The sequence below is a fragment of the Metabacillus sp. SLBN-84 genome (assembly GCF_053629595.1).
In genome coordinates, this window is record NZ_JBRJIP010000001.1 from 3,100,800 (window position 1) to 3,216,142 (window position 115,343).

General features: G+C 44.4%; 113 protein-coding genes, 1 tRNA gene, 3 pseudogenes and 1 riboswitch (2 of these 118 cut by a window edge). Of the genes and pseudogenes, 31 read left to right on the forward strand and 86 right to left on the reverse strand.

What is annotated here, in order from left to right:
- The 3 genes in view from RKD52_RS15830 to RKD52_RS15840 are tightly spaced (at most 51 nt apart) and all read right to left on the reverse strand, a layout consistent with a single transcriptional unit that may run on beyond the window.
- A protein-coding gene (locus RKD52_RS15830) for an extracellular solute-binding protein (RefSeq protein WP_454100455.1) crosses the window boundary here: on the reverse strand, positions 1-442 show its 5' portion. Its footprint begins 1,199 nt before the window's first position; only the first 442 of its 1,641 coding nucleotides appear in the window; the start codon lies at positions 440-442; the stop codon falls past the left edge of the window.
- A 51-nt stretch (positions 443-493) separates the two neighbouring features.
- Entirely contained in the window at positions 494-1,384 is an 891-nt protein-coding gene (locus RKD52_RS15835) for a carbohydrate ABC transporter permease (RefSeq protein ID WP_203290269.1), read from the reverse strand.
- Between the two features lie 23 nt (positions 1,385-1,407).
- On the reverse strand, positions 1,408-2,379 hold the full coding sequence (locus tag RKD52_RS15840; protein ID WP_454100456.1) for an ABC transporter permease: 972 nt from the start codon (positions 2,377-2,379) through the stop codon (positions 1,408-1,410).
- 307 nt (positions 2,380-2,686) lie between these two features.
- On the opposite strand from RKD52_RS15840, the gene RKD52_RS15845 reads away from it, so the two are divergent.
- Positions 2,687-5,194 (forward strand): NTTRR-F1 domain, encoded by a 2,508-nt coding sequence (locus tag RKD52_RS15845; protein ID WP_454100457.1) that lies wholly within the window; start codon positions 2,687-2,689, stop codon positions 5,192-5,194.
- Positions 5,195-5,285: 91 nt separating this feature from the next.
- Here RKD52_RS15845 and RKD52_RS15850 read toward each other — a convergent pair.
- The 8 genes and pseudogenes from RKD52_RS15850 to RKD52_RS15885 all read right to left on the reverse strand — a co-directional run.
- A pseudogene (locus RKD52_RS15850) lies at positions 5,286-5,585 on the reverse strand (SDR family oxidoreductase); the annotation flags it as partial.
- Positions 5,586-5,749: 164 nt separating this feature from the next.
- Positions 5,750-6,046, reverse strand: a complete 297-nt coding sequence (locus tag RKD52_RS15855; RefSeq protein WP_369732404.1) for a hypothetical protein — start codon at positions 6,044-6,046, stop codon at positions 5,750-5,752.
- Positions 6,047-6,409: 363 nt separating this feature from the next.
- A complete protein-coding gene (locus RKD52_RS15860; RefSeq protein ID WP_454100458.1) occupies positions 6,410-7,783 on the reverse strand; it encodes a VWA domain-containing protein in 1,374 nt (457 codons plus the stop codon).
- 404 nt (positions 7,784-8,187) lie between these two features.
- A tRNA-Val gene (locus RKD52_RS15865) sits at positions 8,188-8,259 on the reverse strand.
- 62 nt (positions 8,260-8,321) lie between these two features.
- Positions 8,322-8,597 (reverse strand): annotated as a pseudogene (locus tag RKD52_RS15870) (VOC family protein); the annotation flags it as partial.
- Between the two features lie 225 nt (positions 8,598-8,822).
- Complete coding sequence (locus tag RKD52_RS15875) at positions 8,823-10,790, reverse strand: TRAP transporter permease (protein ID WP_454100459.1); 1,968 nt, start codon at positions 10,788-10,790, stop codon at positions 8,823-8,825.
- On the reverse strand, positions 10,780-11,289 hold the full coding sequence (locus tag RKD52_RS15880) for a DUF1850 domain-containing protein (RefSeq protein WP_454100460.1): 510 nt from the start codon (positions 11,287-11,289) through the stop codon (positions 10,780-10,782). The genes RKD52_RS15875 and RKD52_RS15880 overlap by 11 nt, the downstream gene beginning before the upstream one ends.
- Before the next feature lie 62 nt (positions 11,290-11,351).
- Positions 11,352-12,332 (reverse strand): TAXI family TRAP transporter solute-binding subunit, encoded by a 981-nt coding sequence (locus tag RKD52_RS15885; RefSeq protein WP_454100461.1) that lies wholly within the window; start codon positions 12,330-12,332, stop codon positions 11,352-11,354.
- Positions 12,333-12,594: 262 nt separating this feature from the next.
- On the opposite strand from RKD52_RS15885, the gene katG reads away from it, so the two are divergent.
- Together katG and RKD52_RS15895 are read left to right on the forward strand one after the other, a co-directional pair.
- Entirely contained in the window at positions 12,595-14,823 is a 2,229-nt protein-coding gene (katG, locus tag RKD52_RS15890; RefSeq protein WP_454100462.1) for a catalase/peroxidase HPI, read from the forward strand.
- Positions 14,824-14,981: 158 nt separating this feature from the next.
- The gene (locus RKD52_RS15895) at positions 14,982-16,121 is read left to right on the forward strand and encodes a zinc-dependent alcohol dehydrogenase (protein WP_454100463.1); all 1,140 of its coding nucleotides are present in this window, start codon (positions 14,982-14,984) and stop codon (positions 16,119-16,121) included.
- Between the two features lie 1,084 nt (positions 16,122-17,205).
- Here the strand turns inward: RKD52_RS15895 and RKD52_RS15900 are convergent.
- The 6 genes from RKD52_RS15900 to RKD52_RS15925 form a co-directional block, all read right to left on the reverse strand.
- Positions 17,206-17,823: a spore coat protein gene (locus RKD52_RS15900; RefSeq protein WP_454100464.1), complete on the reverse strand. Its 618-nt coding sequence runs from the start codon at positions 17,821-17,823 to the stop codon at positions 17,206-17,208.
- Between the two features lie 57 nt (positions 17,824-17,880).
- Positions 17,881-18,951, reverse strand: a complete 1,071-nt coding sequence (locus RKD52_RS15905) for a Ger(x)C family spore germination protein (protein WP_454100465.1) — start codon at positions 18,949-18,951, stop codon at positions 17,881-17,883.
- The gene (locus RKD52_RS15910; protein WP_454100466.1) at positions 18,948-20,039 is read right to left on the reverse strand and encodes a GerAB/ArcD/ProY family transporter; all 1,092 of its coding nucleotides are present in this window, start codon (positions 20,037-20,039) and stop codon (positions 18,948-18,950) included. Before RKD52_RS15910 ends, RKD52_RS15905 begins: the two co-directional genes overlap by 4 nt.
- A 12-nt stretch (positions 20,040-20,051) precedes the next feature.
- A complete protein-coding gene (locus RKD52_RS15915) occupies positions 20,052-21,563 on the reverse strand; it encodes a spore germination protein (RefSeq protein WP_454100467.1) in 1,512 nt (503 codons plus the stop codon).
- 85 nt (positions 21,564-21,648) lie between these two features.
- Positions 21,649-22,398 carry a hypothetical protein gene (locus tag RKD52_RS15920; RefSeq protein ID WP_454100468.1) on the reverse strand — a complete coding sequence of 250 codons (750 nt, stop codon included), beginning with the start codon at positions 22,396-22,398 and terminating at the stop codon, positions 21,649-21,651.
- A gap of 163 nt (positions 22,399-22,561) precedes the next feature.
- Positions 22,562-23,413: a DUF1206 domain-containing protein gene (locus tag RKD52_RS15925; protein ID WP_454100469.1), complete on the reverse strand. Its 852-nt coding sequence runs from the start codon at positions 23,411-23,413 to the stop codon at positions 22,562-22,564.
- A gap of 166 nt (positions 23,414-23,579) precedes the next feature.
- Here RKD52_RS15925 and RKD52_RS15930 point away from each other — a divergent pair, with 166 nt between their 5' ends.
- Positions 23,580-23,783, forward strand: coding sequence for a hypothetical protein (locus RKD52_RS15930; RefSeq protein ID WP_454100470.1), 204 nt, complete (start codon positions 23,580-23,582; stop codon positions 23,781-23,783).
- Here RKD52_RS15930 and RKD52_RS15935 read toward each other — a convergent pair.
- The 4 genes from RKD52_RS15935 to RKD52_RS15950 form a co-directional block, all read right to left on the reverse strand.
- The gene (locus RKD52_RS15935; RefSeq protein WP_454100471.1) at positions 23,768-24,352 is read right to left on the reverse strand and encodes a YdcF family protein; all 585 of its coding nucleotides are present in this window, start codon (positions 24,350-24,352) and stop codon (positions 23,768-23,770) included. The genes RKD52_RS15930 and RKD52_RS15935 overlap by 16 nt on opposite strands.
- A 123-nt stretch (positions 24,353-24,475) precedes the next feature.
- Positions 24,476-25,249 carry a TerC family protein gene (locus tag RKD52_RS15940; protein WP_454100472.1) on the reverse strand — a complete coding sequence of 258 codons (774 nt, stop codon included), beginning with the start codon at positions 25,247-25,249 and terminating at the stop codon, positions 24,476-24,478.
- A gap of 3 nt (positions 25,250-25,252) precedes the next feature.
- Entirely contained in the window at positions 25,253-25,648 is a 396-nt protein-coding gene (locus tag RKD52_RS15945) for a sporulation protein (protein WP_454100473.1), read from the reverse strand.
- A gap of 11 nt (positions 25,649-25,659) precedes the next feature.
- Positions 25,660-25,794, reverse strand: coding sequence for an FbpB family small basic protein (locus RKD52_RS15950; RefSeq protein WP_369732362.1), 135 nt, complete (start codon positions 25,792-25,794; stop codon positions 25,660-25,662).
- Positions 25,795-26,146: 352 nt separating this feature from the next.
- On the opposite strand from RKD52_RS15950, the gene RKD52_RS15955 reads away from it, so the two are divergent.
- Together RKD52_RS15955 and RKD52_RS15960 are read left to right on the forward strand one after the other, a co-directional pair.
- A complete protein-coding gene (locus RKD52_RS15955) occupies positions 26,147-26,539 on the forward strand; it encodes a DUF948 domain-containing protein (protein ID WP_454100474.1) in 393 nt (130 codons plus the stop codon).
- Positions 26,540-26,659: 120 nt separating this feature from the next.
- On the forward strand, positions 26,660-26,926 hold the full coding sequence (locus tag RKD52_RS15960; protein ID WP_369732360.1) for a YiaA/YiaB family inner membrane protein: 267 nt from the start codon (positions 26,660-26,662) through the stop codon (positions 26,924-26,926).
- 612 nt (positions 26,927-27,538) lie between these two features.
- Here RKD52_RS15960 and RKD52_RS15965 read toward each other — a convergent pair.
- From RKD52_RS15965 to RKD52_RS15980, 4 genes are all read right to left on the reverse strand, one after another.
- A complete protein-coding gene (locus tag RKD52_RS15965) occupies positions 27,539-29,005 on the reverse strand; it encodes a phospholipase D family protein (RefSeq protein ID WP_454100475.1) in 1,467 nt (488 codons plus the stop codon).
- 156 nt (positions 29,006-29,161) lie between these two features.
- Entirely contained in the window at positions 29,162-30,139 is a 978-nt protein-coding gene (locus RKD52_RS15970; protein WP_454100476.1) for a sortase domain-containing protein, read from the reverse strand.
- A gap of 138 nt (positions 30,140-30,277) precedes the next feature.
- Positions 30,278-31,624: a copper amine oxidase gene (locus RKD52_RS15975; RefSeq protein WP_454100477.1), complete on the reverse strand. Its 1,347-nt coding sequence runs from the start codon at positions 31,622-31,624 to the stop codon at positions 30,278-30,280.
- Positions 31,625-31,768: 144 nt separating this feature from the next.
- Positions 31,769-32,485, reverse strand: coding sequence for a YebC/PmpR family DNA-binding transcriptional regulator (locus tag RKD52_RS15980; protein ID WP_454100478.1), 717 nt, complete (start codon positions 32,483-32,485; stop codon positions 31,769-31,771).
- A 168-nt stretch (positions 32,486-32,653) separates the two neighbouring features.
- Here RKD52_RS15980 and RKD52_RS15985 point away from each other — a divergent pair, with 168 nt between their 5' ends.
- From RKD52_RS15985 to RKD52_RS15995, 3 genes are all read left to right on the forward strand, one after another.
- On the forward strand, positions 32,654-32,995 hold the full coding sequence (locus RKD52_RS15985) for a general stress protein (protein ID WP_369732353.1): 342 nt from the start codon (positions 32,654-32,656) through the stop codon (positions 32,993-32,995).
- A 208-nt stretch (positions 32,996-33,203) separates the two neighbouring features.
- Entirely contained in the window at positions 33,204-33,683 is a 480-nt protein-coding gene (locus RKD52_RS15990) for an RrF2 family transcriptional regulator (RefSeq protein WP_454100479.1), read from the forward strand.
- Positions 33,684-33,713: 30 nt separating this feature from the next.
- The gene (locus tag RKD52_RS15995; protein ID WP_454100480.1) at positions 33,714-34,097 is read left to right on the forward strand and encodes a nuclear transport factor 2 family protein; all 384 of its coding nucleotides are present in this window, start codon (positions 33,714-33,716) and stop codon (positions 34,095-34,097) included.
- A 212-nt stretch (positions 34,098-34,309) separates the two neighbouring features.
- Here the strand turns inward: RKD52_RS15995 and RKD52_RS16000 are convergent, their stop codons facing one another.
- The 4 genes from RKD52_RS16000 to RKD52_RS16015 all read right to left on the reverse strand — a co-directional run bounded on the left by RKD52_RS16000 (position 34,310) and on the right by RKD52_RS16015 (position 38,993).
- Positions 34,310-37,441, reverse strand: coding sequence for an MMPL family transporter (locus RKD52_RS16000; RefSeq protein WP_454100481.1), 3,132 nt, complete (start codon positions 37,439-37,441; stop codon positions 34,310-34,312).
- Positions 37,438-37,905, reverse strand: coding sequence for a MarR family winged helix-turn-helix transcriptional regulator (locus RKD52_RS16005; protein ID WP_454100482.1), 468 nt, complete (start codon positions 37,903-37,905; stop codon positions 37,438-37,440). The genes RKD52_RS16000 and RKD52_RS16005 overlap by 4 nt, the downstream gene beginning before the upstream one ends.
- Before the next feature lie 206 nt (positions 37,906-38,111).
- Complete coding sequence (locus tag RKD52_RS16010) at positions 38,112-38,621, reverse strand: acyl-CoA thioesterase (RefSeq protein WP_454100483.1); 510 nt, start codon at positions 38,619-38,621, stop codon at positions 38,112-38,114.
- Between the two features lie 3 nt (positions 38,622-38,624).
- On the reverse strand, positions 38,625-38,993 hold the full coding sequence (locus RKD52_RS16015; RefSeq protein ID WP_454100484.1) for a VOC family protein: 369 nt from the start codon (positions 38,991-38,993) through the stop codon (positions 38,625-38,627).
- 205 nt (positions 38,994-39,198) lie between these two features.
- On the opposite strand from RKD52_RS16015, the gene RKD52_RS16020 reads away from it, so the two are divergent.
- A complete protein-coding gene (locus RKD52_RS16020) occupies positions 39,199-39,966 on the forward strand; it encodes a SurA N-terminal domain-containing protein (protein ID WP_454101248.1) in 768 nt (255 codons plus the stop codon).
- Between the two features lie 102 nt (positions 39,967-40,068).
- Here RKD52_RS16020 and RKD52_RS16025 read toward each other — a convergent pair whose 3' ends face one another.
- The 6 genes from RKD52_RS16025 to RKD52_RS16050 all read right to left on the reverse strand — a co-directional run bounded on the left by RKD52_RS16025 (position 40,069) and on the right by RKD52_RS16050 (position 44,452).
- Positions 40,069-40,632, reverse strand: a complete 564-nt coding sequence (locus RKD52_RS16025) for a cysteine hydrolase family protein (RefSeq protein ID WP_454100485.1) — start codon at positions 40,630-40,632, stop codon at positions 40,069-40,071.
- 753 nt (positions 40,633-41,385) lie between these two features.
- Positions 41,386-42,213, reverse strand: a complete 828-nt coding sequence (locus RKD52_RS16030) for an ABC transporter permease subunit (RefSeq protein WP_454100486.1) — start codon at positions 42,211-42,213, stop codon at positions 41,386-41,388.
- Positions 42,182-43,105: an ABC transporter ATP-binding protein gene (locus RKD52_RS16035; protein ID WP_454100487.1), complete on the reverse strand. Its 924-nt coding sequence runs from the start codon at positions 43,103-43,105 to the stop codon at positions 42,182-42,184. The genes RKD52_RS16030 and RKD52_RS16035 overlap by 32 nt, the downstream gene beginning before the upstream one ends.
- Positions 43,106-43,129: 24 nt before the next feature.
- The gene (locus RKD52_RS16040) at positions 43,130-43,690 is read right to left on the reverse strand and encodes a CPBP family glutamic-type intramembrane protease (RefSeq protein ID WP_454100488.1); all 561 of its coding nucleotides are present in this window, start codon (positions 43,688-43,690) and stop codon (positions 43,130-43,132) included.
- Positions 43,662-43,910 carry a hypothetical protein gene (locus tag RKD52_RS16045; protein WP_454100489.1) on the reverse strand — a complete coding sequence of 83 codons (249 nt, stop codon included), beginning with the start codon at positions 43,908-43,910 and terminating at the stop codon, positions 43,662-43,664. The genes RKD52_RS16040 and RKD52_RS16045 overlap by 29 nt, the downstream gene beginning before the upstream one ends.
- Before the next feature lie 20 nt (positions 43,911-43,930).
- A complete protein-coding gene (locus RKD52_RS16050) occupies positions 43,931-44,452 on the reverse strand; it encodes a helix-turn-helix domain-containing protein (RefSeq protein WP_454100490.1) in 522 nt (173 codons plus the stop codon).
- Between the two features lie 144 nt (positions 44,453-44,596).
- On the opposite strand from RKD52_RS16050, the gene RKD52_RS16055 reads away from it, so the two are divergent.
- Positions 44,597-45,334: a YwaF family protein gene (locus RKD52_RS16055; RefSeq protein ID WP_454100491.1), complete on the forward strand. Its 738-nt coding sequence runs from the start codon at positions 44,597-44,599 to the stop codon at positions 45,332-45,334.
- 23 nt (positions 45,335-45,357) lie between these two features.
- Here the strand turns inward: RKD52_RS16055 and RKD52_RS16060 are convergent, their stop codons facing one another.
- On the reverse strand, positions 45,358-45,906 hold the full coding sequence (locus RKD52_RS16060; protein WP_454100492.1) for a hypothetical protein: 549 nt from the start codon (positions 45,904-45,906) through the stop codon (positions 45,358-45,360).
- Positions 45,907-45,968: 62 nt separating this feature from the next.
- A complete protein-coding gene (locus RKD52_RS16065) occupies positions 45,969-47,201 on the reverse strand; it encodes an MDR family MFS transporter (protein WP_454100493.1) in 1,233 nt (410 codons plus the stop codon).
- 158 nt (positions 47,202-47,359) lie between these two features.
- On the opposite strand from RKD52_RS16065, the gene RKD52_RS16070 reads away from it, so the two are divergent.
- The 3 genes from RKD52_RS16070 to RKD52_RS16080 all read left to right on the forward strand — a co-directional run bounded on the left by RKD52_RS16070 (position 47,360) and on the right by RKD52_RS16080 (position 48,970).
- On the forward strand, positions 47,360-48,115 hold the full coding sequence (locus RKD52_RS16070; RefSeq protein ID WP_342824773.1) for an alpha/beta hydrolase: 756 nt from the start codon (positions 47,360-47,362) through the stop codon (positions 48,113-48,115).
- 339 nt (positions 48,116-48,454) lie between these two features.
- A complete protein-coding gene (locus tag RKD52_RS16075; RefSeq protein ID WP_454100494.1) occupies positions 48,455-48,673 on the forward strand; it encodes a hypothetical protein in 219 nt (72 codons plus the stop codon).
- A 36-nt stretch (positions 48,674-48,709) separates the two neighbouring features.
- Positions 48,710-48,970, forward strand: coding sequence for a hypothetical protein (locus RKD52_RS16080; RefSeq protein WP_454100495.1), 261 nt, complete (start codon positions 48,710-48,712; stop codon positions 48,968-48,970).
- Between the two features lie 31 nt (positions 48,971-49,001).
- On the opposite strand, the gene RKD52_RS16085 is transcribed toward RKD52_RS16080, so the two are convergent.
- The 11 genes from RKD52_RS16085 to RKD52_RS16135 form a co-directional block, all read right to left on the reverse strand.
- Positions 49,002-49,493 (reverse strand): GNAT family N-acetyltransferase, encoded by a 492-nt coding sequence (locus tag RKD52_RS16085; RefSeq protein ID WP_454100496.1) that lies wholly within the window; start codon positions 49,491-49,493, stop codon positions 49,002-49,004.
- A 142-nt stretch (positions 49,494-49,635) separates the two neighbouring features.
- The gene (locus RKD52_RS16090) at positions 49,636-52,638 is read right to left on the reverse strand and encodes a glycoside hydrolase family 2 TIM barrel-domain containing protein (protein ID WP_454100497.1); all 3,003 of its coding nucleotides are present in this window, start codon (positions 52,636-52,638) and stop codon (positions 49,636-49,638) included.
- Between the two features lie 112 nt (positions 52,639-52,750).
- Positions 52,751-53,851, reverse strand: a complete 1,101-nt coding sequence (locus tag RKD52_RS16095) for a Gfo/Idh/MocA family protein (protein WP_454100498.1) — start codon at positions 53,849-53,851, stop codon at positions 52,751-52,753.
- Between the two features lie 37 nt (positions 53,852-53,888).
- Entirely contained in the window at positions 53,889-55,208 is a 1,320-nt protein-coding gene (locus tag RKD52_RS16100; RefSeq protein WP_454100499.1) for a carbohydrate ABC transporter permease, read from the reverse strand.
- Between the two features lie 14 nt (positions 55,209-55,222).
- Entirely contained in the window at positions 55,223-56,221 is a 999-nt protein-coding gene (locus RKD52_RS16105; RefSeq protein WP_454100500.1) for a carbohydrate ABC transporter permease, read from the reverse strand.
- A 176-nt stretch (positions 56,222-56,397) separates the two neighbouring features.
- Positions 56,398-57,750 (reverse strand): extracellular solute-binding protein, encoded by a 1,353-nt coding sequence (locus RKD52_RS16110; RefSeq protein ID WP_454100501.1) that lies wholly within the window; start codon positions 57,748-57,750, stop codon positions 56,398-56,400.
- A gap of 120 nt (positions 57,751-57,870) precedes the next feature.
- The gene (locus RKD52_RS16115; RefSeq protein ID WP_454100502.1) at positions 57,871-58,533 is read right to left on the reverse strand and encodes a helix-turn-helix transcriptional regulator; all 663 of its coding nucleotides are present in this window, start codon (positions 58,531-58,533) and stop codon (positions 57,871-57,873) included.
- 125 nt (positions 58,534-58,658) lie between these two features.
- On the reverse strand, positions 58,659-59,414 hold the full coding sequence (locus RKD52_RS16120; RefSeq protein ID WP_454100503.1) for a response regulator: 756 nt from the start codon (positions 59,412-59,414) through the stop codon (positions 58,659-58,661).
- Between the two features lie 16 nt (positions 59,415-59,430).
- The gene (locus RKD52_RS16125; RefSeq protein ID WP_454100504.1) at positions 59,431-61,290 is read right to left on the reverse strand and encodes a sensor histidine kinase; all 1,860 of its coding nucleotides are present in this window, start codon (positions 61,288-61,290) and stop codon (positions 59,431-59,433) included.
- Between the two features lie 98 nt (positions 61,291-61,388).
- The gene (locus tag RKD52_RS16130) at positions 61,389-61,928 is read right to left on the reverse strand and encodes a DinB family protein (protein ID WP_454100505.1); all 540 of its coding nucleotides are present in this window, start codon (positions 61,926-61,928) and stop codon (positions 61,389-61,391) included.
- Between the two features lie 21 nt (positions 61,929-61,949).
- The gene (locus RKD52_RS16135) at positions 61,950-62,762 is read right to left on the reverse strand and encodes a GNAT family N-acetyltransferase (RefSeq protein ID WP_454100506.1); all 813 of its coding nucleotides are present in this window, start codon (positions 62,760-62,762) and stop codon (positions 61,950-61,952) included.
- Between the two features lie 127 nt (positions 62,763-62,889).
- Here RKD52_RS16135 and RKD52_RS16140 point away from each other — a divergent pair, with 127 nt between their 5' ends.
- Entirely contained in the window at positions 62,890-63,375 is a 486-nt protein-coding gene (locus RKD52_RS16140; protein WP_454100507.1) for a DinB family protein, read from the forward strand.
- Positions 63,376-64,038: 663 nt separating this feature from the next.
- On the opposite strand, the gene RKD52_RS16145 is transcribed toward RKD52_RS16140, so the two are convergent.
- The 3 genes and pseudogenes from RKD52_RS16145 to RKD52_RS16155 form a co-directional block, all read right to left on the reverse strand.
- Positions 64,039-64,638: a response regulator transcription factor gene (locus RKD52_RS16145; RefSeq protein ID WP_203289788.1), complete on the reverse strand. Its 600-nt coding sequence runs from the start codon at positions 64,636-64,638 to the stop codon at positions 64,039-64,041.
- A pseudogene (locus tag RKD52_RS16150) lies at positions 64,635-65,760 on the reverse strand (sensor histidine kinase). The gene RKD52_RS16145 and the pseudogene RKD52_RS16150 overlap by 4 nt, the downstream one beginning before the upstream one ends.
- A 119-nt stretch (positions 65,761-65,879) precedes the next feature.
- Positions 65,880-66,899, reverse strand: a complete 1,020-nt coding sequence (locus tag RKD52_RS16155) for a fatty acid desaturase (protein WP_454100508.1) — start codon at positions 66,897-66,899, stop codon at positions 65,880-65,882.
- Positions 66,900-67,126: 227 nt separating this feature from the next.
- On the opposite strand from RKD52_RS16155, the gene RKD52_RS16160 reads away from it, so the two are divergent.
- The gene (locus tag RKD52_RS16160) at positions 67,127-67,615 is read left to right on the forward strand and encodes a DinB family protein (RefSeq protein ID WP_454100509.1); all 489 of its coding nucleotides are present in this window, start codon (positions 67,127-67,129) and stop codon (positions 67,613-67,615) included.
- 354 nt (positions 67,616-67,969) lie between these two features.
- On the opposite strand, the gene RKD52_RS16165 is transcribed toward RKD52_RS16160, so the two are convergent.
- The 9 genes from RKD52_RS16165 to RKD52_RS16205 form a co-directional block, all read right to left on the reverse strand.
- Entirely contained in the window at positions 67,970-68,470 is a 501-nt protein-coding gene (locus RKD52_RS16165) for a DoxX family protein (protein ID WP_454101249.1), read from the reverse strand.
- A 281-nt stretch (positions 68,471-68,751) separates the two neighbouring features.
- Positions 68,752-69,600, reverse strand: a complete 849-nt coding sequence (locus tag RKD52_RS16170; protein WP_454100510.1) for a VOC family protein — start codon at positions 69,598-69,600, stop codon at positions 68,752-68,754.
- Between the two features lie 226 nt (positions 69,601-69,826).
- On the reverse strand, positions 69,827-70,477 hold the full coding sequence (gene sigH / locus RKD52_RS16175; protein WP_029282458.1) for an RNA polymerase sporulation sigma factor SigH: 651 nt from the start codon (positions 70,475-70,477) through the stop codon (positions 69,827-69,829).
- Positions 70,478-70,733: 256 nt separating this feature from the next.
- Positions 70,734-71,129, reverse strand: a complete 396-nt coding sequence (locus RKD52_RS16180) for a hypothetical protein (protein WP_454100511.1) — start codon at positions 71,127-71,129, stop codon at positions 70,734-70,736.
- Positions 71,130-71,149: 20 nt separating this feature from the next.
- Positions 71,150-72,304, reverse strand: coding sequence for an FtsW/RodA/SpoVE family cell cycle protein (locus RKD52_RS16185; RefSeq protein ID WP_454100512.1), 1,155 nt, complete (start codon positions 72,302-72,304; stop codon positions 71,150-71,152).
- Between the two features lie 41 nt (positions 72,305-72,345).
- Positions 72,346-72,546 (reverse strand): hypothetical protein, encoded by a 201-nt coding sequence (locus RKD52_RS16190; RefSeq protein ID WP_454100513.1) that lies wholly within the window; start codon positions 72,544-72,546, stop codon positions 72,346-72,348.
- A gap of 49 nt (positions 72,547-72,595) precedes the next feature.
- Complete coding sequence (locus RKD52_RS16195) at positions 72,596-73,231, reverse strand: NUDIX hydrolase (RefSeq protein ID WP_454100514.1); 636 nt, start codon at positions 73,229-73,231, stop codon at positions 72,596-72,598.
- On the reverse strand, positions 73,228-73,977 hold the full coding sequence (locus tag RKD52_RS16200) for a hypothetical protein (RefSeq protein ID WP_454100515.1): 750 nt from the start codon (positions 73,975-73,977) through the stop codon (positions 73,228-73,230). Before RKD52_RS16200 ends, RKD52_RS16195 begins: the two co-directional genes overlap by 4 nt.
- Positions 73,978-74,024: 47 nt before the next feature.
- On the reverse strand, positions 74,025-75,614 hold the full coding sequence (locus tag RKD52_RS16205; protein WP_454100516.1) for a long-chain-fatty-acid--CoA ligase: 1,590 nt from the start codon (positions 75,612-75,614) through the stop codon (positions 74,025-74,027).
- Positions 75,615-75,909: 295 nt separating this feature from the next.
- Between RKD52_RS16205 and ftsW the strand changes: the two genes are divergently transcribed.
- Complete coding sequence (ftsW, locus tag RKD52_RS16210) at positions 75,910-77,085, forward strand: putative lipid II flippase FtsW (protein ID WP_454100517.1); 1,176 nt, start codon at positions 75,910-75,912, stop codon at positions 77,083-77,085.
- Positions 77,086-77,156: 71 nt separating this feature from the next.
- Here ftsW and RKD52_RS16215 read toward each other — a convergent pair whose 3' ends face one another.
- From RKD52_RS16215 to RKD52_RS16230, 4 genes are all read right to left on the reverse strand, one after another.
- Positions 77,157-77,774, reverse strand: coding sequence for a DedA family protein (locus RKD52_RS16215; protein WP_454100518.1), 618 nt, complete (start codon positions 77,772-77,774; stop codon positions 77,157-77,159).
- 267 nt (positions 77,775-78,041) lie between these two features.
- The gene (locus tag RKD52_RS16220; protein ID WP_454100519.1) at positions 78,042-78,989 is read right to left on the reverse strand and encodes an STAS domain-containing protein; all 948 of its coding nucleotides are present in this window, start codon (positions 78,987-78,989) and stop codon (positions 78,042-78,044) included.
- Between the two features lie 68 nt (positions 78,990-79,057).
- The gene (locus RKD52_RS16225; protein WP_454100520.1) at positions 79,058-79,915 is read right to left on the reverse strand and encodes an AraC family transcriptional regulator; all 858 of its coding nucleotides are present in this window, start codon (positions 79,913-79,915) and stop codon (positions 79,058-79,060) included.
- 75 nt (positions 79,916-79,990) lie between these two features.
- Positions 79,991-80,563, reverse strand: coding sequence for a histidine phosphatase family protein (locus RKD52_RS16230; protein ID WP_454100521.1), 573 nt, complete (start codon positions 80,561-80,563; stop codon positions 79,991-79,993).
- Positions 80,564-80,658: 95 nt separating this feature from the next.
- Here RKD52_RS16230 and RKD52_RS16235 point away from each other — a divergent pair, with 95 nt between their 5' ends.
- From RKD52_RS16235 to RKD52_RS16245, 3 genes are read left to right on the forward strand one after another with little or no spacing between them, the layout of a single operon-like run.
- Positions 80,659-81,564, forward strand: a complete 906-nt coding sequence (locus RKD52_RS16235) for a DoxX-like family protein (protein WP_454100522.1) — start codon at positions 80,659-80,661, stop codon at positions 81,562-81,564.
- A gap of 10 nt (positions 81,565-81,574) precedes the next feature.
- Positions 81,575-82,177 (forward strand): DUF4166 domain-containing protein, encoded by a 603-nt coding sequence (locus RKD52_RS16240; RefSeq protein ID WP_454100523.1) that lies wholly within the window; start codon positions 81,575-81,577, stop codon positions 82,175-82,177.
- A complete protein-coding gene (locus RKD52_RS16245) occupies positions 82,164-83,735 on the forward strand; it encodes a YndJ family protein (RefSeq protein ID WP_454100524.1) in 1,572 nt (523 codons plus the stop codon). Before RKD52_RS16240 ends, RKD52_RS16245 begins: the two co-directional genes overlap by 14 nt.
- Positions 83,736-83,792: 57 nt before the next feature.
- Here the strand turns inward: RKD52_RS16245 and RKD52_RS16250 are convergent, their stop codons facing one another.
- The 3 genes from RKD52_RS16250 to RKD52_RS16260 form a co-directional block, all read right to left on the reverse strand.
- Complete coding sequence (locus RKD52_RS16250) at positions 83,793-85,184, reverse strand: M28 family peptidase (RefSeq protein WP_454100525.1); 1,392 nt, start codon at positions 85,182-85,184, stop codon at positions 83,793-83,795.
- Between the two features lie 198 nt (positions 85,185-85,382).
- Positions 85,383-86,951, reverse strand: a complete 1,569-nt coding sequence (locus RKD52_RS16255) for a sodium/solute symporter (RefSeq protein WP_454101250.1) — start codon at positions 86,949-86,951, stop codon at positions 85,383-85,385.
- Positions 86,948-87,313 (reverse strand): hypothetical protein, encoded by a 366-nt coding sequence (locus RKD52_RS16260; protein WP_454100526.1) that lies wholly within the window; start codon positions 87,311-87,313, stop codon positions 86,948-86,950. Before RKD52_RS16260 ends, RKD52_RS16255 begins: the two co-directional genes overlap by 4 nt.
- Before the next feature lie 168 nt (positions 87,314-87,481).
- Between RKD52_RS16260 and RKD52_RS16265 the strand changes: the two genes are divergently transcribed.
- The gene (locus RKD52_RS16265; protein ID WP_454100527.1) at positions 87,482-88,711 is read left to right on the forward strand and encodes a helix-turn-helix domain-containing protein; all 1,230 of its coding nucleotides are present in this window, start codon (positions 87,482-87,484) and stop codon (positions 88,709-88,711) included.
- Between the two features lie 162 nt (positions 88,712-88,873).
- On the opposite strand, the gene RKD52_RS16270 is transcribed toward RKD52_RS16265, so the two are convergent.
- The 5 genes from RKD52_RS16270 to RKD52_RS16290 all read right to left on the reverse strand — a co-directional run bounded on the left by RKD52_RS16270 (position 88,874) and on the right by RKD52_RS16290 (position 93,117).
- Positions 88,874-89,128, reverse strand: a complete 255-nt coding sequence (locus tag RKD52_RS16270; RefSeq protein WP_454100528.1) for a hypothetical protein — start codon at positions 89,126-89,128, stop codon at positions 88,874-88,876.
- Positions 89,109-90,386 carry an MFS transporter gene (locus RKD52_RS16275; protein WP_454100529.1) on the reverse strand — a complete coding sequence of 426 codons (1,278 nt, stop codon included), beginning with the start codon at positions 90,384-90,386 and terminating at the stop codon, positions 89,109-89,111. Before RKD52_RS16275 ends, RKD52_RS16270 begins: the two co-directional genes overlap by 20 nt.
- The gene (locus RKD52_RS16280) at positions 90,383-91,027 is read right to left on the reverse strand and encodes a TetR/AcrR family transcriptional regulator (protein ID WP_454100530.1); all 645 of its coding nucleotides are present in this window, start codon (positions 91,025-91,027) and stop codon (positions 90,383-90,385) included. The genes RKD52_RS16275 and RKD52_RS16280 overlap by 4 nt, the downstream gene beginning before the upstream one ends.
- A 20-nt stretch (positions 91,028-91,047) precedes the next feature.
- On the reverse strand, positions 91,048-92,313 hold the full coding sequence (locus RKD52_RS16285) for a glycosyltransferase (RefSeq protein ID WP_454100531.1): 1,266 nt from the start codon (positions 92,311-92,313) through the stop codon (positions 91,048-91,050).
- 282 nt (positions 92,314-92,595) lie between these two features.
- Positions 92,596-93,117 carry a dihydrofolate reductase family protein gene (locus tag RKD52_RS16290; protein ID WP_454100532.1) on the reverse strand — a complete coding sequence of 174 codons (522 nt, stop codon included), beginning with the start codon at positions 93,115-93,117 and terminating at the stop codon, positions 92,596-92,598.
- Positions 93,118-93,205: 88 nt separating this feature from the next.
- Here RKD52_RS16290 and RKD52_RS16295 point away from each other — a divergent pair, with 88 nt between their 5' ends.
- Complete coding sequence (locus tag RKD52_RS16295) at positions 93,206-94,147, forward strand: helix-turn-helix transcriptional regulator (protein ID WP_454100533.1); 942 nt, start codon at positions 93,206-93,208, stop codon at positions 94,145-94,147.
- Positions 94,148-94,257: 110 nt separating this feature from the next.
- On the opposite strand, the gene RKD52_RS16300 is transcribed toward RKD52_RS16295, so the two are convergent.
- Complete coding sequence (locus RKD52_RS16300) at positions 94,258-94,677, reverse strand: Lrp/AsnC family transcriptional regulator (RefSeq protein ID WP_369732289.1); 420 nt, start codon at positions 94,675-94,677, stop codon at positions 94,258-94,260.
- Positions 94,678-94,823: 146 nt separating this feature from the next.
- Between RKD52_RS16300 and RKD52_RS16305 the strand changes: the two genes are divergently transcribed.
- The 3 genes from RKD52_RS16305 to RKD52_RS16315 all read left to right on the forward strand — a co-directional run bounded on the left by RKD52_RS16305 (position 94,824) and on the right by RKD52_RS16315 (position 96,766).
- Positions 94,824-95,027, forward strand: a complete 204-nt coding sequence (locus RKD52_RS16305; protein ID WP_454100534.1) for a DUF1272 domain-containing protein — start codon at positions 94,824-94,826, stop codon at positions 95,025-95,027.
- A gap of 69 nt (positions 95,028-95,096) precedes the next feature.
- On the forward strand, positions 95,097-96,059 hold the full coding sequence (locus tag RKD52_RS16310) for a helix-turn-helix transcriptional regulator (protein ID WP_454100535.1): 963 nt from the start codon (positions 95,097-95,099) through the stop codon (positions 96,057-96,059).
- Positions 96,060-96,133: 74 nt separating this feature from the next.
- Complete coding sequence (locus RKD52_RS16315; RefSeq protein WP_454100536.1) at positions 96,134-96,766, forward strand: type 1 glutamine amidotransferase family protein; 633 nt, start codon at positions 96,134-96,136, stop codon at positions 96,764-96,766.
- A gap of 198 nt (positions 96,767-96,964) precedes the next feature.
- On the opposite strand, the gene RKD52_RS16320 is transcribed toward RKD52_RS16315, so the two are convergent.
- The 11 genes from RKD52_RS16320 to RKD52_RS16370 form a co-directional block, all read right to left on the reverse strand.
- Positions 96,965-97,627, reverse strand: a complete 663-nt coding sequence (locus RKD52_RS16320; RefSeq protein ID WP_454100537.1) for a Type 1 glutamine amidotransferase-like domain-containing protein — start codon at positions 97,625-97,627, stop codon at positions 96,965-96,967.
- Positions 97,628-97,819: 192 nt separating this feature from the next.
- The gene (locus RKD52_RS16325) at positions 97,820-98,194 is read right to left on the reverse strand and encodes a DUF948 domain-containing protein (protein WP_454100538.1); all 375 of its coding nucleotides are present in this window, start codon (positions 98,192-98,194) and stop codon (positions 97,820-97,822) included.
- An 80-nt stretch (positions 98,195-98,274) separates the two neighbouring features.
- Positions 98,275-99,489 carry a threonine synthase gene (locus RKD52_RS16330; RefSeq protein WP_454100539.1) on the reverse strand — a complete coding sequence of 405 codons (1,215 nt, stop codon included), beginning with the start codon at positions 99,487-99,489 and terminating at the stop codon, positions 98,275-98,277.
- A 92-nt stretch (positions 99,490-99,581) separates the two neighbouring features.
- The gene (locus RKD52_RS16335) at positions 99,582-99,914 is read right to left on the reverse strand and encodes a hypothetical protein (RefSeq protein WP_454100540.1); all 333 of its coding nucleotides are present in this window, start codon (positions 99,912-99,914) and stop codon (positions 99,582-99,584) included.
- 144 nt (positions 99,915-100,058) lie between these two features.
- Positions 100,059-101,246, reverse strand: coding sequence for a cystathionine beta-lyase (gene metC, locus RKD52_RS16340; protein ID WP_454100541.1), 1,188 nt, complete (start codon positions 101,244-101,246; stop codon positions 100,059-100,061).
- The gene (locus tag RKD52_RS16345) at positions 101,233-102,357 is read right to left on the reverse strand and encodes a methionine biosynthesis PLP-dependent protein (RefSeq protein ID WP_454100542.1); all 1,125 of its coding nucleotides are present in this window, start codon (positions 102,355-102,357) and stop codon (positions 101,233-101,235) included. Before RKD52_RS16345 ends, metC begins: the two co-directional genes overlap by 14 nt.
- Before the next feature lie 132 nt (positions 102,358-102,489).
- Positions 102,490-102,613: riboswitch (SAM riboswitch) on the reverse strand.
- Between the two features lie 79 nt (positions 102,614-102,692).
- The gene (locus RKD52_RS16350; protein ID WP_369732277.1) at positions 102,693-103,502 is read right to left on the reverse strand and encodes a carbohydrate ABC transporter permease; all 810 of its coding nucleotides are present in this window, start codon (positions 103,500-103,502) and stop codon (positions 102,693-102,695) included.
- A 17-nt stretch (positions 103,503-103,519) separates the two neighbouring features.
- Entirely contained in the window at positions 103,520-104,395 is an 876-nt protein-coding gene (locus RKD52_RS16355) for a carbohydrate ABC transporter permease (protein ID WP_029282502.1), read from the reverse strand.
- Positions 104,396-104,454: 59 nt separating this feature from the next.
- Positions 104,455-105,708 (reverse strand): ABC transporter substrate-binding protein, encoded by a 1,254-nt coding sequence (locus tag RKD52_RS16360; protein WP_454100543.1) that lies wholly within the window; start codon positions 105,706-105,708, stop codon positions 104,455-104,457.
- A gap of 1 nt (position 105,709) precedes the next feature.
- Positions 105,710-106,786: an FMNH2-dependent alkanesulfonate monooxygenase gene (ssuD, locus tag RKD52_RS16365; RefSeq protein WP_454100544.1), complete on the reverse strand. Its 1,077-nt coding sequence runs from the start codon at positions 106,784-106,786 to the stop codon at positions 105,710-105,712.
- A gap of 294 nt (positions 106,787-107,080) precedes the next feature.
- Complete coding sequence (locus RKD52_RS16370) at positions 107,081-107,971, reverse strand: DMT family transporter (protein WP_454100545.1); 891 nt, start codon at positions 107,969-107,971, stop codon at positions 107,081-107,083.
- Between the two features lie 156 nt (positions 107,972-108,127).
- On the opposite strand from RKD52_RS16370, the gene RKD52_RS16375 reads away from it, so the two are divergent.
- The 5 genes from RKD52_RS16375 to RKD52_RS16395 all read left to right on the forward strand — a co-directional run bounded on the left by RKD52_RS16375 (position 108,128) and on the right by RKD52_RS16395 (position 112,334).
- Entirely contained in the window at positions 108,128-109,183 is a 1,056-nt protein-coding gene (locus tag RKD52_RS16375; protein WP_454100546.1) for a hypothetical protein, read from the forward strand.
- A 104-nt stretch (positions 109,184-109,287) separates the two neighbouring features.
- Positions 109,288-110,010 (forward strand): alpha/beta hydrolase, encoded by a 723-nt coding sequence (locus tag RKD52_RS16380; RefSeq protein ID WP_454100547.1) that lies wholly within the window; start codon positions 109,288-109,290, stop codon positions 110,008-110,010.
- 72 nt (positions 110,011-110,082) lie between these two features.
- Entirely contained in the window at positions 110,083-110,604 is a 522-nt protein-coding gene (locus RKD52_RS16385; RefSeq protein ID WP_029282509.1) for a YjcG family protein, read from the forward strand.
- Positions 110,605-111,033 (forward strand): GNAT family N-acetyltransferase, encoded by a 429-nt coding sequence (locus tag RKD52_RS16390; RefSeq protein WP_369732271.1) that lies wholly within the window; start codon positions 110,605-110,607, stop codon positions 111,031-111,033.
- A 614-nt stretch (positions 111,034-111,647) separates the two neighbouring features.
- On the forward strand, positions 111,648-112,334 hold the full coding sequence (locus tag RKD52_RS16395; protein ID WP_454101251.1) for a DUF421 domain-containing protein: 687 nt from the start codon (positions 111,648-111,650) through the stop codon (positions 112,332-112,334).
- Here RKD52_RS16395 and RKD52_RS16400 read toward each other — a convergent pair.
- On the reverse strand, positions 112,331-113,224 hold the full coding sequence (locus RKD52_RS16400; protein ID WP_454101252.1) for an MBL fold metallo-hydrolase: 894 nt from the start codon (positions 113,222-113,224) through the stop codon (positions 112,331-112,333). The two genes, RKD52_RS16395 and RKD52_RS16400, sit on opposite strands and share 4 nt — an antisense overlap.
- Positions 113,225-113,248: 24 nt before the next feature.
- Positions 113,249-113,476 (reverse strand): hypothetical protein, encoded by a 228-nt coding sequence (locus tag RKD52_RS16405; RefSeq protein ID WP_454100548.1) that lies wholly within the window; start codon positions 113,474-113,476, stop codon positions 113,249-113,251.
- A gap of 154 nt (positions 113,477-113,630) precedes the next feature.
- On the opposite strand from RKD52_RS16405, the gene RKD52_RS16410 reads away from it, so the two are divergent.
- Positions 113,631-115,343: the 5' portion of an ATP-dependent helicase gene (locus tag RKD52_RS16410; RefSeq protein WP_454100549.1), read on the forward strand. 546 nt of this gene lie beyond the right edge of the window; the window shows 1,713 of its 2,259 coding nt (coding positions 1-1,713); it begins with the start codon at positions 113,631-113,633; the stop codon falls past the right edge of the window.

The window sequence follows — 115,343 nt, forward strand, 5'->3', positions numbered from 1 at the left end:
CTGCTACTTTAAAGAAGTATGGATCATATTCTTCAGCAAGTTCATTTAATGGAAGAACCAGTTCGCCTTCCTGCATTTTCTTTACAGCATCTTCCCACCAGCCAAGGGTAATAAAATCAGGAAGCTTGCCGGAAGCTATCATTGTATTCATTTTCTCTGCTTCGTTCCCTGCAGGAGAAATGTAGTTGATTGAAACGCCTGTTTTATCTGTTACATACTTTGAAACGGCGTCCTCTCCCCATTTTGATGCGAACCAGGAAAAGTTGACATACCAGTCAAATGTAATCGGCGATGTATCTGCTTTCCATGCAGGCTCATCGGCTGAAACAGGCTTTTTGTTTTCTTTCTCCCCTGATGAAGCGGTTTCATTATTGCATGCAGCCAGCATGGAAAGAAGAAGAACCGCAATGAGGAAAATGGACAGACTCTTAAACTTTTTCATAGTAAACCCCTCTCTAGTACCTAATTATAATAGACTTTCTTTCTATATGCATCAGCCCTTTACAGAACCGATAAGCATCCCTTTAACAAAGTACTTCTGAAGGAACGGGTACACAAGAACAATCGGCAGTGTCGTGATAACCATGGTTGCAAGCTTGATCGATTGTGACGTTACCGTTTTTGTTGTGATGCTGCCTGGAGCATTCATCATCATCTGGTTGGAACTGGATTCTGCAACAACCTTATACAAATAGGTTTGTATCGGCTGAAGATCAGGATTATTGACGAAGATGACCCCTGCGAAATAATCATTCCACTGATAAACACCCTGGAATAAAGCGATTGTCGCAATAACCGGCATCGACAGCGGCACAATAATCTTGATGAAAATCATAAAGTCATTGGCTCCGTCAATTTTTGCTGCCTCTTCCAGTGATGGCGGAAGCTCTCTGAAGAACGAGACAAAGATAATAAGATGGAAAAAGTTAAACATGGTCGGAATGATATAGACCAGGAAGTTATCAAATAATCCCAGGTCACGAATCAGAAGGAAGTAAGGAATCAGTCCTCCGCTGAAAAACATTGTGACAATACCGATCATCATGTACAGTTTTCTTCCATATAAATCTCTTCTTGAAATCGCATAGGCTACCATCGCTGTGAAGAAAACGTGTGTGATGGTTCCAATAACCGTTTTCGCAATCGTGACTCCGAATGATGTCAGAATGCCTGAGTTGGCAAAAACAGCTTCATAGTTTTGCAGCGTAAACTCCCTAGGCCACCAGTAAATGCCGCCATTAGCTGCATCTGCACCTTCATTCAGGGAGTTGACGATAACATACCAGATTGGGTAAAGCGTTATTCCGCAGATCAAGAACATAATAATGATGTTGATGTTGTCGAAGATGTATTCACTTTTTGTTCTGCGGTTTAATTTAAACAGTTTCAGCACGTGATCTCCCCTCCTTAGAATAATGAAGTGCCGTCAAGCTTTTTCGTAATTCTGTTAGCCGTGTAAAGCAGAATAAAGGCAATGATTGCTTTTAAAAGACCGACTGCCGTTGCATAAGAATAGCGCGCATTTTGAACACCCATTTGATACACATAGATATCAATAACATTGCTAGCGCTTTCATTTAATGCATTACGGAGAACCAAGATCTGGTCAAAGTTTGAATTCAGCACACCGCTGACTGCCAGGATGAAAAGAATCGTAATCGTTGGACGGATCGAAGGCAGTGTGACATGCCACATTTTCTGAAAACGGTTTGCCCCGTCAATTGTTGAAGACTCATAGAGTTCAGTAGATACGCCCGCTATTGCTGCAAGATAGATGATTGCAGACCAGCCGATTTCCTTCCAGATATCCGAGATAATCACAATGCCCCAGAAGTACTGCGGTTCAGCCAGGAAGCTGATGCGTTCATTGATAATTCCGAGATTAAGTAAAATGTCATTAATAATGCCAATATCAGATAACCATGTTGTTAAAATACCGCCGAGAACAACCCATGAAAGAAAATGAGGCAAATACGTAATCGTCTGAACCATTTTCTTAAACTTCAGTGAAGTCAATTCATTCAGCATCAAGGCAAAAATGATTGGCAGCGGAAATCCGATAATCAGCTTAATCAAGCTGATGCCAAGAGTGTTCTTCAGTACAGTCCAGAAATTCTCATCCTGCAGAAATTCTTTAAACTGCATCAGTCCAACCCACGGAGCCTCTCTGATTGTGCTGATAATGCTGAACTCCTTAAAAGCTATAATCAGTCCATACATCGGCACGTAGTTGAAAATGAACATCCAAACCATACCGAGCAGCGCCATAACCTGCAAATATTTTTGGGAATTCATCCTCTTTAGATCCCGTTTTACTCTTCCTTTTTTTGTACTGGGCGCAATTACTTGCTCCTCTGCCCGTACAATCTTCGCTTCCATCTGCTCACCACCCCGATTTCTATGATGTTTTCTATCTGTCCTTATTGTAAGAAAAAGTGTCCTCCTGCATAAGTTAGGAAATTTCATGTAAGGTATCAGAATTTTGGATGGAGAAAAAAGGAACTGGCACCTGATTGCATGTTTTTAATTGGGACCATAAGTGCACATTGTATCGGGCAGCGCCCGACCGCAGACAATTGTGCTAATTTACCTGGACATTTACACTGTTCACTTTGCTGCCGGTGAATATCTTAAAGTAAGCTTTTCATTTACTAGTGAAAAGCATATTTTTGAAAGGAGGAAAAAAATGAGTATCGAAAACCGTATAGTAAATGATAGTTTTGAATCGGGCAGTTTTTTCCCATGGACCGCATCCAACGCTGTCATTACAACTCAAATTTCTCATAGTGGATTTGCTGCTGTCAGATTTGCAGGAGGAAATGTTAATTCATTTCTCTATCAGTTCGTTGAAGCAAATTCAGGTGAGACTTTTTTGCTTGAACTTGCGCTTGCCAAGGTTGGCGCTCTCCCAAATCCTCTTGTTACCGTTGTCCTCGGATTTTATGATGATGCATTTAACTTTCTCGGAATTGGAACTATCCAAAATATCCCACCAAACCGCCTGCCAGATGTAAATCAGAATCACTGGCTTGAACTCTATGAAAATACTACTCCTGCTCCGGCAGGAACGACCCAGGCGCTTATTCTGATCAACAAACTTCCTCAAGCAGGCACAGCCGATGTTATTCTTGATGACATTTCTCTTCTCTATTTTGCGGGAGGAATTGCGGGACCGGCAGGACCTACAGGGGCTACCGGACCGGCTGGTGTTACGGGTGCTACTGGAATCACTGGACCGGCGGGCGTTACGGGTGCTACGGGTGTTACTGGACCGGCAGGTGTTACTGGACCACCAGGCGTTACTGGACCAGCAGGCGTTACTGGCGCGACGGGTGTTACCGGACCTGCGGGCGTTACTGGAGCTACTGGAGTTACTGGACCAGCGGGCATTACTGGTGCTACGGGTATCACTGGACCGGCAGGTAGTACGGGTGCTACGGGAATCACTGGACCAGCGGGTGTTACAGGTGCCACGGGTGTTACCGGACCGGCGGGCGTTACGGGCGCGACTGGAGTTACTGGACCGGCGGGCGTTACTGGCGCGACGGGTGTTACTGGACCAGCAGGTGTTACGGGACCGGCGGGCGTTACGGGCGCAACTGGTGTTACTGGACCAGCAGGTGTTACTGGTGCTACAGGTGTTACGGGACCGGCGGGCGTTACGGGCGCGACTGGAGTTACTGGACCAGCAGGTGTTACTGGACCGACGGGCGTTACTGGTGCGACAGGTGTTACTGGACCGGCGGGCGTTACTGGACCTGCAGGTGTTACGGGTGCTACAGGCGTTACTGGACCGGCGGGCGTTACGGGTGCCACGGGTGTTACTGGACCAGCGGGCGTTACGGGTGCTACCGGTGTTACTGGACCGGCGGGTGTTACGGGTGCTACCGGTGTTACTGGACCGGCGGGCATTACGGGTGCTACCGGTGTTACTGGACCGGCGGGCGTTACGGGTGCTACCGGTGTTACTGGACCGGCGGGCGTTACGGGTGCTACCGGTGTTACTGGACCAGCGGGTAGTACAGGCGCCACGGGTGTTACTGGACCGGCGGGCGTTACGGGTGCTACTGGAATCACTGGACCGGCGGGCGTTACGGGTGCCACTGGTGTTACCGGACCAGCGGGCGTTACGGGTCCTACTGGAGTTACTGGACCAGCGGGTAGTACAGGTGCCACAGGCGTTACTGGACCGGCGGGTACCACGGGTGCCACTGGTGTTACTGGACCGGCGGGTGCCACGGGTGCCACTGGTGTTACTGGACCGGCGGGTGTTACGGGTGCGACAGGTGTTACTGGACCGGCGGGTGTTACGGGTGCCACTGGTGTTACCGGACCGGCGGGTGTTACGGGTGCGACAGGTGTTACTGGACCGGCGGGTAGTACCGGTGCCACTGGTGTTACGGGACCGGCGGGCGTTACTGGTGCTACTGGAGTTACTGGACCGGCGGGTGTTACGGGTGCGACAGGTGTTACTGGACCGGCGGGTGTTACGGGTGCCACTGGTGTTACCGGACCGGCGGGTGTTACGGGTGCGACAGGTGTTACTGGACCGGCGGGTAGTACCGGTGCGACAGGTGTTACTGGACCGGCGGGCGTTACGGGTGCTACTGGTGTTACTGGACCGGCGGGTAGTACGGGTGCTACGGGTATCACTGGACCAGCGGGTAGTACTGGTGCCACTGGTGTTACTGGACCGGCAGGCATTACAGGTGCGACGGGTGTTACTGGACCGGCGGGCGTTACGGGTGCTACAGGTGTTACTGGACCAGCGGGCGTTACGGGTGCTACGGGTGTCACTGGACCGGCGGGCGTTACTGGTGCTACTGGAGTTACTGGACCGGCTGGCGTTACGGGGGCTACTGGAGTTACTGGACCGGCTGGCGTTACGGGGGCTACAGGCGTTACGGGTGCCACAGGCGTTACTGGACCAGCGGGCGTTACGGGCGCGACGGGTGTTACTGGACCGACTGGTGTTACTGGCGCAACGGGTGTTACTGGGCCAGCGGGCGTTACGGGTGCTACTGGAATCACTGGACCGGCGGGCGTTACAGGTGCCACGGGTGTTACTGGACCAGCGGGCATTACGGGTGCTACGGGTGTCACTGGACCAACTGGTGCTACTGGACCTACCGGCGTTACTGGGCCAACAGGACCTACCGGTGCTACTGGACCAACTGGCGCTACCGGACCCTGATTTGCTGCAGCTCTAGTCAAAGGGTGGCCTGGATTTTTTCCAGGCCATCTTTCTACATAAAAAAGAACCCTTAAAGGATTCTCAGGGTTCTCTAAACACCGGAATATGCAGAAACTCCTCCATCTACAGGTATGACCGTTCCCGTGACAAATCTGGAGGCGTCGTTGCTTGCAAGCCACAGCAATGTACCGTTTAGATCTTCAGGATTGCCGAATCTCTCCAGATGAGTTTGACCGAGAATTTTAAGCGAAGGGTCTGTATAGCTTCCATCGGGCTGTGTCAGGAGGCTCCGGTTTTGTTCTGTAAGGAAAAATCCACCCGGATTCCTGCTTATGACGTGAACGGCCAGCCACTGCGTAAAATTACTGATGTAGGCTTTGACTCCGCTGTATTCAGATTATCTTTGTCAATTGAGTAAATGCATTCATAAATCATTGTCGGCGTCCTGTGAGCAACAACGGAGCTGAACAGCCGGATTCCATCAGCCACACCCAGCTGATGGAACCTAAACTTAAAGCCCGAAAATCTGCAGTCCCTCCAAAAAAACACCTCTGACTATTCATCAGAGGTGTTTTTCAGCATATTCATTGCTTTGTATAATTCAACGTCATGTTCACTGATCTTAGACAGCACATACTTTGCTGATAATCTCAAATCTCTTACTTCATCACCAAGTTTCTGAATATCCTCTTCGTGGTCATCTCCTCCTGAATGAATGGCCCTGGAAAGCTTATACAGCTGTTCCTCTGCCTTATCAAGCCTTGAATCCACTTGTTTTTCAAGTGCATCAAACCGTTTATCCATACTGGATTTTAATTCTGTAATGGCCAGCAGAAGTTCCCTGTTTTCCACGAATATCCCCTCGCAATTGGTTAGTAGGAAGCATACATTTATTATAGTTTCAGTGAACAGGAGTTACTAGGATAAACGCGATAAATATTTGTAAAACATTTGCAAACGATTTTGGGTTTGGATTGTGAAAGCACCTGTTTAGACTGTTAGATCCTTGATTTGGATTGTTAGACTCTTCATTTGGAATGTAAGCATGTCTCCAGTGACCTCTTGAAGGGTGAAAAATTTCAGAATGTTTTCCTTCCTGCTGCATTTCCATAAGTTTTTATATTGAAAGATAGAAAAAGGCAAGGAGATATACGAAAATCATACCTCCTTGCCTGAACTCTATACGTTCTGAATCATCCCTTAGAACAGAAGAACCTATTTTTTCTCATATTTTTCTGTCATTTCTTCTTTTTTCTCCTGAATGGAGTCCTTCAGGTCTTCGCCCTCTCTTTTAACTGTACCAAGCAGCTCTTCATGAGTATCCTCCGCATAATCTTTCAGAATTTCATGTCGCTGATCGACCAGGCTTGTAACTTCCTGACGGATATCATACTCAATTTGTTCTTTTTCCTGGAGATATAAGGCTGCATCATTCAGTCTCTTTTTCTCCTCATAAATCATGTTCGTTAGCTCTCTTTTTCTTTCATAAAGATCATTTTGCTTCTTGCTTTGCTCTTCCCAGACTTCACTCCAGTTTTTATTGCCCCAGTCCCACCATTCGTTCCAGAGGCGCAGGCGCTCATCTTCCCATAATTCCTGGAAGTCTTCAGCCGTATCAACGGTTTCATATTGACCGCCGCCGGCCTGAGCTACAGACATGAGCTGTTTTTGGCCGCTGCTGTCTACATCAAAACCAATGATATTGACAACCGCTTCAATATTTGAATCGTGCAGCTCTTTTGCAGCTTTTGCCGGATCTCCGTCACACGTTTCAATCCCGTCACTCACGACATAAATAATGTTCTGTCCCTGTTTATCCGATTTTTCAAAATCTGCTTTTGATTCCGAGATGGCCTTTGCGATCGGCGTCCATCCGGTCGGCTTGAACTTTCCGAGCGATGCTTTAAACTCTGCTTCATTATACGGCTTCAAATCGTAAACCACTTCTGTGCTGCCGCAGGAAAGCTGTTTATCGCTGTCGCTGTTGCTGCCTTCCTGCCCGTACACTCTGAGAGACACATTCGCCCCCTCAGGCATAGACGCAACAAAATCATTAACGGCTTTCTTTGCCAGATCCATTTTCGTTTGACTGCCAATCTTCTGGGCCATACTGCCGCTTGCATCAAGAAGGATTGAGATATTTGTATTAAGTCCGATCTCGCCGTTTTCAAGCGACATTCCTCCAGGCATATTGCTTAAAGATGTCTCAATGCTCGGGTTGAATTCTTCATAAAAGTCATAAAAAGGCTTATAGTTTTCTCCTTCGTTAACAAGAGCAAGCAGCTCGCCATAAATCTGAAAGCTGTCTTTATCTCCAAACGACTTTTCATCTAAAGCTTTATGTATAACCGCCTTATTGTAAGCATTCCCTGAATATTTTCCAGGTTCTTCTTTAACAATATCTTCAATGCTGCCGGCTATCTCAACCTCATCCTCATTTTCTTTCTCAGAAACTTCTTCTTCTTTTTTAGTATTCTCTTTTTTCTCTTCTTTTCCAGAAGCCTGTTCCCTGCCTCCGCATGCTGCAAGCGCAAACAAGACGAATAAAGCTGACAGCAGCATCAGACATATCTTCTTCGTACGCTTCATTTTTTCACTCTCCTATTCTTTTTACCATAATTAATAAAATATGGATCTTTATAAAGACTTTTACAGTATACATGAATAAAAATGGCAAAAAAGACGAAATGGAAAATTAATAGCAAATGGATTAAAATTGGTAAAAATGTACCATCAATCTTTTACCCTTTTTTATGACGTTTACACCCCTTACCAGAAAAAAATTCCAAAAATTGAATTTCCAGTTCGAAAGTAGGAGCTTATGTTTACCCGGGTCTCCTCTTCAAGGTATAAAAACAGCCGCACATAAAAAAGCACCCGTCGACTATTTGCGTCGGGTGCTTTTTCGGGTTTCAATTTTCGGCCGTCCAACCACTCGGCATTTTCCCAAATAAAAAAGAGCTCCCCATTCCGGGAAACTCTCTCAAATGTAATGACCTGTGAGGGACTTGAACCCCCGACCCCTTCCCTGTCAAGGAAGTGCTCTCCCACTGAGCTAACAAGTCGCAGTATGTAAGTGCTGCTGACAAGTTCTATTATATGAGGCGGCGTTTGCAAAGTCAATACTTTAATTATCAAAAAAAGTCATATATTTTTTCTCTTCCTTATAATACTGAATCCTGTCCTGAAGAGTTCCTGTATGAAACTCAAACTTGTGTCCGTCCGGATCTGTGAAGTAAATGGATTTCTTGTCTCTTTCATCTCGTGATCTACCAGGTAAGACTGTAACGTGTTGCTGTAATAGTTTTTGATGGAGGCTGTCGAATTCGGACTCTTCTATTGTAAAGGCGATGTGTGTATAGGATTCTTTTATTTCAGTTCTCGGTATGTCTTTTTCAAGATTACTCCTCTCACACTACCGAAAAGTATTCTTACATCACGTTTACAGCACTTAACTTCCACTTTCACTTCTGCAGAGTGTTCTTACATCACGTTTACAATACTTAGCTTCAAATTAAAAAAGGGCAGCAATCGCCGCCCTTTAAATTTTTTGTAATAGACATCGTTTACCTGCGCCATTGTTTTCTTATAATTAGAGCAATAAAACCGCCCCTGTTAGGTTATTTCTTTACGCCTCCCGAGCCACTGTCTGACCGCTGTCTTTTTTATAAAAAAACTGCACAGCAAACAATCCTGCAAACATGATTAGACCGACTACATCTGAAATTCCCTCTGGGTAGATTAATAGCAAACCTGCAATGATAGCCAGTACTCGTTCGATCCAGTTCATAGGTCTCATCCAATAGCCAATAATTCCGGCACCAATTGCGATCATTCCCGTCACTGCTGTAAACACAACCCAAATGACTTCTGGAATTGTCGTATCAATTAGAAGCATTTCTGGTGAAAGAACAAAGATATATGGGATGATAAATGCGGCAATGGCAAGCTTGGATGATTGTATTCCTGTACGAATAGGTTCTCCTCCTGATACACCAGCAGCAGCAAATGCTGCAAGCGCTACCGGCGGTGTAATATCCGCAATGATTCCAAAATAGAAAACAAATAGATGGGCAGCTAAATCAGGATAGCCCATAAAAATGATAACAGGTGCCGCTATTGTTGATGTGATGACATAGTTTGCCGTTGTTGGGGATCCCATTCCCAAAATCAAGGATGCGATCATCGTGAAAATAAGTGTTGGAATAATGTAGCCTTGTGCCAGATCAATTAAGCCATTTGCCAATGTTAAACCTAGTCCTGTTTTTGTTACAATCCCTACGATAATACCGGCAGCAGCGGTTGCCGCCGCTACAGACAAAGCCGTTCTTGCCCCATCTACCAATGCTAAAATGATAGCTTTAGGGCCCATTCTTGTCTCTTTGTTAATGAACCCTGCTACTATAGCAATTAAAATGGAATAAAGTGCTGCATGCATAACTGGAATACCTGTCATTAACAAGACGATAATCGCCAGAATCGGAAGCAGGAGGTAGATCTTCTTCGCCACTTCTTTACGATTAGGCATCTCATCTTCTGTTAATCCCCGTAAACCTAAACGCTTCGCTTCAAAATGGGTCATGATCCAGATTCCAGTAAAATAAAGGATTGCTGGAATGGCTGCAGCCTTTGCAATGTCCCAGTACGTGATGCCATTTCCAATAAATTCGACCATCAAGAAAGCAGCAGCTCCCATGATTGGCGGCATTAATTGTCCGCCAGTTGAAGATGCGGCTTCAACAGCTCCTGCAAATTCCTTTTTATATCCCAGTTTTTTCATCATTGGAATGGTAAATGCGCCTGATGTTACTACGTTTGCAACGGAGCTTCCGCTGATTGTGCCTTGAAGGGCGCTTGAAAAAATGGCAACTTTAGCCGGTCCGCCGACTCTTTTCCCGGCGATTACAGCTGACAGATCATTAAAATATTGACCTACACCAGTCTGGATCAAGAACGAGCCGAATAACAGAAACAAGAAAATAAAAGTTGCCGATACCCCAAGCGGCGTTCCTAAAATCCCTTCTGTTGTGAAAAACATGGTCTGAACCAATCGTTCAAGACTTAACCCTCCATGCTGAAGAAATCCCGGCATGTATTGTCCAAAAACCCCATAAGCCATAAAAAGAACAGCAATAATTGTAATAGGAAGCCCGACTGCTCTTCTTGTGGCTTCGAGAACGAGCAAAATCGCAATAATCCCTATTGCAAAGTCAGTTGTCGTTAAGATTCCAACACGCATGGCGATGTCTTCCATAAAGAGCGGCCAATAGGCACCGACGACAATACTGAGAAGAGCAAGCACAATATCATACCAGCCAACTTGCCATTTGCCTGATTCTTTCTTTTTCTTATTTAAAGGGAATAATAGAAAAATAAGCGCCAGTGCAAATCCTAAATGGACGGAACGCTGAATTTGAGCAGTAAAAACGGAAAAAATAGCTGTGTATAATTGGAAAAGGGAAAATGACAGCAAACCCAGGAAAGCAATCCATCCCATAATTCCCGTGAGCTTTCTCGTTGCAGCTTCTGGATCGTATTTTTCGAGAATTTCCTGCTGTTCTTCAAGTGATAAAAATTTCACTTCTTCATCCTTCATTGATTTTCACTCCTCTCAAAAGCTGAAAAAGATTCATGGTTTCATAACTGACTCTGACCCATGTACCGGGTTTTATGTATTTTTTCAATTCATATTCTTTTCCTTTGTAAACCACTCTGTGATTGGCAACCACCTGTCCTGTGCTGAGGTCAAAAAAAGGAAATGTCCGATTCATATTTGAAATGATATAACGGCCATCCTTTCTTTCAAAAATCTCTTCCCCCTCAGGTCCAGAGGGCATGCCTACTGCAAACGTCTCATATGAAAGCTCCATTTGTTTGATCTGTTTGTTCGAAAGCTCATATGTTTCAATCACATCTGTCAGATGAATGGAATGGGTATACTTTATTTGAAAAGTATCGCTTTCTTGAACAGAAATGTACGCCAACAGCCTGTTTGTGTCTTCAAAATGAAAAGCTGCGGTTTTCTTAAACGGGATAATAAAGATGAGAATGACTAAGATGAAAAGCATGAGAGCGTATAATCGCTTTTTCTTCATCCCTGTTTCCTCCAAAATCAAGCGATAGACCGCAGTTCCTCTGCGGCCTATCTCTCAAACCATTATTTCAGTACGCCTTTTTCTTTAAAGTATTTCTCGGCGCCAGGATGCAGTTTCAGATCGCCAATCCCGTCAAGAGCTGTTTCTGCTTTGATTAATTTGCCTTTAGCATGGGCAATTTTATCTGTGTTTTCAAAAATGGATTTTGTGATCTCGTAAACGAGCTCCTCATCAAGCTCATCCTGTACGACAAGCATCGCCTTGACAGCTACTGTGTTCACGTCTTCACCAATTTTGTACGTGCCGCTTGGTACAACATCCTCTGAATAGAAAGGATATTTTTCAATCAGCGCTTTTATTTTGTCATCCTCGAGCGGAACAACAATTACCTTGTTTTGGGCTGAAAGTGTTTCAACTGCAGCAGTCGGAGTTCCGGCTGTAACGAATGCTGCATCGATGCTGCCGCCCTGAATGCCTTCAGTAGACTCATCAAATGACAGATTCTGCGCCTGAACATCCTCTACCGTCAAGCCGTATACTTCAAGAATTTGAACGGCGTTAAGATAAGCTCCAGATCCGATTGCTCCTACTGAAACTTTTTTCCCTTTTAAATCTTCAACAGATTTAATTCCGCTTTTATCTGTTGTAATCAGCTGAACTGTCTCATTATAAAGTGTTCCAATGCCGAGGACGCTGTCAATTTTGTTGTCTTTGAACATGCTTTCTCCTGTTAGAGCATAAGTGGCAATGTCCGTTTGAGAGAAAGCAATTTCAGCGTCTCCGCTTTTTAATGTCTGCATGTTTTCTACAGAAGCCCCTGAAGATTGAACCGTAGCTTTATAGTCTGTGCTGTCAGAGATAATATCACCGAAAGAACCGCCGAGAGGATAATATGTACCGCCTGTTCCCCCGGTCAGAATGCGGAGTGTTTTAGGTTTTGAATCTCCTGAACCCCCTGAACCGCTTGTTCCCTCACTGCCTCCGCAGGCGGCTGCAATCATGGCAATAGCAAGCATCATAACAACGAGCAAATATTTTTTCATGCCTTTCTCTCCCCCTCTAATTGTCATAAATTTGTAATATTACCATTTTTATATTAACATAGCAGGAAAGATAATTGTCAATTAATTCTTAAAATTTAAAAAACACACCCTGTATTAAAAATAGTTCTTTCCGGAGAGTCATATTGCTTTGTAATTCTTTTTTTATTTAGTATAATTATAAACTGATAATGATTATATTCATCAGAATAGTCACAATCATTAAAAGCAAGTATTTAAAAGACTTTTATCGGGAGGGAAAAACATGGAAACAAATAACAGCCAAGATCAAAAAAGCCATACAGCTGCAGGCCAGTGCCCATTCACTGGTGCTCAGGGAGGTCACGCAGACAGTGCAATCACAACTTCCAGAAAGCCTGGAGGTACAACAAATAAAGACTGGTGGCCGAACATGCTTAACCTTGGCATCCTTCGCCAGCATGATAAAAAATCTAATCCGTTCGGAGAGGATTTTAATTATAAAGAAGAGTTCTCAAAACTCGACTATGACGCTTTAAAGCAAGATCTTCATAATCTGATGACAGACAGCCAGGACTGGTGGCCTGCTGATTATGGTCACTACGGTCCCTTCTTCATCCGGATGTCTTGGCACGCAGCCGGTACGTACCGGACAGCTGACGGCCGCGGAGGCGGTGCTTTTGGTTCGCAGCGTTTCGCTCCTCTGAACAGTTGGCCTGATAACGTGAATCTGGATAAAGCCCGCCGCCTTCTGTGGCCGATCAAACAGAAGTACGGGAACAAAATTTCCTGGGCAGATTTGCTTGTACTAACCGGAAATGTTGCGCTTGAGTCAATGGGACTTAAAACCTTTGGATTTGGTGCCGGCCGTGAGGACATCTGGCATCCGGAAGAAGACGTATACTGGGGAAATGAAAAGGAATGGCTGGCTGACAACCGCTATTCAGGTGACCGGGAGCTTGAAAATCCTCTTGCAGCCGTTCAGATGGGACTTATCTATGTAAACCCTGAAGGCCCGAACGGAAAACCGGATCCTATGGGAAGTGCCCGTGACATTCGCGATACATTCTACCGCATGGGTATGAATGATGAAGAAACGGTTGCCTTGATTGCAGGCGGACATACATTCGGTAAAGCTCACGGCGCTGGCGATCCGTCACTTGTCGGGGATGATCCTGAAGCAGCAACACTGGAAACTCAGGGCTTCGGCTGGCTGAGCAAGCACGGTAAAGGGAAAGGCCGCGATACAATCTCAAGCGGAGTTGAGGGCGCCTGGACTGCTAACCCTACGAAATGGGACAACGGTTATTTCGAGCAGCTGTTAGGCTATGAGTGGAAGCTGACTAAGAGTCCGGCCGGCGCTTATCAGTGGGAGGCAGTGGATCTTCCTGAAAGTCACATGGCACCTGATGCGGAAGATGAATCCATCAAAGTGAAAACAATGATGACAACAGCTGATATGGCACTGCGCACAGATCCGGACTACGAGAAAATTTCACGCCGTTTTTATGAAAATCCGGAAGAATTTGAAGATGCATTTTCACGTGCATGGTTCAAGCTTCTTCACCGTGACATGGGGCCGAAAGTTCGCTACTGGGGTCCGGAAGTGCCGCAGGAAGATCTTATTTGGCAGGATCCAATTCCGGCAGCTGACTACACATTGTCTGACGCTGAAATTTTAGATTTAAAAGAAAAAATCTTAAACTCCGGTCTTTCCGTGAGTGAGCTTGTTAAAACAGCTTGGGCTTCTGCAAGCACGTACCGCGGTTCGGATATGCGCGGCGGTGCGAACGGTGCGCGTGTGCGCCTCGCTCCTCAAAAGGACTGGGAAGCAAATGAGCCTGCTGAACTGGCAAGAGCTCTTGATGCGTATGAAAGCCTCCAAAGCCAGCTTGACAAAAAAGTCAGCCTTGCTGACCTGATCGTTCTTGGCGGAAGTGCGGCAATCGAAAAGGCAGCGAAGGATGCAGGCTTTGATGTAGTCGTACCATTTACACCAGGCCGCGGCGACGCAACAGCAGAACAAACAGACGTTGAAGGCTTTGAAGTGCTTGAGCCGGTATCGGATGGCTTCCGCAACTATCAGAAAGCGGAATACTCCATCAGCCCTGAAGAAATGCTTGTTGATAAAGCACAGCTTCTTGGACTGACTGCACCGGAAATGACGGTTCTTCTTGGCGGAATGCGTGTGCTTGGGACAAACCATGGCGGCACAAAGCATGGCGTGTTCACAGATCGCGCGGGTCAATTAACAAATGACTTTTTCGTTAATCTTTTAGACATGGGCATTGAATGGAAACCGGCCGGATTTAACCAATATGAAGGCCGTGACCGCAAAACAGGTGAAGTGGTGCGCACTGCCTCCCGCTTTGACCTTGTCTTCGGCTCCAACTCTATCCTCCGTGCACTTGCGGAAGTGTATGCACAAGATGACAACAAAGAGAAATTTGTGAATGACTTTGTTGCTGCATGGGTGAAGGTAATGGATGCTGATCGATTTGATGTAAACCAATAATCACATGTTCAAGCCCGGTGGATTCTGTATCCGCCGGGCTATTTCTATTTTCGCGAAAAATAGCGCCTCTCCTACAAAAGTATCATTTTTCCAATAAGTCCATTATTTAGAGGAAAGACGGGTATAACAACACTATCACAATTTAGGAGGCTGTATTGATGAAAGCTGTAACGTTTCAGGGTGCAAAGGAAATGGAAGTGAAGGAAGTTCCGGATGCGGTTCTTCAGAAAAATGATGATATCATTGTCCGCATTACATCAACTGCCATTTGCGGTTCGGATCTGCATATCTATCAGGGCGCACTGCCCGCTGAGAAAGATTATGTCGTCGGGCATGAGCCTATGGGGATTGTCGAAGAGGTCGGACCTGAAGTAACAAAGGTTAAAAAGGGAGACCGGGTCGTTATTCCTTTTAACATTTCCTGCGGAGAATGCTACTACTGTAAACACGAACTCGAAAGCCAGTGTGACAATTCCAACGGAAATCCTGAAATCGATACAGGCGGGTACTTTGGATTCACCGAACGTTATGGAAATCATCCCGGAGGTCAGGCTGAGTATTTGAGAGTTCCTTACGGAAACTTTATGCCGTTTGTCATTCCTGAATCGGTTGAACTTGAGGATGAAGCTCTCCTGTTTATGTCTGATGTCCTTCCAACAGCCTACTGGAGTATTGAAAATGCCGGTGTGAAAGCTGACGATACGGTTGTTGTGCTCGGATGCGGTCCGGTCGGACTCATGGCGCAGAAGTTCGCCTGGATGAAAGGCGCCAAACGGGTTATCGCTGTAGATAATCTGCCGTACAGGCTTGAGAAAGCAAAACGAATGAACAATGTTGAAATACTTAATTTTGATGATTTTAAAGACACGGGTTCCCACATAAAAGAACTGACAAGCGGAGGCGCTGATGCTGTGATCGACTGTGTCGGAATGGACGGCAAAAAATCAGCTCTTGAGGAAATCGGCCAAAAGCTGAAGCTTCAGGGAGGAACGTTAAGTCCGTTTGAAATCGCCATGAACGCCGTCAGGAAGTTCGGAACCATTCAGCTTACCGGTGTATATGGTTCAAAATACAATATGTTCCCTCTGGGAAATATCTTTGAACGCAACATCAATCTAAAAATGGGACAGGCACCGGTCATTCATTACATGCCAATGCTTTTTGATATGATCGCATCAGGGAAGCTTGACCCGACCGAAATCGTTTCACATAAGGTGCCTTTAAGCAAAGCCAGCGAAGCTTACAAAATCTTTAATGATCATGAAGATGAATGTGTGAAGGTTGTATTGAAGCCTTAATCATATAGTAAAAAGGGTGAATTTGAGTACGGTCAAATTCACCCTTTTTTAATCGTAGATTCAGCTCCTGTTGGACAAGTGCCTTCAAGCAGGCTACTCCCGCTCTTGATGGTTCTAATCAAGCAGGTAAGTTCCCTCAAGCTAGCTGTTCCTGTTGCTTGAGGGTTCTAAATAAGCGGATAAGCTCCCTCAAGCATGTTCCCCCTGTCCCTTGATGGTTCTAAACAAGCGGATAAGTTCCTTCAAGCTGGCTCCCTCTGTCCCTTGATGGTTCTAAACAAGCTGATAAGTACCCTCAAGCTGGCTCCCACTGTCCCTTGATGGTTCTAATCAAGCGGATAAGTTCCCTCAAGCTGGCTTTTCCGTCCCTTGATGGTTCTAATCAAGCCGATAAGTTCCCTCAAGCAGGCTTCTCCGTCCCTTGAGGGTTCTAAACAAGCGGATAAGTTCCCTCAAGCTGGCTTTTCCGTCCCTTGATGGTTCTAATCAAGCTGATAAGTTCCCTCAAGCTGGCTCCCTCTGTCCCTTGATGGTTCTAATCAAGCCGATAAGTATCTTCAAACAGGCTCCCACTGTCCCTTAGTGGTTCTAATCAAGCGGATAAGTTCCCTCAAGCTGGCTCCCTCTGTCCCTTGATGGTTCTAATCAAGCCGATAAGTACCCTCAAGCTGGCTTTTCCGTCCCTTGATGGTTCTAATCAAGCGGATAAGTTCCCTCAAGCTGGCTCCCTCTGTCCCTTGATGGTTCTAAACAAGCTGATAAGTACCCTCAAGCTAGCTGCTCCTGTTGCTTGTTGGTTCTAATCAAGCCAATAAGTATCTTCAAACATGCTCCCACTGTCCCTTGGTGGTTCTAATCAAACGGATAAGTTCCCTCAAGCAGGCTCCCACTGTCCCTTGATGGTTCTAATCAAGCCCATAAGTACCCTCAAGCATGCTCCCCCTGTCCCTTGATGGTTCTAAACAAGCGGATAAGTTCCCTCAAGCAGGCTCCCACTGTCCCTTGATGGTTCTATTCAAGCCGATAAGTTCCCTCAAGCATGCTCCTCCTGCCTTTTGAAGGTCCTAAACAAATTTTGCATGATTTAATGCTGCTTCTTTTGAACAGGAGCAAAAGCATTTACCATCTGCTGCATGTCCCCTTCGGGAAGTTGCGGCACCTGATAATAGTGATGCTTGTTCTGATAAATCGAGATCTCATAGGCCATCTCAATACAGTTTGGAATGGTATCTGCCAGCACACGCCTGACTGTCGGGTTGGTTACCTCCGTAGTCGCCATTCCTTTAAGGGATGCATTTGATTTCACCATGTTCAGCATCAGGCTCGAAATAACCTGATCCGTTATCTCACCCGGCATCCCTATTGGCTTCACTGGCGGAGTTTGTTTCAGGCCGTATACAAAATCATTTTTCTGTTTCATGTTGTAGACTTCTGTAGAGACAGAGGGTTTTACTCCTGTCTGAAAGCATTCTACAATCGTGTTATATTCCGTCATCATAAATTGCTCCTGCCTGTTCATCAGATCAAGCAGTTCAGGGTCTTTGACATGCGGTTTTAAAAGGACATAAAGATTTAAAGCATTGACCGCTCCCGATAAAATTTCTGATACATCGAACATTTCATGCCCGCCGTGATTTTGCTGCGGCGGAACCATGCCTGTCTGCATATTTTCGTTTGGATCTCCATTGATTTGCTGAGTCATGTTTTATCCTCCTTTTTTCATCTTTCTATTCTCTATCAGGAAACCAATTCTATTCGCTCATTCCATGATTCCGGCCTGGATCAGACGTACATCTGCGTGCACGTTGAATCGCACTTTTTGACCTATTTTTTTCCAGTCCCTGTATCCCTCCTGGCGGAACTGTTCTTTTATTCCAAGAGGGTCGACATCAAGCTCCTGAAGTTTTTTGAGCAGAGAAAGCATTTCCTCCTCGAGCATTTTTTCTGCTTTCTTTTCAAGTTTTTTTATGTTTGTCTGTTTTGTTAAATCAAGCCCTCCGGCTTCCATCACCCGCCCGTCCATTTTGACTGAGACTGACATCGTGTATCCCGTCATCTCTTTTCGCGGACGGAAGGAAGCTTTTGAGGAGAGATTTTGAATGCTGACCGGGTTCTTTTTTTTCGAATCCACTTCGATTATGCCTTTATTCGTTTTTTCATAAAGGACTTTCATCATGTAGCTTTCCTGCAGATCCAGCTTGCCCGCAAGCTTATCCCCCTTTAATAGGGCAACACCCAGAACCTCGACTGCCTGGTTTTTATTTTCAATTAACGGAAGGAACGGATCGAAGCCATCTCCCCTGTATTGAAAAAGGAAATGATGCAGGTTCATGCTTGGGATTGTGCGGTCCATATTCTGCGAGACAATATCTGTCACATATCGAGACACAGATTCTTCCTGCTTAATATTTGAAGAAAGAATCTCAAAGGCCTTCCCTTCAGAAACACAAAGACTGATATCTCTCCCGATATTCGGATCCCGCTGGAGGTTATCGACAATTGGCCCGATTCCGTATTTCGCTATTTCCTGATCGAAAATAATGATGCCCACCCGACCGACTTCAACCGGTCTTGTGGACTGTGCCTGGATTTTCTGCCTGATGCTTTTGCTTGTTTTCCCAACGGCGGTAAGCACAACATTTTCCGGCTCTGACTGAACTCCCGGCGGTGTGTAGGTTGCGCCGTCTGTTACCTGGAATTCATCTTCTCCGATATAATCGTATCCGACCGCCTGAATTAGCTGCACGTCTTCGAGAACTTTTGAAGTAGGCACGCAGCCCCCCGTAATCAGCATGAGAGAAACAAGTACGGCCGCTTTAAATGCATTCAAATTTGCTTCCTCACTTTCATAATGATCATCTGCAGGATAAAAAGGAGCGGTATGTATCCGTATATCGTATAAAATCCAATCTCGGACATCTTATTATTCAGCCAGTCAATCTGACCCCTGTCTTTTAGAAAATAGCAGGAAACAAACACCGCCGCACTAATTATAATCAGGGCCGTTCTTTGTTTTACAGGCATTATGCGGTTAACCCCTCTGCTCGCGCTCCATAGTCCGATGCAGATATTCGGAAGAACAATAAAGAACCAAATGGAAATTCCAACGTATTCAAAACGTTCAATAACAGTCAGATCGACAATTTTCCAAAGGGTTAATGTAGCCCAAATCGTCGTTTTAAGTTGATCCTGGTCAAAATAGGCGAACGAAACAAGTGCAGTGATTAAATAAATAAAAATGCTGAACAGTACACCATAATGTGCCCACTTCTGAGACTTTGGAGGATCTTTTAAAAAAGGATAGAACATAAACAGGACTTCAAATCCAAGGTAATTGAGTGTCATCGTTTTCGTGGCGCTCAAAAGTTCCTTAAACGATAAATCGATGACCGGCAGCAGGCTGCCCCAATAAGCTTCCCTAATAGGAAAATATTTTATAAACAGCAATGGAATTCCGTAAATGACACCGAGGAAGGCAATGCCTGTAACGATACGAAAGCCACCTGTCACGTAAGAGTAGGCTATTAAAATGATAATTCCGGCAAATACCCAGTGATAGACGTCCGGAAATACCCAGACTTGAATGACTTCGACATAAGTACGGATGAGCACAATGACAAACATCGTATAATAGACAACAAAATAGAGGCTGAACAGCCCGCCGATCCATTTACCGAAGAGGTCATGATGGATGGCGGCTATATCATTTTTTCCCCTGTTTAAAATCTGATAGGAAATCCAGATCAGAACGAGAATGGTCACGCCTGAAAGGATAATAGCCAGCCAGGAGCTGTGACCCGCTGACTTTGCAATGTACCGTTCAAAGCCTAATATCCCAACCCCCACTTGCATGGCATGAATTAAATAAAAGACAAAATAGTTCGAGACTTTTTTATCCTCGTTTGGCAGCGGAAACATCACAGCACCTCCTTATTCTTCAATGTCTGGCTTTCTTTCCTTATGTTTTTTCGTTTCAAACCGAACAGGTGAAGCAGTTCTCATCTGCAGCGGCCTTGTATTCTGCATATAAATCGGCAGCCGGAAGAGAGAATCTTTCAGATCCTTCATTCTGAGCGGATAAACAGGTGCAAGATAAGGACGCCCGAGTGAAGATAGCTTCAATAGGTGGCCAAGAAAGTATGCAAAGCAAAAGGCAATCCCCATCAGGCCAAACAGCTGTGCAGAAAAGATGAAAGGAAAACGGATCAGACGGATGACGTTGCCCATTTGATACACCGGTGTGGTAAAGGATGCAAGGGCTGCAAGGGCAACGATAATAAGCAGCACATTGCTCGTAAGACCTGCCTGTACAGCAGCCGTACCAATAACGATCCCGCCTACGATACCGATGGTCTGCCCGATTTTTGTCGGCAGTCTTGCTCCCGCTTCTCTGAGCAGTTCAATGGTCAGTTCCAGAATAATTGCTTCCCATATAGGGGGAAACGGCACACCGCTTCTTGAAGCAACAAGAGGATTCAGCAGATTCTGCGGAATCATTTCATAGTGATACGTCAGTACGCCTACATACATGGCTGTTGAAATAACTGAGAAAAAGACGGCAAACAGCCGCACAAGCCTGAAGACAGAAGCTATCGGATAGGATAGAAAATAATCTTCAAATGCCGAGAAAAACTCAATTAGCGTTGTCGGCCCGGTCAATGCATGCGGGGATCCGTCAACTAAAATCGTAATTTTCCCTTCAGTAAGAACACCGGCCACCCGGTCAGGCCTTTCAGTATCGATCAGCTGCGGAAAGACGGAGTGATGGTTATCTGCAATAATCTGGGCTATGACAGAGCTGTCGAGAACATTGTCATAGTCGATATCACTGATTCTCTGGACAATCGTCTGAACATTTGCATCATCCGCAATATCTTTTATGTAAAGAACAGCCACTCTCGTTTTTGAAAGTCTGCCTACCTTTATTTCCTCAGAAATAAGCTCAGGGACTGGAAGCCGTTTTCGTATCAAATTTAAATTCGCATCTAGTGATTCTACAAAAGCCTCTTTCGGACCCACGACACTGTATTCCACTTCCGGCAGACTGACTGCCCTTTTCTCAAGTGTAATAGCAGGAATCAAAAGCAGTTCATTCATGTTTGACTTGCACTGAATGCCAATGTTTCCCGCCAAAAGTTTTCCTTGAGCTTTTTCAGCATCGTTAATAATTTCCGAATCATCTATTGGAACCGTTTTTTGCAGATCAAACAGTGTTGCGCCTTTTTCCCCTTCGATAATATGAGGAAGAACATGATCATGCAGCACTTTTCCATCAACAAGCGTCTTATAGTAATGAATATAGTAAGGACATTCCTCTGAATAGCGGTACGAGGTGAAATCTGAAGAAAGCTTGCACTTTTTCAGCAGGCCTTCCATGCTGCTGTCCTGCTTTTGGTCATCAGACGGTCTTTGCGGCGGTTTCTTTTTGAAAAAAGTGAACATGTGCTGGCCTCCTCCCGATCTTTTCAGGAAACATAAAAAAACAAGACATTCTTAAGGTGCCTTGTTTTAGGGAAAAATATGATAGTTAATCCTTCATAAGAAGTTTGACGGTGAGGGAAGAATTCATATAACGGATGTCAGGAAACTCATATCCTGTGTCCGGTGTATTAGTGAAGATCGTTCGAACAGAAATTTCATCCCCTTTTTCAAGTTCAAGCTGTACAACTTTGCCTACCGTTGTCTGCAGCAGATCACCTGATTTAACCGAAAATTTAGCTTCATTGATAAGAGTATTATTTCTGAAGATCCCAAAATCCGCTTCTCCATTTAAAGTCATGACATCGGTTAAGAAAATGATTTCATAAACGCCGTCTTTTTTGATTCTAATCGTATCATCTATAACACTGGATCTCGTTTTATATTCCGGTCCCTCAGAGGTGAAATTCAGTTTTACCCCCGGGACAGCAAAACCGCCAATATCAGCATTGTAAAGCGAACCGAAAGCAATAGGCGGCTTTACTTTCTTTACCACTTTTTTGATAATCGGACGCTTTTCTTTTCTTTGTTCACTTGATTCTGCAACTGCTTCTTCCACTTCTTCTATCGTACCTGCAACTGTTTCTGCGATTGCTTCGATCGTATCTGCAACTGCTTCCGACACTTCTTCAAGTGCATCCGCAACTGTTTCCGACACTTCTTCAAGTCTCTCAGCAACTACTTCTGCTGCCGCTTTTCCAGCTTCCAAGACGCTTTCCACTCCGGATCCAGCCTCGATTTCATTCAAAAAGACAACCTTTACTCTGTCCCTTAATTTCCGATTTGATTTTTTAGACACCTGCATCACTCCCTTATCATAACCTATGCCGGCTGAGGCAGGAGTGACTGTGCGTTTATCCCAGGCGGCCATATACGGTAAAAGCTGCCGCTAAAGCAAAAAAACCACCTGCTTATGCAGATGGTTTCCATTTAAAATATATGTGATCAAAAAAGAACTCGGTTTATTTACCTCCAAAACTCATATGCTCATAGCGTCCGCGGATCATTTCATAAATGCCGTAAAGCATCAGTCCTGCAGCAGCAAGACCGAGCATCCAGCCTCCGTATGGTTTAGAGGCAAGCTCAGCCAGAGCCCCGTCAATTCCTTTTGATTGCTCAGGATTAGCTGTAATAGCTGTTTGAATAAAGAAATAGCCAATCATGGCAAGTACGATTCCTCTTGCAATCAAGCCCGATTTTCCTGAATTTCTCGCAATCTTTCGCTCATGCTCATTCATTTCGCTTACTCTGAATTTATTCATAAACCGTTCTGTATAGCCGTTATAAAGTTCATACAGGCCATATCCCACAATGATGGCTCCAATCAGGCCAATGATCCACTGACCAAAGGGCTGCTGGAGCAGCTTCGCTGAAATCGTTTTTTCAGATCCGCCTCCGCCTGAGCTTGCGTGCATAGCTATCGATATTGCTTTGTAAGCGATGGCTCCATAGATGACTGCACTGACGGCATAGCCTGTTCTCACCAGTATGCCTTTTGTCTTTTTTCCTTTCCTCTCAGGATCAAGAAAAGCTTTTATGAGTTCCCATAAGACATAACCAATCAGGCCGATGCCGATTACCCACAGTAAAATTTCTCCGAATGGCTTTCCAGCCACGGTTTCAAACATGCCGCTCGTTCCGGTCATTTTCCCTCCCAGTCCAAGAGCCGCAAGCAGCGCAAGAACGCCGATTAAAAAATAGACAAGTCCTTTTGCCATATAGCCAAACCGTCCGAACCGCCTTATCCAGGGCTTTGTTTCTTCTCCTGCATCATTCGCCTTTGCCTTGGCTTCCGCCTTTGCAGAATACTCCATATTTATCTCTCCCTCACGTCAGTCATTGTTATCTGACTATACATTTCCCATTGGCAGGCGAAAAGAAACCTGCTGGAAAAAGATACATAACAGCGTTCACTCCATCTGTACAAAATGTCTTGTTTCCGCGTATACTGATAGAAATAATAGCAGGAGTGTGAATGCCATGAGTTTATCTAAAGCAAAAAAACAGCGCCTGAAAATGACGCGCGAAGGAAAACGGAATCCCGAAAGCAGCAGAAGTCCATTTGCTCTGCAGGATTTGAGCACGAAACGGACGAAAACGAAAAAAGAACAGCTTTATAGAGAAAAATATAAGAACCATTCCCGGGACGGCGGAAAAGATGGTTCTTTTTATTTTGCCTCATAGCGTCCTCTTACGTAGTAATTTGTTATCGCTAAGTACTCTCTTGAAAAAGATTTCAAAACGGCGACACTCGGAGTTTTTGCCGGCAGCCCCTCCACATCAAGGCCAAGCTGTTCTGCAGCAAGCAATGAGCGGTAAATATGAAAGTCATTTGTGGCAATCAGTCCCTGTTTTGCGTTTTTTGGCAGTACTTTCTTTGAATATGAAAGGTTCTCAATTGTGCTTGTTGACGCCGATTCCTTTATAATTCTCTTTTCATCAATCCCATGCCCGCTCAATATCCTGCTGATCGCCTCAGCTTCCGTAATCTCTTCCCCCGGCCCCTGTCCGCCCGATGCGACGGCAATTGTCCCGGGATTTCTCTTCATATACTCTGCTGCTGCATCAGCCCGGTACTGCAGTGCGAGAGAAGGCACCGTTCCATTGACTTTTGCACCGAGAATAATGATGTAATCCGCTCCATCTTCCGGCTGCCCGGAGGCTGCTGTATGAATGCTGTAATGGAGAAATCCTGTATAGATTAAGCCTGAAAGAAGCAAGCCGGCCAAACTGTATTTGATTAATTTTTTCATTACCACCATCCGTTTCTCTTGTGTAATCTACCTTCACTATACATGATAAATTTTGGAAAAAGGTAAAGATTTTCTAAAGAAAACACAAAAAAGCATCCATGATGAAATGGATGCTCTTCAAAACTATTGACTGACTTCTGCCGATTCTTCTTTTTTCTCTTTTGACAAAAACCAGCCCGCTGCTGCAATTCCAACGAGTACAACATAGAATGTGATTTTCCACTCGGGGGATTTTGCAAATCCTTCAGGCAGCACAGCGAGTTCAGGATGCGACAGGGTGTAGATGGAAAGCTTTACTCCAACCCACCCGACAATTCCGAAGGCTGCAATTTCAAGACCCGGACGTTTATGAAGCAAGTCGACAAAGTAGTTTGCCGCAAATCTCATAATCACAAGCCCGATAATGCCCCCTGCGAAAATGACGAGGAATTTTCCGCCGTCAAGACCGCCGATTGGCGGCAGGCTGGTGTTTGGAAGCGTGACAGCGAGAGCCACAGCAGCCAAAATGGAATCTACAGCAAATGCGATATCTGCAAGCTCGATCTTCAGTACAGTTGCCCAGAATCCTGATTTTTTCTTATCCGGCTTCTCTTCTTCTTCTTTCTTTTTAAACACAAGTTTTCTTAAGATATGGTTCGCTGCAATAAACAGCAAGTAGAGAGCCCCGATTGCCTGAACCTGCCAGACATCCACCAGGAAGGAGATTGCAAACAAGGAGCCAAACCTGAAAACAAAGGCACCTGCAAGACCATAAAATAAAGCTTTCTTCCGCTGATCCTCCGGCAGGTGTTTGACCATAATGGCAAGCACTAGCGCGTTATCTGCGGCAAGCAGTCCTTCAATCGCAATCAAAAGCAGCAATACCCATCCATATTCCATCAGCATTGTTAGTTCCATCTGTTAGTCCCCCTTTACTACTGTGATAAAGTCCTGATCTTTGCTGATGACACCTTCATCGAAAACCAGCCTCGTGTTAAAGAAGTATGACCTCTCATCGTTTGATTCCGTAAGGTTTTGAGGAAGCCTGAATACGAAATCAATCCGGTTTTGTTCGTCAGCAGCAATTTGCTTTGAGGTTAAAATATTTGACGTTTCAAGCACATTCTCACTCCCGGCAGACAGATCAGCCGCAACCAAATCACAGTCAATCCGCTTCAGCTGCTGCTCAATCACACCGCCTTTTATTAAAAAGTAACCTTTCACACACTCACCGGGACTGAATTCTTCCTTATTCAGGATTAAATCAATTTGAGCAGAACCAATACCTAGAATAGACATATATTTTCTTAGAATCATCTTCATTCCTCCTATTTAAATCCTATTTTTTTCGTGTACTTGTCATCAATGCGCTGTTCAATTTTTTCAAGCTGCGTTTTATCCTTCAGAAGCTCCTCTTTGTTTTCACGAATTAATTTTTCAATGGACCATCGGATTTTTTTCATATACTCTCACACCTCATTTAGGAAATTTCGAATAAAAAAACCTTTGCCTGCATTCGGCAAAGGTTTTTTGTTCTGAAAAACAATAAAGACCTTTACCGGTAATAGGTAAAGGTCTTGCTAACAACGCAATGGTTGCCAATAGAGCCGGAAGCAATTGCTTCGAAGTGACGACACTATTGTAAAAGCTACTCCCCTTTAGGAGGTTCATTTATTCGATTGGTATACTGCTATTTTATAAGAAACCGGCAATGATGTCAACAACTAATCTAAATTTTATAATAATTAGGCGGTTGTCCTTTGAGGCATTTCCGCAAAAAAGAAAACATAGATTGATACAAAAAGGAGGGAAAACATGTTAATCAAATTAAGTGTTGCAGGCGCTTCGGGTGCGTTCATCTGTCTTGCTGTCCATTTGATCGGAACATTAAAAAAAGGGATGGTTACGCTGGATGAAACCAACAAGACGCTTGCAGAAGTCAGAAATGCCGTAAACGGGCTTTCAGAAGAAGCCGAGCAGCTGATTCATACAGCCAATCAGCTAACAACAGATGTTAAAGGCAAAATCCGCACTGTCGATCCGCTCCTTGAATCTGCCCATGACGTCGGTGAAATGCTCCACAATGTCACATCCTCCATCAAGCAGGTCGGAGCTGTCTTTGGAGCTAAACGGCAGCAGCGGACAGAGATTTCGGTCAATGAACCTCCCGTGCGGATCAAAGGACCTCTCAATATAAATGTAAAATAGGTTCACCTCCTCACAATGAAGCTGTAAATATGACAAATAACACGTTTCACTTTAGGGAAATTATGGTATGATATCAGAGTCATTACTGCCATATTACCTATTAAAAGGGAGCGAACTGCCATGCAAAAATACCGAAGAAGAAATACACCGGCCTTTACATTCCTTGCTTACTTTACGTTCTTTGCCGGAGTCGCGCTGTTTTGTATCGGACTGTACAATGCCGATAATCTTCAGCTGAATGAAAAAGGCTACTACATCGCTGTCATGATGCTTGTTGCCGTTGGAGCAATTCTAACGCAGAAAGTTACACGCGACAATGCCGAAGACGATGAAATGATTGCTGAGCAGGAGCGCAAACAAAGTCTTGGAAAATCAATGGATTCATAGAATGAAAACCGGACTAGGGCTATAGCTCGTCCGGTTTTTTTATGTTAAAGTGCTAAAAATGAATCCCAACTTGCTGGCGCCATTCGGCTTAGTGTCGCCACTTTTACCAGAGTTGGATGCTCGTTTGTGGCGTCATTCGGCTTAGTGCCGTCACTTTTACCAGAATTGGATACTCGTTTGTGGCGCCATTCCGCTTAGTGCCGCCACTTTTACCAGAATTGGATACTCGTTTGTGGCGCCATTCGGCTTAGTGCCGCCACTTTTACCAGAATTGGATGCTCGTTTGTGGCGTCATTCCGCTTAGTGCTGCCACTTTTACCAGAATTGGATGCTCGTTTGTGGCGTCATTCCACTTAGTGCCTCCACTTTTACCAGAGTTGGATGCTCGTTTGTGGCGTCATTCGGCTTAGTGCTTCCACTTTTACCAGAGTTGGATGCTCGTTTGTGGCGTCATTCCGCTTAGTGCCGCCACTTTTACCAGAATTGGATGCCCGTTTGTGGTGTCATTTTCCGGATTTTTATTGAACCCCAATTTATTGTTATAACATGTTTTGTCGAAGCCTCTTTTATAGGTACAACTAAAAAACGGCAGCAACAAGCTGCCGTTTCCCATCAAAAACTTGAAATCCCGCTCCACTCTTGAAAGCGGTACATGAATGTCAAAAAGAGCGAATCATCTGCAAATACTTCATAATCCTCTGTGTATGTTCCTGACTGATTTGACCAGAGCTCATCAAAATAGGCTTCCATTTCCTCCATCATCCCTGTATTGGAAGGGCCGGTAATTTTCAGATCTGTCTCAAGATTAAAATTTCCGAGATTGCGCTTCGTAAAATTGGCTGATCCGCCAATGACCGTATCCTCTTCCTCACCCTCAAAAAACATCAGCTTCGTATGATACTGTTCGCCGTTTGTTTTATACCACCGCACCTGGATGTTTCCATCAGATTTTGAAACCAGTTCATGAGCAGCAGGCCTGTTTGGAACACCGTTCTTCTCCCGTCCAAAGGCATCTTTGTTTGCATCAAGTATCAGTCTGACCTCTGCTCCTCTTTCTGAAGCTGCTAGCAGCTCCTTAATGATATCGCGGTCAGATAAATAAAATGCCCCAATTTTAATCTTTTCACCTTTTCCGGTCTGCTTCATTTCGTTTACTAAGTGTTTCTTGATTCTCCCTTCGGTTAAAAGCTGAACATCATAATCTCCCGATTCCGCCTGTGCAAATACAACAGCGCTCTCATCCATTTCCACATCCGTTCCTGACAGGGAAGCGACCGCTTTTTCCGTTTCAACAAGTTCCCTCAGGATCTCTCCTTTTACAGCAAACGCAATATTAGAGTGGAGCGAACTGCCGTCGTGGGGATTGGCGGACGTCACGATTCCTTCTTTTTCAGATACAATGACTTTCCTGTGATTTGCTTTAAAATTTAATAAGTCCAGATAGGACCTGAGTGTGACATCAGGAGAATCAGGACTGAACGCATTCGGAATCCAGCCGCTTCCACCGGTTCCAAACCACTGCAGAAACGTCCTGTGGCCCCCGGAAAAAAAGGGATTCGAATCCCTGAGAGGGTTTAAATCCGTAAAGACAACTTCAATGCCTTTTTCTTTCAGCTCTTCTGCAATCTGTGACGGGTATGATCCATAAAAGGTATTAATGCGGTCGGTAATCACCGTTATCTGGATTTCTTTATCCTTCTGTTTCTTTTCAATTAAAGCGTCTTTAAGGCTGCGGGACAGGGCTGGATAGCTTGCAGACCGGTCGTATTCGTCGTTAAACAAGAACATATCCATCATGATAAACTGGTCAGCCTCTTCAATGGTATCTTCAATCCTGTCAAAAATGACCTGATTATGAGTCACTTCTTCCCCGTTTTCAAACGTCAGATCGTAGAGAAATTCCACCTGCCCGGCATGAATATCACCTTCGTGGGAGATGCCTGCCGGAAGAGGTTTTGTATAATGATAGACGGCTGTGCCAGAAGCCAAAAGGACGAAAAGCAGAAGTGCGCCAAGAAAAACCTTCCTCTTCCGTTTCTTTTTTACGCTTGTTTTTTCTTGTATGACTGTATTGGCCATAATCAAACGCTCCTTAAATAAGTCAATTGGAATTGTAGAATAGTAAATAAACAGACCTATTATATCTAACGTTTTATTAGGTGAAAAGTTTCATTTTTTCAAAAAATACACATTTAAAAACCAGTCTGATCAAATGACAGACTGGTTTTCTGAAGTTTAATTGACCGCTGCTATTTCAGAAGGCTCTGATTCTTGCCCAAAGGCATCGACAGTTGTTACATAATAAGTATGCTCTGCAGCTTTTTCATCCATAAAACTCTTTCTTTCAAGAGCTGATATGCTCGCAATTTGCTCGAAGTTCTCGCCATTTTTGTCTCCTCTGTATACTCTGTAGCCTGCAACCGTATCTTCGCGGACAGCATGCCACGTTACAAATGTTCCATTCACTTCTACAGTATCAGGGGCAGGGGGAGGAACATTCTTTGCCGGTTTCTTTTCCTTTTTTAACTCTGCAAACACGACAAGTCTTTCCTCATGCGTTCCTGCAGAGCGGTCAAACGTTCCTGAACAAGTAATCAAATTTAAATTCTGTCCTTCTGACGTCTGGAAGATTTCATCGATCGGAGCTGATGAACGTTCATAGCTTTCCTGCTTTTTTACGATAAACGTAAGAGCTGTTCCGTTTTGATCCTTTACGATGATTTCGTCGCCCTCTTTTACTTTTTTCAGATCAAAGAAGATGGCAGGACCCGTTTTGCTGTCAACATGTCCTGCAAGAACTGCGCTTCCCTTGCTTCCAGGCTTCACTCCAGGTTCAAACCAGCCGACATTATTAATGTCCTCTGGCACCCCCATCTGACCGTTGTCAAGAATCCCCACCTGTTCAATTGGGGCATTCACATTTATCGATGGGATTTCAACGGTTGCAGGGATGATGCCTTTCATCTGGGCAGTCTCTCTTTTTTGGGCTTCAATCAGCTTTTTCACTTCTGCTTTTAATAAGGTAAATTCATTCAGCGGACGTTCAGACCCATCTGCCCCGGCGGCAGCATTTTCCGTCTGCACAGTCGTTTGCTCTGCTTTTTTGGGGGAGGTATCGGTAGAGGATAATTGAGTTGGGAAAAGCCCGTAACTGTAGCCCGCGAGGATAAAACAGATAACGCTGCTTATGCCGAGTAAGATGATTTTTTTCATTTTCCAATGCACCCCGTTTATAAATCACATAGTTTTGTTCTAATAAGGAAAAAAGAGGGAAAGGATCAGTGCGCTTGCAGCTGATCCAATCTCATGTGTTCTAAAACAGAGCATCCCTCTCATCTCTCTTTTCAGCAATTACTTCTGCTGAGCCGTTTTTCTTCTGAAAAGAACAAGAGCTGCTGCAGCTAAGAGCGAGCCTAGGCCTGCAAATACGGCTGCTGATGCCGGAAGTGCTTCACTTGTTCCGCCGAGTCCTGTTTTTGGCATGTCTTCAGGCATTGCTGAAGCTTCAAATTTATCAGGCATTTGCGTCACAATGGCATTTCCAAGGTTCTGGCCTACACCGAACATGAACTTGTAGCCTTCGCGGAATGACTGGTAAGCTGCATCGTAGTCGCCGGCAACATATTGGTCAAACGTTTGTGTTACAAGTGCTTCGTGCTGCTTAATTGCTGCCTGTGCGTCTTTGGCAGGAAGGTTTTCACCCGTTGCAGCACCAAGGAATGTGCCGAAGTCCATTGCAAATTGATCAAGCTTTGCTTTAGATTCTGTGATTTTCGCATCATCGCCTTCAAGCGTAGCTGCTACAATTTCAGCTTGTGCATTGATGTGGTTGCCCTGCCATACTTTTTCAAACTGTGCCGCACCCTCTTCTCCATATACAGAGCCGATTGCCGCTTTAAAGTCTGCTGTGTTGGCATCTTCTGACCAGCTGACAAAGTCATAATCTTCTGTTTGGTCAAATCCTTTTTGCATGCCTGTTGCTGCCAGTGCAAAGTGTTCGGCAGCCAGACTGTTTAAAGCAGAACGAAGGTCAGCTGCAGGTGTATCGGATTTTGTATTTTCGAATTTTTCAGGCATTTGAGTTGTGATGGCTCCCGCTAATGCGTCACTGATCACATACATATGTTTATATCCTTCTCGGAATGTTTCATTTGCTTCCTTGTAGTCGCCTTCTACGTAGTTATCAAAAACTTCAAGCACCTGGGCTTCATGAACTTTCACTGCCTCTTCAGCTGCTGCTTTAGGAAGCTTTCCTTCTGTTGCAGTTCCAAGGAAGGTTGAAAATTCTTCAACAAATGCCGCGACTTCTTTTTCTGCTTCTGCACGGGCATTTTCGTCATTTCCTTTTGCCGCATTTACAAGATCGGCCGTGTAATTATTATGTTCCCGGAAGATTCGCTCGAATTCAGCTGCGCCTTCTTCCCCGTATACTGAAGCAATGGCAGGAGTCATGTCAGCTGCATTTTGATCTAAAGCTTTGTTTGCTGCCTCTGCATCTTTTGCTCCATCATAGGACTTTGTCATGGCTGTTACCGCTAAAACAAAATGCTCTGACAATAGGTAGTCAAGGTCTGCTCTGAGCTGCGCTGCAGGTGTGTTGACTGTCGGCTTCATTTCCTCTGCCTGGACGGCCGTTCCGAAAGTTGGTACAAGTAAGGATAATCCAAGTGCAGGTGCTAACAATTTTTTGATTTTCATGATTACACGCTCCCTGTCGTTTTTTTAAGTTCGTTTTGAACTTCTTGTACAGGAAACGACAGGATTTTTTAAATGGATCACTTTTTTATTCATTTTTTATCTGGGTATAAAAAAACAGACGGATTTTCCGCCTGTTTTCATCTATTATCCCAGGTCCACGTTGTGGTATACCTGCTGAACATCCTCTAAATCTTCCAGCGCATCAATCATTTTTTCAAATTGTGCCTGAGCATCTTCAGGGAGCTCAACATCATTTTGCGCAAGCATCGTAAGCTCTGCCACGGTAAATTCAGTAATGCCCGCCTGTTTGAATGCTTCCTGAACAGCATGAAATTGGTCTGGTTCAACATAGACAATCACAGAATCTTCCTCTTCAAGGATATCCCGCACATCAAGATCTGCTTCCATTAAAAGCTCCAGCACATCCTCTTCATTCTTTCCTTCAACGCCTATAACGGCAGTTGCATCAAACATGTACGCAACCGAACCGTTAACTCCCATGTTGCCGCCATTTTTTCCAAACGCAGCCCGGACATCGGATGCTGTGCGGTTGACGTTGTTTGTCAATGCATCCACGATGACCATTGAACCATTCGGCCCGAAGCCTTCATAACGAAGCTCATCATAGCTTTCTTCAGAGCCTCCTTTTGCTTTTTCGATTGCGCGGTCAACGATGTTTTTAGGGACGCTGTATGTTTTTGCACGTTCAAGCACCATGCGGAGTGCCTGGTTTGATTCAGGATTCGGCTCGCCCTGCTTGGCTGCTACATAAATCTCCCGGCCGAATTTTGCGTAAATCCGGCTTGTATTTGCATCTTTAGACGCCTTTTTCTCTTTAATATTGTTCCATTTACGGCCCATAATTTTTTCACTCTCTTTCCATTCTTATAAAAATGCCTGTTTAAACAAGCACGTGTATGATTGACATTCAATCTATTATAGCAAATTCCTCCCGTTTTTTTCGAGTACTTGTTTCCTTGTTTCAATCTTTCATAGAGCGGGTACCTTTTTACCATGGAGGCGATAAAGATGAAACCGAAATTCAAAGTTTTTCACGATGATGAACAGCTGAAGGAATCGATTGACAGATTGCGCCATGACGGCATCAGGGACGAGGATATTTACATACTCTCACACGATAATGATCACGTCAGACGCGACCGTAAAGAGACAGATGCCAATAAAATCGGTGTTGGCGTAACAGGTGTCGGAACGGCCATCAAAAACGTATTCAGAAGCAAAGATGACAAGCTCGTTGTTAAAATGGAAGAAATCGGATTCGACACTGAAATGGCCGAAAAGCTTGAGGAAGAACTTGATAAAGGTAAAACGCTTCTCATTGTAAGAAATCAGGATGAAGTGACATTTTAATAATAAAATTGAAGCTCCGGTGAGCATAATATAACCGGAGCTTGTTTTTTTGCATTCGTTCAACACCTGATTATCTTTATCGGCAGATGCCCCTGCATAAGGGTGCAGAAAATGCTTTACTTTTTCCTTATTAAAAGGTAGGATATTAAACAGGGTTAATACGGATAATCATTATCCGCTTTATACACATTCAAAAGGAGATGATAGATTGCATATAAAAACAGGCGTTGAGCAGTCCGTGTATGCTATTTTACTGCTTACATTTCTTCCTGATAAAGCGGTTCTGCCCGGAGATTCGATCAGCACTGAGCTTGGCGGCTCACCCACCTATTTTCAAAAGCTGCTAAGAAAACTGGTCCATGCAGATTTACTGACATCAGTACCGGGAAGCAAAGGCGGGTTTCGTTTAAAAAAATCTCCTGAAAAGATTCGCATTTATGATGTGTACCTGGCGATTGAAGGCAAACAGTCTCTCTACTCATCAAGCGGAATTTTTAACGATATGCTTAACTTGAAAGATAAAGATATTTGTTTATTATCGGACTTGATGGAAGAAGCCGAACATTCATGGCAGTCTGTTTTAAAACAGCAAACAATTGCCATGCTCTTAAACGAAATCCATAAAAAGTGTCCGAAAGAGAACCTGGACAGGCTAAAAGCAAGAGTAGAAGAAAAAATGGTGCTGTGACGTCAGCACAGCTACAATAAGGAGATCATCATGAAAAACTTAAATATATATTTTGATTTATTTGATCAATCACGCACAGACGAACAGGCTTTTGAAGAGCTGATCAGCCTGTTCTCTAATGATTTGGTATTTGTCTTGAACGGCCACAAGAAACAGGGAATTGAGAATTTTAAGCTATTCGTTCAAATGGTTTTCACTGAAAATGCTGATATTAAGCATATGTTTGAAGGCTGGAAAGCAGTCGAAGGTACAGATACATTTGCAACACCCTGGGCAGTATGCGGTAAACGTTCAGCAGGGAGTGTTTTTACTCAAACAGGTAAAGATATTGCAAAACTAAATGATGATGGAAAAATTTGTTATTTAGAAAATATCCCGGATAATGCTTCGATGTTTGATTCGTACAATAGCTGAAAAAAAGCACTTAAGAGTTCCCTGCAATCGGGTGCATTTCTTTAAGAAGAAATGCACTCTTTATTTTGCATAAGTACTGGCTGTCACCAACACCCTTATCCCATTTTCCGACATAAAAAACACACCATTTCACGACAAAATGGTGTGCAGATAAAATCATTCGTTCACAATGGATAACCGGTCAAATTCATCCCAGTCGAACCAGATCTGAATTATTCATTTGATACTCTCTTAAACGGCCACCAGTTTGCAGGTCCGAATGTTTTTACCATAACCGGTATAAACAGCGGCAGGATCACAAGTGCGTATAAGAACAATCCGATTAAAATGATGGAGGCAATCTGCAGCAGAGAAAGCATTCCGGAAGGCATCATTGCAGCGAACGTGCCTCCGAGTATAACGGCTGCTGAAATAATAACTGTCCCCATCTTTTTCATAGACATCAGCATTGCTTCGCCTACTGACAGATCACGGTATTCATTGAAGCGGTCCATCAGGAAAATACTGTAGTCGACGCCAAGCGCAACAAGAATGACAAATCCAAAAAATGGTACGGCCCAGCTTATGCCTGTGTACTGAAGAATGTCTACAAAAATCACTTCATTGATCGCCATGGATGTAAAGTAGGCCAACACGAGTGAACCAATAATGTAGATTGGCATAATCAGAGAGCGGAACATAAAGATGAGAATAATAGAGATTCCCACAAGCATTAAAATAACTGTACGCGAGTAATCTTGTGCAGAAACAGTACTCAAATCTGCGTTTGTGCTTGTAATGCCGCCTACGGCCACATCTGCATTTTCAAGCTTTGTATCCTTTACAGCACGGTTTACAGCTTCTTTAATTTCCGGCACTTGTTCAATCGCTTCATTGGAATACGGGCTTGCTTCAAACACAACATCAAGCGTCATCGTTTTCCGGTCTTCAGACATGTAGGCATCAAGCGCCTGCGCAAATTCCTTGCTGTCAAGAACTGCCTCAGGCAGGTAGAATCCATTTTGGTCAGAAGACTTGGAAAGGCCGGTCAAATAATCCTGTGCAGAACCAATTCCATCTGATACTTGGTTAAGCCCGTCAGCACTCTGATTTAAGCCGTCCTTCAGCTGACCAAGCTGGCCGCCAAGATCTCCAAACCCGTCAAGCAGCTGCTTTTGGCCGGAATTGACTTCTCCAAGCCCGTTTGAAAATTTCGGCATGTTTCCGACAATCTGCCCTTGGCCGTCAGCGAGCTGATTAAGTCCCGCAAGCTGCTGATCAATGCCTTTAATAAGAGCGTCGATGCCGCCAGGGAATTGTGCAAGACCGTTGTTTGCCTGGGTAAAGCCGTTGTTTGCCTTGGTCATGCCGGCAGATACACCAGCCAGATTTTTGTTAAGCTCTGCAGCACCTGCAGAAAGACCTGGTATAGCACCTGTTGCAGTAAGAGTGCCGCCTTTTATCTCCTTGTATTGAGTTTCACTTGCTATTCCTTCATATTTTTCTTCTAAATCATCAAAGTCTTTTAGCTGGATCTGGGCCATGGCATTCGTTACAGCTGCGAGCCCATTTTCAATTTTTACGTATTCTGTTAACAGGGTTTCTATTCCAGTGCCTGCTTTACTGTATCCATTCAATAGCTCTTCATACCCTGCCGAAAGCTTCTCAAGCTCAGCCTTCGTTTTCAATAGCCCATCTTTAATTTGAGCCGAGCCGGCACTGCCCTGGCGGATACCATCTTCAATTTTTACGAGATTTGACTGAACCTCATTAATGCCTGACTGGAGTTCAGACGTTCCCGAGATCAGTCCGTTAATTCCTTCTGTTGCATCATTCAGCTGGGGCTGTGATTTTGACAGCTCGCTGCCGGCCTCGTTCAATCCTTTGCTGATTTCATCGATTCCTTCTTTGCCGTCGCCGAGTCCATCGCTCAGGTTTTCCGCCTGTTTGGCAACGAAGAAGTCTTCAATCGGCTCTCCCGCCGGACGGGTAACGGACCGGACATTATCAACAAGGTCGACTTTTTCGACCTCCTGGCTGATTTTTTCGGCCAATGCTGCATATTCTGCAGAGTCCATTTCTTCATCATTTTGCATAACAATCTGTGTGGGCATGGATTCACCCGGTCCAAAGCTGTCGGCAATGGCATTAAATGCCTTGATCGAGGATACATCCCCGCTGATTTCTTCAAGAGAATCAAATGACAGTTCGCCGTCATAAACGGCCAGAAACGGCACGCAAATCGCTGCAACAATCAGCAGGGAGAGCAGCGGACGGGCAAGCGAGAATCTTCCGAGGATGCTCCAAAGCCTGCTTTCACCATGTTCTGCTTTGCTTTTGGACGGCCAGAAAATCTTCCCGCCAAGCACGGCCATGAAAAACGGCACGATCGTAAATAACGCGATAAGCAACACAGCCACACCTACTGCAACCGCTGAAGCAGACTGGTAGAGTTTAAACTGTGAAAATCCGATGGCAGCAAAGCCGATCATGACGGCAACACCGCTGAAAAAGACCGTTCGGCCCGCGTTTTTATACGTTGCCACGATGGCATCAGTCACTGTTTCACTTACGGCCAATTCTTCTTTAAATCTGCTCAGAATCAAAATACAGTAGTCGGTTCCAATTCCAAATAGAACGGCTACAAGGAAAATCTGAGTGTAGTTCGAGATAGGAAAATCCAATGAATCTACTAAAAACGAAACGATAGACTGTGAAGCAAGATACGTGAAGCCCACCGCAAGAAGCGGGATAATAGGCGCCACGATGGATCTAAAGACAAGAAGTAGCACTGCGAGTATAAAAATAACCGTGATACCCTCTGTCTTTTTCAATCCTTCTTCAGAGCTCTTGATCAAGTCTTCATTGATCATCCAGTTGCCTGTGTAGTCATATTCAACGTCCGCATCGCTGATTGCTTCATAGAGAGCATCTCTCACTTCTTCCGGTTCACGGTCGTTCCATGCGACATTTACAGATGCAAGAATCGCTTTGCCGTCTTTTGAGACAAGCTGTTCTTTGAGGCTTTTTTCGTTAAAATGGGTGAGAATTTCGGTTATACCGAGTTTATCTTCTTCTTTTTCAAGCGTGCGGATTGCCTTTTCCGCTTCGGAAATCTCTGATTTCGTCAGCTTTTTCTCGCTGTAAAAGACAAGTGCCACCGAACTTGAATCTTCCCCGCCTTCTTCTTTTTGCACCTCATCAAGAATTTCAGATGCGTAGGAAGAGGAATAGCCCTCAGGAACATCAATCTGCCCCTTCTCCCGGACCAGGTCCGCCATGTTCGGAGCTGTAAACAGCAGTCCTGCAACAACGGCAATCCATACAATCAGGACAAGCCATTTTTGTTTAATTATCGTATTCACTCAGATTCCCCCGTATGTTTTTCTTTGTTTTCAAGCAGAAGTCTGTTCAGCTTTTCATAGGTTTCAATAAACTGCGTGATCTCTTCGGGATCAAATTTATTAATAAATGATTCTACGAGCGTATGTATGCGGTTTTCCGCTTTTTCAAACAGCTCATGTCCCTTATCAGACAGCGTTAAGTAAACAACGCGGCGGTCATTTTCGTCGCGGTCGCGTTCAATCAGCCCCTTTTCATGAAGACGTGTAATGATGGCCGTAATGGCACTTTTTTTCACATTAAAAGCAGCTGCCAGTTCAGTCGATGTGCAGGTCTTTGCCCCGCTCATGTATCTCAGCATATAGTGCTGATCATTCGTCAGATCACTGCCGATCTGTTCTTTTACTAGCGTTTCCGCGATATTCGTCACAGAATAGGAAACCGCTATGTACCGGTCGACGAGCTCGGTAATTTTGCTGCATGACATGCCCGATTCCTCCTTGTGTGTCAGGTTCTGCATCTATCAAAATTAATAGTTCAACAATTTAACTTTTAACGTATTTAACTATATGGCCCAGTGGTGAAAAAGTCAATGTAGATTCTGTTAAGAATTTAAACAAAAAAAAAGATCCTTAAAAAGGATCAAGTGACACTTAAAAAACGCTTCTGTATAGGATGGACATGAATGATTCCTCAATATTGTTTAATTTGTTCAGAGAAGGCAATGCTTGCTTTTCTTCTTGATTTTCTGATCTGCGAGCGCTCATCACCGGAGGCGAATAAGTATTTTTCCTCATCAGATTCCGGGAAGACAGCCGGAACTTCTTTTGGCCGGCCATTCTCGTCAAGTGAGACGAACGTGATAAAGCTTGTTGCTGCGACCTTTGACTTCCCGCTTTTTAAATCTTCTGCCGTTACTTTTACAAACACTTCCATCGATGATCTTCCAGTGAACGTCACAAATGATTCAAGATGCACCGCATCTGCCGGACGGATCGGGTGCAGAAAATCAACCGAATCCATGGAGGCCGTGACGCATTCTGTTCTGCAGTGCTTGGATGCTGAAATGGATGCTACAACATCGATATAGGCCATCAGCTTTCCTCCAAACAGGGTCTGATGATTGTTTGTATCCGGAGGCAGCACGCGGTTTGTCTGAAAAACGCGTGACTCTGAACATGGTTTTGGAGGCATTTTAGCCATTGATTAATCTCCTTTATGTAAAGAATTCTTTCTTTCTACAAAACCGAACCCGATGCCTGCAGGGTCTGTTGCATACGCAAGATAAAAGTCATCAAATTCCATCTTTTCTCTGACGATTACAGCTCCATTCCTTTTAGCAGCGGCAAGTGTCTGATCAATTGAATCTACTTCTATCTGAATTCTTGTTCCATGAGGAAAATCCTCCGGTCCTTTGCTGATTCCGCCGTTTATTCCCGTTGCACCCTGTTCTGTCTTTACCTGTCTGTAATCCCAGACCGGCTCGCCAACATCCCATCCGAACACCGACTCGTAAAATGCTGCCGCTTTTTCCGGATGTTTGCTGCTCAATTCAAAACCGACCACTTTTCCCATATGATTGATTCCCCCTTTTCCAACACCCATATTCTAACATATCTTAAGACATTTTTTAGCTCGTAAAAAAGGTTTCAATCGTATTACATCTCGTTACAACTGCCCCATAAGGTTTCTTTTTCAATTCATTTCCTTTATAATGCGCACTAGATGATTTTTTTTTTAGAAAAAATTATACTTCTAGCTTAAAGGAAGGAGATCGATGATGAAAAAAATAATGTTTTCACTCATAACAGGTCTGATGGCCGTTGTTTTAGCCGCATGCGGAGGCAACGAAGAAAGCAAAGAGGCTAAAACAGAAGATAAAGCAAAAACAGCCGAAACCGATCAGCAGAAGGAACAGCAAAAGCAAATGGAAGAAATGCAGAAAAAATTAGAAAAGCAGCAAGTGGATGAGAAGAAGACGGTCGCTCTCGTTAATGACGAAGAGATTCTTGGAAAAGACTACAACAGCGTCCTTCAGGCAACACAGGGACAAATGCAGCAAATGGGACAGGATCCAACGTCCAAGGAAGCTGCCGAGCAAGTGAAAAAGCAGACGCTTGACAGCTTAGTCGGACAAACCCTTCTTTTGCAGGAAGCCGAGAAAAAAGGCTACAAAGCATCTGATGAAGACGTAAAAAAACAACTTGATGAAACGAAAAAACAATTCAAAACAGAAAAAGAATTTGAAGCAGCACTCAAAAAATCCGGCATGGACATGAAAACTCTTGAATCGCAGATTGCAGGTGACATTAAATTCAGACAGTATATCGAAAAAGAAGTGCCTGCAGGCGAAATCTCTGATGAAGAGATTCAAAAAACGTATGACCAGTACGCAGAGCAAGCAAAAGCAGCTAAGCAGGAAGTACCTAAGCTCGAGGAAGTAAAACCGCAAATCGAGCAATCACTGAAACAGCAAAAACAACAGGAACTTCTAGCTCAAAAAGTAGAAGAACTGAAGAAAAACGCAAAAATTGATCTTAAGATTTAATGAAGAGACCCCCGCTGATATGTCAGAGGGGGTTGTTTTGTGGTTATACAGTCTGAGGACCAGTTAACCTGGTACGATTTGATTGACGGAAACTTTAAAGAACTATCCCAAGTCTTCAATGAAGGTATTCTTGAATAAATGAGAGGATTCAACAATCGCAACCCCTTTTGAATGCATGTACTTTAAAGACTTCTCTTTTCTTGTATCACTCATGCTTGCTATTGCATCTTTTACAACTGTTGCAGTGAATTGCCTGCGGATGGAATCGAGTGCAGTTGCAGCTACACAGGCTTCTGCAAACAAACCAACAATAACTAAGTGTTTAATACTGTTAGCCGTTAAATATGAAACTAGCTCCGGATTGCTTAACGCACTTGATTTGCTTTTCGAAAAATAACGATCATTCACCCTCAGAAGCCTCTCATCCAGTTCAGCCCCCTCGCTTCCTTTTAATGCTGATTTCTTTGTTAAAAAATTGGAAATGAATTGTTTTGGTTCATATTCATTGCCAATATACACAACGGGCAGTTTTGTATGATCAGCTTTCTTTACAATGTCATTTACATTTTCCAGCATCGGTTCAATGTGATGTCCTGCTGCGGGCATTCGAGCTTTTTTGCCGATAAAGCCCTTTTGAATATCAAGTACAAGTATAGCTGTATCCATTTATTCGCTCCCCCTTGTTTGATTAGTGCCATTAGCTTTGAGATTTTTCTGCTTGAGGGTTCTTTTCTGCCGGATAAGTGACATCAACTCTGGGATTGCTCCGCTTGAGGGTTCATTTCTGCTGGATAAGTGCCATCAACTCTGAGATCTCTCTGCTTGAGGGTTCTATTCTTCTCGATAAGTGCCATCAACTCTGGGATTTCTCAGCTTGAGGGTTCTATTCTCCCGGATAAGTGCCATCAACTCTGAGATCTCTCTGCTTGAGGGTTCTATTCTTCTCGATAAGTGCCATCAACTCTGGGATTTCTCAGCTTGAGGGTTCTATTCTCCCGGATAAGTGCCATCAACTATAAGATTTCTCTGCTTGAGGGTTCTGTTCTCCTGGATAAGTGCCATCAACTCTGAGATCTCTCCGCCTGATGGCACTACTCTTCCTGATTTGTGACCTTCACGACCTGGAGCACGGTCACGAAGGGCACAATCCTTCCTGATTTGTGACCTTCACGCCTTGGAACACTTCACCAAGGGCACAATCCTTCCTGATTTGTGACCTTCACGCCATGGAATACTTCACCAAGGGCACAATCCTTCCTGATTTGTGACCTTCACGCCATGGAATACTTCACGAAGGGCACAATCCGGCCGTTTTTTTGACCTTCACGCCCTGAAACACTTCACGAAGGACACAATTCTACCGGACAAGTGCCATCAACTCTCAAGTCAGAAAGTGCTCCGTTTAAAATTTCAGCAACATCAATGAATCTGCTTTTCAAACAGCATATACCGGTCGCTGAACTTTGCCATTCTGCTTATCAGCAGCAAATTCACAAGGAGCAGGCCTAGCCCGATTAAAAACGTGACTCCAGACCCTACTAAAAAGAGCCCGCTTGCCTGACCCGCCATCATGGCGACCACCGGCAGGACAATGACCCCTCCGATGTTCTGTGCTTCCTGATACGTCTTCACCCGTGAAGAGATCAGCACGTTCAGCAGGACTGTCAGCAGGGAAACCATCGGAGACAGCCAGAAAATAAGAACAAGCCAGTTGGCGGACGGGAAAATCATTTGTCCGTACAGCTGATAGCCGAGACTGTTGATAATGATCCCGCTTAGAACAAAACTTGCAAACGATACAAGCAGCGAAGGCAAGAATGATCCAATGATCTTGCTCACAAACAGCGTTTTGACAGACACTGGCGAAAACAGGAGACTTTCAAGTGTTCTTCGCTCTTTCTCTCCAACAAAACTGTTCGCTGCGACTACGCTTGCTGTAATAATCGGCACGAGGAGAAAAAGAGACGGAAGCATGTAATTTAAAAATAAAAAGACAAACTGCTGTTCAACTGTTTCAAAAGCAATACTTTCCCTGTTCAGCTGGGTCATGAAGCTCGCGATCATCCTCTCCGCATCACTGCCGGCAAGTTCCTCAAGATCTAAAAAGAGAGCGGCAGAGAGAATGGCTGCAGGGATGACGCTTGAAAAAAGAACAGGGATAATGATCAGTACGGCAAACAGGTTCTTGCTGCGGATAATGTCTCTCAGGTCTTTTTTAATGATGGCCTTCATGATTGTGCTGTTCATTGTGCATCTCCCTTACTTTAAAATAGATGGCCTCAAGTCCGCTGTTAACCATCTCAGCTGAATAAATGGAATGCTTTTTCAAAAGTTCCCTCAGCAGCCCTGAAATGTGTTCTTTAGAAGGAAGAGTGAATACCGCTTCTCCTGGTTTCAGCTGGTCAAAAGGAAACCTGGCTGCATCCCTTTGAATCATAGCCGGCTCCGTTATTACTTTCACTTTGACCTCATTCAGGTATTTACCTGCTAGCTCTAATGCCGTACCCTGTTCAACAATCGTCCGGTTTTCAAGGAAAGCAAAAGAGTCGCAGACAGGTTCAAGCTGATGAAGAACATGGGAACAGATGATGATGGTTGTGCCTGTTTCTTTGTTGTATTTTTTCAAATAGGAAAGGACCATTTTGATGCCGTCCGGATCCAGCCCGTTTGTTGGTTCATCTAAATAAAGTAGCTTTGGTTTATGCAGGAGTGCTTTCGCCAGCGCAAGACGTTTTTTCATGCCTGTGCTGTAGGTGCCTGCAGGTTTGTCTTTATGTTCGGCAAGGTCAAAAAGCTCAAGCAGTTCTCCAGTTCTTGATTTTTCTTTTACACCGTATAAATCAGCAAAAAACGCAAGATTCTCCTGGCCGCTTAACTGGTGATAGAGGCCGGCACTTTCCGTCACAACACCGGACAGCTTCCTGATTTCATCTCCGCTTGAGGCAGGATCATGGCCAAAAATGGAGATTTCACCGCTGTCGGGCTTGATGACGCCATTCAGGATCCGGATAAACGTCGTCTTTCCCGCACCGTTCGGACCGAGCAGCCCGATAATCCTTCCTTCTTCCGCTTTAAAATTCACACCATTCAGCACTGTGTGACTCCCAAATGATTTTGATACATCCGTGACCTTAATCATATCTGTCAATCTCCTTTTCTAACATTAATAGAATAGCGGAATAAACAGCAGCTGCATGGAAATATGGGCAAACATATGAGAAATAATTGCGTATTCGAATCCATTTTTCCAATACAGATAGCCGAAGAAAATTCCCCCAATGCCATTAAGCAAAAAGCTTCTGAACACGATTAACCCTGTAAGCTCGCCGAACACGACGAATGTAAAGGGTAAATGCAGCGCAGCAAATCCCAAAGCAGCAATGAGGATCGCTGCCCAGTATACGGTCTTGCCTGATGTTCTGAAAATCTTGCGGAATCCCCATACAAGAAAGGAGACAAAAAACAGGCGGAGAAGTGTTTCTTCAAAAACGCCTCCTCCTACTACACCCGCAGCCAAACCGAGCCATGAAAATTCAGGACTGAACTCATTTAATTGCAGAATGCGGTTTTCAAAATAAAAACGATCCGAAGCAACAATAAGAAACCCTGTTATTCCACCAAAGATGACAGCAAGCACAAAAGGTTTACCTGCAAACGATTTGTTTTGCCCTTTTTCAAAAAAAGACTGCAGAATGTCAAACGAAAAAACCCGTTTTGCGTGCAAGATGAAACCCGGTCCAGGCTAACAGGAAACTCATCAAAAACAGCTGCGCGGAAAAAGCCAGAGACATAATCCCCACCTGCATATCCGCTGTCATTTTTTCAAATTCGCTTTGCGGCAGCGCTGAATTTAAGGTCTCTAATTGGTAAGGCAGCAGCAAAAAACCTGCCCCAAAACATATGACGCCGATAAACAATGCAAGCTTCATTTCCAATTTTTTCATAAGATCCCTCCCAATGGCTGCTACTCAGGTATGACAATCGTTGCAATGTTTCTGCTTTTTCGTTCAGGTGAAGGCTCGTTTTTCATTGCCTTCAAAACGACCTTCCCGATTTCTTGGGCTGTTTCCATAAACTCCTCGTCGGAGAGGTGAACATTTGCAACCCTGTAGGTTACACCATCCTTTACTAAATCAGGGTTATCCTTCTCCAAATAAGCTTCATACATCCCCATTAAATGAGTGGTGAAATGCATAAACATTTCAAGATGCTCCTCTTTTGTGAGATTAAGCAAATCCTCATGGGACTGTATAGCGGGTTCATTCAATGCATACACTTTCTCAACTGTTCCTCTAATCTGATTTTCCTGGACCACTGAAAGAATGTTTGCTTCGAGAAGCTTCTTTAGATGTCTGTATAACGTAGCCTGCGGAACATCTGCCACCCGCTCAGCGAGCTGCTGTACCGTCATTGTCTTTCCATTCAAAAGGGACTGAACAATTTTTAACCGGACAGGATGAAGGATCAGGTCCATTTTTTTCTTCATTTTTATAACCCTCCAACTTTTATTATCACTTTCAATAATAATATACATAATGATAATAATCAACTGCTGTTTCTTCCATTTTTAATCTTTTTAATCAATAATGAAACCATTATAATGAGAGAAAAATGAAGAGAGTTGAATCCTTTGATTTCTTTTTTCAGCACATCCTATGAACAAAATCCCTTCACGCTATTTTCTCCCGCTCATCTAGGAGGACTCTGTTTTCTGCTCTTCCTGCTTGCTTCCATGTATGGTATGCGGAAAACCTTTCTTCATAAGGGATGGAATTTAGGATTCAGACTTTTGCTTGGAGGAACCGGAGTGCTCTTTGAAGCAGCCTACCAAATCTGGCTCCTTTGGCATGGAACGTGGAACGCCGCTTATACCCTGCCGCTTGAACTGTGCAGCTTGAGTCTGGTTTTGTGCATCATCCTGCTGATCACAAAAGACAGACGTATTTTTGAGGTTGTTTATTTTATCGGAATTGCAGGCGCAGGACTTGCCCTCCTGACTCCTGAACTCAACTACAGTTTCCCTCATCTTCGTTATTTTCATTTTTTCCTGACCCACTCGGTTATCATGATGACCTGTTTCTTTTTTGTATGGACGGAGGGATATCAGGTCACGTTTACGTCCGTTTTCAAAACAATGGGCTTTCTGAATTTGGCCGCTGTCTGTATCTTTTTCATCAATCACGCACTTGGCGGAAATTATATGTTCCTTTCGCAAAAGCCGGTGAATCCGACTCCTATTGATTTCCTTGGTCCGTATCCGTGGTATATTCTGTCGCTGGAGGCTGTTGCGTTTTGCCTGTTTATGCTTCTTGCCCTTCCGTTTTACACTGGCAAAATGAAAGACAGCAAGGCAGAAAGATCTTTATAAAAATAAAAGAGAAGTGACCGAAATCACTTCTCTTCTGTATGCTTAATCACTTCCTCTATAACATCAAGCGCATCCTCTTCTGAAAAATCACTGCTCAGTAAAAATTCAAAACTGTAGGATCCTCCCTCTGCATTGAAGGATACTAAAAGAAATTTATCTTCAAGTTTGTTGTATTGAACGTTTTCACCATCCACAACCCTGCTCTCGTCTTCATCTAAATCCAGCTTATAGGAGCTGTAGGTAAGTCTGAATTTCGGTTCACCGCTGTAAGGACCGTAAAAAAGCTTGGAATCTGCCGAGTCAGGCGACTTTTTCTCCTCTTTTTCCAGCTCCCCAATCTCAGATGCATAGGTCAGTTCCAGATCCTTCTTTCCGTTCTTTATTTCCGCCGGCGGGTAAAAAACTTCAGCATAGATGATCGGATACTCACTGAACTCCGGGACATAAATGTCTCTTCCGAATTCTTTTTGAATATCACTCGTAACGTCTTTCGGCACGGCATTTGCCTCAAGCGAACATCCTCCCGAAAGCAGTGCAGCTGCAACAACAAACAATGTACTGAGTTTTTTCATGTTAGGCCCCCTTTTTTCTGTAATACGTTCAGGAAACCCTTAAGTTTCAATTTTTTTACATTTTACAGAGATGCCTGCTGGTTAAAAACGCCCGCTTCAGCTTTTTTCTCCATTTCTTTTTTCACCAGAAAAAGTACCGGAATTCCTGAAAGGGTCACAAGCATGAGACAGCTGAAGACGGCCGCAGGGCTGCTTATTCCGTATGCATCAAGCAGGATTCCGCCGATCCAGGGGCCGATGACATTTCCAAGCTGGGTAAAGCCCATAGCTCCAAAATACGTTCCCTTCATCTCCGGGTTTGACAGTTCATCGATGAGGACGTCCATCATGGAGAAGAGGAGAACCTCTCCTACTGTAAACAAGATGACCACAAGTGCAATCAGCCAGATGCTGTGGGCGAATGCAAAACTGAAAAGACTGATTCCAACCAGCATATTCCCAAGAATAATAGAAAAAATGGGCGGATGTTTTTTTGCAACTCTTACAATCGGATACTGGATCACCAGCACTGTCACGGCATTCAGCGACAGCAGGATTGAAAATGTTTTAGCCCCGTCTTTAATGTCAGGCGACATCGCAAAGAATTGAGGCAGTGTCGAGGTCAGCTGTGAAAATCCGGTGATGCACAGGATGATGCCGACCAGGGATAAAAGCAGCAAGTTATCCTTTCTAGTCACCTGCACAGCTTCTTTAAATGAGATCCGCACAGCTTTCTTCGTTTCCGTTTTATGTGATGTTTTCATGAACGTAATCAGAAGGGATAATCCGTATAGGGCATAAATAATGGCGGCTATAAAAAAAGGCGACGTTGTTTTTGACGAACCCAAATAAATGCCGAGCAGCGGTCCGAAGACGACCCCCACATTGATTGCGGCGTATCTTAAATTAAAAATAAGAAGCCTGTTTTTCTGTTCTGTCAGATCGGATAAAAGGGCTCTTGAGGTTGGTTCAAATACGGAACGGCATACTCCGTTCAGCGCATTCATGATGAAAAAAGCAAGAACTGTGTCCGCAGCGCCAAAGCCGATAAAAACGAAGACCCAGCCGAAAATAGATGTGATTAGCACTTTTTTCCTGCCCAGTTTGTCTGACAAATATCCGCCATAGAAGCTTGATAAAATACCTGCAAGCGAGCTTACGGCAATAATGGTTCCGGTCATAGCGGCCGATACGCCCTTCACCTGCGTTAAATAGATTGCTAAAAATGGAAGACTCATAGATGTTGCCATGCGCCCGAAAATGGTTCCGATCAGAATGTTCCAGCCGAGCGGATGGACGTGTTTAAGCTGATTCATTTTGTTTCCTCCGTCCTGTAATAAGAGAAAGTTTACCACAATTTCACAGTTTTTGAATCCTTAAATGGAACGAAGATTCTCATTCTTAAGTAGGAGATTGTATGTCCGGTATCGAATCGTTCTGAGAAAGGGTTTTCATTTTTAAAGGAGGAATGAGGATGTCAGAACGTTATCCCGTATTAGAAGGCGCAGAACCATTTTACTTTGAAGGAAATTCAATAGGTATTCTCGTATCACACGGATTTACCGGCTCCACCCAAAGCATGCGTCCGCTCGGAGAGGCTTATGCAAAGGCAGGATACACGGTTTGCGGTCCGAGGCTGAAAGGCCATGGCACGCACTATGAGGAAATGGAAGGAACCACTTATGAGGATTGGACTGCTTCTGTAGAAGAAGGCTACCAGTGGCTTAAAGACCGCTGCAGCACAATCTTTGTGACCGGCCTGTCCATGGGCGGCACACTGACACTCTACCTTGCCCAAAAACATCCGGAGATAAAAGCGATTATCCCGATCAACGCAGCGGTTGACATCCCTACAATGGCAGGCGCCCAGCAGATTCAGGCCCGTTTTCTTGATGCCATCGGATCGGATATCAAAAATCCTGCTGTTACCGAGCTTGCGTACGATAAAACACCGGTTCAATCCATAAAAGAAATTAATAAGCTTATGGCGCTGGTAAGACAAAACTTACATGAAATCAAATGCCCGGCACTCGTTTTTGTATCAACAGAGGATCACGTCGTTCCGCCGGATAACTCCAGGCTCATCATGGATGAAATCTCGTCCGAGCATAAAAAAATGATTGTCCTTGAAAACAGCTACCATGTGGCTACACTTGATCATGATCAGCAGATCATTATTGATCAGACGCTTGAGTTTATTGAGCATGTACTAAATCAGACGGCAGTTTAACCCGGCCGGCTTTGCCGGCAGCAGGTGGCATCTTGTTTTCTTATGACCCTTCACATCGCTCAGTCTGCGCTGAAGGGTTATTTCCTCTTCTCTTATGACCCTTCCCATCACTCCCGCCGGGCTGAACAAGCATTTCACACTTTCTTATGACCCTTCACATCACTCCCGACGGGCTGAACAGGCATTTCACACGTACTTACAACCCTTCACATCACTCCCTAACGGCTCAACAGGCATTTCTTCCACTTTTCAACCTTACCACGGGGTTTTCACTCGTTTATTATTGCCGTTTTCAGGAAGCAAACGGTACAATGAATGAATAGAAAGGGTGATACGGGTATGGAAATGATTATAGGGCTGATCTGCTTTCTCATCTACCTTAAAATCGGCAGCTTGATTCCTTTTGAGGGGGATCTGCCGCTGTTGACCAAAATCATTTTATTGATCTTCTGGCTTCCGCTTTTTATCTACATGACGATCGGCATCAACGTCAAAAAAGACTTTAAAGGAATTCAGTTTGATCAAAAGGGGCGGATACGATTTTCTCAGAAGAAATAAAGATTCATAACAAAACAGAAATAGAGGTTTTAATCCATGGAATGGCTGTACAATTTTCTTTTTAGTGCTGTTTTTGCGGTTTACTTATTCATAAAAGCTCCGAAATACAATAAAAACAGGTGGCTGTGGGCGGTACTTGGCTATTTCTTTACCATTTTCGCTCTATGTATTTTCTTTATCCAGACCGGCAGAAAAAGTCTTGGATGGATCCTCTTCAGCATCATTGCCCTGCTGCTGATTGTTGGAGCACTTCTTGTCTTTGGGATCCTGTATTTTTTCGGATCACTTAAAGGGTAAACACTAGCAAGCTCACCAATATCAGAGCTTGCTAGATCCTCTTAAATCCAGGCTCCTGCAGCACCATAACTTTGAACGTGACCCCTTCATTCTCAAACCTTGCCGCTTCATTAAAGCCCGCTTTCTCATAAATGCGCGAAGCACGCTCATTAAAGCAGGCCACCGTCAGCCGGAGCGGGGTATTCGGAAAGCCTGCTCTTGCCTGATTGAGAATAAAGGCAAAAAATGCAGATCCCTGCCCTTTTCCGGTTAAGTGAGGATTCATGCCAAGGCCGATATCAATCATGTTTGCCGAATAGATTTGAGCCATGAATCTGCTTGGAACCTGAGCCGTGATGCCGAAACAGAAAAAGCCTGCTGTCTCCCCCGCTTTGTTCTTTATTGCATAATAGGGATGTGAAAGCATTCCATGAATGTTCTCTTCGCTTACTTCCATGTTATAAAAGTCGTACGGTGCCTCATAGCGCCACCCCAGAATTTCAACAGCCGTTTGGCGGCCCACTTTTTCAATTAAAACATCCATATTACGCTTCCCCCGTCCGAACTCTTGTTTTAATGAAGTTCTTATACCATCAGTCTATTTTACTGCTTTACTGAGAATGACGAACACTGTATAAAAAGCGAAAAGACCATCCGTCATCCCGGTTGGTCTTTTCGCCTCACCCTTAATACTCTTTAAATACCGGCTCCATTTCAAACGAAAAGCTGATTTTCTTCTCGTTCACCTGATAGTTTTCAGCAAGCGCCGGCCCGCAAGCTCCTGAACCTACACCGCTCATTTTGTAATCAATATAAACCCATGTTCTGCTGTCGTCCAGCTTCAATTCATGATCATGTGACGCAGTAGTCAAATCATCAAGCGCATAGCTGGAGACATTAAAGGAAAAGCTTTCGTTTGAAGAAAACTTCAGTCCCATCCCGAGTTCATTGGACACAATCGCCCAGTCTGTCCCGTACCTGGATCCGTTCTCCTGCGGATAAATGTAATGCTCGTGCATGCTTTGAACGGTTTTGAGATACCTGCCTTTCCGTACGGATGACTTCATATCGATATAGCTTTCGTGAGGACCGTATCCGAAATACTCTACTTCATCGTTTTCTTTTGGCATCGGGATTTCAAGGCCAAATCTAGGAAGATAAGGACTATCTCCGTTTACATCAGCCTTACAGGTAACCGCAATGGCTCCGCTGCTGTGCACCTTCCAGGTTGCTGTTCCTTTCACTACCGGGAAACGGCTGAATGCGCTTAATGAAAAATGGACCTGCAGTTCAATCAAGCTTTCATCTTCCTGGACAACTTCCGACTTGTAAATGTGCGGGTTCAGCTTGTCAAAGCCATGTTTCTTCCACTCTTGTATAATAGGTGCGTCATTATCAATCGGCGCCCTCCAAACCGTAAAGGACGGAATTCCCGCAAGGCATTCATAGTCATTGAGCGACAACTTTTCAAATTGTCCCTCTTCAAGGTTGAAGTGATAAGTAAAATCAAGACCTGTAATTACAAGTTTATTGCCGTTTCTTTCAGTTTTTAGAGGATGCTTTCCTGTTCGTTTTTCTGGAACTTGTTTAATGACCGGCAGCTGGAACTGTTCAAAATCGAGTTCATGACCTTTTCCAGCCCAAAGAGTCGTCTTTTTCTGAAGGAGGGAAACGGTCAGGTAATAGCTGCTGACTGATGTTTCCGGAATGTCGTAAGGAATCTGAATGACTTTTGACGCTTTCGGGTCAAGGTCCAGATCATAAATGACATCCTGCTGAACTACTTTACCGTCCCGTTCCACCATCCATTGAATTTCATAGTCTGAGAGATTGGTAAAGTCGAACAGGTTCGTTACTTCAACCAATCCTTCTTCGGCGCTCTTCATTGTAAAACGGACCGGTTTATACACGGCCTTTATTTCCTTCAGGCCGGTTGAAGGGGTTCTGTCCGGCTTAACGAGTCCATCTATGCAGAAATTTCCGTCGTGAATGCTCTCGCCGAAATCCCCCCCATAGGCATACGACACGTTTCTGCTGTCATCTGTCCTGCTGATTCCATGGTCATTCCATTCCCAGATGCATCCGCCCATAAGCTTTGGATACCTGTAAATCAGCTCCCAGTAGTCAGCCGCATCTCCCGGCCCGTTTCCCATGGCATGCGAGTATTCACATAGGAACATCGGCTTTGTCTTGTTTTCATTTTTGGCATAGTCCTCTACATACTTAAGAGTAGGGTACATTCTGCTTTCCATATCAAGGGCTTCTGTATTTTCATGCCCTTTGTATCCTTCTGCGGCACTTTCGTAATGAGTGAGCCTTGTTGTATCTCTTTTCTTCGTCCATTCCGCCATTTTGATATGATTGATTCCGTACCCTGCCTCATTTCCGAGTGACCAAATGATGACGGAAGGATTGTTTTTGTCTCTCTCGACAAGCCTTTCCATCCGGTCCAAAAACGCAGCCTGCCAGTCCTCCTGTTTACTGAGCCAGTGAATATCGCCCGCTTCTCCTGCACCGTGGCATTCAAGATCCGCTTCATCAATGACATAAAAACCAAGCTGGTCGCAAAGGGTCAAAAACCTTGGATCATTCGGATAGTGCGAAGCTCTGACGGTGTTCATATTATGTTTTTTCATCAGAAGCAGATCTTTTTTCATATGATTCAGAGGGATCGTATGGCCAAGCAGCGGATGAGAATCATGGCGGTTCACACCCTTTAATTTGACTGCTTCATTATTAATCTTAAAGACTCCGTCTTCAATTGTGATCCGCCTGAACCCTACGTGAAAGTGCAGGACTTCCTCGCCGCTTTTTACATACAGATCATACAGTACAGGGTTTTCAGCATTCCAGAGAACCGGACTGTCCACAGTCATGCTTAATGATTCAGTTCCATTTATTTCCCTGGCTATATGACCGACCGTTTCTCCTGTTTCATCTTTCAGCAGAACCTCTGCATGGCAGCGTCCCTTCGCCGTTAAATCGATTTGAAGTTCTCCCTGAGTGAGGTCTTCAGACAAGACTGCCCTGCTGAACACATCCTGTATGCGGGATACATCCCGGCTGAGCAAGTAAACGTCTCTGAAGATCCCGGTATATCTCCACATGTCCTGGTCTTCAAGGTAACTTCCGTCGCACCACTTCAGGACAACGGCTGTCAGTCTGTTTTTTCCATCTTTCAGATAAGGGGTGATGTTGAATTCGGCAGGCATTCTGCTTCCCTGGCTGTATCCGGCAAATGTCCCGTTTACATATAAATATAAGCAGGCGCTGACTCCTTCAAAAACGATGAACTGTTCCTTGCTTCCCCTGAGTTCCGATATCTGAATATCCTTTACATAAACCCCCGCCGGATTCTCATTCGGAACGTGCGGCGGATCAAATGGAAAGGGGTATCTGACGTTCACATACTGCATCTGATCATAGCCGTTTGTCTGCCAGCATGATGGAACCAGGAGGCGGTCCCAGTCCGAAACATCTGTATCACTAGAAACATGCTCATCCTTAATGCCGTTAACATTGGAAAAAAGCTTGAATTTCCATTCCCCATTTAAAAGGCGGAAGTGATCTGAAAGCTTACGATTTCTGCTTTTCGCGCGCTCATCATGGTAGGGTATGTAATATGCTCTAGGCTTTTCACGGTTTATCTGAAGAATTTGAGGGTTTTCCCATACTTTTTCAAGGGTCATATCAGATACCTCTCTCTGCTAAAATTTGATTGACTGAAAAGAGCTATCCCCGTTATCAGCAGCGGATAGCTCTTTTCCTATTTCTTTAGAACGTGCCGGTTTCCTTTTTTCTTCAGGCAAATGCTTCTTCTTTTTTAAAATAAACGGGTTTTCCTGTTTTAGCTGATTCGTAAATGGCTTCAAGAATTTCACTCACACGGAGAGCTTCTTCCGGTTTTACAAGAGGCTCCCTGTCTTCCAAAATGGCCTCAATCCACATTCTTGCTTCTCTGTCCTGAGGTTCTTCTGTCTCGCCTTCAAAGAAAGCGACCGATCCGTCATTCAGCTCAGGTTTTTTCATGAAGAACTTCCCGAATTCTTCTCCGTTGATTCTGAGGCCGTCCTTCATATCGGCACCGCCTTCTGTCCCGCAAAGCGTTGTCTGCCCTTCGCCAATATCAAGTGTGTTTAAAGCCCAGCTTGATTCAAGTACTATGGTTGCGCCATTTTCCATCGTGATAAAACCGAAGGCCGAGTCTTCCACTTCATAATCTTCCTGTTTCCAGGCACCGAATATATTCGCTTCACTTGTTCGGCCGTCCCACGCTTTGTATGTATTGCCGACCACATATTTCACGTCGTAATTATTCAGCAGCCACAGAGTCAGGTCCAGTGCATGTGTACCGATATCAATGAGAGGCCCGCCGCCTTGTTCTTCTTTGTTTAAAAAGATTCCCCAGGTCGGCACTGCCCGTCTTCTGACCGCATGTGCTTTTGCGTAATAGACGTTTCCAAGCTGGCCCGATTCGCAGATTTTCTTCAAATGCATGCTGTCATCCCGGTATCTGTTCTGATAGCCGACCGTCAGTTTTTTTCCGGTTCTTTTTGCTGCCTCTACCATCGCTCTTGCCTCATCAGCCGTTTTTGCCATCGGCTTTTCGCACATCACATGTTTGCCGGACTCAAGGGCATCAATCGTGATATAAGAATGCGATTTATTTGGCGTGCAGACATGCACAACATCCAGCTCTTCTTTTAAAAGCTCTTGATAATCCGTAAACACTTTCGCTCCAGCTGTTCCAAACGTTTCAGCAGCGTCTTGCGCACGGCTTTCAACAAGATCGCAAAAAGCGGTCAGTTCCACATTTTTTTGTTTTGAAAGAGCAGGGAGGTGCTTTTGAGTTCCAATCCCCCCGCATCCAATGATTCCAACCTTAAGAATTTTGTTTGACATCGTTTTTTCCTCCAGTTCAAGTATGATTCCAGCGTTTTCAGCCTTTTACAGAAGAACCGAGCGCTCCCTCTTTCAGCTGTCTTGCAAAAATAAAGGTGAAGATAATAATCGGAATAACAGAAGCAACCGAAATGCCCATCAGGAAATTCTGTTTGATTGCCTGGGATTCGCTCATGTTGAAGATCGCCACATTCAAGGTCCAGAGTGAAGCCTGCTTTGTTGAAATGAAATACCAGAAGAAATCGGACCAGCCTGCAATAAACGCCTGAATGGCAATAAGCGAAATGATTGGTTTTGAGATCGGCATGCAGATTTTCGTGAAGATATAAAATTCTCCTGCCCCGTCCATTCTTGCCGCCTCAAACAGGCTGTGCGGGATTCTCTGGAAAAAGGCCTTGTACAGGAGAATATAAAACGGTGACGGTACGAGCCACGGAACAAGCATCGCCCAATAGTTGTCATACATCCCCGCATTTTTCATGAGAATGAGCTGGGGCACCATAATACTGACGAACGGAATCATCATCGTGATCAGGAAAAACATCGTCACGGCGTCTGATGTTCTTTTCTTCAGGAGTCTCGCAAGCGGGTAGGCTGTCAGTGCCGGCAGGAATACCTGGCACAAAATCGCCCATACCGTTGTCAGAAACGTATTGAAAGCGAAGGCGAGCAGTCCGTATTTCGCGACGGCTTCTGAATCACTGAACATGTATTTAGGCAGCGCAAAGTAGTAGGCATATTTTTCAATGACCTGTATCCATGAATACGTAACCTGCACATTTGCAAGCTCGCCTTTCAGCGGATATTTCTCTTTAAAGTTTTCACTCACCGCCTGGACCAGAGCGGATTCATTTTCACTTTTCTTGACGTTTTCGCTCTGTATTCCGGCGGGATCAAATTCGTAGCCCATATTCTCCATGAACTGCTTGTAGCGGTCTTTTCCAAGGAGAACTTTTGGCGTCGGGTTTGTTCGTTTGTAAACGCCATAATCATTTTCAAGTGCTAACTTTGACGTATGGGCCTCGGAAAGGAAGATGACTTTACCATCCATTTTCCCGATAAAATCAATCTCTGTAATTCCTTCTTTTCTCTGTTCGATAAAGGTTGAGAAAATTGCCAGAGTCGCATCCTGAAGAATGGCATCTTCTAAATTGCCTTCATTTTTAAGAGAAGCAAGGTCCACTTCCAGCACAACATTTTTCCCCTTCTCGGGTAGGAACTGCGGCTTTGGCTTATAGATTGAAAATTCATCCTGCAGTGAAATGCTGAGCGCATAAAACAATGGAAAAAGAAGAGCCGCTATCATGATGACCGTTGCACTTACCGTCGCATAGTGTGTCCATTTTCGCTTTTTCATTTGGCCCTCCTCTTTTAGTCTGCATCCGTTTTGCTGACTTTCAGCTGAATGAGTGTAATGATGGCAATGATGAGAAGCAAGACAGTTGATAATGCGCTGCCCTGTCCGTACTGGAATTGTTCATTGAACAGCTTGTAAATGTTCAGACCCAGTGAGTTCGATGCCCCTGCAGGGCCGCCGTTTGTAAACTGGAAAATGACATCCATTATCTGAAATGTTCCAATGACAGTCATAATTAGCTGAACAAGTATGATAAATTTAATATTTGGCAGAATGATATATCTGACTTTTTTCCATCCTGAACAGCCGTCAAGCTCTGCTGCTTCATAAATATCTTTCGGGACTCCAAGAATAGCCGCATAATAGAGAAGCACGGATAACCCGCCGCCAAGTATTCCCGGAATCACGATGCACAGTTTGACAAGTTCAGGGTCGCTTAGCCACGCCTGGTTTTCAAGCCCGAACAAGCCGAATATGTAGTTTGCCACGCCATATTCCGGATTCCAGATCCATCTCCAGATGACAATAATGACTGTGCCCGGAATAACCGCCGGAAGGATGTATAACGTAGAAAACCAGTTTTTCAGTTTTTTGCTTCTGATCTCATTTAGTATGACTGCCTGAATGATTGGAACCGGGAAACATAACAGCAGGGTCAGTCCGAGATAGACTAGTGTATTTCCGAACGTTATGCCGAAATCCGGAGCCGTAAAGAGATTGATATAGTTCTGCAGGCCGACAAATTCCCCCGGCATGTCCTGCACGGTGACATTAAAGAAAGACCATGTGACGCTCGTGCCGATCGTGACGTATTTAAGCAACAGGGTTGCTAAAATACCAGGCAGCAGAAAAAGCCATGGAACCAGCCGCTTATTTGTGATGAATTCTCTTTTGTTTCGCTTCTTTGCCGCTAGCAGACTCTTGTTCAGTTGAAGCGGCTGCTCAGGTGCAGTTGGCACCATTTCTGTATTGGACAAAGCGTGCAAATTTCCCCCGTCTCTTGTTTTTGACAAGCCCCCACCCCGTTTCTTTAGTTCAACTACTGTGAGTTAATTCTCTGATAACTCTAGTATAGGAGTAAAAGAAAACGCTTACAATGACACCATTTTAAGATTTGGTGCTCATTTTAAAGGTATACAAATCAGCAAAAAAAACGAAACAGCCGGACCTGATCGGCCCGGCTGTGCTTTTACTTAATGGTTTTGTTGTACTCTGGTATTGCCTGTTTATTGGCTTCTTTTTCAGCTTCTGCAAACACTTTCTCGATGTCGAGATCTGTATCTACAAACATTTTCTGCACGGCCTGGTCAATAAACTGCGATACAACCGATGAGCCGTAGCATGATAACTTTCCGTTTGCTGACGAGTTTTCCATCGCCTGCAGAATATCCGGAGCTGTATCTGCAAAATACTTATCTGTATCAATATCTGTACGAGGAAGGGTATTCGTTAAGCTGAAGCCCTGATCCTGGAAGTATTCAATCTTTCCTTCATAGAACTTTTTGCTTGAAGCAAGTTCATAATACTTTGTCAAAGCGTCAATTTTTTCCTCAGGAACTTTTGAATGAATAACATAAGCTGAGCCGCCTACCTGTGTAGGGTTTACTCCCGCCGGTCCTTCCGGAATAGGAAGAACGCCGAAATCATCAGGGTTCATGCCAAGCTGCACAAACTTCTTCACATCATCAATGCCGTGATAAATGATTGACGCTTTGCCGGAAGCAAAGTCCTGCTGAAGCTGATCAAGCTTGCTTGACATATCAGTCTGAATCGATTTGCTCTCTTTCAAATCACGGTAAAACTGTGCTGCTTTGATAACGGCAGGATCTGTAAACGTTGGAATCAGCTCGCCGTCAGGACCTGCTTTCGTCAAATCCCCGCCGGCTCCCCATACAAACATATTAAACCACCAGTCAGCCCATTGGCCCCAGTTTAAAGCAAACCCATACTGCCCGTCTTCAGGCTTTGTCAATTTTTCAGACGTTTTCATCAAATCTTCCCATGTCCAGGATTCAGGAGGAGTGATGCCTGCAGCTTCAAAGTTTTTCTTATTGTAGAAAAAGCCCATCGCATATTCTCCTGCAGGAAGTGCATAACGGCTGCCGTTCAGCTTGAATTTCTCCACCATGTCCTTGTTGATGTTTTTGTAGTCGTCCCAGCCGTCAAAAAACTCATCCATTGGACGAAGCGCACCTGCATAAGCAAACTTTTCAATCTCTCCGTATGCAAGAATCAATACGTCTGGAGCCGTCCCGGACATCATGGCCGCCATCAGCTCGCCGCCTTCGCCCTCAGGCATTGTGACCAGTTTAATCGGATGCTCCGGATAAAGCTCATTGTACTCATCGACAACGGACTGCTCGTACTCGTCAAGACCATCTGGACCTACCCAGTATGTAAGCTCAAATCCCCCGTTTTTACCGCTGCTTTTTTTGCTGTCTGCTGATCCTGACGTTCCATTAGAACAGCCGGCGAGGCCAGCTGCAAGCAATAGTACAGCGGCCAACATCATGATGATCCCCTTTTTCTTCAATACGTTCATCCCCCATTCCACCCCTTATAAACGTTGATACTCCAATTATAAGAAGGTGAGAAAGCGCTTACAATGGCACAAAATTAAGATTTGGTCCTCATTTTTAACGTTGTTCATCTGCGGACATTTTCAGGAGAGGCTGTTCCTGTATTCCTTAGGCGTCATTCCTGTAAACAGTTTAAACACCTTTGAAAAGTGCTTTGAACTTTCATAGCCTACTAAACTGCTGACATCGTATATCCTGAGCGACAAATCTTTTAAGAGAATTTTCGCCTTTTCCATTCTTACTTTAGAGATGTAGTGCAGGATGTTTTCACCTGTTTTATCTTTAAACAAAGCACTTAAATACGCAGGATGAACATAGACAACCTCTGCGAGCCTCTGCAGGCTGAGTTCATCCCCGAAATGGTCATGAATGTATTTTTTCACATGATGGATGATGGCATGAGACGAATCATTTTGTGAGCGCTGCAGAGACTGATGAAGCTTTTTGATAAAGGATTCAAGGTACTCCATCACCTCTCCTGCCGTCTGTTTCTTTAAAACGGTATACATAAATTCCCGTTCCATTTCACCGGTAATTGAATCAATGTGAGACCTGCTTTCAAGAAACTCTCTGACAAGTCTTAACAGCTCCATGCTGATATCGTAAAAAATACTCCTGTCTTCGCTGTTAATTCTGGCGTTTTCTTCAATCATGCCCCTGACATACTCCTGAAGGTCACTGAATTCCCCGTGATTTAAAAAGGCAATGATCTTTTCCTTTGCTTCTTCAGGCATATAGATATTCATCTTTTGCTTCTCCATTGCCTCATAATCTATGAATTTTTCATCTTCAAGATAGTACCTGTAGGTGATGGCTTCTCCTGCCTCTCTATAAGATTGAGCAATCTTTTCAAGAGAGTCATAGCTTTTTCCTATTCCGGCGGAGAGACTGTCACGCCGAAGTTCTTATCAAGCTCCTCCAAATGACCGGCAAGCTTTTGGATAATACGGTCTTTGGAGTCTGAAGAGGCGAATATGGCAAGTTCAGACAGTCTGTTATTGAAAAGATAACAATAAGGGTGCGCTGAAATCATTTTCTGCAGGGAAGCTTCTATTTCTTCTTTGGAAAGAGAAATGGAATGCAGGTTAGTGATGTAGAGTCTGATGACAGTAAATGACTTCCCTCCGAATAACAGGGACATTTCATCCAGTTTTGAATGCGTCAGATCATAATGATTGGAAACAAGCTGATTCAGCAGCTGGCTGATCCGTGCGTTCCGGTAAAGCTTATGATTAATCATGTTCATCTTTTCTTTCGTGACAACATCTCTTAGTTTTTCAAAGGTTTCCTGCAGTTCATCAAATTGAACCGGTTTTGTCAGATAATCAAAAACTCCGAGTTTAAACGCTTCTTTCGCATAATTAAATTCTCCGTGTCCGCTCAGCAGCACAAATTTCAGCTGTTCATTCTGTTTTGCCGATTCCCGGACAAGATCAATTCCGTTTTTTTCATCCATGACGATGTCAGTCAGCACCACATCTGCTTCATTTGATTCAAGAAAATGAAGCGCATCTTCAGCAGAAGCAAGCGTCTGAACCGCTTCAAACCCCATGCTTTTCCAGTCAACGAATTCTCTTAAGCCATCCCTCACAATTTTGTCATCATCGACAATGACTACTTTCAGCATGCGTCTTCCTCCTCTTTCAGTTGTCCTTAATAATGGGCAGCATGATTGAAACTTTTAGTTTTTCGTCATTTGATAAGCTGACTTTAATGCCGTATTCCTCTCCGAAAAGCAGACGTATTCGGTCATGAATGTTTACAAGGCCGATGCTCCCTTTTTCATGTTCCGGTTTCATGAGCTTATTTTGAATATGCTCTGCTCTTTCTCGTGTGATTGATTTGCCGTTGTTACTGAACTCAATATAGAGAGCACCCTTCTCTTCTCTCATTATCAGATTGATTATTCCATTCTCGAATTGATGGATTTTCCCATGAATGACAGCGTTCTCAACTATCGGCTGAAAAATAAATTTCGGGATGTGCCAGTTTGCAATTTCCTCCGGCTCCATTTTTTTCTGAAGCGAGATTTCAGTATCATGCAGCAGAGAAAGAATGCCGATATACTGTTCAATGTGCGCAAGCTCTTCATGGACGTTTACCAGGCCTTCCTCTATTGAAATGTTATATCTAAGAAGCTTGGCAAACCCGCCGATTGTACTGCTTACAGGACCTGCTCCATTTTCCAGGCGCATTGTTTTCCATCTGATAATATCAAGCGTGTTGTAGATAAAATGAGGATTTATCTGCATCTGGAGTGCTTTAAGCTCTGCTTCCTTTCTTTTCATTTTTTCGCTGTGATGGAGCTTTTCGATTTCCAGTTCTTTTTGTACAGCCCTGTTCACTTGCTTGACCATAGTGAGAAATTGTCTTCCTGCACTTCCGATTTCATCCTGATACGGGTCATCGTACACCGTCACCACATTGTGCTCACCAAAGCTTTTCATGGATTGGACCAGTTTTTTCAGAGGATTGTAAATGGTGGAGGTGACAAAAATACAAATGCCGGCTGACAGGACCAGGGCTATCGTAGTAAGCAGGAGAATGCGGTTTCTGATTGTATGGGCATCCGCCATTAAGTCGTCAACGTTCAACAGGCTGATCACCTTCCAGTCCCTTACACCGAGCTGGTCATAAACAGCAATCCTGTTACCCTTCTCAAGGGAAAATTCAGCAACCCCGACATCTTCTGAGTAAATGCGTTTCCAAATCTCTTCCGGATAATAGAGGAATGAATAATGATTGCTTAACGATGAAATAATGCCTTTCTGATCCGCAATGTACAAATCCTGATTAAACTGCTTTTTAAAATCCATCGATCCTGTTAAAAATGAGATGTCCACATTTAAAATCAGCAGACCAAGATATTCTTTTGAATCGGAAAGAACAGGGGTGGTTATGGTGAGATAGTTTCCAAGAGAAATGTTTTTGCCCGTATAATAAACGCCGGTTTCCCTTATCGTATTATGAAAGGCCGGCTGATAAGGGATGGACGTTCCCCTTTTGTATACTTGTGATTCTGCAAATTGTGCGTCATCAGCAAGACGCGCCCCTCTTTCCTCTCCCTCTATCGAGCGCTGAACATATTCATTCTCCTTCGTAACAATTTGCGCATTTTTCACATAAGGATTGGAAAAAAAAGAATACAGTTTATCATTGATTTCAGCTTCTTTTTCCCGAAATTCTTCCGATTCCGGCTCCAGTGCTTCAGCTGCCTTTAAGGCGGCAGAAGTCTCCTGAGCAAACTCGGCTGCATCTGACATGTATGAATCAAGTTCTTTATTGATCAGCCTTTTAACGGCTTCAACATTCTGCGAAACATAATTGATATTTGTTTCATAGATCCTGTCTTCGACAACATCATAAACAACCGTAATAATCACCGTGCTGAAAATGATAATGACGAGAAAAAAAGCCAGTAATAGCCTGTGAAAAATGGAAAGGCTGCGAACCTTTCCCGTTAGTGTGTTTGTCCGATTTTGAGGATTATTGATAGTCTTCATGATTTAATAGTACCAATTTTCCGAAAGAATGACAGATGAATTGATCCTATTTTCTGAAAAAAACCGCGCCTGATAGGCACGGTTTTAAAATAATCATATTAAAGGGATTTAGGAACACTCTGGCCAATCAAGTATCTCTCAGCAAGAATCCTCCTGTGATGAAGCTCATGACCTGCGATGATATAGGCGATGGCTCTTACAGAAACAGTCTGGCCGCAGGCAATGCCGGTTCGTTTCCAGTCTGAATCACCGAGTGTCTTAAACAGGAGAAGAGTGGCCTCTCTTACAACAAAAAGATTCTGCAGCAGATCATCCATGCTTACCTTGTTAAAATCAGCTTTTGCAACATACTCATTTTCATCAAATCCCGGAAGCTCTGCAGCTTCCCCCCTTGCGATAGACAGCAGGCGGTACGCCATGATCCTCTCAGTATCCGTTATATGGCCGATGACTTCCTTTATGCTCCATTTTCCCGGGGCATACTTGAAGGTTCCTTCTTCTTCGGATAAATCATTCAGCTGCTTTAACGTCTCTGAAATCTGGTGTTTCAGGTTATATTCAATATCACCTTCCGGAACAAGTCCGATATAGTCTGTATAGTAGACCGGAAATTCATTTTGCTCTGGGCGAGTGTTCATCGTCTTCATCCTTTTCTTTTTCTAAAATTGCACCTGATAATAATCCTGGACATGAAACGCTTTGAATCCGCATGATTCATAGAGTCTCAGAGCATGTTCATTTTTAGCTTCCACTTCCAGAAAAACAGGATAGCCTTCCCCTGTTTCTTTTAAGACAATTTTCTTCAGCGTGTCTCTCCCAATACCCTTTCCCTGATAGTCGGGCAGAACGGCAAAGCCATAAATCCACGCTTCTCCTGAAGAATGCGAGACACGCAGTTTCCCAACAGATTTCCCCTTATATTCAATGATGATAAAATCCTGATTTGCTTCTCTTTTAAGAGAACGATTATAAGGTCCTGCTTCGTGTTCAAGGAATCCAAAACAGAGAACATCAAGCTGTGTCTCAAGGTTTAAATCTGAAGGCACAGAAGGCCTCAGATTGACGAGATTATCTTCTTCAAGCGGCGTTTCAGCCCATTTCATCTGGTATTCAGATATCGAGTATGTGCAAGGCATTTTTTTCAATAATTCCTTTGCAGCCCGGGATTCAGCCGGAGCGTTTAAGAGAATTTCTCTATATGTATCTTTGCATTGAGCGAGCGCCTGATTCAGCATGTGAGTAAAAATGCCTTTTCTGCGATAGGAAGGCTTTACCATCCCGCACAGCTCTGCTTTGCTGCCGAAGCCATAAATTCCGAGGAAGGCGGCAAGCATGCCATTTTCATAGTGAAGAAGATGCTCATCCTCTCCGGTTTGCAGCATATCCCAGTTTAGCTTTAACTGAATGCCGTCAAGCTCCTCGCATTCTGACTGCAGCTCTTTTATTTCTTTTAATTGTTCCTCTGTAAGCATGTAAATCCTCCGGTGTATAAATATTTTCACTAAAAGTATTCTGTATCACCCCCGAAAATTCCTTTTTCATGAACAGGAAGGAAATAGAGAATAAACCTAGAATTGAAGAACGTGAGGAGGGATTAACGTGGATCAGATTATGATTAAACATATGGAAACGGTAAGAGATATTACACTGAATACCCTTGGAAAAATAAAAGAAGAGCGCGCAGATATCATTCCGCAGGGCTTTAACAACAATATCCGCTGGAATCTCGGGCACATTGCCTTCGTTCAGGAGAAAATCGTCTTCGGCATTTCAGGCGGAACACCTGAGCTTCCCGCCGAATACAAGGATTTGTTCAGTGCAGGAACATCTCCTGCCGACTGGGGAGAGCACGTTCCACCCTTGAGTGAAATCAGGGCCGTTCTGCAGGACCAGACAAACCGCATTAAAGCATTCATCCCGGAGCACTATCATGAAGATCTAAAACAACCGTTCACGAACAGTGCAGGCATTACGTTCTATACAGTAGGAGAAACCTTTTTGTTCAGCTTCTTCCACGAAGCCATGCACCTTGAAACGATTAAACAAATCCATAAAGCGATTAAAAGAGAAGAAGCAGCCGTTTGACCGGCTGCTTTTTTTGGCGGACTTTTATGACACTTGGGGGATTCCCGCTTATGGGGAAAGTGTTCTTAAACTGGGTTTGCGACATTTTCGGGATGCCTGATCACGGAGAAAGTGTTCTTAACTCGGGTCTGTGACATTTTCGGGATGCCTGATCACGGGGAAAGTGTTCTTAACCTGCGTTTGTGACGTTTTCGGGATGCCTGATCACGGAGAAAGTGTTCTTAACCTGCGTTTGTGACATTTTCGGGATGCCTGATCATGGGGAAAGTGTTCTTAAACTGGGTTTGTAACATTTTCGGGATGCCTGATCATGGGGAAAGTGTTCTTAACTCGGGTCTGTGACATTTTCGGGATGCCTGATCACGGGGAAAGTGTTCTTAAACTGCGTTTGTGACGTTTTCGGGATGCCTGATCACGGAGAAAGTGTTCTTAACCTGCGTTTGTGACGTTTTCGGGATGCCTGATCACGGAGAAAGTGTTCTTAACCTGCGTTTGTGACGTTTTCGGGATGCCTGATCATGGGGAAAGTGTTCTTATTCCAGGTTTACAGCACTTTCAGGTTTCCTGCTCACCGGAAAAGTGTGCTTATCTGCAACACTTTGCCCGCTGCCAAAACAAAAAACCTCAAGCCCCTAAATTCCCGGTTCTCGAGGTTTTTCACGTTTATTTAAACCATCCCTTTTCCTTCGACTGAGAAATGGCCTCGATCCTGTTTTTGACTTCGAGTTTTTCAAAGATGGTGGAAATGTAGTTTCTGACGGTGCCGGCTTTGATGCTGAGCTCTTCTGCAATTTCTTTTGTGTTCATGCCGTCAGCGACTAGTTCCAGCACCTCTTTTTCCCGCTCTGTCAGCGGATTTTCTTCACTGTAGACGTCATCCATCAGTTCCGGGGCATAAATTCTTCTTCCCTCCATGACGCTGCGGATGGAGTTTGCCAGTTCTTCGCTCGGACTGTCCTTGAGGAGGTATGCACTGACGCCGGCTTTAATCGCCCGCTGAAAATACCCGGTTCGTGAAAAGGTCGTCAGAATAATGACTTTGCATGCATCTTCTTTAAGCGCCTCAGCAGCCTCAAGACCGTTCATGCCGGGCATTTCGATGTCTGTAATGCATACATCGGGCTTAAGTTTTCTTACTAATGAGACTGCATCTTCCCCGTTATTTGCTTTTCCAACGACCTCCATATCATCTTCAAGGTTCAAAAGCGATCCTAAAGCACCGAGCAGCATTTGCTGGTCTTCTGCAATTACAATCCGGATCATATGAGATCCTCCTTCTCCTTTTGTTTCACATCATTCGGCACTTTTATTATAAGAACAGTCCCATGTTCAGACTGAATATCAAGACTTCCGTTTACAAACTCAAGCCGTTCTTTCATGCCGTTCAGACCGTTGCCCTTTGTAAAATCACCTTCAGTGATGGCGCCTTTTCCGTCGTCTCTGACGGTCATGATAATCCCGTCCCATGTTTGCTCCACTTTGAAATAGCACGTTTTTGCCCCGCTGTGCCTGACGACATTGTTGACAGCTTCTTTCAGGCACATGCTCAATATATTTTCAGTGAGAAGCGTCACATTGGAAAGTGCCGCATTCTGTTCAATTTTAAAGTCAATCTCGGCAGCCATTAAAATTTGCTTGACCCGGACCATTTCTTCTTTCAGCCGGATGCCCCTCATTTGGGAAACCATTTTTCTGACTTCATTAAGAGCGGTTCTGGCAGTCGCCTGAACGTCTTTCAGCTCTTCTCTCGCTTTTTCAGGATCCTTGTACACAAGTTTTCTGGCAAGGTCGCTTTTCAAGCCGATCAGCGAGAGCTTCTGGCCAAGCGTATCATGCAGGTCGCGCGCAATCCGCTGACGTTCTTCAAGCTTTACAAGCTCCGAAATTTTCTTATTTGCATCTTCGAGCTTTTCCTCAAGCTGGCCTCTTTCCTTTTTATTATAAACATTGAATGGAAGAAGAATGACGCTGATGCATGTAATGATAATAAACGGAAGCTGCTGCAGGAAGGAGGATTCTTTTAAAATCAGGCTGAAATTTATGGCTGCAGTTGTCACGACAAGATGAACGACATAAAGCGTGATAAAAGCAACCCTGTCTCTTATATTCCCAATCTGATAGGCGATATAAAAAGAAAAATAAATATAGGTAAACAGGTACATCGATGTGAAGGAGATGGCCATTAAGAGGCAGCTCCAAAGATAGACAGGCCACCCTTTTGAAATAAAGGCGAGGCGGAAAATAATAAAAAACAAGATGGTCAGCGATATACCTACTGCAATTTCAGCTGTCGATGAAAGACTGCAGAATGAAATAAAACGGCAATATGCTGAGGACGGCCCAGATATAAGGAGATATTCCGTTGTTAATGTATTTCTTCAGCATGGTGGAAACTCCTTTTTTTACCTATTTTATCACAAGAAAAGCGGAAGCTCCCGCAATATATTTGTTATCTGACTTCATAAGAAAATACATGCAGCCTACTGGCTGCATGCCATTTTCATTTATACAGTCTGACTTCTTCTCACTTTTGCGTAAGCGCGGATTTCTTTGTAGCCGACAAACTTCTTCCCCTGCTCATCCCATAAACGGAACTTTAGAGACTGAAGACTTGTTTTAAGGGTGATGGTCGGGATGTTTTGAAGCGGCTCCGTGTTTACATGCGCTTTTTCCAGGTTGTAGTTAGGGACTCTCGGGCTTAAATGGTGAACATGGTGGTAGCCGATGTTTCCTGTCAGCCACTGAAGAGGCTTTGGAAGCTTATAAAATGAGCTTCCCTCAACTGCTGCTTTCACATAATCCCAATTTTCGTCTTCTTCAAAATAAGAATCTTCAAATGTATGCTGCACGTAGAACAGCCATACTCCAAGGGAACCTGAGATCAAAAACAGCGGTGCCTGGACAAGCAAAAATGCTTCCCAGCCGATTGTCAGACACAGCACAGCAACTGCTGCGGCAATCAAGACATTTGTAAGATAGGTATTTAAACGCTCGCTGCGTCTTGCCCCTTTTTTATTAAAACGATTTTTCAAAAGAAATACATAGGTAGGTCCGAGGCCGAACATAACGAGAGGATTGCGGTATAAACGGTAGGCAATTCTGCGCCACACCGGCTCAGCAAGATACTCATCCACTGTTAAAACCCAAATATCACCGGTTCCGCGTTTGTCCAGATTTCCGCTTGTTCCGTGGTGGATGGAATGGTCGTGCTGCCACTGGCTGTAAGGAAATAGAGTTAAAACGCCAGTTATGGTTCCAACAAATTTATTTGCTTTTCTGCTTTTAAAAAACGAGTGATGACAGCAGTCATGGAAAATGATAAAAATCCGCGTCAGAAAAAAGGCGGCTACTGTCGTAAAGGCAAGCGTGAGGACATAAGAAATCTGCAGGCTCTGATAAGCCAGGATCCATAGAAGAAAAAAGGGTCCGAGTGTGTTGATCATCTGCATGATGCTTGCTTTCGTATTGGCTTTTTCATATGGAGCTACTTGTTTACGTAAGTTTTTCTGTAATTCTTTGCTCATAGTTTATTGATTCCCTTCTCAAATAAGGTACTTCAAATTATAAAGGGGTTTCAAACGTCTGTGCAGACATATGTGTCATAGACCATACATGATAAATGTCATATAGGTTTTTCCACACTTTTATATTTTTTATATTTTTTAGGAGGAAAAGAAAGATTCTGCGGAGAATTAGTTTACGAAACAGCACATATGTTCTGAAAAATACTAATTGAAACGGAGAGATGATAATGTTTGTTACCGTAGAAAATTTTCTCGCAGATTACAAAAATGAGTCGGTCTTGACTAAAAAATTGCTTGATGCCCTGACAGATGATTCTTTAAAACAGGAAACGGCTCCCGGTTACCGGACACTCGGGGAACTCGCATGGCACCTTGTGCCAAACGATTCCATGTTCAAACCGATGGGGCTGAGCATTAAAAATCCAGAAAGCAGCGAGGTGCCTGTAAGCGCTTCTGACATCGCAAAACAGTACCGGATCGGTGCAGATTCAGTCATTGAAGCTGTCAGCAAATGGGACGACGAAAAACTTCAGGAAACAAATGAAGTGTTTGGCTACGAGTGGCAAAACGGACTGACACTGTCCCTCTTCCTCAAGCATGAAATTCACCACCGCGGACAGCTGACCGTGCTGATGCGTCAGGCCGGGCTCCCTGTTTACGGCGCGTACGGACCATCTAAGGAAGAATGGGCTGGAATGAATATCCCTTCCCATTAAACAAGTACAATGGATAGTTTAACCAAAAAAATCCGAACTGCATTCCTTTTTAAATAAGGAATTTGTTCGGATTTTTTCTATTAATACTGTATCGATGCAGGATTTGTGGCGCCACTCGCCTTAGCGATGCCACTTTTCTCTGTTTCCGGCCACCATTCCTGGCGCAACTCCCCTTAGTGACGCCACTTTTCTCTGTTTCCGGCCACCATTTCTGGCGACACTCCCCTCAGTGCTGCCACTTTTCTCTGTTCCCGATCATCATTTGTGGCAGCACTCGCCATAGTGAAGCCACTTTTCTCTGTCCCGATCACCATTTCTGGCACCACTTCCTAAATACCTTTCCAGCATCCATCTTCAATGAACAGCTGCATGTTTTCTGGTCCATTTTTTATGTTTAAATTCTTTTTTAAAATAAGGCCATACCAGTCTGTCTAATCCGTAAAACCAGGCTGCAGCACCAGCCGCAATCAGGAGAAAGGCTGCTGTGTAGAGGACCGGATTGGTGCTTGTCGTGCCTGCCAGCATGAAGTTGAGATTCATAAACGCTCCGGCAAGCAATGCCGGAAGTGTTGCAAGTCCGATGATCAAGCCTATTCCGACCAGTAATTCTCCCCATGGAACAAGAATGTTAATAAGGTCTGCATTCGGGAGCGCCGCGTGCTTGAGAAATGCAGCGTACCATCCTTGAACAGCCGGGTGCTCGCCGCCTGCTTTTGCAATAGCACCTTGCAAATAGCCTGTGGCATCAAAGCCTCCTGCTATTTTCGCTATTCCTGCTTCGAGCCACTGAACCCCAAGCCAAATGCGAAGAACGGTCCAAACGATCGCCATTTTCGGTCCTCTTAACCAAGCCATCATTTCCATCTCCTCTTTGTGAAAAGTTTCACATAAGTAATTAAAAAAATATATGAGCCCTGCAAGCTGGTTGTACTCCAGAAAGTTTGTGAATTTTTTCACTAACTTTCCTTACTCTTACTATACTCCTGCACCATCAACTATTCAACCGCTTTCACAAAGTGTTCAAGATATATTTTTTTATTTAGAAAAGCAAAGCCGACCGTTCAGCCCTCACAGTCAAATTACTCCATCCCCCACAGCAAAAAAACCTCAACAGCCCAGCCGTCAAGGTTATCACATCAATATGTTAATCTGATCCGGTTTCCTGAAGGATCAGCAGTCATCACAGTGCCATCTTCAATAAACGTTTTCGCACCCATATTCTTTAACCGTGCAACAGCCTGTTCAAGTGCATCAGCATCAGGATAGATGAGTGTAAACCACTCCAGGCCGGCACTTTGAGAATCTGGTGCAGGTGCTCCTTCGCCTGCCCAAGTATTCAGGCCGAGGTGGTGATGGTAGCCGCCTGTGGACATAAACATGGCCTGTCTTCCGTACCTGGCAACGGTCTTAAATCCAAGTCCCTGATCATAAAACGCTTCCGTTTCTTTTAAGGAGGAAACATGCAGATGAACGTGTCCCATCACTGTATTTTCAGGCAAAGAAAGCCACAGTTCACCCTTCGCTTCTGCGAGCACATCTTGCGCATCAAGTGTTTCTGTTGTCATTGCCACCTGGCTGCCTTGCCAAATCCATTTGGAAGCGTCACGGTCTGAATAGATTTCAATTCCGTTTCCGTCCGGATCATTTAAGTACAGAGCCTCGCTCACTTGATGATCCGAAGCACCAAGCGGAATATTCAAGTTTACCAGGTGCTGCAGCACTCTTCCAAGGTCTGAACGATCAGGAAGAAGCAGGGCAAAATGATAAAGGCCCGTGGTTCCTTGCTGTTTGGGAGCAATGTTTGGACGCTGCTCGATTGAAAGAAGCACGTTTTTTCCATCAGCTGTAAGTTCTGCTGTGTGTTCTGTTTCATTTTGCACTTTAAACCCGATGACTTCTTTGTAAAATGCTAAAGAACGCTTTAGATCCTTTACTTTTATTCTTACTTCTCCTGTATACGTGTTTGGCGCATTATGAAAGCCCATGTTAAACCTCCTTAATTTAACTTACTTTATGTAAGTAATTATATTTTAGTAAGCGTTTAAAGTCAATTACTTATTCCATTTAAAAAGACCTGCGCTATACGCAGATCTCTATCTTTCCATCCATTATTCTCCTTTTCCATTTGTAGCGGTCAGAGTTAATCTGCAAAAAATAAAAGCATCACCGGTTAAAGTCATGCCCCCAGAATTACCTGCTATTATAGCTGTTTTATACAAGGCTGTAATCACGCATTTCCATGTATCTTTCAAGCTTTCTTTTCACCCGCTGCAGAGCATTGTCAATGGATTTGACATGCTTGTTCAACTCTTCTGAAATTTCAACATATGATTGTCCGTCCATATAGAGGGCGAGCACTTTTCGTTCAAGATCACTTAGCATTTCAGCCATTTTCATTTCGATATCCAGCGCTTTTTCCTGATTGATGATTAGGGCAGCCGGATCCATTGTTTTTGTTCCGGGAATCACATCGAGCAGCGTATGGTTATCATCTTCAAACAGGGGCTTGTACAAAGAGACATAGGAATTAAGAGGGGTGTGCTTCTGACGCGTCGCTGTTTTGATCGCTGTAATGATTTGTCTTGTAATGCACAATTCTGCAAAAGCCTTGAATGATGCCTGCTTGTCCACTTTAAAATCACGGATTGCTTTATAGAGGCCGATCATGCCTTCCTGCACAATATCCTCTCTTTCACCGCCGATTAAAAAGTAGCGGCTCGCTTTTGCACGGACGAAATTGCGGTATTTGCTGATTAAAAAGTCGGTCGATTCTGAATCTCCTTTTTGAACGAGCTCAAGCAATACTTCATCTGGCAAGTCAGCATAATTCTCAATTTTCCTCGCTTCTAATGTAACACTCATACAGATCCCTCCGCAGACTTCGTGATGATGATGGTGGTCCCTATCCAAAAACTAGCAACAATGAGTATGATTATAATAACCCAGATAGAACCTTAAAGATATTCAAAGTTATCGACTCTTGTTTACAGCGGGAGCCATAAAAATAGAAAACAAGGCAAGAATTGATAAAAAAGCTGTCGAATGGTGCTGAACAAAAGGATGAAATGTCGCTATTTTGTATACGAAAGAGGTTTAGAGAGTGTATTTTGTGAAATTTTCACTTGAATGAACGATTTTTTCTTTTGTTTCTGTAAGGCATTGTCTGACTCATTCTCCGTTTAGAAGGCTGTGGCTTCCGGCCGGGAAAGAGCAGCCAGTACATGTTTTTTCCGGCTGCATTTATTCCGTGATACACAAGTCCGCCGAGTAGAACAAAGAAAATAAAAGCAATGGAAGCCCAGATATCCCAAATGCCGAGACCGTCGTCAAAGTTTGACCTCTCCATAATCATGCCGAGAAAATACATGCAGCATATGGCGATTATGGAGAAAAACACACTTCCAAAGTGATCTCCAAGAGAAACTGATTCATACGCCATAAAGCCTGAAAACAGCAGCATACAGAAAAGAACCATGAAAATAAAGATCTTCATGATACCCAGGACGATTTTCATAACGAACCTCTTTTCCCGATCTACGAATCAAAAAAATATTTCTTATTGCGGAAGCTGATGCTGAACACAAGTCCGATTGCGAGCATGTTGCTGATCATCGAGCTTCCGCCGTAACTGATGAACGGCAGCGGTATCCCTGTGATCGGCAAAAGTCCGATTGTCATTCCCGCATTCTGAAAAACGTGAAACGCAATCATGGAAATGACTCCTGTACAAACGTAGGAGGAAAACGGATCTTTGACATCCAGCGATAAACTGACAATCCTGTAGATCAGCAGAAAATAGAGGCTGATCACAAAGCTTGCACCGGCAAAGCCGTATTTTTCGCCAATGACACTGAAAATAAAATCAGTGTGCCCCTCAGGGAGATGGACATTTCCAAGCCCCGCTTCTTTGCCCGTAATCAATCCTGATCCAATGGCAAGCATGGATTGATACAGGTGATAGCCTTCTCCGTCCCTGAATGTCTCAGGATCAAGCCAGGCATAAATTCTGCCCAACTGATACTGCCTGACACCGATGATGCTGAGCATGTCCGGCTGAAAGACGATGAGATAGATGATCAAACTTCCGGCTGAGAGCATGAACAGAAAGATGGGGACAATCAGTTTCCATGTGATGCCCGAAACGAGCATCATTCCGCTGAAAATAGCCAGCAGGACAAGCGATGTTCCCAAATCAGGCTGCTGCATGATGATGGCAATAAGGGCAAACGTTGCCAGCAGCATTTTTCCAAACAGCTGCAGATCGCTCTTCCAGTCGCTGAATACCACTTTTTCATGATGAGTTGAAATGAGATGGCTGAGGGTAAGTATCAAAGCAATCTTCGACAGTTCTGAGGGCTGGAGCGAAACGCTGCCTGCTATCTGAAACCAGCTTTTCGCCCCATTGACCGGCCTTGCAATAGATTCCGGCGCCACAATAAGAAAGAGTAAAAGGAGCATCGCAAAACCATAGGCAAACCATTGAATCCGCTGTATTTGCTCCATATCAAAATACATCACTGTTAAAATGATGATGCATCCGACTATATACCACGCAATCTGTTTCATGAGGAAATTTTCGTTATACTGCCCAAATTCCTGAGCCGAGCTGATTGAGATAAAACTGATGATGGAAAACAGGAAAATGATAAAGACAAGACTAAAATCAAAAGGATGTTCGTTTTTCTCCATACTTTGCAAATCCTTTCGCATGCAGAGCTGTTTCGATTCTGTCAGTACGACGTACCGCACTTACCGCAGTCTCTTTTACCGGGTGCATTTATAAAATTCCCAGTCTGAGCTATGGCAGTTCCGCAGCCCGGGCATATAACCGGCTTCACATCATAGAGCTGGTCCATTACTTTTCTGCCAAAATAAAACACCGGAATGGCCGGAACTACTACACTTAATATGACAGCCCACATTGGAATCATTTTCATACACCTCCCTATCATTACATACGAACATTCAAGATAAAAAGTTTCAAAGAACACCAGCCATTTTTTGCTCAATCAGCGCTAAAACCCTCTTATAATAGGAATCTTCATGAGGAACAAATCGTTCCATCCCTGCTGTCAGCTGTTTATCATTCCTGCTCTCATCCGGATTCTCTTCAAACCCCTCCATGACAATTTCTTTTCTGACTCCTTCAATCAGCTCTTTAAATGCGGCCAGTTCTGTTCTGTAAATCCCTGATACTTCTTCTTTCTGCAGAACAAAGTCAGAGCTTGTTCCATGAAACGAATACAGAAAGACATGGGCAATTTCATTATCGCGCAGTTCACCTCTTGTTACAGAATAATCAATGATATCCAGTAATTTCAGCTCTGAAAACATCAGACTGACACCGATCTCTTCCTCGACCTCTCTAATGCCGTCCTTTACAGATTCATCTGCCAGCAAATGTCCGGCGGCTGTAATATCGAGCATGTCAGGATAATCTTTTTTATTTGCACTTCGAAGCTGAAAATAAAGAAAGATTTTCCCTTTCTCTTCCCCAGCAAACCAGCAGTGAAAGGTTTCATGCCAATAGCCTTTTCTATGTATTTCTTCCCGCGGTGCCGTACCAATGGGCTCTCTTTTCTCATTGAATATGCGAAGCAGTTCCTGTTCCATCATTTTTCTCCTGTCATTTTTTCATAGATTGAGAGGGCCTCTATCACGAATGCCTCATCATACCCGGTTTTTGCGCAAATTCTGTCTGCCCATTCTTCAAGGGAATCTGCATCCCTGTCATGCACCAAACCGGAGTTTGTGCTTAAGAAGCTTTTCCAGTCATAAAACTCCCAGTGTGCGGTTTCTCCAGGCAGCTGCACGCGTGTCTCAACGAGCGGCTTAGGGTGAATGGTATTTTGGGAATGCTCGGCTGCAGCAAGAAACTCATTCCGATCAAGCGGTGCCGTCTGATAGATCTGGGATGAGTGTTTTCCGTTCGGGCGGTGGTAGGTGACCTTGACCCCTTCACCCGCAGGCTCCGCTGAGATTTCTGCACCCGGAAAATACTCTTTCAATCGTGCATTTGTAAACTGTTCGTCATCCGTGTCTATTAAAATCGGCATGAGCCACTGATCCCCGAGATCACACAGGAAGCGTCTTCCATTTTGATCGCGTGCTATAACCGCACCGTGGTCCAGGCCAATCGGATACGCTTCAACTCCCGCCCTGTCGAATTCATCAAGAAGCCAGATGGACAAATCAAAGCAATTGCCTGAGATGCCGTACTGCTCCCTGTGCTCTTTCATCTCTGAAAGGGATCGCTGTTTTTTCCGGCCTGCTCTCCTGTGGTGCCAGACCTTGGTGAGTGTTTCCATCGGAAAATCGTCAAATTTTCTCCATACTTGTATGATTTCGTTCGGTGCTTTCATTTTTTCCCTCCTAAAAAAGAACCAGGCTGCCCTGGTTCTTGGATGTCTCAATTGACAAATTTCTCTTTTTCTCTCCAAAATTCCTTCCTCAGATGCACTTTTTGAATTTTTCCTGAGGCGGTTTTAGGCAGCTCGTCTGCAAATATGACTCTTGTAGGTGCCTTGAAGTGAGCCAGTTTGCTGCGTGAGAAGGCAATCAGTTCTTCTTCACTTGTGAGAAGCCCTTCTTTAATGACAACGATGGCAAGCGGCGTTTCTCCCCACTTTTCGTGAGGCACGGAGATAACGGCAGCTTCCTGCACTGCAGGATGATCATATAAGACTCCTTCAACTTCAATCGACGAAATGTTTTCGCCTCCGCTTATAATAATATCTTTTTTCCTGTCGGCAATTTCAATATTTCCTTCTTCATCAACCACTGCCATATCCCCTGTAAAATACCAGCCGTCCCGGATGACTTCCGCCGTTCCTTCCGGGTTGTTCCAGTACCCTTCCATAACGCCGTTTCCGCGGACTGCCACTTCCCCGATCACGCGGCCATTGTGCTGCACTTCTTCACCGGTTTCGGTGAAAACACGCACGTCACTGCCTATAAACGAATAGCCTGCTTTTGCTTTTAAACGGTATTTTGCTTCAGGCTCCAAGTGCTTTTGAGTATCCCGGATGATGGACGTCGTAATGAGAGGGGAAGCCTCAGTCATGCCATACACCTGGATAAATTCCCACTGCATCTCTTCTTCCACTCTTTTGACAAAAGCAGGAGGAGGGGCAGAGCCTGCGACAACAATTCTCATTTCCTGCCGCGGTTTTTCATAGCCATGGGCATCTGCATATTGCAAAAGACTGTTTAAGACCGTCGGTGCCATATGCATGACCGTTACTCCATAGGCATTGATCTTTTTAAAGATGTCTGCAGGCTGTACTTTCCGCAGGCAAACCTGTACTGCCCCATTTGCCGTGTAGTAAAAAGGAGATCCCCACCCGTTTACATGAAACATCGGGAGCACGTGCAGCAGCACATCTCTGTCAGATACTCTTAGATGATGCATAGAGGTCAGCGCATGCAGGTAATTACTGCGGTGAGTCAGCATGACACCTTTAGGTTTGCCGGTCGTTCCGCTTGTATATAAAAGAGTGGCGAGGTCCTCTTCATCCATTTCCGGACGGCCGATATCACTGCTTTCGTAGTAACTGAGCCATTCCTCATAAGCAAACGTATCGTCATTCCCCGTTTCAAGCCCGTGGACAAGAATGGATTTAACCGTTTTCAATTGGTCCCGCACCGGCTCTATTTGAGCATATAATTCTTGATCAACAAATAATACTTTTGTTTCACTGTGATTTAAAATGTACACATAATCATCCGGAATCAGCCGTGTATTCAGAGGCACCATCACAGCCCCAAGCTGAAGGACTCCATAAAAACCCTCATACATCTCAGATGAATTCGGCGCAAGATACGCCACACGGTCCCCTTTTTGCACCCCTAAATCTGCAAGTCCCCGTGAAAGCCGGTTTACCCTTTCTCCAACCTGTGCATATGTAAATTCTTTCCCATCATCAATGATGGCTGTCTTCTCCCCATATAGCTTTACAGCCCGATCCAAAAAATCTGTCAGCAGCAAAGGCACCTTCATCGTCCGCATCCCCTTTGTCTAAATATTCACTATTTTACACTGCTAGTATACCACAAGTACTAAAATGTGTTATATAACAAGGGTTCAGCCTCAATCGAAATTGAAAGAAAATCCATCATCCTGACTAATATCACAAAAATTCCTTTCAAATTGATTTCACTCCACACAATTTCCTAAAATGCCGTCCCTCCGTGCCGATACAAAAGAAGGATAAGTTTTTTTTATAAACATGTTATTTTAGAGACGTTTATGGGTATACAATCTTGGTCATTATGAAACCTTAAGGAGCTGCACCATGTTCATCAGAATTTTAAAATCCTACGATTATTCTTTGATTGCCGCTGTATTTGCTCTGAGTGCTTTCGGCCTTGTCATGGTATACAGCTCAAGTATGATTACATCCATCCTGCGGTACGAGGTAACGAGCAGCTATTTCTTTCAAAAGCAGAGTCTGTCCCTTTTGATCGGAATAGCGGCGTTTATTGTCATTGCACTCTTGCCATATAAGCTGTTTCTTCAGAAAAGGATCATCAAACTTTTATTTTATGGGACCATCGGGTCTTTGCTCGTTGTTTTTGTTTTCGGCCATACGGCCGGCAATGCCCAGAGCTGGATCAAGCTTGGAGGAATGGCCATTCAGCCTGCTGAATTTGCCAAGATGTGGGTCATCATTTACCTGTCAGCCCTGCTTGCTAAAAAACAGCGGTACATGGATGATTTCGGTCATGCCATTCTGCCTCCCGTCATTTTTGTCGTAATTGTATTTGTGCTTATCCTGATTCAGCCTGATTTCGGGACGGCTCTGATCCTTCTGCTGAACGCATTCATTGTTCTTCTGTGCTCGGGAATGACGCTTAGGAGTTTTATAAGACTTTTCGTATTTTCCATTGCGGCTGCAGGTCTCGGCCTTTTGCTTTTATTTGTGTCGGATAAACTGGCAGACGTGTTTTCACCCGAGAGGATCTCAAGGTTTACTGGGTTTATGGATCCTTTTGAAAATATGGCCGATTCCGGCTATCAGCTTGTCAGCTCCTATTTTGCCATCAGCAGCGGAGGTGTTGCGGGGCTTGGTCTAGGAAACAGCATTCAAAAATACGGGTATCTCCCAGAAAGCCATACTGACTTCATCATGGCGGTCATCAGTGAAGAGTTAGGGATAACAGGGGTCCTGATCGTTATTGGACTTCTTGCTTTTATTGTTTTAAAAGGATTTTTCATAAGCAGATCGTGCAAAGATCCATTCGGTTCGCTGCTTGCCATCGGCATTTCTTCTATGATTGGCATTCAGTCTGTCATTAACCTCGGTGCCGTTGCAGGGCTTCTGCCGATAACCGGCGTGACTCTGCCTTTTGTCAGCTATGGGGGTTCATCCCTTATTCTGCTTTGCATAGCTGCCGGAATGCTTGTGAATATTTCCATGATGAATACATTTAAGGAGACGTACCAAAAAGAGAATAAAGCGGCAGCTTAACCTGAAATGCGGTACCGCCCGTTTAGACCATCAAAAAAAAGCCAGATCCTCAATGGATCTGGCTTTTCCTGTTAACTCGTCCGATTTGTCATTCTCTTGCGCACAAACCAAATGATTACCGCAACAGCTGCGACTCCGAGCACAGCGTAGATCACGGATGAATAAACACCTACGTACTCATTAATCTTCGGCCATGCTTCGCCTAGGGAAGCTCCAAGCAGCACAAGGGCTATGTTCCAGATCAGGGTTCCGGCAGTCGTGAAAATCAGGAACTTTACAAAATTCATATTGGACATCCCGGCCGGAATAGAAATAAGGCTTCGGAGCAGCGGAACCATCCGGCAGAAAAAGACGGTCCAAATCCCGTATTTGTCAAACCAGGCATCAGCCCGGTGCACATCTTTTTTCTTTACCCGAAGAATATGCCCCCACTTGTCGATGATTTTTTCAAGGCGCTCAACGTCAAGCTGAAGGCCGATCCAGAACAGGATGACCGCACCGACCACAGATCCTGCTGTGGCAGCAAGGATGACACCCGGAATCGTCAAATCCGAATTGGTTGTCATAAATCCTCCAAAAGGCAAAACAACCTCAGAAGGAATGGGAGGGAAAATATTTTCAAGTGCAATCATCAAAAATATGCCAAAATATCCGTACTGCTCCATAAAATCTGTAATCCAGTTTTCCAAAGCGGCTGCTCCTCTCGTGAAGCTTTTTTGGTAAAATTCTTCCCTGTGCATCACCTTTTAAAACGTCAGAACAAAAGCGCAAGCGCCAAGGCCCGCTCCGATAGGCAGAAAAGTCCGGGTTTGATTTTTTTGACGGATTTGTTCTGACAGAGGATCTAGGCGCTTACGCTTGCCGAGGATAACATTATTATATTATCCACAACCTTATACTCTATAATTTCCTTAACGATTAGAAAAATAGCACCTCTATAAAGAGATGCCGTTTTTTCAGTCAACCTGCTCAAAACCAATTGATTTCAGCGCAAGATGGAGGCTTGAATACGATTCTGTTCCTTTGAAATCAAGTCCCAGGCTAGTCATCGTCTGGGCAATCTCAGGGCGGATCCCGCTGAGTTTTGTATCAACACCAAGAAGTGAGAGGGCATCGAGCACTTTGAAGATTTGATTGGCAACCATTGTATCGATAACCGGAACACCTGATAAATCAATGATCAAATATTCATAGCCGCACTCAGCGCTCTTTGTTAAAGCAACGTCCATTAACACCTGGGCACGCTGTGTATCAAGATCTCCTATCAGCGGAAGAACGCCTGTTTTTTCAGAAACATTCACAATCGGCACAGATAATTCATCTACCGCACTTTTGGCCGAATCAATGTTAGCTGAATAGCTTTTCATGTAAAAGACGCTGATTAAATGAATAGCGTGGTCCACTACGTAATCAAACGCTGAAAGCAGCAAATAAAACTCATCTAAAGATAGATTATCTGCAGAAGCCTGATCCTTGATCATTTCTCCGATAAGATCTCTGTAGAATCTGATTTCCTCAACAGCAAGATCAAGGGGAAACTGAATCATAACCAGAAGATTAGCCGTCTCTCTTCCCCAATTATTAATCAGACCAACCGCATTCTCTTTTGGAAGTGTTAACGCTTCTGCATAAACATCAATCAGCTTGTTTCTCCACTCCGCCAGTTCAGCAGTATTCGATTGAATGCTGTTTGGGTATTGGATCGTTCTTTCTTTTTTAATGGCATTTATTAAGGTTTGTTTTTCATCTATAACTTTTTCATTTATTTTTTTAAGGGTCTCTTGTAAATTGTTTTTCGTTTGCATGGTTCTCCTTTCCAAAACAATGTTCTTTTTATAAGGATAGTACGTTTCAGTAAGAATCTCAAACCATTTATGCCAATTGGCTTTAAAAAATATTACCATCTAAGGCATATCCCTGCGTATTCATGTAACGCAAAAAACACTCGATCACGAGTGTTTTTTGTCATGTCTTATTTTTTAACCGGTATCCAAATTTCTGAATAATAGTCGCTGCTGTATGCATCACCTTCGGTATAAACTTCAAGATCCGGGGTTCCTGCATGTTCATACCCGCTAGCCGGAAACCACTCTGAATAGATTTTTTTCCACGCCTCCTGCATCGCACCTGGCATCGCGCCTCTTACTTCAAAGATCACCCATTTTGAAGCAGGGACGGCCGCTGAAGCGAGTCCTTCCGGCGTTTCGCCGCTGTAGCTGCACGCCGCCCAATACGTCATCATACTGTCAGGACCCGGTTCACATATTCCCATGATTCCTTTCACACCGCCGTTATTCAGCGCAAGCAGCCTGTCATTCGTTCCGTTCTCATGAATGTCTTTCCACAATTGCGGAATCCCGATGAGATTCTCCCCATTTACACAGGAAAAGCTTCTCTTTACTCCAATCACAGGAAAACTCTCTCTTTCTTCCACTCTGTACTTCATCGGATCTGCTCCTTTCAAACTCACCTGAATCACCAGGCGGCTGTAGCTTGTAAAACGGCATGAGGCTTTTTTAGCTTCGCTCGGAGAAATTCCGTGCTGTCTTCTGAAAGCCTTCGCAAACGATTCAGGAGTGTCATAGCCATATTTCAAAGCAAGATCAATGACTTTTGCGCTGCCATGCGCAAGGTCATGCGCTGCGAGAGTCAGCCTTCTCCTCCGAATATACTCGCCGACTGTTGAATCTGTCAAAATGGCAAACGTCCGCTGAAAATGAAAGACTGACGCATTGGCGGCAGCCGCAATATCTTCAATGGCAAGCTCTTCAAGCATATGGTCTTCCATGTAATTAATCGCGTTTTGAATCGACTCTGTCCATGATGGCATATGACTCACCTCCTGACTTTATTTTACAGGCATCCAGCTGCAGCTTCCTGTCTTTTTCTGCTTTTAGATGACAGGTTAAAGGTGCTTCGTGCAGTTGTACAGCTCACAGGACCAGCCCTTTTCCCCTTTAATCAGGGTAGAAACAGAGGTATTATTCAGAGCTTCCTTCATCTCAAACTGAGGGACGAGCTGTTTAAGAAAGTGGGCTATGAAGAGGCCGTGACTGACGATCAGAATGTTCTTATCAGGGTGTTCATTCAGCAGGTCTTCCAAAAACTCTTTGCCTCTTTTTATGACAGCATCGGTCTTTTCAATGCCAAGATCAAGACCGCGCCATCCCTCTCCCCACTTTTCCAGACGTTCAGCTTCGGTCGTTCCTTCAATGAGTCCCCCATTTACTTCAACTAAACGATCATCAAATATAATCGGCAGATCCCCAAGCTTTACTGAGACACATTCTGCTGTCTGCCTTGCTCTTTTCAGCGGGCTTGCATAGATCAGATCCCATTCTTCTTCACCCAGCCTGTCTGCAAGCTTCTGCGCTTCTTCCATGCCATTTTCATCAAGCGGAATATCTGAGCTGCCCTGAGCTCTTCTTTCAACATTCCAAGCGGTTCTCCCGTGGCGTATAATTCCTATTTGTGTCATTTACGTCCAGCCCCTTTGTAAAAATGTGGACAAAATCTCTAAATCTCTCATTTATCCGTCTATGAATATGATACTCTAAAAAAGAGGTGAATACGATGAAAAACAAGCCGGTCTATGTGGAAATTCCTATAGAAGCGGATATGAATAAACTATGGGACGCCACGCAGTCTCCCGACTTGCATGCACGATGGGATCTCCGGTTTTCCTCTATTACATATCTTCCTAAAAAAGAAGAAAGCGAGCCCCAGCATTTCAAGTACAAAACCAATATTGGTATTGGCATGAGCATAAAAGGATTCGGAAAAAGCGCCGGGGAATTTCACGCCGGAGACGGGTCGAGAACCTCCTCCCTGCATTTTGGAACGGATCAGAAACGGTCTTTGATCAGGGAAGGTAGAGGTTATTGGAAATACAAGCCAAATCAAGAAAACATCACATTTTTGACCCAATATGACTATGATGTCAGATTTGGCAAAGCCGGAACTTTTTTTGACAAAATGTTGTTCAGACCGATGATCGGCTGGGCAACCGCATTAAGCTTTGATGTGTTAAGAAGGTGGCTAGTAAAAGGGGAGACTCCTGAGAGCCAGTACCTCCGTTTTTTCAGCGTCTGGGTGATTTCGTTCCTTTTCTTCTTTGTCTGGACATACCACGGGGCTGTCCCAAAGCTGTTCTTCCAGCACCCTGAAGAAATCGGAATGGCTGAAAAGCTGCTGGAGATGCCATTTAAGGAAGCAGCCCGGTTAACTGCAGGTATTGGAATCGCTGAAATCTTATTTGGATGCCTGTGGCTGTTCCCGCTTAAAAAGAGATGGCTGTTCGGGATCCAGCTTCTTGCTTTCCCGATGCTTGCTCTGTCTGCCGCTCTAGCAGACCCGGGTGTCCTTACTCATCCTTTTACACCAATTACATTTAATGCAGCGCTTTTTGTCCTGTCGGGAATCGGCTTTTTTCAAAGCAGAGACGTGCCTTCAGCAAAGAGCTGCAGTCGAAAAAGATAAGGAGAAACAGATGGCCATTTATCAGCAAGTATTAGGAGAAGACTATCACCGTCTGCACCCTGCTCTAAAGCAAAGATATCAGTTTCCGTTCAGGGGGAGCGGGATGATGCATCAAATAACAGGGGGCCCGAAATGGCTGTATCCGCTCTTCTTAGGCGGAGTCGCATACAAGCTTCTTTTTCCTGAAAAAGGAGAGAACATTCCGTTTACGATTGTGAATTCTATGAGAACCGGCACGGGCGGTGAACAGCAGGTTCATTGGGAGAGAGTGTTTTATTTCCCAGGCAAAAAGAGGTGGTTTAACGCTTTGATGAGCCTGGACGGTGAACGGAACGTCATCAAAGATTACTTGGGCGAACCGGGCCTGTTTTACTCTGATTTAACGTTTCATGTTACGGACTGCGGAAACCTCAGGATTGAGTCCGGAAATCAAAGGCTTGTCATCGGAAAGCTTGAGATACCCCTGCCTAAGATCCTGCAGGGTCTGGCATCTGTTACTGAATCGTTCGATGAAACGAAAGGGATCTTTACCATCCGGGTAGAAGTGACAAATCCGCTGATCGGTCCTGTATTTTCCTATGAAGGAGAGTTTGTTTCTGATGAACGTTTATAAATCTGCCTTATTATGCGGCTTGATGTTTTTGCTCGCAGCCGCTTTTCACGAAGGGCCCTGGTATTATCTGCTTCTTACTGCAGCCCAGCTTGTCTACGTCCCCCTCGTCCTCCAGCTTGTCATGCAAAAAGAGGACTGGTTTTACAAACTTTATAAATGGATCGCACCTTTCGGGTTTGGCTCCGTTCTTCTCCTGCATATTCTGGGTCCGTCACCGGCTGATCCAATCCTTGCAGGTATGTATCTGCTTTTTACCGTCCTTGTCGCAAGTTACGGCATTACGCGTTTTCTAAAAAGGGGATTTGTCCGGTTTGAGGAGTTTTCCATCGACATGGGCCTGATTTCATTAATGATCGGGGGCGGATGGTTTTTTGCCCATATTGCTGGAATTGAAACGGGATTCTCTCCAATCATCACGTGGCTGACGGGCATTCATTTTCACTACTCTTCCTTTTTGCTTCCGATTTTTGCAGGATTTCTCGGAAGAATTTTAAAAGGGACAGTTTACCGGGCTGCAGTCAGTATCCTGATTATTTCACCTGGCATCGTGGCTGCAGGCATTGCTTTTTCAGTATGGCTGGAGCTTTTTTCAGTAGTTCTATACATCACCGGAATTTATGCGCTTATCTGGCTTTCTTTTAAAGCAGACATTCCAGGTGGTAAATGGCTCATTCGCCTCTCCTTCCTATCTCTTGGAATCACCATCCTGTTTTCTCTTGCATACGCATCAGGCAATGCTTTCGGCGAATATGCCGTTTCCATAGACTTCATGCTGAAGTTTCATGGCGTGTTAAATGGGGGGGGCTTTGCATTGGCTGGAGTGATCGGTTGGCATTTATTTAAGCCTGCACCTGCAGCGCTGCCTTCCTTCCCTGTAAGCAAAATACGCGGAAGACAGCATGTGGCGGATCTCGCAGCTGAGGCTCAGATTCATCAGGGGCTTGTTGATGATATGAAAATTTACGGGACTGGCCCTATTCCTGAAACCATCGTTGACTTTTATGAGCATACGAAAGAATACAGCCTGTTTGCTGAAGTTCACTGGCATCGCTGGTTCAAACCTTTTGCGTATATCTATCATCTTATCAGCAGCCGCACAGAACAAATCCATTTACCGCTTTCCTCTGACCCAAAAGAAATGACCGGCGGTATTTATACGGTAAAAGAGGGCCTTGACGGAAGAAAATCTGTTAGAGCATGGCATAGACAAATTGACGGAAAAACGGTTTTTCTTGCCCTTTATTCCTATCATCAGAAAGACGGCGAGACCTATATGAATATTGCGCTCCCTCTGCCCGGATGCTCTATGATCGGTATACTCGAACTCCATAAAGCTTTAGATGCCCTGCTTCTGACAAGCAGAAAACAGAACCCTTCCTCTGATGCAGGCATCTATCTCGCCTGGAAAGATCACTTGTTCAAGCTTCCCTTTGATGAGGTTTTCAGAGTAGAAGAGACTGAAAAGGGAAAGCTTGCAGCCATTCATCAGATGAAAATAGCCCGCCTCCCTTTTTTAACAATCCGCTACAACATTTCTAAAAATGAGGGCTCCTTTTAAAAGACGGCTTTCCAGGACAAAAACAGCCTTCATGCATGTGAAGGCTGTTTTTTCTGTTTACTTAATATTCTCTTCTGTTTTGAGCTCATCCGGTGCTTTAACCTTTGGAGCTTTTTTCGGTTTTGGTCCGATCTGATCCAATCTGGCACGGTCATAAATGGCTGTTCCGACAATTTCAGCTGTATCCTGAAGCTTTTCTTTGCTGATTTTGTCTATAGAATCTTCAGGCGTATGATACCAAGGCTCGGAGGGACTGTGAATAAACAGCGCAGCAGGAATTCCCGCTTCCGCAAAAGGAACATGATCACTGCGTCCTCCCTGTCCATATGGCGTCGGTTCGCCGTTTAGTTTTCCGCTTGATTTTTGAGCAAGGTCTGTGACAAGGTTCGGCTTGCCGTCAAGTGTCAGCATAACAAGATCGCCGGCATCTCTGCTGCCAACCATATCAAGGTTAAAGTTAGCAACTGTGCGGCTGATTTCATCGTCTGATAACATGCTTACATAGTGTTCTGATCCAAGCAATCCTACTTCTTCCGCACCAAATGTCACAAAGCGTATTTCTGTATCTGCCGGTACATTCTTCAGAACGCGTGCAAGCTCAAGAGTCATTGCAGTTCCTGAGGCATCATCATTTGCTCCCGGGGCACCCGCAACAGAGTCATGATGTGCACCGAGAACGATAATATCATTCGCTTCAGACTTTTTGCCTGTCGGTTTTTTCACGGCTATTACATTGTGGGACGTTTTTTCGCCCGTTTCTGCTCCAACTACGGAAAGAGAAACCGTTTTCCCGGCGTGTGACAGCAGCGCTTCACCTTCTGCTTTTGATAATGCAGCTGAAGGAACGAATTTGTCGTTGTGTTCTCCAAGGGTTCCGCTTAGTGCTCCCTCAGAATTGTTGTATATAATGACCCCTGCAGCTCCTTTTTCCGCTGCATTGAGCACTTTTTCTGCAAAACTGATTTCCCCGCGTTTAATAAGGGCAATTTTTCCGTTCAAATCAAGAGAAGAAAGCTCGTCCTTTTTTCCAAGGCCAGCTATAGCGAGCTCTCCTGATACATTTCCGCTCACAGAATAAGTAAATGCCTGAGGCTTCAATTCTCCGCCGTAGCCATCTACTGAAAGGGAGATGCTGCTTGGCGGAGTATAACCGTAAAATGTGAACGGCTGAACATCGGCTTTATACCCGTATGATTCAAATTCCTCTTTAATAAACTGAACAGCTTTAGCCTCAGACTCCGTTCCAGCCACACGCGGAACTTTTGATAGGTAATCAATATTTTCATAGATGTTTTCTGCGCTGATTGCCTTTAGGATCTTCTTTTCAAAAGGGTCCTGGAAGTGCTGAGCCGCTTTCGCCGCAGGCTCCTGCTTTACAGCAGCCTGTACACTCACAGCTCCAATTGCCAGAGATGCTGCCAGAGTAAGAGATAGGATCGGTTTTTTCATAGCATAGCCTCCTGATGGTTAGAGATAGATTCTTAATGTGTATCTTACTTTATTTCGCCAGACGAAATAAGTGCCAAGAAGACTATCTAATTCTATCCATTTTTTCTAATAGATAGGTTATAATCCCTAGTAAACTTATTGGTTAAATGACTTTAAGACAGATTAAAAAGAGGACCTTTATAAGGTCCTCTCCTCAGATTAAGCAATCTCTGATTCTTTTGAATGCACTTTTCTCATAAAGTCATTTACGTCTGCCGGCACTTTCCGGTCGAGTTTAGACACGATATAGACGGATAAGAAGCCGATCGGCACCGTAATCAGGCCAGGCACCCTGAACTGCAGGAATTCAGGAAGAGTTGCCGGCAGGAAGATCATGTACATGGAAGAAAGAAGTCCGAGCACAAGACCTGCGATCGCTCCTTTTTCCGTCATGCCTCTCCACCAGATGCCGAGAATGAAGATCGGGGTAAACGTACTTGCTGCTACTGTAAAGGCCAGTGCAACCAAGTGGCCGATCGAGGCTTCTTTTACAAGAAGACCAAGTGCCCCGTAAAGAATACCGAGAATGATAATCGAAACTTTCCCTGCGATAACGCGCTCTTTCTGGGAGATGTTTTTCCGCAGGAATGTAGCATACAAATCATGAGCCAATGCACCGGAGCTTGCGATGAAAAGGCCTGAAAGATTCGAGAAAACGGCCGCAAACGCGCCGGCAATAACAAGACCAAGCAGCCACTCTCCTCCGAGAGCCTGTGCTGTGGACGGAATAACCATGTTGTTACCGCCTGCAACAAGATCCTTCATTACTTGAGGATCAGCAGAACCGCTCAGGAAGATCGATCTGCCGACAGCTCCAAGATAGACAGCAAACAAAAAGAAAACGCTTGCAATTAAAATCGCCATAAGAGCGGATTTCCGGGCAGCCTTTGCACTTGGGTTCGTGTAAAAGCGAAGGAGAATATGCGGAAGTCCGATTGTACCAAGCGCAAGACCAATGGTCATGGAAATGGTCTGCCAGAAAGAAGGAAAATAGTTCCCTGTTCCAATCCATGTCTGACCGTCATGAGCGACATCTTTGCCGTCAGGAGCAAATTCAGCTGTTCCGGCGATGCTTCCTGTGAATTCGGTGACAGATGCCAGTATGCGCTCATAATATAAACCGCCGTAAACAGCCGCTACAACCATAAGGATAAAAGCGCCAAGACGGATCCACAGCTCCAGCGCCTGATTCAGCGTTGTGCCTTTCATCCCTCCGACACCAACGTAGAAAATCATGACACTGCACGTAAAGATTATGCCAAATTCATAGCTTGTTCCAAAGAACATGCTTAAAATCTGGGCGGCACCGAGCAGCTGAGGGGCTGCGTAGAAACCTGAAATGGCAAGAACGACTGCTACTGCCGCAAGTCTTGCACGCTTGCTGTGAAAGCGGTAGCCGAGGAAATCAGCTACTGTATAAGCACCGAATCTTCTAAGAGGACCCGCTACAAATATAGCCAGAAGAGTAAGACCGATCGAGAAACAGAACGCATAGTACGCACCGTCATACCCAAGCTGAAATGTCAGCCCCGCAATTCCGAGAAACGTTGCAGCACTAAGGTAGTCCCCTCCAATGGCCGAGCCGTTGGTAAACCACCCGAAGCTTCTGCCTCCTACGAAAAATTCAGATGCCGTCGCATTCCGCTTTGTAAGATACGTAATATACACGATTGTACCCATCAGGAAAATCGTCAAAAGCATTTTCGGTTCAAGTAACGCAGCCATCAGTTGACACTCCTTCCGTCAGAAGCTTGAACAGAGCTTGCCGGAGTCTGACTCTTCTTCAGTCGCTTCTCATACAGCGAAGTATGGATAAATGCAATTAAAAAGGCCATGCCCATCGCAAAGATTCCGGTGAAAAACCAGGCGTACGTCATGCCTCCGTAAAAAGATGAGAACATGAAATCCGGAGAGAACCAGTTTAAGACTGGGATAATCAAAATAAATGCAAAATAAAACAGTGTAAGCTTTGACCCGATGCTGAACTCGCTTTTCATCAAATAACGCGTCTCCTCATCAAGAGGCGTGAGCTCCCGGACGTCAACCGTCCCTGCCTCTACATACTCATAATCTTTATAATCTGCTGCCACGATCCTTTCCCCCTTTTATCTGGTAATCTGCTGCTTGATTGTATTGTACATGACCAAAACCTGCGTTACCTTACAATAAATTATCAGAAATGTATAAATATTTAATATATTCCTACTTTCATGTATACTAGTGCTAGAGTCATATTGATAGAAACGGGGAATATAAGCGTGTATACCGTAACATTCGAAGTTAAGGAACCTGCCGAAAAAGAGAAAATGGCCTCGTGGATCCAGGAAGAGCTTAAAGGGGAGTTATCTGTTTCAGGCCATAGACGCGATCCGCTTACGATAAAAGTAGTCGAAATCACGAAACTGTTCGACTGGGTAAAAATTCACCGGCTCAAAAAACACCATCAGAACTGCATTATCTTCCCGCTTATCGAGCCATCCATGCTGAAAACATCGCCCCTTGCACTTGAGATGAAGCTTCACACCATGCTCGTTAAGCCTGTCAAAAAACACACCTTCATTAAAAGCATAAAAAAAGTGCTGACTTCAGCCGGAAATGAAAGCGCAATCATAACTAACTACGGCGATATGACCAAAACATACAAGCAAGGAAACAGCGAGCTTCTTCCCTTTCAGGAAGCCTTTCTCAGAAGACTTCTCAGAGCAGAAGTCAAATCTGAGGAGGAACTGTTTGCTGCACGGCCCTATTTTCCTGATCACAGCGTCCCAAACACGGTCTGTTTTATCCAGGGATTCATTCACAATCAGCCGCGGGAAACAGCAGTAAATGCGCCCATGCTGATTCAGGCTGCTTTTAAAGATGCTTTTTCAGCTATAGGTGTACTCCCTTCTTTTCTGGCCTATAAAAAACATCTGCTCATGCTGATCCAGGTTCCGCACGGCTATACGTCCCTTCAGCACTTTCAGGAAGGCGAAGAGACTTTCCTAAGAGCAGCTGATGAGCTGAAGGAAAAACACGGCATCCACCTTTTCACCGGCGTCGGATCGATCTGCAGAGAACCCCTTATGCTCTCCCAGTCATACAGGGAAGCACGAAAAGCGAGGCGCACACCTCACTATAACAGGCTGTCACTCCGATATTATGAGGAAATAACGAAGAACCCGCTGATCACGTCATGCACCCATTACATCGCTGAAAACTGCCAGAATGATTTAACCACCAGACAAGTAGCCAAACAAATAAACATCAGTGTCCCCTACTTCTGCAGACTTTTCAAAAAAGAAACAGGCCGCAGCTTTGTTGAATATGTCACCTTCGTCCGCCTGCAGCGTGCCGTATGGATGCTGCGGCACACAGACAAAACCATTGAACAGATCGCAGAAGAACTTGGCTTCAACACACCGAACTACTTCAGCTCAACCTTTAAAAAATATGTCGGCATTACCCCGAGCGAATACCGGATGACGGATGAGATTTTGTTTGTTTGATCAAGTATGAAGAAATGAACTGTTTACACATATATCGCCGTACTTATTAAAATAGAAAAAAGTGAATTTGAGCAAGCTCAAATTCACTTTTTTCTGCTCTTAGCTGGCTTTAATTCCAGCTTCTCACGTCCTTAGCAACGCACAACACAATCCAAATGGTATTTACCCTTTTGACAATTTTCCTTTTTTGATTCCTTTGATCAGCAATGGGATTAAAAATAGAAGAATCAAATAGTTAAAAAGCGGCTGAATTGTCTGGGTGAATCGAGGCAGATTTTTTAGCGATTCATCAAGGGTGGATCCATTTACTGAAGAAAACAGAATATATCCTCCTCCAATGAATAGGCCGATTACAATAGGAATGAGCAAAGCTGTTCCCACTACTATACAAATTTTTTTAACGACTTTTAAGATCATCGTAAATTCCCATCCGTTCATGTTCATTTTGTACTGATTTCACGTTGTAAATCTGCTTCACCATCAAGCTTATTAGAAGTGATAACACCCCAATAATTGCAATCAAGATATAGATTTGGCTTGAGAACACGTCAACCAAAAAGCCGAATAGGATTTGCCCTATTGGTACGGCCGTTGTAGCCGCAGCTGCTTGTATCGACATCACTTTACCCAACATATTACCAGGGGTTTTCTCCTGAATAATTGTATTCAGATAAATGTTAACGACCGTCAAGGCAAACATGACGAGCATAGAACTGATGCTGACGAACACGTATTTTGCAAAAGCACTTTCAATGAATGGACTGGTGCCGAACGCCATTCCGAAATAGACAGCTGCACACCCTGTAATCCACAGATAAAGATTATCACCCCGAATTTTGCTCTTTAGAAGCCCAATGGCCATGGCCGAGAAAACAATACTTAGTGAAATGCCTGATTGGGCAAATCCAAAATAAGTATCGGGCATATTAAAAAGCACTTTAATCATGTATGGCAAACCTACAAAAAACATGGGGGCAACAAAAAGACTGACAGTGAATGCTATTCCAATGCTTTTTAAAATGAATCGATCATCGTGAATGACATAGGAAATCCCCTGTTTGATGTCGCTTATGACCATTTGAGCAAAAGGCTCCGGTGCCCGTTTGTCAAACGGAATCTTCATGAAGATTTCAATAACGGCTGCTGCAATAAAGAAGATGGCGCTGACAACAACAATCACATTAATGCTTGTGAAGCTGTAGAGCACACTGCCGGCAATCGGGCCAACAAAGTTTGCAGCGGACACGACTCCTGAAACGATGCCATTGCTCTTCAAGAGCAACTCCTTAGGGACAAGTGCAGGAATACTGGCCTGAACAGCAGGCTGATACATTGAGCTAATCAATGTCAAAGCCATCAGAAGAACACCTATAGAAATGACCGTTCCGTTTCCGCTAAAGAGGAGCATGGCAAACAGGATGATAAGAATACTGCTGCACAGGTCTAAGATGACCATGATCTTTTTCTTATCAAATCGATCTGCAATTGCTCCCCCGATTGGCGAAATAATGATTGCAGGCACGATGGAAAGACCCATGATTGTTCCAAAAATCGTGGCTGAATTCGTTAAATCAAGCACATATAAAGACAAAGCAAATCGTAATACAGACGAACCGAATATCGATATGATCTGTCCGAATATCAGTATTTTAAAATCACGGTTAAAACCTTTCATTGCACCAACACACGCTTTAGAGTCACGAACAAAATCCTCAATTTTTTCTGTATTTCACTTGAAAGCTCTTGTTTTGGTTTATTTCCGATGCTTACCTGATTCAAAATGCCTGACATATAGGTTTCAATCAGCATAATGATATCTTCCTTTGGTACTGCAGGCACGAATGTTTCATGATTAATCTGCTCTTCTAAAAAGGAGCAGAACTTTTCATGCAGATATTGGAGGTTAGAAACGTCCTTCACAATGCTCTGCACCTTCCCATATCGTTCTGGATCCCTTGAATAAAGAGCCATTATGCTATAATAAACAGGCCCCCGGTCCAGTAAAGATTTCTGCATATAATCACCAATGTAGATCAGAATCTTTTCAAGTTTTTGCAGAGGCTCCTCTTTGCCTCCAAATATTTCATTCACTTCTTCTTTCACTTCTCCGTTTATATTTTCTTCATTCAGTAAAGCTCCAAACACCTCGTCAATATTAGAGAAATATTTGTATACGCCTCCCTGGCTCATTCCGGTTTCGATCACAATATCTCTCATTGATACATCAAAAATCGGTTTTTGCATGCAGACTCTTCTGGCCGCTTCCAAAATTCCCTTCCGTTTCAATTGAGCATGATTTTCACTGACTTTTGGCATAACCAAATTCAATTCCTTTCTTATCTGTAATAGTTTTCAATTGTTTTATGAATAAGCTCTGCACTCTTTTGTGCACCTTTTTCTGCCCTTACCTTGTCACCTAATTCCCTTGCCTTATTCTTAATTTTAATGGATTGAGTTAAAGCAACAGCGTCAGCAAGCTTATCGGCAGTCAATTCCTTGCGCGGGATCGACCCTCCGCTTACACCAAGCTCAACCATTCTCTTTCCCCAGGCAAATTGGTCGTTCCCAAACGGAATCACCACTTGAGGCACACCTGAACGAAGTGCTGCAGCAGTCGTGCCCGCTCCCCCGTGATGGACAACCGCAGACAGCTGTGGAAAGAGCCACTCGTGAGGGACACTTTTAACGTACAGGATATCTTTTGTGTTTTCTCTTTCCTCCATGCCTCCGCCGGCATTGATGATTCCGCGCATACCATTCTTCTCAAGCGCCTTTACGACCATTTCTGTTGATTCGGCTGCATTTGCCTTATCTCCCACACTGCCAAATCCAACATATACAGGTGACTCTCCATTTTTCAGGAACTCCTGCATCTCTTCTGACGGTTTGTAAGATGATTGATCTTCAATGAACCAGTACCCAAAAGAGTGAACATGCTGTGGCCAGTCACCCGGAACAGGGAAAACGCTTGGACTTAATGACGTAATTGTAGGATGACTTGCCGTACGCTGTTTTGGATAAGGATTCGAAAAATCTTTAGGGAGCTGTCCATACTTCTGCATCCAGTATTTCTTCAAGCCGGTATTGGCCATCTTCCAAAATCCTTTTTCAAAGATGTGATGAGTCAGTATGTTCACGGACCTGCCAAGCCGCAGACGGTCATAAAAAATGATGGCAGGATATTCTTTTGTAGGAGTCATTGGAAAAGGTGCGGCCAGGATGCTGGGTATGCCCATTTCCTTTGCAGCAAAATATCCGAGTGCAGCTCCTGGATGGTACACGATGGCATCTGCACCTTCACAGGCTTGGTGCATGTCTTCTTGACCGCCGATCATCAGCTCTGTCAAATCGTCATTTTTAAAGTTTAAGCTTGTAAAAAATTTCAGTGGATTATCTGCATCCTTTACAACTCCGCTTTCTAAGATTTTGGCAACATCACCGCGCATGGGTGCATATTCAAATCCATACCCCTCGACAAGCTGCCGGTAGGATTCTGATGCAGCAATGCGTACTCGGTACCCTTTCTTTTTCAGTTCTGTTCCGAGCGCAATAAACGGCTGGGTATCTCCTCTTGTTCCAGTTGAGAGCATTGTGATTAACATATATAAACCTCCTGGGGTTAAATTCAAATAAACGACATTGTTGTCGTTTTTATTGTATAACACCACTTCGAGAAACACAACAACAAAATGACAACAGTGTCGTTTTTATTTCAGGAAGGTTTGCAAGTCCTTTAAAATGTCTCTTTAAACTGCAAACAGAAAAGTTGTACTCTTTCTTAAAGAATGAACCGCAGCATGCGTACGATTCCTGTCAGATGAATCCAGTGTTTTGAGGTCTCTCGATTAAAAACAGGCACCTTCCTAAAGGAAGATGCCTGTTTTTTATGAACGGGTATAATGGGACTGAACATAGTCCCCATAGCGGACAGATCGTTTATACGCAAGTTTTGTTTCGGGATTACCCGGTCTGAATAAAGGAATGCCCTCTCCAAGAAGGACTGGAACGGTCGTGATGATGTATTCATCAATCAGATTCTTTTTCATGAAATCATCGAGAAGATCCGCGCCGCCGACCATCCAGATGTCATTGCCATTTTCTTCTTTGAGATGTTTGATCAGTGATTCCGGTTCTTCCTTAGTAAAAATCAGGTCACCTTCTGTCCGGGATTCGCTTCTTGTATAGATGAAGCTTTTCATTCCTTCATACGGATACTTATGATTTGTCAGCTCTAAAACGTGATCATATGTTTTTTTGCCCATGATGACCGTGTCGATTGTTTCCAAAAACTCACTGTACCCGTTGTCTCCTTCTCCCTGTGCTTCTTCCAGCCAGTCAATGCTTCCATCCCTGCGTGCAATATACCCGTCAAGACTGACTCCTATATATAAAACCACTTTTCTCATATCTCCAGCTCCTTCTAAAAATTGACTTCCTTATCATCCTAGCAGATAATGACGACAGATTCTGTCGTGAATAGCGGAGGAAATTGACATGTCCAAAACACAAAGATTATTAAACATTCTCTTTTACATCAACAGGCAGAGAAAAGTGACGGCCGGCGAACTCTCTGCGGAATTCGGCATCAGCGTCAGAACGGTTCAGCGCGATCTCGCCGAACTGGAAGAATGGGGGGTTCCTTTATATAGTGAACCGGGGCCGGGCGGAGGATACACGGTTCTCAAAAACAATATCCTGCCGCCGTCTTTTTTTACAGAGGATGAGGGAATTGCACTCTATTTCTCCTATCAGCACCTCCTGCTGCTGCACGCCCTGCCGTTTCAATCCGAAATCAAGGCTGCATCTGACAAACTTTATGCTTCTTTTCCTGCTGCTGTTAAGGAGAAAATTGATCAGTTAAAAGAAAGGGTCTCTTTTTGGGCTCCGCCTTCTAAAGCGGATGTGCCTTTTTTAAACGAGCTTCTGGACGCTGCCGTTCAGCAGATTGAAATCCGCATTGCCTATGAAAGCAGAAATGGTCAATCTAATCGTGTCATCGTGCCATACGGTATATACGCATCCGGAGGGCTTTGGTACTGTCCTGCTAATGACCGCAAATCCGGCGGGGACCGGCTGTTCCGGGCAGACAGAATTCTTTCTGTTGAAAAATTGGCTCCTGCCCGGAACGGTTCTTTAACCTTAAGTCAATGGATGGAAAAAGAAGAAACGCGTACACAGGCGCCGCTTAAAGTCCGGCTCTCAAAAAACGGGGTCAGAGAGTGCAAAACGCTGCCTTTTCTATCAGATCATCTGAAGGTAAATGAGGACGGAACCGGGGTTATCGACACTTTTGCACCGCTTGAGGAAGTTCCGTTCATGGCGAAGCAGTTCATCTTGCTCGGAGAAGATGTATATGTAGAAGAACCGGCTGAACTGATTGAGGAAATGGTTGAGCGTGCTGAGAATGTGCTGAGGATATATAAAACAGATGGGTAGTTGAGAATCTGCTTTTTGAGTGAATGACCTGTCCCGTTATTCACTCAGCAGCATGACTCACCATACCTTTAACGGTTCACAGGTTTGAACCGCTTCTTACTTCAATCCGGCTATAAAACTTTATCAGGAACAGGAGAAGACAGGTTCATCATCGTGAGCGGTTCGCCGTACTCCATGGATGAATCAATAAACCCTTCTAATAACTCATTCGACTCAGTCACAACTTTAACAAGATAACTGTACTCTCCAGTTAATCGATGACATTCAATAACCAGAGGATTTTCTTTGCAAAATTCTCTAAATGCGCTGCATCGGTGCGTTTTCATTAAAATGAATGCCTGAACCGGTTTATCAATCTTCACATTGTCAATTTCAGCCTTATACCCTTTAATAATACCCTGATCCTCCATCTTCCTGACTCTTTCTGTGACCGCAGGAACGGATAAAGAAACTTTCTTTCCAAGCTCAGTCATTGAAACTCTGCCATCTTCCTGCAAAATAGTAAGTATTTGACGATTAATTGGGTCCATTTGCTTCCACCTTTATTATTTTATCTCAATCTACTAAAATTCATTATTTTCTTAAGTATAACTGGCTGAATTCCATAAGAAAAGTATGTTTCAAGGGGCATTGATAAACTAAAATAAGGAGTATTCAAACACTGGAGGTTTTTTATATGGGATTACAAATGAAGACAATATGTGAAAAATGTGATGGCGAATTAAAAGGAAGTGCATATATCTGTGTGCATGAATGTACTTTTTGCGAAGACTGCACGAATGGAATGTCAAACGTTTGTCCTAATTGTTCCGGAGAACTTGTCAGAAGGCCCGAGAGAGCTGGTTTTTGTCCTATTAATACCCTACCTGTCAGCGGGTGACATTTTATAGGACCTAAAAAAATAAGAAATATATAATAGTAAATAAATTTCATGAAGAGGTAGAATTATATGCCTAAAATCGACAATATGTTAGCCATTCTATGGATGCTTCGTTCAGGTGAAAAAATAACTGCAAAACAAATTTCAGAAAAGTTAGAGATGAATATAAGGACTGTGTATCGTTATATTGATACAATTTCAACAAGTGGCGTACCTATCATTTCAGAACCAGGACATAACGGCGGATACACTTTACTGAACAATTTTATTGCGGCTCCTCTTTTTTTTGATTATGAGGAGCAAACTTCACTATATCACGCTGCTGTTTTTGCAGAAGAAGCGGGATATTATGGTGGTGAGGCACTAAACAGGGCCATTTCAAAACTAAGTAAATACTCAAATCAAGAGCAGGAAACAAAGATAAACCAACATAAAACTAGTCTTGAAGTAATAAGTCGATTAAGTTCACTCTCTATAGAACCTTCTTTGAAGGAGTTGGAGCAGGCCGTAGCTGACGGGTACTCAGTAAAAATTCTTTACCATAAAAGTGGCGAAAAGCAATTGAATGACAGATTGGTCGATCCGTACAGAATTATCTATTGGAATAATAAATGGTATGTGATTGGATTTTGTCATCTTAGAAATGAAATCCGCAGTTTTAGAGTCGATCGAATTGAAAGTTTAATGCTAACAGAAAATAAGTTTAACCGGCCAGAAAATTTTTCAGCACGTGACTTTTTTACAAATAGCCTTCTTCCAGCTATAGAAGATAAGGAAGGGATTATTTCATTGGTTATCAATGGGGATAAAAATGTATTGGCTGATATTTGCCAACATTGGTTTTTAGGACATTACTTACAAGAACGGACTTCAAATCAAGCAGTTTTTCTTCTTGAAAAAGATGTAATACATACATATGTACCTTATTTCCTTTTACCGTACAATAAATCGATTAAAGTTATTGAGCCAATAAGCCTTAAGGAAAGACTTATTGAAGTTCTGTCGGAATTAATAGATTTTCATCAAGTATGATAACTTCCCTGACGCTACCTGTCAGGGAAGTTATTTTATAATTGCTCTATCAATTGTGATTGGAGTGTTATTGGATGCAAACAAAAAAGGCTTTTCTATATGTATTTAATACAATGTCGGACTGGGAATATGGATATTTAATGGCTGAACTAAACTCAGGAAGATATTTCAAAAAAGATTTAGCACCTTTAAAAGTAATGACAGTAGGAGCTAATAAAGAAATGATTACTACTATGGGAGGACTGAGCATAAAACCAGATATTTCCCTTGATGAATGTACTCTTGAGAATAAAGATCTTTTAATTTTACCAGGAGGGACTACCTGGAGTGAAGAAATTCATCAGCCTATCTTGGAAAGAATTGGCCGAGCTTTAAAGCTTGGCACGATTGTTGCTGCAATTTGTGGAGCAACTGATGCCCTTGCGAATATGGGATACTTAGATACTAGAAAGCATACAAGTAATAACTTAGACTATACTAAAATGACATGTCCTAACTATAAAGGAGAAAAGTTCTATGAGTTGCGATCTGCGGTATCTGATGTGAATTTAGTTACTGCATCTGGAATAGCTCCTCTGGAATTTGCAATGGAAGTACTGAAAAAAATAGATGTATTTACACCAGATGCATTACATTCATGGTATAACCTAAATAAGACTCATAAACCTGAATACTTCTTCCAGTTAATGAATTCAATAAATAAATGAAGATACGGAAAAGCTCAATTTCTCTATTTTTCTTTTTTCACAGTATCCGGGTGACTAATGGCAGTATAAAATAACCCCACAATTTGCAGGACTTTGTTGAAAAGCGAAGTCCTGCTAATTCCTGTGTGATATAAGATTTTCAAGCCTTTGATGACTGGAAGTTAATTTTTCCGATTCAAGAACCTTCTTCCCCACCTTCTAGAACTGCTTCCAATTCCCTTCAGAAATAACTTCTGCTTCTCCGTCAATCACTTTTATAGAGGTCTGATCGTCAATTGCATATGCCGGCCCCTTGATTCCTGCTGCCCATTTTTCTGCAGCAGCCATGGTGTTTCCCGGCAGCATCTCGTGGTCCAGATGGGGAAATAGGGCGAAATCAACCAGGCCCAGCGTTTCATCGCTTCCGGAGGGCGGAGTCCAGCCTACGAAATACTCTCCAATCTCAGGTGCCATCACCATGCTCCCGGCGCTCATTCCCACATAAACGGCGTTCAGCGACGGCAAGAGGTCTGCAAGCCCGGATTGCCTCATCCAGTGGCACAGGTAGAGGGCGTCGCCTCCGGACACGAGCAGGACATCCGTCTCCTGAACGAGCGGCACCCAGCGGTCTTTATCAATGCTAGGCAGCGCGGTGAGCTCCAGCACTCCTACAGATTTCCAGCCCAAATCGACCATGGGATTTCCAGGTTTCCCTGTAATAAACTCCCAGACTTTGACACCGGGCCCGACCCAGGGGTGTCCGTACATTGCTGTAGGAATGCACAGGGCGGTGGAATCTGCGATCGGCTTGTCCAGCATGTCAACAAGGGCATTGTGTATACTCTTGTTCGTTACACCTCCAGATGTAAGCAGAAATTTCATACCTTCACTCCTTATCATTTTGCATACTATTAAAGACTTCTATCCTTCAGATTTGAGTTTTTCGAATCATCTGTTTTTTATAATAATATCATATAAAACAAAAACAGCAGGCACTATTCTGCTAAGAATGTGCCTGCTGTTTTATGTGTCATTGCATTTCTCCCGCAGCCAAAAAGCAAGCTGAGAAAACGTTCATTTAAGCCTGATTTTCATCTCTCGGTTTGGCGAATCATCGTTTTTCACAGGAGGAAGTCCGTATCCGTAGCCCGATGCCGCCTGTTTTACGGTATGGGTCACACTGTTCAGAACTTCTCCCATGTCCTGTGCGGATTCAAACAGCGGTTCCACTGTTTTCATCTTGCTTTTCACATCAACCGTAATCTGATTGGCAGACTGGATGAGTTCTTCTGCTTCCCCCGACAGATCATGGACCGCTTTTCTCACTTCCGCAAGCGTTTCATTCGTCTCTTCAAGAGTCGTCATGCCCTTGCGGAGAGTCTGAATTAAATAGCCTACTAGAAAAATAAAGGCCAGCGCGGCTCCTGCAGCACTTACTTCAAAAATCATCTTGCACCTCCAAAATGGATTATGCACAAGACTGCCTGTACATTGCTACAGTATATGAACCTGTCTGATGGAGTAGAAGTTTAGAGTGAGAGCTTTTCGCCTATTTTCAGAACCGGCGCCTCTGCGCGTACCGTCTCCGGATATTTAATGCCCTGACCGGTGTTGAGGCAGACCACTTTCTCGTCTTCCTTGATCCATCCGCTCTCCTTCAATCTGCGGGCAGCTGCAAATGTTGCCGCACCTTCAGGGCATATAAAGCATCCTTCAAGCTGTGCAGTCAGGGCTTGTTCTGCTTTAATTTCCTCTTCTGATACAGCTATGGCACTCCCGTTTGTTTCATAAATTCCCTTAAGAACGAGGAAATCACCGATTGCCTTCGGAACGTTAATGCCGAACGCATCCGTCTGCGAATTTTCCCAAAACTCAGATTCAGCTTTTCCTTCTTCAAAAGCTTTGACAATCGGCGCGCATCCCTCTGCCTGAACTGCAACAAGGCGAGGCATTTTATCCTTGCTGATCCAGCCCAGATCCTGCAGCTCCCGCAGTGCTTTATAGATGCCAATGATCCCCACTCCTCCTCCTGTCGGATAAAGAATGACATCCGGCACCTCCCAGCCCAGCTGTTCGGCAATTTCATATCCCATCGTCTTTTTCCCTTCAATGCGGTACGGTTCTTTCAAGGTAGAGGCATCATAAAATCCCTGATCTTTCACAAGTTCCGCAACAACTTTTCCGGCATCGCTGATCAGTCCGTCAATTAGATGCAGATTCGCCCCTGAAATAGCAGTTTCTTTCCGGGTGATGAGCGGCGCATCAAGCGGCATGATGACATATGGCTCCATGCCCGCTCTGGCAGCATAAAGCGACCAGGCTGCACCTGCATTTCCGTTTGTCGGCATGGCAAAGGTCTTTACGCCAAGCTCCTTTGCTTTTGAAATTCCGACAGCCGCTCCTCTCGCCTTGAAGGAACCGGTCGGTATCAGCCCTTCATCCTTCATAAGCAGCTGAGTAAGACCGTACTCTGTACCAAGCCTGTCCATTTTCAAAAGAGGGGTCATTCCCTCGCCCATTGAAACCACATGTTTTGCGTCCTCAACCGGCAGCAGTTCATGATATCTCCACAAACTGTTTTCCCGTCTGCTGATTTCTTCTTTTGTTAACGTACTCTTCACTTGATCTAAATGATAGCGCACCAAAAGCGGAGATCCGCATGTGCAAAGCTGCTGCACATCCTTGACTGAATACTCGGTCCCGCACTTCGGGCATTCCAAGTGTGAAACATAGCTGTAACTCATTCTGCATTCCCTCCACCTACTAGTAAAGACCCTGAACATTGAGTCAAGGGTCTTCCGTTTTTTTCGGTCTGCTTTATGTAAAGAAAGCAAGCTTACACCGGCGGAACGCGGTCAGCACTTGCCTTTTTTCTTCTGAAAACAAACCGGTTCATGAATTTGTAATTCAGTAAATTGAACCAGATCAGTGCATCCAGAATGAAGCTGCCGGTCGTATCCATCTCATCATTCCGCATTTTCACGTCGATAAACCAGCCGGTAAAATAGCTGCCGGCAAGCCAGAAGGCGTAATACGTGATAAATTTGCTGAATGTACCATCAAAAGGAAGTGTTACAAATTCAATAAATGCAGCTAATCCTGTAAAGAAAACCAGGAATGAAGCTCCCAGCAGAAAGAAAATCCTGAACAAAAACCCTAAACAGCCCACACATTTTCCCACCTTTCCCTAAAACTATATCATTCTTTCAAGGATGGAAAAATGTGTTTTCTCTGTTTTTTCAGATGTTTTTCTTTCATTTGAGGCCATATACTCTTCTCTGAAAACCGTCTGCTGCAAGCTCCATGTTTTCTATTAAGCTCTTAATTTATTCTCCACTGCACTCGCCGGCAGTTTTGCAAGTGCCTGGTCAAAATCTTTGATCAGATCATCCGCATTTTCCAGTCCGACGCTGATGCGGAGAAGTCCGTCCGTTATTCCGCGGCGCTCCCTTTCTTCTTTTGGCATCGCTGCGTGGGACATTCTGGCCGGATAGGACAGTATGGACTCGACCGCTCCAAGGCTTACCGCAAATACCGGCAGCTCAACATTTTTAACGAGCGTGCGGACGGCATCCTCGTTTGCCAGTGTGAAAGACAGGACAGCCCCGGGACCGTCTGCCTGATACCGCTGGATCGAGTGTCCCGGATGAAAGGTTAGTCCCGGGTAGTAGACGTTCCGGACCGCTTTATGACGGGATAAATAGTCTGCGAGTTTTCGTGCAGACTCACTGGACTGCTGCAGCCTTACGTTCAATGTTTTCATGCCGCGGAGAACGAGCCAGCAGTCCTGGACGCCGAGCACGGCCCCGAATGCGTTCTGCAGTTTCTGTACTCTCGCAGCAAGCTCCTCCCCTTTAACAACGGCAAGGCCTGCAAGGACATCGCTGTGTCCGGCAAGGAATTTGGTGGCGCTGTGAAGGACGATGTCCACACCGAGTTCAATCGGCCGCTGCAGGGCTGGAGTCAAAAACGTATTATCTAAAAACGTCAGGCATCCGTTTGCCTTTGCAAGCTTTGTAATTCCGCGGATATCCGTAATTTTCAACAAAGGATTGGACGGTGTTTCAACGTAAATGACTTTCGTGTTGGGCCGGATATGCGAGGCCACTTCATGGAGATCCGTCATATCAACAAAGCTGTATTCAATGCCGAATCTGCTGAGAACGTCTGTGATAATCCGGTACGTTCCCCCGTACACATCCTCTGTAATCAGGACGTGGTCGCCTTTTGACAGGAGCAGAAAACAGGTGGAGATTGCTGCCATCCCGGATGCAAAAGCAAAGCCTCTCGTTCCGCCTTCAAGTTCGGTGATGGCCTGCTCGAGTGTTTCCCGGGTCGGATTGCCTGAACGCCCGTAGTCGAATTTACCGTAATCGTCAAAATCAAACTGATGAAACGTTGATGAATGATGGATGGGAACGCTGACCGCCCCTGTGTCTTTCTGCGCCTTATGACTGTTGTGAAGCAGTTTCGTCTCAAATGTCCACTTACCGCTGCTCAACTTTATCTGCCTCCTTCATAAGTTCAAATGCCTGAACCAGATCCCGCTCCAGATCACCTGCGTGTTCAATTCCGACTGAAAAGCGCAGGAGGCGGTTGCATACGCCGTTTGCTGCTCTGATCTCTTCAGGAATATCCATATGTGTCTGTGTGGCCGGATATGTGATAAAGCTCTCCACGCCTCCGAGGCTCTCTGCGAATGTTATTGTCTTCAGAGCTTTTAAAAACGGGTTGACCCACTCTTCCTTTTGCAGCCTGAACGAAAGCATTCCGCCTTTACCCGGATACAAAACATCTGTTACTTCGGATTGGCTCTCCAAAAATGCCGCAAGCTGTCCTGCATTTTTTTCATGCTGATTCATCCTTAAAGCAAGTGTCTTCATCCCGCGGATCAAAAGCCATGAATCAAACGGGGAGAGCACTCCGCCTATTGCATTATGATGCTGTGCGAGCTCTTCGCACAGCTCTTTGCCTTTTGCGACGACAAGGCCTGCAAGTACATCGTTATGTCCGCCCAAATATTTGGTTGCACTGTGAATGACAATATCGGCTCCGTCTAAAATCGGCTTCTGCAGAATCGGCGTGTAGAACGTATTATCAACTATCAGCAGCAAATTGTGTTCCCGTGCAATTTCGGCTATATCGCTGACCTCTGTTTCCTGCATCAAAGGATTTGTCGGAGTCTCCAGAAAAATCGCCTTTGTGCGGTCATTGATCAGCTGCTTTGTACAGTCCCCGTCTTTAAAATCCGCATAATGGAAAACAAGGCCGTATTTGCGCCATTCACGCTCAAACAAGCGGTATGTTCCGCCGTACAAATCGGAGGAGACGATCAGTTCATCCCCGCTTTTAAACAGGGCCATCAGCGTCTGAATGGCCGCCATTCCAGAACTGAACGCATACCCCTGATCGCCGTGCTCAAGATCTGCAATTGCTTTTTCTAAAATCGTTCTCGTCGGATTCCCCGTCCTGATGTAATCAAACCCTGTTGATTCCCCGATTCCATTATGTCTGTAGGCTGTTGAAAAGTAGACGGGGGGGTTTACCGTTCCCGTTATGTTTTCACTGCGATTCCCGATTTGCGCCAAAGTTGTTTCAATGCGTTCCGACATGTTTAAACACCATCCTGTTTGTCATTTCTTCTTTTTACACGCCCTGGACCGGGCTGTCTTGTATACATTGGAAAAATAAAAAGCGCCTTCCTCATATAAGAAGAAGACGCTTGGTTCTGCGAAACTGGCTTCCTCTTATCTCCCAAGCATACAAGCTTGCTGGAATTAGCACCTTGGTTCGAACAGGCATCCGCCTGATCTTTTCCGGTTGCTGAGGTTTCACAGGGCCAGAACCCTCCACCTCTCTGGATAAGAATAAATAGTATGAATTTTTTAAATGTTTTTATTACCTTACCTCACTTTTTTCATAAATGCAAGAGGTTTAGGCAAAAAACTCAGCCCTTCACTGAGCCTGCTGTCATTCCCGCAATGAAATATTTCTGAAGGAAGATGTAGGCGATAATCAGCGGAGCAGATGCGATCATCACACCTGTGAACAGCATCGGATAGTTTGTCATGTACTCCCCCTGGAATTCAAGGAGAGCAAGCGGCAAGGTCTTATATTCATCTTTCGTGATGAAAAGCAAGGGATAAAGCAGGTCGTTCCAGTGCATCACGAACAGAAAAATGGCTGTAGCCGACAGCGATGGAAGCGAGAGCGGCAAGGCAATTTTGCGGTACATCAGCCAGTTCCCGGCGCCGTCAATGGATCCTGCTTCAAATAACGATTTCGGCAGAGTTTTCATGAATCCGGTGAGGATAAAAACAGCAACGGGCAAGGTAGCCGCAATGTTGACGATCATCAGCCCCACAAGACTGTTCGTCAGCTTCAGCTGAAAAATCAGCTGATAGAGCGGAATCATGTTCACCTGCGCAGGAATCATCATGCCAAGTGTAAAGAAACCGAACACAGCAGCGCTGAATACACCGCCGATTCGCGTGATGGCATAGGCGATCAGGCTTGCAAAAAACAGCGTCAGAAAGACGGATACAAGCGTGACAATCGAGCTGTTTTGAAAATAAAGGCCCATCGACTGCTCTTGAAAAATAGATATGTAATTTGACACCGAAAACCGTTCAGGCAGTCCTAGCACATTTTCATACATTTCAGCAATCGTTTTAAACGTTGTTAAAAAGATGGCGAAAATCGGAATGATGATAATGGCTGCATAGATCAATATGAGTCCGTACTTTGTTCCTTTCAACGTTCGTCACCCTTTCCTCAGTAGTCGACCCTGTTTGCGCGCAATGCTTTAAACTGCACAAACGTAATCAGGGCAATAACGGCCATAAAAATAACTGATTCTGCTGATGCATAGCCGAATTTAAAGCTTCTGAATGCGGTTGTGTAGATCAGGGTTGCGATAATCTCCGTTGAATAGTTCGGACCACCCCGAGTCATGGCAAAGATCAGATCGAACGCCTTAAAGGACTGGATCGTTGTGTAGGCCACAACGATGGTTGCTGCGGGAGCTACAAGCGGCCATGTGACTTTTTTGAACGTCTGCCATCTGCTTGCCCCTTCTATTTTTGCCACCTCGTAAAGATCGGCAGGAATACTCTGAAGACCGGCAACAAAAATGATAATCATCTGTCCTGTATGAAACCATACTTGCACGACAGCAATTGAAAAGATGGCGATTTTCTCATCACCTAGCCAGTTCTGTGCCAGGAAATCAAGCTGCAGCCCTGTAAGAATGGTTTTAAGGAGCCCAAGGTTTGGATCGTAAATAAACGACCAGATAAAGGCGACTGAAACAGAGGATAGAATCGTAGGAAAAAAGAACAGCGCCCTGAAAAAAACATTGGTCCTTGTGTTTTTAATCAGGAACAGGGCAAATACAAGGGAAAACAGCGTTTGAAAGACAACGACAAACAGCATGAATTTCACGTTGTTTCCAAGTGCTTTTGCAAAAATAGAATCATTTGTCGCCAGATTGATATAATTGGTCACTCCGACGAAATCAAAATCAGGAGATATGCCGTCCCAGTTAGTAAATGAGTAAAAGAAGGCGCTCAGTGTCGGGTAGATAAAAAAGATGCTGTACACAAGAATGCCGGGTGCCAGAAAGAACAGCAGTGATTTGTTATGTTTCAGCAATGAAAAGGCCTCCTTTCATGATGAGAAGAAGAGGGGCTTTCCCCCTCTTCTCCGGATTACTTGCTTAAGTTCTGCTCAACGATTTTTTGTGCTTCTGCAGCTGCTTTTTCAGGATCCGTTCCGCCGATGACAGCTTGTATGGACGCGATCACCGCTTTTTCAACATCTGCATTCGGAATTAGAAAGCGGGGCTGGAACCGTGTGTTTTTTTCCATCCAGACAGCTGTATCTTTCAATTCTTCAGACTCATACGTGACATCCTTAAGTGTTACATGCTGACCGGTTTTATTTGCGTATTCGCCTGCATTTTCGGTTTCAGAAAGGAAGCTCACGAATTTCTTTGCTGCATCCTGCTTTTCTGATTTGCTGTTGACTGCAAGCATGAACGTGGTTGTATGGACACCTTCGTATTTCGCTTCATTTTCAGCAACCGTGATTGGCGCAAGAAGCTGAAGCTTGATGTCCGGATTTTGCTGCTTAATGCCGGCCATAGCGTATGATCCGCTTGCAAGCATTCCTGCTTTTTCCTGGGCCATCAGCGCAATGGCGCCGTCATGCTTTGTGCCGAGGGCTTCTTTTGTAATATAGCCTTTATCCGTCAGCTCTTTAAATTGAGAAAGTGTTTTGACCCACCACTCATCTGTCAATTTCGCATCGCCGGCCATAAGTTTAGCAAAAATCTCTTCGTCCGGCGCATTGTTCATCATCATGCTGTTCATCAGCTGTCCTGGACCAATGTCAGCTCCAGGGAAGGCGATAGGGGTATAGCCGTTTTCTTTAAGAGTTTCGCAAAGAGCTAAAAACCCTTCCCAGTCTTTAGGAGGCTCAAGACCGAGCTCTTCGAAAATACCTGCATTATAGACAGGCTGGTTATAGACAAGCTGCAGCGGAACGGCAAGCTGTTTGCCGTCTGCCTTTCCTGATTCTATCAGGTTTTCATTGTAATTTTGAACAAATTCCTCATTGGAAAGGTCAGCAAAAAAGCCTGCTTTTTTAATAATTTCAAATTGAGAACCCGGGAATGAAGTAAACACATCTCCCGTTGAACCGTCTCTGAGCAGCGTCTGTGCAGTAGACTGATATTCCTCAGATGGATAGACTGTCATGTTCACTTTGATTTTCGGATTCTCTTTTTCGAATTTGCTGATCAGTTCTTTGAAAACTTCAGCATCCTCCCCGCGCCAGTGGATAAAGCTGATTTCTGTCACACCGTCTTTCCCGCTCCCTCCTGTTTCATTTGAGGAGCATCCGGCTAAAGCAAGGACCATTACGAAAATTGCCGCTAAGAAGCTGCTGAGCTTTTTGTTCATCTTATACCTCCTGTTTGATGGTTTTATGTTTCAGGGGCAGCTTTGGAAACAGCAGTTCCGCTGTGCGGTATGCTTCTTCCAGATGCGGATACCCCGACATAATGAATGTGTCTACGCCTGCTTCAGCGTATTTTTTCATATTTTCCGCCACGCTGTCCGGATCCCCGACAAGCGCAGTTCCCGCACCTTCCCTCGCAAGGCCGATTCCTGCCCAGAGTCCCGGTGCGATTTCAAGCGCATTTTTGTTGTCCAGCGACAAATCTGTCATCCGGCGCTGGGCGACAGAGTCAAAGCGGGCAAATTTTTGTCTTTGCGCTTCCACTACGCTTTCATCAACATACTGAATGAGTTCGTCTGCCGCTTTCCATGCTTCTTCAGCTGTTTCTCTGACGATGACATGAAGTCTGATGCCGAATTTCACTTCGCGTCCTTTTTTGGCGGCAAGCTCCCTGACTTTGTCAATTCGCTCTTTTACAATCTCTACCGGCTCTCCCCACGTTAAATAATAATCAACGTGTTCAGCTGCAACTTCATGAGCTGCAGGAGAGGTTCCCCCTAGATACAGGGGAGGATAAGGCTTTTGCACCGGAGGATGGTGGATGCCGCCGCCGGCGATGTCAAAGTACTCTCCCTTAAAATCAACCGATTCTTCTTCAAAAAGCCTTCTCCACACCGTTAAAAATTCTTTTGTCTGCTCATAACGCTTGTCATGGCTCAAATGAAGACCGTCTCCCGCCAGTTCAACAGGGTCCCCTCCTTGTACGATATTCAAAAGAAGTCTTCCCCCTGAAATCCGGTCAAGAGTAGAAGCCATCCGGGCTGCAATCGTTGGAGGCGTAAAGCCCGGTCTCAGAGCAATGAGAAATTTCATCCGTTCTGTTACAGGAATAAGACTTGATGCGATGACCCAAGAATCTTCACATGCTTTTCCAGTAGGCAGGAGGGCTCCGCTGAACCCGAGCGTATCAACCGCTTTTGCCACCTGCTGCAAATATTCAATGGTGACCTCCCTCTTGCCTTTATCTGTTCCTAAGTATCTGCTGTCGCCTGCTGTCGGTAAAAACCAGAATATTTCCATATATATCCTCCTAAGTAAATTGCCTGTGCTCAAATGCACTGCTGTATTTCAGCTGCCTGTATAAAAAGTAAACGATCTGTCAGATGGATCCGCTTCCTTTTTAAAAAGGCTCCCATCCCAAATAGACATGGGGCGGGAGCCTTTGGTTTTCCAATCAGCCCAATCCATATAAGTTTAGTCAGAATTAATTTTTATAATAGTGAGAGTTTACAAGATTGTCAATTTATTTTGCATAAATTGGTGAAAAAAGGCTTTCCCTGTTACCATACATTCTTCAAAAAATGACAAATTCCTTTAACCTTTTTTCTTAAAATTCACAAGCATCACACCGGCAATGATCAGCATGCCCCCGGCACCGCTTGCGATCAGAACAGGTTCATTCAACAGGAGCACGGCGGCAATGACGGTTGCAAGCGGCTCAAAGTAAAGGAAGGATGATACTTTCGTTGCTTCCATGACTTCCAGCGCCTTCCCCCAGAACCAGTAGGCTACGGCTGATACAAAAATCCCTAGAAACAATAGATGTGTCCAGTTTTCACCTGTCAGAGCGGACATCTGCTTCCAGCCTTCTCCCCTGATGAAGAATGGGAGCGTCATCAAAAAGCCGAAAAAGCTCGTATAAAAGGTGACCGTCAAAGCCGAATACGGTATCGCCAGTTTTTTGATCAAAATCGAATAAACCGCCCAGTTTAACGTGCTTAAAATCATCAAGATATAACCGAAGTTCACATGAAACACGATGGATCCGCCCTGCCTGTAAGACGTAATCAGCAGCACCCCTAGAATGGCAATCGTCATGCCGGCCGCTTTAAACAGCGTAAACCGCTCTTTTAAAAAGAAGGCAGCAAGGATAGCTGTAAAAATCGGCGAAAAAGAAATGATCCAGCCTGCTTCAGAAGCCCCGATCGACTGAAGGGCGGATGCCTGAATAACCTGATGCACAAAAATCCCAAGCACGGCAAGAATGAAAACGGCGGGCATTTGGGACAGGCTGATCTTAAGCGGATGTCTTAGAAGAACCAGCAGAAAAAACAAAAAAACCGCAGCAATTCCAAAGCGGACAACAAGGAGCGTGAACGGCTCAAGCTGGCTGAGAACAGCTTTTGTAGACACAAAGGAGATGCCCCAAAAAGAAATAGAGACGGCTGCATAGATACTTGCAATAAACTGGAACGGTTTTTTCACCTTCAGCACTCCCGGAGCTTGTCTTCTTTTAAGGAGTATGAGCTGCTCCCCGGAAATATGACACGTTGAAATCTGTCATATTTCATCCACACACCCTTCCAATTTATTACACTATTATATGGTATATTTATCCTATATAGAAAGGCGGCGATGGATATGAACCAAACACTGACTAGGCCTAAATGGGGATTGTATCTGTTTCTTGTGGTCCTGATTCTTGCTTCAAATGCGGCTCTATACCGGCTTCCAATAGTGCAGCCTGTTCCTGATGGTGCGCTGATCGGATCCCTTCTTGATCTACTTGTTGTCATTCCCCTTTTAACTTACTTTTTCATTTTAAGAAAACGCTATTCCCTGACTTATATCGGACCTGTTGTTTTAGCCGGCTATTTATTTGCCCATTTTGTGCTGCCTGAAGAGCAGCTTGCAGCGCAGCCCCTTCTCCCTGCAGCCGTTCTGGCTTTTGAATCAATCTTTATCGCTGCAGAGCTGTTCCTTCTTGTGCTTGTATTAAGAAAGATTCCTCTCATTAGAAGAGACTATCAGTCAGCAGCCGGCCTTCCCTATTTTCACCTGAAAGCAGAATCTGCTGCCTACAATCATATTTCCCGGAACAAATTGACTGACGTCCTTTTAACAGAAGCTTCCCTGTTCTATTACGCGCTTCTTTCATGGAAGAAAAAAGCGCCCGTTCAGAGCGGAACGTTCTTTTCTGCCCACCATAAAACGAGCACGGTTGCTTTGTCGTTCATGCTGATTCATGCAATCGTGCTGGAAACGGCTGCGATACATTTTTTTCTCCACTCGTTTAGCCCCGTCCTATCGTGGGTATTGCTTATTCTAAATCTATATGGAGTGCTTTTTCTTCTCGCAGACATGCAGGCTGTGCGATTGTGTCCTTATCACCTGTCAGACGACACACTGTATCTGCAGGCAGGCATCTCAAGAAAAATCAGCATTCCGCTTGCGCTCATAAGTGATGCAGGGCTGAATGATCTTCCCGAAAAACGGCCGAAGGAACAAGAGCGGCAGATTCTTGATTTAAGCCTCCAGGATCTCGTGAAAGAGAAGCCCGCTGTTAAAATCAGTTTAAAAGAACCTGTTCCAGCGGATTTGCTGTATGGTTTTAAGAAAGAAGTCACGATCGTTTTGCTTAATGCGGATGAGGCGGAGTCATTTATCCGTGAAATCAGGAGACGAACCGTAAGCTAATGACTCAAGATGCAGGTATTTTCCCGCTGTTCATGTTAAAATGATGGAAGCGTTTTAATCATTATTTTCGGATGTTAGTCCGTCATCTTTTGGGGGTATCACACATGACAGTCAAATCAGGTATTGTACAGGAGACGCTGCTGTATTCGCAGGAATTAAAAGAAGAAATAACCTTGCTCATTTACTTGCCCAAAAATTATTCACCTCTATATAAATACAGCCTACTGATCGCTCAGGACGGTCAGGATTATTTCAGACTGGGGCGCATTTCGAGACAGGCTGAGGAATTGCTCGCAGACAGCAAAATGGAAAATGTCATCATAGTCGGCATTCCCTATCGTGATGTACATGACCGCAGGGAAAAATATCATCCTGACGGCAGACGGCAGGCGGCCTACATCCGCTTTCTGGCACATGAGCTCGTCCCATTTTTAGACCGGGAATTTCCAACTTATCAAATGGGTGCGGGACGTGCGCTCATTGGTGATTCCCTTGCAGGCACAGTATCTTTTATGACGGCTTTGACCTATCCGCACACATTCGGAAAAGTTATCATGCAGTCACCATACTCGGATGATTCCGTACTCAAAATGGTGAAGGAATGCTCCTCGCCTGAATTGCTGTCAGTGTATCACCAGATTGGTGTGAACGAGACAGAGGTGAAGACCACAGACGGCGCTGTACAGGATTTCCTTGAGCCGAACAGAGCTCTGCATCAGGTCATGACAGACAGAGGCATTCCGGTTCAGTATGAAGAATTCGAAGGCGATCACAAATGGACTTACTGGCAACCGGCCATTAAAAAAATACTGCAGTCCATGTTTTAGCTGCTTTAATAGGCTTCGGCCGCTGATTTTGATATACTTTACTTACATATTCATACATGGGAGGGAACTAAAATGAAATACGGCATAGCCATTTTTCCATCAAAAAAACTGCAGGATGCAGCCAATTCGTACAGAAAGCGCTACGATCCGAATTACGCACTGATTCCGCCGCATTTGACGCTGAAGCAGCCATTTGAAGCAACAGACGAGCGAATCCGCGATATTTCTAGAGAACTGCGCCAGATTGCGCAGAACCATCAGCCTGTGACTCTGTCAATCCGAAAGTTCAGTTCCTTTTCTCCAGTAAACAACGTTATTTATTTAAAAGTAGAACCGACAGAGCAGATCTTAAGCCTGTATGATGCGCTTCATGATGAGTATTTTTCTGATGTTGAGCCGGAATATGCATTTGTCCCTCACATCACAATCGGGCAGAAACTTTCGGATGATGAACATTCGGACGTGCTTGGCAGTCTGAAGATGACTGATTTTCAGCACGAAGAAACAGTTGACCGTTTCCACCTTCTCTATCAGCTGGAAAATGGATCATGGACGGTTTTTGAAACATTTCTCCTTGGAAAGGAAGGCCTCTAAGTGAACGTACGCATTGTAAAATCGGATGAAGAGCTTCAGGATGCATATGACGTCCGGACAAAAGTATTTGTAGAAGAGCAGCAAGTCCCTGAAGAAGAAGAAATTGACCAGTTTGAACGGGAAGCTTCCCACGTTGTTCTATACGACGGCGATCAGCCCGTTGGAGCAGGCCGTTTCAGAATATTAAACGGCGTCGGCAAAATGGAGCGGATCTGCGTGCTCCCTGAATACCGTTCAAAAGGCGCCGGCAAAATGATTATGGAAAAGCTTGAAGAAATTGCCGCTGCAAAGGACATGCAGACATTAAAACTCAACGCCCAGACACATGCAGAGGCGTTTTACGAAAGACTCGGATACCGCACAATCTCCAAAGAAACCTTCCTGGATGCGGGAATTCCTCACGTGACGATGATGAAAGAAATAAAATGATCAGATAAAAAAGCAGCTGTGTGCTGCTTTTTTATTTTTGTGCGGTTTACGGGTACCAAATGCGCTGAGGGGCATATTTTCTTCCTTTATGACCTCTCAGGCCGGACCGGATGCGCTGAAAGGGCATTTCTGCTCCATTTATAACCTCTCACACTGTACCGGATGCGCTGAAAGGTCATTCCTGCTCCCTTTATGACCTCTCACACTGTACCGGATGCGCTGAAAGGTCATTCCTGCTCCCTTTATAACCTCTCACACTGTACCGGATGCGCTGAAAGGTCATTCCTGCTCCCTTTATAACCTCTCACACTGTACCGGATGCGCTGAAAGGTCATTTGTGCTCCATTTATAACCTCTCACACTGTACCGGATGCGCTGAAAGGTCATTCCTGCTCCCTTTATGACTTCTCACACCGGACCGGATGCGCTGAAGGGTTATTTCTTTCCCGTTTATGACCTTTCCAGTCAGACCGGATATTCCAAAGGGTTATATGGCACCCCACAAGCTCCCCATTCACCCAAAACAAAATCATGAATATCCCCAAAAATGCGCATGCTAATGGCATCTCCTATTGGAATCGGGTGAAGTCGTGGATCTGTTGCATTTTAATCCTATGGAATTTGTACATACTGGCATGGATCTGGTTATTGGGTTTTTTGGTCTGTTTTTTTTGACCCGAATGCTTGGAAAGACGCAGATCACCCAAATTACAACGTTTGATTTTATCTCCGCCTTAGTGCTTGGAGAGCTTGTGGGAAATGCGGTTTTTGATGATGACACTGGCATCCTGAAAATTCTGTTTGCCATTGGGGTGTGGGGAGTTCTTATCTATCTGCTTGAGATCATCACGCAAAAGTGGAAAAAAACGAGGGCGTTTCTTGAAGGAAGGCCTACTATTGTTATTCACAAGGGTGAAATTAACCGTGAAGCCCTTAAGAAGAGCAAGCTTGATATCAACCAGCTTCAGCATTTGCTTCGTGCAAGAGGTGCATTTTCAATAAGAGAAGTGGCTTATGCGGTACTGGAAACGGACGGGACAATCAATCTTATGAAAAAGCAGCAGTTTGAATCCCCTACAAAGAGTGATTTTAATCTGCCTGTAGAACGCGCAGTTCTCCCCTTCACGATGATCATTGACGGTGAGGTGCTGCTTGATAATGTCCATGAAGCCGGCTTTTCAGAGGAATGGCTGAAAAAAGAACTTGCAGCCCGCAGCATTACCGCATACAGGGAAGTTCTGTATGCCGAGTGGCTGGAAGGCGACGGCCTTTTTCTCCAGAAATTCAAACCGACTTCCTAATTTTTGCTTCTCACAAATAGCTTTGCATCCCTGATTTCGAGTTCTGCTTTCTCTTCTTTCATCAGTTTTGTCAAATACGCTGTAATGGCCGTGCGGTATAAAAGCCACGAAGACAGTTTTTCAGCAGCCACATCATATTCTTCGCACATGCTTTGAATGACCTCATCAAAAGGTATACCTGATGGGGTCAATTTTTTTACAAGTGATTCAAGAACATTTAAATGATAGGAAATATTCACTTTTACCGTATCTTGAAACGATTCCTCAAAGGTTCCATGCCCCGGAACAGCACCTGCAGCATCCAGTTCCAAAAGCCTGTGCAGGGAATGCAGCGTATCCTCCGCATCAATGATGTACGGAATTTTGTGCTTTTTGAGCTGTTCTGCTCCAAAATAGGAGTCTGCAGCATAAAGAATGCCATCCGAAAGAATGCCCATCTGCATGAGGCTGTGTCCAGGAAGAGCGATGCATTCAAATGACCGGTCCCCAAACCGGAAAGTCCCTTCTGTCACCTCTTCATCGACGACAATAGGCGGGCCTTCAAGAAATTTATTCCGCAGCTCAGGCAGCGGCATCGCGCCATGGAATAAATAAATCGGTTCTAAAACGGGATTCCGCAGGATCGCAGCTTCCTCTTTTGATGCAAACGTATGAACAGTCAATTGTTCCTGTATGTATGAGGCTCCCCCGTAATGATCGGCGTGGGCATGTGTGATAAAGAGATGCGTCATCGGCAGCGCATTTTTTTCAAGGTGGCTGATCACCTTTTTTGCAGCTTGCCGGTCTAGGCCGGCATCAATCAGCATACCGCTCTCTCCGCTTTTTATATACCCGATATTTACCGGCGATTCAAAGTAGTAGCATGTTTCGCTGAGCTGCATGAATTTCATCGCGTTCAACTTCTTTCCTTCTCTTTAAATGGATTCGCTGAAAAGCAGTCCCTTTCCGGTCACCTTGCTTACAGCCTTTTGGTCCGTCCGTTTTTCCTCCGGCCGGGCTTTTTCTTTTAACTCTTCTCTTGAATACAGGGAAAGACTGATGCGTGCTGCACCCGGTACTTTTGCATAATCCTGCTGATGTTTAACCATGCGGTTTGCATACTGCACATACTGCTCAGGGACTGGCGGTACTGCAAAACTCATCATCATCACCCCTTTTAAGAGACTATTCCCATACATTCGTCCTTTAAAACGAATTATCCTGCCCCTTTTTTGTTTTCTCTCCTTTTGATAAGATAAGGTTTGTGACTTTAAAATGAGAATAGATGTTTACATAAATGAATCGGGGGGACTTTCATTGATTTGCGGAAAATATAAAGATGAATACATTCAGCTCCCGTACCTTGCAAGAGAACGCTATCAGCAGATATATGAAGCAAGCCTGCACGGAAAACTACATTGTGCATGCTGCGGCCAGCCGCTGAAAATGCACATGAGCATCAAACAGGATCCCGCTTTTATTCACGCGGATTATTCCGTTCACGAACAGTGCGAGCAGTACAGTCAGGCGGTTCAGGAGTCAGCAGCATCCAAAGAGGCGGTTTATAAGGAAATGAACGGCTTCAGACTGCCTGCTGGAAGGTCCATTTCAGAGAACAGTGATAAAAAAGAAACCGGCTGGAAATCTTATCAGCTTGCAAAGATGGACAGACCGCTTCAGATCAAAGAAAAATCAGCGGCAAACAGCATCCTTGAAATACGCCTGGACGATACCCAGCTTGAAGCTGTAACAACTATAGAAGGACCGCTTCTTGTCCTTGCGGGGGCAGGCAGCGGCAAAACAAGAGTTCTGACAACACGGGCTTTATACATGATGGAAAAGCAGGGCATTGACCCAGGCTCAATCATGCTCGTCACATTTACGTCCAAAGCTGCGCAGGAAATGAAGCACCGGCTGAGCGAACATGCCGTAAATGGTTCCGGAAGACTCGTTTGCGGAACGTTTCACAGCATTTTTTACAAGATTCTGATGCACAACGATCCAGAAAGATGGAATGGACAGCATCTGATTAAATGGGACTGGCAGAAAGAACAGTACATTAAAACGGCGGGCAGAGAATTAGGACTCAATGAGAAGGAATTCCCTTATGACCAGGCGCTCCAGCAGATCAGCTACTGGAAAAACACCTACCTGACAGCAGGCGAAATCAAGCCTGCTGACGAATTTGAAGAACAGGTGCTGACCCTTTATAAAAACTATGAAGAAATGAAAAGTGCCCAGGGACAATTCGATTTTGATGACATGCTTATCAAATGCTATGAGCTTCTTTCAGAAAATCCGGAGATCCTTAAGGCTTACCAGGCAAGGTTTGAGTATTTTCTCGTCGATGAGTTTCAGGATATTAACCCTGTGCAATATGAGCTTTTAAAGATGCTTTCTTCCCATACAAAGCAGCTTTGTGTTGTCGGGGATGATGATCAGTCGATCTATGCGTTCAGAGGAAGCGATCCCTCCTTCATTCTGAATTTCAAGCATGATTTTACGGGGGCGAAAATCGTGACACTGGCTGAGAATTACCGTTCAAGCCATGAGATCGTCGCAAGCGCGAATTCCGTTATCTCCAAAAATAAGCAGCGGCATCAAAAAGCGATGAACGCACAATATCAAAACGACACACCTCCCCTGTTTTTCTTTCCATTTGATGAAGAAGAAGAGGCAACGCTTGTTGTGAATGATATGAAGGAAAAGCTTGAAAGCGGGGCAAAGCCCGGTGAGTTTGCCGTTCTTTACCGGACCCACACGTCGGGACGGGCCATTTTTGAACGGCTTGCGCAGTCAAGCATCCCGTTTACGATCGAACAGGAGGGACTGTCTTTTTATGAAAGAAGAATGGTCAAATCTCTCCTTGCCTATTTGCGGCTTGGACTGAATCCCGACGATTCGGCAGCGATCGTTCACGTCATGAGTGCGCTGTTTATTAAACAAAGCGCGTTAAATGACTTAAAAGCCTTTTCCATTACACATGACTGCACCTTTGTAGAAGCCCTCGCCAAGCTTGAGTCCCTGCAG

Coding starts and splice junctions, on each gene's coding strand:
- RKD52_RS15965 (WP_454100475.1), bottom strand. CDS start 29,005: ATGGCCAATACAGTCATACAAGAAAAAACAAGCGTAAAAAAGAAACGG.
- RKD52_RS16130 (WP_454100505.1), bottom strand. CDS start 61,928: ATGAACACTCGCCCAGAGCAAAATGAATTTCCGGTCTACTATACAGAC.
- RKD52_RS15860 (WP_454100458.1), bottom strand. CDS start 7,783: ATGAAGCGTACGAAGAAGATATGTCTGATGCTGCTGTCAGCTTTATTC.
- RKD52_RS16030 (WP_454100486.1), bottom strand. CDS start 42,213: ATGAACAGCACAATCATGAAGGCCATCATTAAAAAAGACCTGAGAGAC.
- RKD52_RS15950 (WP_369732362.1), bottom strand. CDS start 25,794: ATGAAAAAAATCCGATGGTCCATTGAAAAATTAATTCGTGAAAACAAA.
- RKD52_RS16290 (WP_454100532.1), bottom strand. CDS start 93,117: ATGAGAAAAGTGGTTTTATATATAGGAGTCAGTCTTGACGGGTATATT.
- RKD52_RS16095 (WP_454100498.1), bottom strand. CDS start 53,851: ATGTCAAACAAAATTCTTAAGGTTGGAATCATTGGATGCGGGGGGATT.
- RKD52_RS15955 (WP_454100474.1), top strand. CDS start 26,147: ATGTTAATCAAATTAAGTGTTGCAGGCGCTTCGGGTGCGTTCATCTGT.
- RKD52_RS16200 (WP_454100515.1), bottom strand. CDS start 73,977: ATGAAAGCACCGAACGAAATCATACAAGTATGGAGAAAATTTGACGAT.
- RKD52_RS16305 (WP_454100534.1), top strand. CDS start 94,824: ATGGGATTACAAATGAAGACAATATGTGAAAAATGTGATGGCGAATTA.
- RKD52_RS15895 (WP_454100463.1), top strand. CDS start 14,982: ATGAAAGCTGTAACGTTTCAGGGTGCAAAGGAAATGGAAGTGAAGGAA.
- RKD52_RS16015 (WP_454100484.1), bottom strand. CDS start 38,993: ATGGGAAAAGTGGTCGGTTTTGAATTGAGCAGCAAACATCCGGAAAAA.
- RKD52_RS16125 (WP_454100504.1), bottom strand. CDS start 61,290: ATGAAGACTATCAATAATCCTCAAAATCGGACAAACACACTAACGGGA.
- RKD52_RS16020 (WP_454101248.1), top strand. CDS start 39,199: ATGAAAAAAATAATGTTTTCACTCATAACAGGTCTGATGGCCGTTGTT.
- RKD52_RS16180 (WP_454100511.1), bottom strand. CDS start 71,129: ATGAAAATCGTCCTGGGTATCATGAAGATCTTTATTTTCATGGTTCTT.
- RKD52_RS16085 (WP_454100496.1), bottom strand. CDS start 49,493: ATGGATGTTTTAATTGAAAAAGTGGGCCGCCAAACGGCTGTTGAAATT.
- RKD52_RS16190 (WP_454100513.1), bottom strand. CDS start 72,546: ATGATTCCAATGTGGGCTGTCATATTAAGTGTAGTAGTTCCGGCCATT.
- RKD52_RS16400 (WP_454101252.1), bottom strand. CDS start 113,224: ATGAAATTCATGCAGCTCAGCGAAACATGCTACTACTTTGAATCGCCG.
- RKD52_RS15910 (WP_454100466.1), bottom strand. CDS start 20,039: ATGTTTCCGCTGCCAAACGAGGATAAAAAAGTCTCGAACTATTTTGTC.
- RKD52_RS16050 (WP_454100490.1), bottom strand. CDS start 44,452: ATGAAGAAAAAAATGGACCTGATCCTTCATCCTGTCCGGTTAAAAATT.
- RKD52_RS15995 (WP_454100480.1), top strand. CDS start 33,714: ATGAAAAACTTAAATATATATTTTGATTTATTTGATCAATCACGCACA.
- RKD52_RS16380 (WP_454100547.1), top strand. CDS start 109,288: ATGACAGTCAAATCAGGTATTGTACAGGAGACGCTGCTGTATTCGCAG.
- RKD52_RS16115 (WP_454100502.1), bottom strand. CDS start 58,533: ATGAATATCTATATGCCTGAAGAAGCAAAGGAAAAGATCATTGCCTTT.
- RKD52_RS15925 (WP_454100469.1), bottom strand. CDS start 23,413: ATGGAGTATTCTGCAAAGGCGGAAGCCAAGGCAAAGGCGAATGATGCA.
- RKD52_RS15945 (WP_454100473.1), bottom strand. CDS start 25,648: ATGATTCTAAGAAAATATATGTCTATTCTAGGTATTGGTTCTGCTCAA.
- RKD52_RS16065 (WP_454100493.1), bottom strand. CDS start 47,201: ATGAATCAGCTTAAACACGTCCATCCGCTCGGCTGGAACATTCTGATC.
- sigH (WP_029282458.1), bottom strand. CDS start 70,477: ATGAGTGTTACATTAGAAGCGAGGAAAATTGAGAATTATGCTGACTTG.
- RKD52_RS16360 (WP_454100543.1), bottom strand. CDS start 105,708: ATGAACAAAAAGCTCAGCAGCTTCTTAGCGGCAATTTTCGTAATGGTC.
- RKD52_RS16310 (WP_454100535.1), top strand. CDS start 95,097: ATGCCTAAAATCGACAATATGTTAGCCATTCTATGGATGCTTCGTTCA.
- RKD52_RS15840 (WP_454100456.1), bottom strand. CDS start 2,379: ATGGAAGCGAAGATTGTACGGGCAGAGGAGCAAGTAATTGCGCCCAGT.
- RKD52_RS16275 (WP_454100529.1), bottom strand. CDS start 90,386: ATGAAAGGTTTTAACCGTGATTTTAAAATACTGATATTCGGACAGATC.
- RKD52_RS15960 (WP_369732360.1), top strand. CDS start 26,660: ATGCAAAAATACCGAAGAAGAAATACACCGGCCTTTACATTCCTTGCT.
- RKD52_RS16240 (WP_454100523.1), top strand. CDS start 81,575: ATGGCCATTTATCAGCAAGTATTAGGAGAAGACTATCACCGTCTGCAC.
- RKD52_RS16330 (WP_454100539.1), bottom strand. CDS start 99,489: ATGAGTTACAGCTATGTTTCACACTTGGAATGCCCGAAGTGCGGGACC.
- katG (WP_454100462.1), top strand. CDS start 12,595: ATGGAAACAAATAACAGCCAAGATCAAAAAAGCCATACAGCTGCAGGC.
- RKD52_RS16075 (WP_454100494.1), top strand. CDS start 48,455: ATGGAAATGATTATAGGGCTGATCTGCTTTCTCATCTACCTTAAAATC.
- RKD52_RS16270 (WP_454100528.1), bottom strand. CDS start 89,128: ATGATCTTAAAAGTCGTTAAAAAAATTTGTATAGTAGTGGGAACAGCT.
- RKD52_RS16345 (WP_454100542.1), bottom strand. CDS start 102,357: ATGTCGGAACGCATTGAAACAACTTTGGCGCAAATCGGGAATCGCAGT.
- RKD52_RS16230 (WP_454100521.1), bottom strand. CDS start 80,563: ATGACACAAATAGGAATTATACGCCACGGGAGAACCGCTTGGAATGTT.
- RKD52_RS15885 (WP_454100461.1), bottom strand. CDS start 12,332: ATGAAAAAATATTTGCTCGTTGTTATGATGCTTGCTATTGCCATGATT.
- RKD52_RS16250 (WP_454100525.1), bottom strand. CDS start 85,184: ATGAAAAAACCGATCCTATCTCTTACTCTGGCAGCATCTCTGGCAATT.
- RKD52_RS16165 (WP_454101249.1), bottom strand. CDS start 68,470: ATGGCTTGGTTAAGAGGACCGAAAATGGCGATCGTTTGGACCGTTCTT.
- RKD52_RS16135 (WP_454100506.1), bottom strand. CDS start 62,762: ATGCTTACAGAGGAACAATTAAAAGAAATAAAAGAGCTGCAGTCAGAA.
- RKD52_RS16405 (WP_454100548.1), bottom strand. CDS start 113,476: ATGAGTTTTGCAGTACCGCCAGTCCCTGAGCAGTATGTGCAGTATGCA.
- RKD52_RS16225 (WP_454100520.1), bottom strand. CDS start 79,915: ATGCCATCATGGACAGAGTCGATTCAAAACGCGATTAATTACATGGAA.
- RKD52_RS16395 (WP_454101251.1), top strand. CDS start 111,648: ATGGAATTTGTACATACTGGCATGGATCTGGTTATTGGGTTTTTTGGT.
- RKD52_RS16325 (WP_454100538.1), bottom strand. CDS start 98,194: ATGATTTTTGAAGTAAGTGCTGCAGGAGCCGCGCTGGCCTTTATTTTT.
- RKD52_RS16100 (WP_454100499.1), bottom strand. CDS start 55,208: ATGAAAAAGCGAAAATGGACACACTATGCGACGGTAAGTGCAACGGTC.
- RKD52_RS16300 (WP_369732289.1), bottom strand. CDS start 94,677: ATGGACCCAATTAATCGTCAAATACTTACTATTTTGCAGGAAGATGGC.
- RKD52_RS16315 (WP_454100536.1), top strand. CDS start 96,134: ATGCAAACAAAAAAGGCTTTTCTATATGTATTTAATACAATGTCGGAC.
- RKD52_RS16170 (WP_454100510.1), bottom strand. CDS start 69,600: ATGGGCTTTCATAATGCGCCAAACACGTATACAGGAGAAGTAAGAATA.
- RKD52_RS15915 (WP_454100467.1), bottom strand. CDS start 21,563: ATGTTCACTTTTTTCAAAAAGAAACCGCCGCAAAGACCGTCTGATGAC.
- RKD52_RS16295 (WP_454100533.1), top strand. CDS start 93,206: ATGTCCAAAACACAAAGATTATTAAACATTCTCTTTTACATCAACAGG.
- RKD52_RS16025 (WP_454100485.1), bottom strand. CDS start 40,632: ATGGATACAGCTATACTTGTACTTGATATTCAAAAGGGCTTTATCGGC.
- RKD52_RS16205 (WP_454100516.1), bottom strand. CDS start 75,614: ATGAAGGTGCCTTTGCTGCTGACAGATTTTTTGGATCGGGCTGTAAAG.
- RKD52_RS15900 (WP_454100464.1), bottom strand. CDS start 17,823: ATGACTCAGCAAATCAATGGAGATCCAAACGAAAATATGCAGACAGGC.
- RKD52_RS15980 (WP_454100478.1), bottom strand. CDS start 32,485: ATGGGCCGTAAATGGAACAATATTAAAGAGAAAAAGGCGTCTAAAGAT.
- RKD52_RS15930 (WP_454100470.1), top strand. CDS start 23,580: ATGAGTTTATCTAAAGCAAAAAAACAGCGCCTGAAAATGACGCGCGAA.
- RKD52_RS15845 (WP_454100457.1), top strand. CDS start 2,687: ATGAGTATCGAAAACCGTATAGTAAATGATAGTTTTGAATCGGGCAGT.
- ssuD (WP_454100544.1), bottom strand. CDS start 106,786: ATGGAAATATTCTGGTTTTTACCGACAGCAGGCGACAGCAGATACTTA.
- RKD52_RS16160 (WP_454100509.1), top strand. CDS start 67,127: ATGTTTGTTACCGTAGAAAATTTTCTCGCAGATTACAAAAATGAGTCG.
- RKD52_RS16005 (WP_454100482.1), bottom strand. CDS start 37,905: ATGTCATGCAGCAAAATTACCGAGCTCGTCGACCGGTACATAGCGGTT.
- ftsW (WP_454100517.1), top strand. CDS start 75,910: ATGTTCATCAGAATTTTAAAATCCTACGATTATTCTTTGATTGCCGCT.
- RKD52_RS16080 (WP_454100495.1), top strand. CDS start 48,710: ATGGAATGGCTGTACAATTTTCTTTTTAGTGCTGTTTTTGCGGTTTAC.
- RKD52_RS15935 (WP_454100471.1), bottom strand. CDS start 24,352: ATGAAAAAATTAATCAAATACAGTTTGGCCGGCTTGCTTCTTTCAGGC.
- RKD52_RS16070 (WP_342824773.1), top strand. CDS start 47,360: ATGTCAGAACGTTATCCCGTATTAGAAGGCGCAGAACCATTTTACTTT.
- RKD52_RS16060 (WP_454100492.1), bottom strand. CDS start 45,906: ATGAAAAAACTCAGTACATTGTTTGTTGTTGCAGCTGCACTGCTTTCG.
- RKD52_RS15880 (WP_454100460.1), bottom strand. CDS start 11,289: ATGAAGAAAAAGCGATTATACGCTCTCATGCTTTTCATCTTAGTCATT.
- RKD52_RS16145 (WP_203289788.1), bottom strand. CDS start 64,638: ATGATCCGGATTGTAATTGCAGAAGACCAGCAAATGCTGCTCGGTGCT.
- RKD52_RS16385 (WP_029282509.1), top strand. CDS start 110,083: ATGAAATACGGCATAGCCATTTTTCCATCAAAAAAACTGCAGGATGCA.
- RKD52_RS15940 (WP_454100472.1), bottom strand. CDS start 25,249: ATGGAACTAACAATGCTGATGGAATATGGATGGGTATTGCTGCTTTTG.
- RKD52_RS16245 (WP_454100524.1), top strand. CDS start 82,164: ATGAACGTTTATAAATCTGCCTTATTATGCGGCTTGATGTTTTTGCTC.
- RKD52_RS16155 (WP_454100508.1), bottom strand. CDS start 66,899: ATGAGCAAAGAATTACAGAAAAACTTACGTAAACAAGTAGCTCCATAT.
- RKD52_RS15970 (WP_454100476.1), bottom strand. CDS start 30,139: ATGAAAAAAATCATCTTACTCGGCATAAGCAGCGTTATCTGTTTTATC.
- RKD52_RS16045 (WP_454100489.1), bottom strand. CDS start 43,910: ATGAAAAAATTGGAAATGAAGCTTGCATTGTTTATCGGCGTCATATGT.
- RKD52_RS16185 (WP_454100512.1), bottom strand. CDS start 72,304: ATGGAGAAAAACGAACATCCTTTTGATTTTAGTCTTGTCTTTATCATT.
- RKD52_RS16280 (WP_454100530.1), bottom strand. CDS start 91,027: ATGCCAAAAGTCAGTGAAAATCATGCTCAATTGAAACGGAAGGGAATT.
- RKD52_RS16195 (WP_454100514.1), bottom strand. CDS start 73,231: ATGATGGAACAGGAACTGCTTCGCATATTCAATGAGAAAAGAGAGCCC.
- RKD52_RS15985 (WP_369732353.1), top strand. CDS start 32,654: ATGAAACCGAAATTCAAAGTTTTTCACGATGATGAACAGCTGAAGGAA.
- RKD52_RS16375 (WP_454100546.1), top strand. CDS start 108,128: ATGAACCAAACACTGACTAGGCCTAAATGGGGATTGTATCTGTTTCTT.
- RKD52_RS16035 (WP_454100487.1), bottom strand. CDS start 43,105: ATGATTAAGGTCACGGATGTATCAAAATCATTTGGGAGTCACACAGTG.
- RKD52_RS16110 (WP_454100501.1), bottom strand. CDS start 57,750: ATGAACGTATTGAAGAAAAAGGGGATCATCATGATGTTGGCCGCTGTA.
- RKD52_RS16090 (WP_454100497.1), bottom strand. CDS start 52,638: ATGACCCTTGAAAAAGTATGGGAAAACCCTCAAATTCTTCAGATAAAC.
- RKD52_RS15875 (WP_454100459.1), bottom strand. CDS start 10,790: ATGAAGGATGAAGAAGTGAAATTTTTATCACTTGAAGAACAGCAGGAA.
- RKD52_RS16120 (WP_454100503.1), bottom strand. CDS start 59,414: ATGCTGAAAGTAGTCATTGTCGATGATGACAAAATTGTGAGGGATGGC.
- RKD52_RS15975 (WP_454100477.1), bottom strand. CDS start 31,624: ATGAAAATCAAAAAATTGTTAGCACCTGCACTTGGATTATCCTTACTT.
- RKD52_RS16220 (WP_454100519.1), bottom strand. CDS start 78,989: ATGGTAATATTTTTTAAAGCCAATTGGCATAAATGGTTTGAGATTCTT.
- RKD52_RS16010 (WP_454100483.1), bottom strand. CDS start 38,621: ATGGCTAAAATGCCTCCAAAACCATGTTCAGAGTCACGCGTTTTTCAG.
- RKD52_RS16235 (WP_454100522.1), top strand. CDS start 80,659: ATGAAAAACAAGCCGGTCTATGTGGAAATTCCTATAGAAGCGGATATG.
- RKD52_RS16320 (WP_454100537.1), bottom strand. CDS start 97,627: ATGAAATTTCTGCTTACATCTGGAGGTGTAACGAACAAGAGTATACAC.
- RKD52_RS16285 (WP_454100531.1), bottom strand. CDS start 92,313: ATGTTAATCACAATGCTCTCAACTGGAACAAGAGGAGATACCCAGCCG.